Annotated in this window: 99 protein-coding genes, 2 pseudogenes and 1 riboswitch (1 of these 102 running past the window's edge); of the genes and pseudogenes, 46 read left to right on the top strand and 55 right to left on the bottom strand. The window is 71.3% G+C overall.

Going from position 1 to position 115,343, the window contains the following annotated elements:
- The 3 genes in view from J4709_RS52895 to J4709_RS04880 are tightly spaced (at most 41 nt apart) and all read left to right on the top strand, a layout consistent with a single transcriptional unit that may run on beyond the window.
- Positions 1-5,007: the 3' portion of a type I polyketide synthase gene (locus tag J4709_RS52895; protein WP_232383002.1), read on the top strand. It extends 4,578 nt beyond the left edge of the window; only the last 5,007 of its 9,585 coding nucleotides appear in the window; the start codon falls outside the window, past its left edge; its stop codon occupies positions 5,005-5,007.
- A 41-nt stretch (positions 5,008-5,048) separates the two neighbouring features.
- A complete protein-coding gene (locus tag J4709_RS04885) occupies positions 5,049-11,534 on the top strand; it encodes a type I polyketide synthase (RefSeq protein ID WP_208237395.1) in 6,486 nt (2,161 codons plus the stop codon).
- A 9-nt stretch (positions 11,535-11,543) separates the two neighbouring features.
- Positions 11,544-14,627 (top strand): non-ribosomal peptide synthetase, encoded by a 3,084-nt coding sequence (locus J4709_RS04880; protein ID WP_208237394.1) that lies wholly within the window; start codon positions 11,544-11,546, stop codon positions 14,625-14,627.
- Between the two features lie 3 nt (positions 14,628-14,630).
- Here the strand turns inward: J4709_RS04880 and J4709_RS04875 are convergent, their stop codons facing one another.
- From J4709_RS04875 to J4709_RS04860, 4 genes are read right to left on the bottom strand one after another with little or no spacing between them, the layout of a single operon-like run.
- Positions 14,631-15,275: a response regulator gene (locus J4709_RS04875; RefSeq protein WP_208237391.1), complete on the bottom strand. Its 645-nt coding sequence runs from the start codon at positions 15,273-15,275 to the stop codon at positions 14,631-14,633.
- A complete protein-coding gene (locus tag J4709_RS04870; RefSeq protein ID WP_208237389.1) occupies positions 15,272-16,546 on the bottom strand; it encodes a sensor histidine kinase in 1,275 nt (424 codons plus the stop codon). The genes J4709_RS04875 and J4709_RS04870 overlap by 4 nt, the downstream gene beginning before the upstream one ends.
- Before the next feature lie 23 nt (positions 16,547-16,569).
- Positions 16,570-17,349, bottom strand: a complete 780-nt coding sequence (locus tag J4709_RS04865; RefSeq protein WP_208237387.1) for an ABC transporter permease — start codon at positions 17,347-17,349, stop codon at positions 16,570-16,572.
- A 59-nt stretch (positions 17,350-17,408) separates the two neighbouring features.
- The gene (locus J4709_RS04860) at positions 17,409-18,323 is read right to left on the bottom strand and encodes an ABC transporter ATP-binding protein (protein WP_208237385.1); all 915 of its coding nucleotides are present in this window, start codon (positions 18,321-18,323) and stop codon (positions 17,409-17,411) included.
- A gap of 211 nt (positions 18,324-18,534) precedes the next feature.
- Here J4709_RS04860 and J4709_RS04855 point away from each other — a divergent pair, with 211 nt between their 5' ends.
- Positions 18,535-19,554: a methyltransferase gene (locus tag J4709_RS04855; protein ID WP_208237383.1), complete on the top strand. Its 1,020-nt coding sequence runs from the start codon at positions 18,535-18,537 to the stop codon at positions 19,552-19,554.
- Positions 19,555-19,617: 63 nt separating this feature from the next.
- Here J4709_RS04855 and J4709_RS04850 read toward each other — a convergent pair whose 3' ends face one another.
- Positions 19,618-20,367, bottom strand: coding sequence for a thioesterase II family protein (locus J4709_RS04850; RefSeq protein WP_208237381.1), 750 nt, complete (start codon positions 20,365-20,367; stop codon positions 19,618-19,620).
- A gap of 242 nt (positions 20,368-20,609) precedes the next feature.
- Between J4709_RS04850 and J4709_RS04845 the strand changes: the two genes are divergently transcribed.
- The 3 genes from J4709_RS04845 to J4709_RS04835 are packed head-to-tail and all read left to right on the top strand — an operon-like array spanning position 20,610 to position 24,680.
- Entirely contained in the window at positions 20,610-21,026 is a 417-nt protein-coding gene (locus J4709_RS04845; protein WP_208237379.1) for a hypothetical protein, read from the top strand.
- 1 nt (position 21,027) lies between these two features.
- Positions 21,028-22,788, top strand: coding sequence for an ABC transporter ATP-binding protein (locus J4709_RS04840; protein ID WP_208237377.1), 1,761 nt, complete (start codon positions 21,028-21,030; stop codon positions 22,786-22,788).
- On the top strand, positions 22,785-24,680 hold the full coding sequence (locus J4709_RS04835) for an ABC transporter ATP-binding protein (protein WP_208237375.1): 1,896 nt from the start codon (positions 22,785-22,787) through the stop codon (positions 24,678-24,680). Before J4709_RS04840 ends, J4709_RS04835 begins: the two co-directional genes overlap by 4 nt.
- Here J4709_RS04835 and J4709_RS04830 read toward each other — a convergent pair.
- The 4 genes from J4709_RS04830 to J4709_RS04815 all read right to left on the bottom strand — a co-directional run bounded on the left by J4709_RS04830 (position 24,670) and on the right by J4709_RS04815 (position 29,916).
- Positions 24,670-27,738, bottom strand: coding sequence for an amino acid adenylation domain-containing protein (locus tag J4709_RS04830; RefSeq protein WP_208237374.1), 3,069 nt, complete (start codon positions 27,736-27,738; stop codon positions 24,670-24,672). The two genes, J4709_RS04835 and J4709_RS04830, sit on opposite strands and share 11 nt — an antisense overlap.
- Before the next feature lie 128 nt (positions 27,739-27,866).
- Complete coding sequence (locus J4709_RS04825; RefSeq protein WP_208237372.1) at positions 27,867-28,106, bottom strand: DUF5988 family protein; 240 nt, start codon at positions 28,104-28,106, stop codon at positions 27,867-27,869.
- 165 nt (positions 28,107-28,271) lie between these two features.
- On the bottom strand, positions 28,272-28,901 hold the full coding sequence (locus J4709_RS04820; RefSeq protein WP_208237370.1) for a response regulator: 630 nt from the start codon (positions 28,899-28,901) through the stop codon (positions 28,272-28,274).
- Entirely contained in the window at positions 28,885-29,916 is a 1,032-nt protein-coding gene (locus J4709_RS04815; RefSeq protein ID WP_208237368.1) for a sensor histidine kinase, read from the bottom strand. Before J4709_RS04815 ends, J4709_RS04820 begins: the two co-directional genes overlap by 17 nt.
- 1,465 nt (positions 29,917-31,381) lie before the next feature.
- Between J4709_RS04815 and J4709_RS04810 the strand changes: the two genes are divergently transcribed.
- Entirely contained in the window at positions 31,382-32,488 is a 1,107-nt protein-coding gene (locus tag J4709_RS04810; RefSeq protein WP_208237366.1) for a ParB/RepB/Spo0J family partition protein, read from the top strand.
- A 37-nt stretch (positions 32,489-32,525) separates the two neighbouring features.
- Here the strand turns inward: J4709_RS04810 and J4709_RS04805 are convergent, their stop codons facing one another.
- The gene (locus J4709_RS04805; RefSeq protein WP_208237364.1) at positions 32,526-33,977 is read right to left on the bottom strand and encodes a DHA2 family efflux MFS transporter permease subunit; all 1,452 of its coding nucleotides are present in this window, start codon (positions 33,975-33,977) and stop codon (positions 32,526-32,528) included.
- Between the two features lie 94 nt (positions 33,978-34,071).
- Here J4709_RS04805 and J4709_RS04800 point away from each other — a divergent pair, with 94 nt between their 5' ends.
- The 3 genes from J4709_RS04800 to J4709_RS04790 all read left to right on the top strand — a co-directional run bounded on the left by J4709_RS04800 (position 34,072) and on the right by J4709_RS04790 (position 38,157).
- Complete coding sequence (locus tag J4709_RS04800) at positions 34,072-34,809, top strand: TetR/AcrR family transcriptional regulator (protein WP_208237362.1); 738 nt, start codon at positions 34,072-34,074, stop codon at positions 34,807-34,809.
- 157 nt (positions 34,810-34,966) lie between these two features.
- On the top strand, positions 34,967-35,713 hold the full coding sequence (locus J4709_RS04795) for an ABC transporter ATP-binding protein (protein WP_208237360.1): 747 nt from the start codon (positions 34,967-34,969) through the stop codon (positions 35,711-35,713).
- Positions 35,707-38,157, top strand: coding sequence for an FtsX-like permease family protein (locus J4709_RS04790; protein WP_208237358.1), 2,451 nt, complete (start codon positions 35,707-35,709; stop codon positions 38,155-38,157). The genes J4709_RS04795 and J4709_RS04790 overlap by 7 nt, the downstream gene beginning before the upstream one ends.
- A 45-nt stretch (positions 38,158-38,202) precedes the next feature.
- On the opposite strand, the gene J4709_RS04785 is transcribed toward J4709_RS04790, so the two are convergent.
- From J4709_RS04785 to J4709_RS04775, 3 genes are read right to left on the bottom strand one after another with little or no spacing between them, the layout of a single operon-like run.
- A complete protein-coding gene (locus J4709_RS04785; protein ID WP_208237356.1) occupies positions 38,203-38,961 on the bottom strand; it encodes an ABC transporter permease subunit in 759 nt (252 codons plus the stop codon).
- Positions 38,958-40,475, bottom strand: a complete 1,518-nt coding sequence (locus J4709_RS04780) for an ABC transporter permease subunit (RefSeq protein WP_307800971.1) — start codon at positions 40,473-40,475, stop codon at positions 38,958-38,960. Before J4709_RS04780 ends, J4709_RS04785 begins: the two co-directional genes overlap by 4 nt.
- Positions 40,476-40,483: 8 nt before the next feature.
- Complete coding sequence (locus J4709_RS04775; protein ID WP_208237354.1) at positions 40,484-41,437, bottom strand: ATP-binding cassette domain-containing protein; 954 nt, start codon at positions 41,435-41,437, stop codon at positions 40,484-40,486.
- 151 nt (positions 41,438-41,588) lie between these two features.
- On the opposite strand from J4709_RS04775, the gene J4709_RS04770 reads away from it, so the two are divergent.
- The 3 genes from J4709_RS04770 to J4709_RS04760 all read left to right on the top strand — a co-directional run bounded on the left by J4709_RS04770 (position 41,589) and on the right by J4709_RS04760 (position 44,859).
- A complete protein-coding gene (locus tag J4709_RS04770) occupies positions 41,589-42,251 on the top strand; it encodes a response regulator transcription factor (protein WP_208237353.1) in 663 nt (220 codons plus the stop codon).
- Positions 42,248-43,390 (top strand): sensor histidine kinase, encoded by a 1,143-nt coding sequence (locus J4709_RS04765; protein WP_208237351.1) that lies wholly within the window; start codon positions 42,248-42,250, stop codon positions 43,388-43,390. Before J4709_RS04770 ends, J4709_RS04765 begins: the two co-directional genes overlap by 4 nt.
- Before the next feature lie 869 nt (positions 43,391-44,259).
- Positions 44,260-44,859 carry a class I SAM-dependent methyltransferase gene (locus J4709_RS04760; protein WP_208237349.1) on the top strand — a complete coding sequence of 200 codons (600 nt, stop codon included), beginning with the start codon at positions 44,260-44,262 and terminating at the stop codon, positions 44,857-44,859.
- Positions 44,860-44,866: 7 nt separating this feature from the next.
- Here J4709_RS04760 and J4709_RS52890 read toward each other — a convergent pair.
- The 3 genes and pseudogenes from J4709_RS52890 to J4709_RS04750 form a co-directional block, all read right to left on the bottom strand.
- Positions 44,867-45,239 (bottom strand): annotated as a pseudogene (locus J4709_RS52890) (transposase); the annotation flags it as partial.
- A 51-nt stretch (positions 45,240-45,290) separates the two neighbouring features.
- Positions 45,291-46,052 carry an MFS transporter gene (locus J4709_RS04755; protein ID WP_208237347.1) on the bottom strand — a complete coding sequence of 254 codons (762 nt, stop codon included), beginning with the start codon at positions 46,050-46,052 and terminating at the stop codon, positions 45,291-45,293.
- 73 nt (positions 46,053-46,125) lie between these two features.
- A complete protein-coding gene (locus J4709_RS04750) occupies positions 46,126-47,028 on the bottom strand; it encodes a LysR family transcriptional regulator (protein WP_208237345.1) in 903 nt (300 codons plus the stop codon).
- Positions 47,029-47,216: 188 nt separating this feature from the next.
- On the opposite strand from J4709_RS04750, the gene J4709_RS04745 reads away from it, so the two are divergent.
- Positions 47,217-47,510 carry a DUF1330 domain-containing protein gene (locus tag J4709_RS04745; RefSeq protein ID WP_208237343.1) on the top strand — a complete coding sequence of 98 codons (294 nt, stop codon included), beginning with the start codon at positions 47,217-47,219 and terminating at the stop codon, positions 47,508-47,510.
- 140 nt (positions 47,511-47,650) lie between these two features.
- Here J4709_RS04745 and J4709_RS04740 read toward each other — a convergent pair whose 3' ends face one another.
- From J4709_RS04740 to J4709_RS04715, 6 genes are read right to left on the bottom strand one after another with little or no spacing between them, the layout of a single operon-like run.
- Entirely contained in the window at positions 47,651-48,547 is an 897-nt protein-coding gene (locus J4709_RS04740) for a YwqG family protein (protein ID WP_208237341.1), read from the bottom strand.
- Positions 48,548-48,607: 60 nt separating this feature from the next.
- The gene (locus J4709_RS04735; protein WP_208237339.1) at positions 48,608-49,426 is read right to left on the bottom strand and encodes a FadR/GntR family transcriptional regulator; all 819 of its coding nucleotides are present in this window, start codon (positions 49,424-49,426) and stop codon (positions 48,608-48,610) included.
- A 47-nt stretch (positions 49,427-49,473) separates the two neighbouring features.
- Positions 49,474-50,217, bottom strand: a complete 744-nt coding sequence (locus J4709_RS04730; protein WP_208237337.1) for an ABC transporter ATP-binding protein — start codon at positions 50,215-50,217, stop codon at positions 49,474-49,476.
- Positions 50,207-50,992, bottom strand: a complete 786-nt coding sequence (locus J4709_RS04725; RefSeq protein WP_208237328.1) for an ABC transporter ATP-binding protein — start codon at positions 50,990-50,992, stop codon at positions 50,207-50,209. The genes J4709_RS04730 and J4709_RS04725 overlap by 11 nt, the downstream gene beginning before the upstream one ends.
- The gene (locus J4709_RS04720) at positions 50,989-52,023 is read right to left on the bottom strand and encodes a branched-chain amino acid ABC transporter permease (RefSeq protein ID WP_208237320.1); all 1,035 of its coding nucleotides are present in this window, start codon (positions 52,021-52,023) and stop codon (positions 50,989-50,991) included. Before J4709_RS04720 ends, J4709_RS04725 begins: the two co-directional genes overlap by 4 nt.
- Complete coding sequence (locus J4709_RS04715; protein ID WP_208237318.1) at positions 52,020-52,892, bottom strand: branched-chain amino acid ABC transporter permease; 873 nt, start codon at positions 52,890-52,892, stop codon at positions 52,020-52,022. The genes J4709_RS04720 and J4709_RS04715 overlap by 4 nt, the downstream gene beginning before the upstream one ends.
- A 98-nt stretch (positions 52,893-52,990) precedes the next feature.
- Here J4709_RS04715 and J4709_RS04710 point away from each other — a divergent pair, with 98 nt between their 5' ends.
- Together J4709_RS04710 and J4709_RS04705 are read left to right on the top strand one after the other, a co-directional pair.
- Positions 52,991-54,601: a class I adenylate-forming enzyme family protein gene (locus J4709_RS04710; protein WP_208237316.1), complete on the top strand. Its 1,611-nt coding sequence runs from the start codon at positions 52,991-52,993 to the stop codon at positions 54,599-54,601.
- Between the two features lie 173 nt (positions 54,602-54,774).
- Positions 54,775-55,461 carry a FadR/GntR family transcriptional regulator gene (locus tag J4709_RS04705; RefSeq protein WP_269757073.1) on the top strand — a complete coding sequence of 229 codons (687 nt, stop codon included), beginning with the start codon at positions 54,775-54,777 and terminating at the stop codon, positions 55,459-55,461.
- Between the two features lie 30 nt (positions 55,462-55,491).
- Here J4709_RS04705 and J4709_RS04700 read toward each other — a convergent pair whose 3' ends face one another.
- From J4709_RS04700 to J4709_RS04670, 7 genes are read right to left on the bottom strand one after another with little or no spacing between them, the layout of a single operon-like run.
- Positions 55,492-56,718 (bottom strand): cytochrome P450, encoded by a 1,227-nt coding sequence (locus J4709_RS04700; RefSeq protein ID WP_208237312.1) that lies wholly within the window; start codon positions 56,716-56,718, stop codon positions 55,492-55,494.
- A complete protein-coding gene (locus J4709_RS04695; RefSeq protein ID WP_208237310.1) occupies positions 56,718-57,983 on the bottom strand; it encodes an amidohydrolase family protein in 1,266 nt (421 codons plus the stop codon). Before J4709_RS04695 ends, J4709_RS04700 begins: the two co-directional genes overlap by 1 nt.
- Positions 57,983-58,777: a class II aldolase/adducin family protein gene (locus J4709_RS04690; protein WP_208237308.1), complete on the bottom strand. Its 795-nt coding sequence runs from the start codon at positions 58,775-58,777 to the stop codon at positions 57,983-57,985. The genes J4709_RS04695 and J4709_RS04690 overlap by 1 nt, the downstream gene beginning before the upstream one ends.
- Before the next feature lie 17 nt (positions 58,778-58,794).
- Complete coding sequence (locus J4709_RS04685; protein WP_208237306.1) at positions 58,795-60,021, bottom strand: ABC transporter substrate-binding protein; 1,227 nt, start codon at positions 60,019-60,021, stop codon at positions 58,795-58,797.
- On the bottom strand, positions 59,984-61,177 hold the full coding sequence (locus J4709_RS04680) for a zinc-dependent alcohol dehydrogenase (RefSeq protein ID WP_208237303.1): 1,194 nt from the start codon (positions 61,175-61,177) through the stop codon (positions 59,984-59,986). The genes J4709_RS04685 and J4709_RS04680 overlap by 38 nt, the downstream gene beginning before the upstream one ends.
- A 7-nt stretch (positions 61,178-61,184) precedes the next feature.
- On the bottom strand, positions 61,185-61,730 hold the full coding sequence (locus J4709_RS04675; RefSeq protein ID WP_208237301.1) for an HD domain-containing protein: 546 nt from the start codon (positions 61,728-61,730) through the stop codon (positions 61,185-61,187).
- Positions 61,731-61,738: 8 nt separating this feature from the next.
- Positions 61,739-63,403: a thiamine pyrophosphate-binding protein gene (locus J4709_RS04670; RefSeq protein ID WP_208237300.1), complete on the bottom strand. Its 1,665-nt coding sequence runs from the start codon at positions 63,401-63,403 to the stop codon at positions 61,739-61,741.
- Between the two features lie 701 nt (positions 63,404-64,104).
- A riboswitch (cyclic di-AMP (ydaO/yuaA leader) is annotated at positions 64,105-64,269 on the top strand.
- 16 nt (positions 64,270-64,285) lie between these two features.
- On the opposite strand from J4709_RS04670, the gene J4709_RS52885 reads away from it, so the two are divergent.
- The 3 genes from J4709_RS52885 (at position 64,286) to J4709_RS04655 (ending at position 66,672) form a co-directional block, all read left to right on the top strand.
- Complete coding sequence (locus J4709_RS52885; RefSeq protein WP_232383000.1) at positions 64,286-64,888, top strand: RlpA-like double-psi beta-barrel domain-containing protein; 603 nt, start codon at positions 64,286-64,288, stop codon at positions 64,886-64,888.
- 347 nt (positions 64,889-65,235) lie between these two features.
- Entirely contained in the window at positions 65,236-66,258 is a 1,023-nt protein-coding gene (locus J4709_RS04660; RefSeq protein ID WP_208237298.1) for an MDR family NADP-dependent oxidoreductase, read from the top strand.
- Positions 66,259-66,279: 21 nt separating this feature from the next.
- Positions 66,280-66,672 carry a MerR family transcriptional regulator gene (locus tag J4709_RS04655; protein WP_208237296.1) on the top strand — a complete coding sequence of 131 codons (393 nt, stop codon included), beginning with the start codon at positions 66,280-66,282 and terminating at the stop codon, positions 66,670-66,672.
- Positions 66,673-66,818: 146 nt separating this feature from the next.
- Here J4709_RS04655 and J4709_RS04650 read toward each other — a convergent pair whose 3' ends face one another.
- Positions 66,819-67,463, bottom strand: coding sequence for a class I SAM-dependent methyltransferase (locus tag J4709_RS04650; RefSeq protein WP_208237294.1), 645 nt, complete (start codon positions 67,461-67,463; stop codon positions 66,819-66,821).
- A 38-nt stretch (positions 67,464-67,501) separates the two neighbouring features.
- Here J4709_RS04650 and J4709_RS04645 point away from each other — a divergent pair, with 38 nt between their 5' ends.
- From J4709_RS04645 to J4709_RS04635, 3 genes are all read left to right on the top strand, one after another.
- On the top strand, positions 67,502-67,939 hold the full coding sequence (locus tag J4709_RS04645; RefSeq protein WP_208237292.1) for a MerR family transcriptional regulator: 438 nt from the start codon (positions 67,502-67,504) through the stop codon (positions 67,937-67,939).
- Positions 67,940-68,019: 80 nt separating this feature from the next.
- Positions 68,020-68,634 (top strand): MBL fold metallo-hydrolase, encoded by a 615-nt coding sequence (locus J4709_RS04640; protein WP_208237290.1) that lies wholly within the window; start codon positions 68,020-68,022, stop codon positions 68,632-68,634.
- A 151-nt stretch (positions 68,635-68,785) separates the two neighbouring features.
- A complete protein-coding gene (locus J4709_RS04635; RefSeq protein WP_208237288.1) occupies positions 68,786-69,316 on the top strand; it encodes a DUF6199 family natural product biosynthesis protein in 531 nt (176 codons plus the stop codon).
- 28 nt (positions 69,317-69,344) lie between these two features.
- Here J4709_RS04635 and J4709_RS04630 read toward each other — a convergent pair whose 3' ends face one another.
- Entirely contained in the window at positions 69,345-69,704 is a 360-nt protein-coding gene (locus tag J4709_RS04630) for a hypothetical protein (protein ID WP_208237286.1), read from the bottom strand.
- 224 nt (positions 69,705-69,928) lie between these two features.
- Between J4709_RS04630 and J4709_RS55415 the strand changes: the two genes are divergently transcribed.
- On the top strand, positions 69,929-70,690 hold the full coding sequence (locus J4709_RS55415; protein WP_208237284.1) for a MerR family transcriptional regulator: 762 nt from the start codon (positions 69,929-69,931) through the stop codon (positions 70,688-70,690).
- Positions 70,691-70,884: 194 nt separating this feature from the next.
- Here the strand turns inward: J4709_RS55415 and J4709_RS04620 are convergent, their stop codons facing one another.
- Positions 70,885-71,334: a MarR family winged helix-turn-helix transcriptional regulator gene (locus J4709_RS04620; protein ID WP_208237282.1), complete on the bottom strand. Its 450-nt coding sequence runs from the start codon at positions 71,332-71,334 to the stop codon at positions 70,885-70,887.
- Between the two features lie 512 nt (positions 71,335-71,846).
- On the opposite strand from J4709_RS04620, the gene J4709_RS04615 reads away from it, so the two are divergent.
- Positions 71,847-72,494, top strand: a complete 648-nt coding sequence (locus J4709_RS04615) for a nitroreductase family protein (protein ID WP_208237280.1) — start codon at positions 71,847-71,849, stop codon at positions 72,492-72,494.
- 260 nt (positions 72,495-72,754) lie between these two features.
- Here J4709_RS04615 and J4709_RS04610 read toward each other — a convergent pair whose 3' ends face one another.
- Both J4709_RS04610 and J4709_RS04605 read right to left on the bottom strand, forming a co-directional pair.
- The gene (locus tag J4709_RS04610; RefSeq protein ID WP_208237278.1) at positions 72,755-73,174 is read right to left on the bottom strand and encodes an SRPBCC family protein; all 420 of its coding nucleotides are present in this window, start codon (positions 73,172-73,174) and stop codon (positions 72,755-72,757) included.
- A 52-nt stretch (positions 73,175-73,226) separates the two neighbouring features.
- Entirely contained in the window at positions 73,227-73,562 is a 336-nt protein-coding gene (locus J4709_RS04605) for a VOC family protein (RefSeq protein ID WP_208237277.1), read from the bottom strand.
- Positions 73,563-73,706: 144 nt separating this feature from the next.
- Between J4709_RS04605 and J4709_RS04600 the strand changes: the two genes are divergently transcribed.
- A complete protein-coding gene (locus J4709_RS04600) occupies positions 73,707-74,282 on the top strand; it encodes a CGNR zinc finger domain-containing protein (protein WP_208237275.1) in 576 nt (191 codons plus the stop codon).
- A 255-nt stretch (positions 74,283-74,537) separates the two neighbouring features.
- On the opposite strand, the gene J4709_RS04595 is transcribed toward J4709_RS04600, so the two are convergent.
- The gene (locus J4709_RS04595; protein WP_208237273.1) at positions 74,538-75,071 is read right to left on the bottom strand and encodes a VOC family protein; all 534 of its coding nucleotides are present in this window, start codon (positions 75,069-75,071) and stop codon (positions 74,538-74,540) included.
- 94 nt (positions 75,072-75,165) lie between these two features.
- Here J4709_RS04595 and J4709_RS04590 point away from each other — a divergent pair, with 94 nt between their 5' ends.
- Entirely contained in the window at positions 75,166-76,164 is a 999-nt protein-coding gene (locus tag J4709_RS04590; protein ID WP_208237272.1) for a helix-turn-helix transcriptional regulator, read from the top strand.
- Between the two features lie 415 nt (positions 76,165-76,579).
- Here J4709_RS04590 and J4709_RS04585 read toward each other — a convergent pair whose 3' ends face one another.
- Positions 76,580-76,843, bottom strand: coding sequence for a hypothetical protein (locus J4709_RS04585; protein WP_208237270.1), 264 nt, complete (start codon positions 76,841-76,843; stop codon positions 76,580-76,582).
- Between the two features lie 644 nt (positions 76,844-77,487).
- Positions 77,488-78,363: an AraC family transcriptional regulator gene (locus J4709_RS04580; RefSeq protein ID WP_208237268.1), complete on the bottom strand. Its 876-nt coding sequence runs from the start codon at positions 78,361-78,363 to the stop codon at positions 77,488-77,490.
- A gap of 104 nt (positions 78,364-78,467) precedes the next feature.
- Between J4709_RS04580 and J4709_RS04575 the strand changes: the two genes are divergently transcribed.
- The 4 genes from J4709_RS04575 to J4709_RS04560 all read left to right on the top strand — a co-directional run bounded on the left by J4709_RS04575 (position 78,468) and on the right by J4709_RS04560 (position 81,482).
- Positions 78,468-78,848 (top strand): YybH family protein, encoded by a 381-nt coding sequence (locus J4709_RS04575; protein WP_208237266.1) that lies wholly within the window; start codon positions 78,468-78,470, stop codon positions 78,846-78,848.
- A 141-nt stretch (positions 78,849-78,989) separates the two neighbouring features.
- The gene (locus J4709_RS04570; RefSeq protein WP_208237264.1) at positions 78,990-79,169 is read left to right on the top strand and encodes a hypothetical protein; all 180 of its coding nucleotides are present in this window, start codon (positions 78,990-78,992) and stop codon (positions 79,167-79,169) included.
- Positions 79,170-79,186: 17 nt separating this feature from the next.
- The gene (gene murJ / locus J4709_RS04565) at positions 79,187-80,755 is read left to right on the top strand and encodes a murein biosynthesis integral membrane protein MurJ (RefSeq protein ID WP_232382999.1); all 1,569 of its coding nucleotides are present in this window, start codon (positions 79,187-79,189) and stop codon (positions 80,753-80,755) included.
- Positions 80,756-81,107: 352 nt separating this feature from the next.
- On the top strand, positions 81,108-81,482 hold the full coding sequence (locus tag J4709_RS04560; RefSeq protein ID WP_208237260.1) for a hypothetical protein: 375 nt from the start codon (positions 81,108-81,110) through the stop codon (positions 81,480-81,482).
- Between the two features lie 91 nt (positions 81,483-81,573).
- Here J4709_RS04560 and J4709_RS04555 read toward each other — a convergent pair whose 3' ends face one another.
- The 5 genes from J4709_RS04555 to J4709_RS04535 all read right to left on the bottom strand — a co-directional run bounded on the left by J4709_RS04555 (position 81,574) and on the right by J4709_RS04535 (position 86,523).
- Positions 81,574-82,419: a recombinase family protein gene (locus J4709_RS04555; RefSeq protein WP_307801015.1), complete on the bottom strand. Its 846-nt coding sequence runs from the start codon at positions 82,417-82,419 to the stop codon at positions 81,574-81,576.
- 460 nt (positions 82,420-82,879) lie between these two features.
- Positions 82,880-83,830 carry an NADP-dependent oxidoreductase gene (locus tag J4709_RS04550; protein WP_208237258.1) on the bottom strand — a complete coding sequence of 317 codons (951 nt, stop codon included), beginning with the start codon at positions 83,828-83,830 and terminating at the stop codon, positions 82,880-82,882.
- Positions 83,827-84,735, bottom strand: a complete 909-nt coding sequence (locus J4709_RS04545) for an alpha/beta hydrolase (protein ID WP_208237257.1) — start codon at positions 84,733-84,735, stop codon at positions 83,827-83,829. Before J4709_RS04545 ends, J4709_RS04550 begins: the two co-directional genes overlap by 4 nt.
- 60 nt (positions 84,736-84,795) lie before the next feature.
- Positions 84,796-85,689: an SDR family NAD(P)-dependent oxidoreductase gene (locus tag J4709_RS04540; RefSeq protein WP_208237255.1), complete on the bottom strand. Its 894-nt coding sequence runs from the start codon at positions 85,687-85,689 to the stop codon at positions 84,796-84,798.
- Between the two features lie 72 nt (positions 85,690-85,761).
- Positions 85,762-86,523: an SDR family oxidoreductase gene (locus J4709_RS04535; protein ID WP_208237253.1), complete on the bottom strand. Its 762-nt coding sequence runs from the start codon at positions 86,521-86,523 to the stop codon at positions 85,762-85,764.
- 135 nt (positions 86,524-86,658) lie between these two features.
- On the opposite strand from J4709_RS04535, the gene J4709_RS04530 reads away from it, so the two are divergent.
- Positions 86,659-87,579, top strand: coding sequence for a LysR family transcriptional regulator (locus J4709_RS04530; RefSeq protein ID WP_208237251.1), 921 nt, complete (start codon positions 86,659-86,661; stop codon positions 87,577-87,579).
- Positions 87,580-87,668: 89 nt separating this feature from the next.
- On the opposite strand, the gene J4709_RS52880 is transcribed toward J4709_RS04530, so the two are convergent.
- From J4709_RS52880 to J4709_RS04520, 3 genes are all read right to left on the bottom strand, one after another.
- The gene (locus J4709_RS52880) at positions 87,669-88,862 is read right to left on the bottom strand and encodes a Tn3 family transposase (RefSeq protein ID WP_307800958.1); all 1,194 of its coding nucleotides are present in this window, start codon (positions 88,860-88,862) and stop codon (positions 87,669-87,671) included.
- 336 nt (positions 88,863-89,198) lie between these two features.
- On the bottom strand, positions 89,199-90,803 hold the full coding sequence (locus J4709_RS54480; protein WP_307800957.1) for a DUF4158 domain-containing protein: 1,605 nt from the start codon (positions 90,801-90,803) through the stop codon (positions 89,199-89,201).
- 488 nt (positions 90,804-91,291) lie between these two features.
- On the bottom strand, positions 91,292-92,494 hold the full coding sequence (locus J4709_RS04520) for a tyrosine-type recombinase/integrase (RefSeq protein ID WP_208237249.1): 1,203 nt from the start codon (positions 92,492-92,494) through the stop codon (positions 91,292-91,294).
- A 380-nt stretch (positions 92,495-92,874) separates the two neighbouring features.
- Between J4709_RS04520 and J4709_RS04515 the strand changes: the two genes are divergently transcribed.
- Both J4709_RS04515 and J4709_RS04510 read left to right on the top strand, forming a co-directional pair.
- The gene (locus tag J4709_RS04515; RefSeq protein ID WP_208237247.1) at positions 92,875-94,206 is read left to right on the top strand and encodes a coiled-coil domain-containing protein; all 1,332 of its coding nucleotides are present in this window, start codon (positions 92,875-92,877) and stop codon (positions 94,204-94,206) included.
- A 614-nt stretch (positions 94,207-94,820) separates the two neighbouring features.
- Positions 94,821-95,105: a hypothetical protein gene (locus J4709_RS04510; protein ID WP_208237245.1), complete on the top strand. Its 285-nt coding sequence runs from the start codon at positions 94,821-94,823 to the stop codon at positions 95,103-95,105.
- Between the two features lie 443 nt (positions 95,106-95,548).
- Here J4709_RS04510 and J4709_RS04505 read toward each other — a convergent pair whose 3' ends face one another.
- Both J4709_RS04505 and J4709_RS04500 read right to left on the bottom strand, forming a co-directional pair.
- Positions 95,549-96,397, bottom strand: a complete 849-nt coding sequence (locus J4709_RS04505) for an NmrA family NAD(P)-binding protein (RefSeq protein WP_208237243.1) — start codon at positions 96,395-96,397, stop codon at positions 95,549-95,551.
- A complete protein-coding gene (locus J4709_RS04500) occupies positions 96,394-96,819 on the bottom strand; it encodes a nuclear transport factor 2 family protein (protein WP_208237241.1) in 426 nt (141 codons plus the stop codon). The genes J4709_RS04505 and J4709_RS04500 overlap by 4 nt, the downstream gene beginning before the upstream one ends.
- 90 nt (positions 96,820-96,909) lie before the next feature.
- Here J4709_RS04500 and J4709_RS04495 point away from each other — a divergent pair, with 90 nt between their 5' ends.
- From J4709_RS04495 to J4709_RS04480, 5 genes and pseudogenes are all read left to right on the top strand, one after another.
- Positions 96,910-97,506 (top strand): TetR/AcrR family transcriptional regulator, encoded by a 597-nt coding sequence (locus J4709_RS04495; protein WP_208237239.1) that lies wholly within the window; start codon positions 96,910-96,912, stop codon positions 97,504-97,506.
- Positions 97,507-97,647: 141 nt separating this feature from the next.
- A pseudogene (locus J4709_RS56355) lies at positions 97,648-97,752 on the top strand (zinc finger domain-containing protein); the annotation flags it as partial.
- Between the two features lie 97 nt (positions 97,753-97,849).
- Positions 97,850-98,329, top strand: coding sequence for a recombinase family protein (locus J4709_RS56080; protein ID WP_208237800.1), 480 nt, complete (start codon positions 97,850-97,852; stop codon positions 98,327-98,329).
- Between the two features lie 338 nt (positions 98,330-98,667).
- Positions 98,668-99,105 carry an NUDIX domain-containing protein gene (locus tag J4709_RS04485; RefSeq protein WP_208237237.1) on the top strand — a complete coding sequence of 146 codons (438 nt, stop codon included), beginning with the start codon at positions 98,668-98,670 and terminating at the stop codon, positions 99,103-99,105.
- A gap of 641 nt (positions 99,106-99,746) precedes the next feature.
- On the top strand, positions 99,747-100,430 hold the full coding sequence (locus tag J4709_RS04480; protein ID WP_208237235.1) for an alpha/beta fold hydrolase: 684 nt from the start codon (positions 99,747-99,749) through the stop codon (positions 100,428-100,430).
- Between the two features lie 488 nt (positions 100,431-100,918).
- Here J4709_RS04480 and J4709_RS04475 read toward each other — a convergent pair whose 3' ends face one another.
- Positions 100,919-102,250, bottom strand: a complete 1,332-nt coding sequence (locus J4709_RS04475; protein ID WP_208237233.1) for a cytochrome P450 — start codon at positions 102,248-102,250, stop codon at positions 100,919-100,921.
- Between the two features lie 52 nt (positions 102,251-102,302).
- On the opposite strand from J4709_RS04475, the gene J4709_RS04470 reads away from it, so the two are divergent.
- Positions 102,303-103,034, top strand: a complete 732-nt coding sequence (locus tag J4709_RS04470; RefSeq protein ID WP_208237231.1) for a MerR family transcriptional regulator — start codon at positions 102,303-102,305, stop codon at positions 103,032-103,034.
- Positions 103,035-103,393: 359 nt separating this feature from the next.
- Here J4709_RS04470 and J4709_RS04465 read toward each other — a convergent pair whose 3' ends face one another.
- On the bottom strand, positions 103,394-103,984 hold the full coding sequence (locus tag J4709_RS04465) for a TetR/AcrR family transcriptional regulator (protein WP_208237229.1): 591 nt from the start codon (positions 103,982-103,984) through the stop codon (positions 103,394-103,396).
- A 375-nt stretch (positions 103,985-104,359) separates the two neighbouring features.
- Between J4709_RS04465 and J4709_RS04460 the strand changes: the two genes are divergently transcribed.
- Complete coding sequence (locus J4709_RS04460; protein WP_208237227.1) at positions 104,360-105,298, top strand: alpha/beta fold hydrolase; 939 nt, start codon at positions 104,360-104,362, stop codon at positions 105,296-105,298.
- 89 nt (positions 105,299-105,387) lie between these two features.
- Here J4709_RS04460 and J4709_RS04455 read toward each other — a convergent pair whose 3' ends face one another.
- Positions 105,388-105,633 (bottom strand): hypothetical protein, encoded by a 246-nt coding sequence (locus tag J4709_RS04455; RefSeq protein WP_208237226.1) that lies wholly within the window; start codon positions 105,631-105,633, stop codon positions 105,388-105,390.
- Between the two features lie 18 nt (positions 105,634-105,651).
- Here J4709_RS04455 and J4709_RS04450 point away from each other — a divergent pair, with 18 nt between their 5' ends.
- Positions 105,652-106,026, top strand: coding sequence for a GbsR/MarR family transcriptional regulator (locus J4709_RS04450; RefSeq protein WP_208237224.1), 375 nt, complete (start codon positions 105,652-105,654; stop codon positions 106,024-106,026).
- Positions 106,027-106,036: 10 nt separating this feature from the next.
- On the opposite strand, the gene J4709_RS04445 is transcribed toward J4709_RS04450, so the two are convergent.
- Both J4709_RS04445 and J4709_RS04440 read right to left on the bottom strand, forming a co-directional pair.
- Positions 106,037-107,146 (bottom strand): sensor histidine kinase, encoded by a 1,110-nt coding sequence (locus J4709_RS04445; RefSeq protein WP_208237222.1) that lies wholly within the window; start codon positions 107,144-107,146, stop codon positions 106,037-106,039.
- Positions 107,146-107,808, bottom strand: coding sequence for a response regulator transcription factor (locus tag J4709_RS04440; RefSeq protein WP_208237220.1), 663 nt, complete (start codon positions 107,806-107,808; stop codon positions 107,146-107,148). Before J4709_RS04440 ends, J4709_RS04445 begins: the two co-directional genes overlap by 1 nt.
- 160 nt (positions 107,809-107,968) lie before the next feature.
- Here J4709_RS04440 and J4709_RS04435 point away from each other — a divergent pair, with 160 nt between their 5' ends.
- Genes J4709_RS04435 through J4709_RS04425 form a run of 3 tightly spaced genes read left to right on the top strand, consistent with a single transcriptional unit; the run spans position 107,969 to position 111,239 of the window.
- Positions 107,969-108,907, top strand: coding sequence for an ABC transporter ATP-binding protein (locus J4709_RS04435; RefSeq protein WP_372442037.1), 939 nt, complete (start codon positions 107,969-107,971; stop codon positions 108,905-108,907).
- Positions 108,904-110,472, top strand: a complete 1,569-nt coding sequence (locus tag J4709_RS04430; RefSeq protein ID WP_208237218.1) for an ABC transporter permease subunit — start codon at positions 108,904-108,906, stop codon at positions 110,470-110,472. Before J4709_RS04435 ends, J4709_RS04430 begins: the two co-directional genes overlap by 4 nt.
- The gene (locus J4709_RS04425) at positions 110,469-111,239 is read left to right on the top strand and encodes an ABC transporter permease (RefSeq protein WP_208237215.1); all 771 of its coding nucleotides are present in this window, start codon (positions 110,469-110,471) and stop codon (positions 111,237-111,239) included. The genes J4709_RS04430 and J4709_RS04425 overlap by 4 nt, the downstream gene beginning before the upstream one ends.
- Before the next feature lie 29 nt (positions 111,240-111,268).
- Here J4709_RS04425 and J4709_RS04420 read toward each other — a convergent pair whose 3' ends face one another.
- The 3 genes from J4709_RS04420 to J4709_RS04410 all read right to left on the bottom strand — a co-directional run bounded on the left by J4709_RS04420 (position 111,269) and on the right by J4709_RS04410 (position 113,938).
- Positions 111,269-112,180 (bottom strand): SDR family oxidoreductase, encoded by a 912-nt coding sequence (locus J4709_RS04420; protein WP_208237213.1) that lies wholly within the window; start codon positions 112,178-112,180, stop codon positions 111,269-111,271.
- Positions 112,181-112,341: 161 nt separating this feature from the next.
- Positions 112,342-112,881, bottom strand: coding sequence for a DUF1062 domain-containing protein (locus tag J4709_RS04415; protein WP_307800952.1), 540 nt, complete (start codon positions 112,879-112,881; stop codon positions 112,342-112,344).
- Between the two features lie 295 nt (positions 112,882-113,176).
- On the bottom strand, positions 113,177-113,938 hold the full coding sequence (locus tag J4709_RS04410) for an SDR family oxidoreductase (protein ID WP_208237209.1): 762 nt from the start codon (positions 113,936-113,938) through the stop codon (positions 113,177-113,179).
- A gap of 190 nt (positions 113,939-114,128) precedes the next feature.
- On the opposite strand from J4709_RS04410, the gene J4709_RS04405 reads away from it, so the two are divergent.
- A complete protein-coding gene (locus J4709_RS04405; protein WP_208237207.1) occupies positions 114,129-115,001 on the top strand; it encodes a helix-turn-helix domain-containing protein in 873 nt (290 codons plus the stop codon).
- Positions 115,002-115,343 lie beyond the last annotated feature (342 nt).

Genomic DNA, 115,343 nt, shown 5'->3' with positions numbered 1-115,343 from the left:
GACGTCGGCTGGTCCCTCGCCACGACCCGATCGGCCCTGTCACGACGCGCCGTCGTGGTCGGCGCGGACCGGGACGAGTTGCTGGCGGGACTGGGCGCGATTGCCTCCGGCAAGGGCCGAGCGGGTGTGGTGTCGGGTTCGGTTGGCGCCGGTGGTGTGGGTTTTATGTTCACGGGTCAGGGTGCGCAGCGGGTGGGAATGGCTCGTGGTTTGTATGAGGCGTTCCCGGTGTTCGCGGATGCGTTCGATGAGGCGTGTGCGGGTTTGGACCGGCATTTGTCGGGACGCATTTTGGGTTTGAGTGAAGAAGCTGACGGCGTGAGTGTCGCTTCGGTGGTGTTGGGTAACGGCGGCGAGGGTTTGTTGGATGAGACGGTGTTTACGCAGGCGGGTTTGTTTGCGGTGGGGGTGGGGTTGTTTGGTTTGTTGGTGTCGTGGGGTGTGGGCGTGGATGTGGTGGGTGGTCATTCGATTGGTGAGGTCGTGGCGGCTTGTGTGGCTGGGGTGTGGTCGTTGGAGGATGCGTGTCGGGTGGTGGCTGCGCGTGGTCGTTTGATGCAGGCGTTGCCGCGTGGTGGGGCGATGGTCGCGGTGGAGGCTTCTGAGCAGCGGGTCGTGGAGGCGTTGGAGGGTTGTTCGGGTGTGGGTTTGGCGGCGGTGAACGGTCCGCGTGCGGTGGTGGTCTCTGGTGTGGAGGAGGAGGTGTTGGCGGTTGCGGGGCGGTTGAAGGAGTCCGGGGTGCGGACGCGGCGGTTGCGGGTGTCGCATGCGTTTCATTCGCCGTTGATGGAGCCGATGTTGGCGGAATTCGCAGACGTGGTGGGTTCGGTGCGGTTCAATGTGCCGCGGGTTGCGGTGGTGTCGGGGTTGTCGGGCCGGTTGGCGGGTGGCGAGTTGTTGGAGCCGGAGTATTGGGTGCGGCATGTGCGTGAGCCGGTGCGGTTCGCTGACGCGGTGAATGCGATGCGCGGTGCGGGTGTGGGTGTTTTTGCGGAGTTGGGGCCGGACGGAATCCTGTCGGCGCTTGGCCCGCAGATTCCCGAGAGCCAGGGGGATGAGGCGTGGTTGCCGGTGATGCGGCGGGGCCGGGACGAGGTCCGCACGCTGCTGACGGCCGTATCCGGCGTTCACGTGCGAGGCGGCACCGTCGACTGGGCCAGGTTCTACGACGGCCAAGGAGCTGAACGGGTCGACCTGCCGACCTACGCGTTCCAACACCAGCGCTACTGGCTGAGCGCGGACGGCGGCGCGGTGGACGCAGCGGGGCTCGGGCAGTCGGCCGCCGGCCATCCCTTGCTCGGCGCGGCGGTGGGCCTACCGGGCACCGGTGGCATGGCACTGACCGGCCGGCTGTCGCTGTCGGCGCAGCCCTGGCTGGGCGAGCACGTGGTGGCGGACGAGGTGGTGGTGCCGGGCGCCGCCTTGGTCGAGATGGCGGTGCGGGCAGGGGACGAGGCCGGCTGCGGACGGCTCGAAGAGCTGCTGATCGAGGCGCCCCTCGTCCTGCCCGGAGAGGGAGGCGTCCGGATCCAGGTCGCGGTCGAGGCCCCCGACGAGGAGGGCCGCCGTGGCGTCGCGGTGTACTCCCAGGCCGAGGACGGCGGCGACGACGAGCCGTGGACGCGGCACGCCACGGGGGTTCTCGGAGCACAGGACGAACGCGCGGACACCGGCACCGGCCTGGAGCAGTGGCCGCCCACAGGCGCGACGCCCGTGGAGCTGGACGGCTTCTACCAGGGGCTGGCCGAGGGCGGGCTCGCGTACGGGCCGGTTTTCGCCGGGCTGAGCAAGGCGTGGCGGCGCGGCGACGAGGTGTTCGCCGAGGTGGCGTTGCCTGAGGAGACGCAGGTCACCGGGTTCGGGGTGCATCCGGCGCTGCTCGACGCGGCCTTGCACGCGATCGGGCTCGGTCCCGGCCTGACCGGGGACGAGGGCGGCCCGATGCTGCCGTTCGCGTGGGGTGAGGTGGTCGTGCACGCGGCCGGCGCCGCCGCGGCGCGTGTCCGGGTCGCGCCGAACGCGGGCGGGGACGGCGTGTCGGTGACGCTGGCCGACGCGGCCGGGGGACCGGTGGCGTCGGTCGGCTCGCTGGTCTTGCGCGCGTTGCCCGGCGGCGGACTGGGCGAGGGCGCGAGGGCGGTCAAGGAGGCGCTGTTCCGGGTGGAGTGGGTACCCGCCCGCCCCGGCGACCCCGCCGCATCCGCCGCACGCTGGGCGGTCCTGGGGGAGTGCGGCCTCGACCTGCCGGGCGCCGTCCGATATGAGGACGTCGCCGAACTGGCCGATGCCGTCGCCGCCGGACAGGACGTGCCCGACGCCGTCTGCTGCCTGCCAACGTCCGCCGACCACGGCGGCACCGCCGCCACGGCCCGCGAGGTGACCGTACGGACTTTGGATGTGCTCCAGCGATGGTTGGCCGAGGACGCGTTGGCGGATGCGCGGCTGATGGTGGTGACCGAGCGAGCGGTCGCGGCCGGGCCGGGGACGCCGGTCGAGGTGGCGGGCGCACCGATTTGGGGTCTCGTGCGGTCGGCGAGTTCGGAGAATCCCGGCCGGTTCGTCCTGGCCGACGTAGACGACCTGGTCGCGGCCGGTGAGTTGCTGGTGGCCGGTGCCGCGCTGGGCGAACCGGAGTTCGCGGTCCGTGGCGGTGAGGTTCGGGTGCCCCGGCTGGCCCGGGCGAGCACCGCCGCCGTCCTGCCGGTCCCGGCGGGGGACGGCTGGCGGTTGGAGTTCACCGAGCGCGGCACGCTGGACAACCTGACGCTCGCCACGACCGACGACGGCACGCGCCCGCTGGAGCCGGGCCAGGTGCGGGTCGGCCTGCGGGCGGCCGGCGTGAACTTCCGGGACGTCCTCAACGTCCTGGGCATGTATCCCGGTGACGCGGGCCTGCTCGGGCTTGAGGGCGCCGGCGTGGTGCTGGAGGTCGGACCCGACGTGACCGGCCTCGCGCCCGGCGACAGGGTGATGGGCCTGTTCAGCGGGGCGTTCGCGCCGGTGGCGGTGACCGACGCCCGGCTGCTGGCGCCCGTCCCGCACGGGTGGTCGCCGGCCGAGGCCGCCGCCGCGCCCGTGGTGTATCTGACGGCGTACTTCGCGCTGGTCGAGCTGGCCGGGCTGAGCGAGGGCGAGAAGGTCCTGATTCACGCGGCGGCCGGCGGGGTCGGTATGGCCGCCGTCCAGCTGGCCCGGCATCTGGGCGCGGAAGTCTTCGGCACGGCCGGCCCCGCCAAGTGGAGCGCCCTCAACTCCCTCGGCCTTGACGACCACCATCTGGCCTCGTCGCGGACGCTGGAGTTCGAGAAGGCGTTCCAGACGGCGACCGGTGGCCGGGGCATGGACGTCGTCCTGGACTCGCTGGCCGGCGAGTTCGTGGACGCCTCGCTGCGGCTGACCGCCCAGGGCGGCCGGTTCGTCGAGATGGGCAAGACCGACGTCCGAGACCCCGCCCGGGTGGCGGCCGAGCACGACGGCGTCTCCTACCAGGCGTTCGATCTGCTGGACACCGGCCCGGACAAGATGGCGGAGATGTTCGCGGCGCTCGGCGAGCTGTTCGCGAGCGGAGTGCTGCGGCCCCTGCCCGTCGCGCAGTGGAGCGTGACGCGCGCGCCCGAGGCGTTCCGGTACCTGAGCCAGGCCCGCAACATCGGCAAGGTCGTGCTGACCGTCCCCGCGCCGCCCGACCCCGGCGGCACGGTCCTGATCACGGGCGCGTCCGGAGCACTCGGCGGCCTGGTCGCCCGGCACCTGGTCGCCGTCCGGGGCGTCCGGCACCTGACGCTCCTGTCCCGCCGCGGCCCGGACGCCCCCGGAATGGCCGAGCTGACCGCCGAACTGCGCGGGCTCGGCGCCGAGGTCCAGGTCGCCGCGTGCGACACCGCGGACCGGGACGCACTCGCCGCCGTGCTCGCGGAGATCCCCTCGGACGCGCCGCTGACCGGGGTGATCCACGCGGCCGGGCTGCTGGACGACGGCGTGCTCGGCTCGCTGACCCCGGAACGGGTCGAGGCGGTGCTGCGCCCGAAGGTCGACGGCGCCTGGCATCTGCACGAGCTGACCGCCGGCCTCGACCTGTCGATGTTCGTGCTGTTCTCCTCGGTCGCCGGGACCGTCGGATCGCCCGGGCAGGGCAACTACGCCGCGGCGAACGCGTTCCTCGACGCGCTCGCCGCGCACCGGAGCGGGCTCGGCCTGCCCGGTGTGTCGCTGGCGTGGGGGGGCTGGGAGCAGGCCGGCGGCATGGCGGGCAAGCTCGGCGCGGTCGACCGGCGGCGGATGAGCCGCTCCGGCTCCCGTGCCCTGACCGACGCCGAGGGCCTCGCCCTGCTGGACGCGTCCGCGGCCACGGGCGAAGCCGTGCTGGTCCCCGACCATCTCGACCTGGCCGTCCTGCGCGGCCTCGGCGACGCGCTGCCGCCCCTGCTGTCGGGCCTGGTCCGCCGGACGGCCCGGCGCAGCGTCGGCCGCAGCACCGGCGATGGCGGCGGCGCCCTCTCGGCTCAACTCGCTGCCATGGCGGACGTGGAGCGCGGCGCCGCCCTGCTGGACCTCGTCCACGCCCAAGTGGCGATGGTGCTCGGCATGTCCGGCACCGAGACGATCGACCCGGGCCGGACCTTCAAGGAACTGGGCTTCGACTCGCTGACGTCCCTGGAGCTGCGCAACCGGCTGAACTCCGTCACCGGCCTGCGGCTCCCCGCCACCGTCATCTTCGACCACCCGACCTCCGACGCCCTCGGCGCCTACCTCGGCCGGGAGCTCGGCGGCGCCCCCAACGGGGAGGCGTCGGTCGAGCAGGCCTTCTCCGGGCTCGACACGGTCGAGTCCTCGGTGCAGAAGATCGTCGAGGACGAGGCGGCCCGGGCGAGGTTCGCGACGCGGCTGAGAGGGATCCTCGCCCTGCTGGGCCCGTCCGCGGAGGGCGCCGACGCATCGGTCGCCGAGAAGATCCAGGCGGCCAGCGACGACGACGTCTTCGAGTTCATCGACAACCTCGGCATCTGAAGCGCGCGTCCTTATGCGTCCCTTCCTGGAAGGCGTCATCGATGGCGAATGAAGAGAAGCTCCGCGAGTACCTGAAGCGGGTCACCACCGACCTGGCGCAGACCCGGGAACGCCTGCGCCGGATGGAGGAGGGACGGCAGGAGCCGATCGCCATCGTCGGCATGGGATGCCGTTTCCCCGGCGGAGCGACGTCGCCGTCACGCTTCTGGGATTTCCTGCTCGACGGCGGTGACGGCGTCGTCGGTTTCCCGACGGACCGCGGCGGCCGGTGGAGCGGCGTGTACGACCCGGTGCGCGGACGCGTCGGCCGTTCCTATGTGCGCGAGGGCGGCTTCCTGGACGGCGCGGGATCGTTCGACGCGGCGTTCTTCGGGGTGGCCCCGCGCGAGGCGATCGCGATGGACCCGCAGCAACGGCTGCTGCTGGAAGTGTCCTGGGAAGCGCTCGAAGACGGCGGTTTCGATGCGACGAAACTGCGCGGCGCGCCCGTAGGGGTCTTCGCTGGAGTCATTTACCACGACTACGGATTCACGGGTTCGGCGCCGGGCGAAGTCGAGGGATACGTCGCAACAGGCGTCGCCGGCGGCGTTGCGTCCGGCCGGGTGGCGTACGCGCTCGGCCTGGAAGGGCCCGCCGTGACGGTGGACACCGCGTGCTCGTCGTCGCTGGTGGCGCTGCACCTCGCATGCCAGTCGCTGCGGCTGGGGGAGTGCTCGCTCGCGCTGGTGGGCGGAGCGACGGTGATGTCGTCGCCGCAGATCTTCGTGGAGTTCTCCCGCCAGGGCGGATTGGCGGGCGACGGCCGGTGCAAGGCGTTCGCGGAAGCCGCGGACGGGACCGGATGGGGCGAAGGCGTCGGCGTGCTGGTCGTTGAGCGGCTGTCGGAGGCCCGCCGACTGGGACACCGGGTGCTCGCGGTGGTCTCCGGATCCGCGGTGAACCAGGACGGCGCGTCGAACGGGCTCACGGCACCGAACGGGCTGGCGCAGGCCCGGGTGATCCAGGCGGCGCTGGCCGGCGCGGGACTGTCCGGCGCCGACGTGGACGTCGTGGAAGGACACGGCACCGGGACCCGGCTGGGCGACCCGATCGAGGCGGGCGCGCTGCTTGCGACGTACGGGCGGGCACGGGGAGCGGACGGTCCGCTGCTGCTGGGATCGGTGAAGTCGAACATCGGGCACACGCAGGCGGCAGCGGGCGTCGCGGGCGTGATCAAAACGGTGCTGGCGCTGCGCCACGGTGTCGTCCCCGGATCGCTGCACGTCGACGAGCCCTCCTCCCGCGTGGACTGGGCGGACGGCGGCGTTGGCGTGGTGACCGCGCCGGTGCCGTGGCCGGACGGCGACCACCCGCGGCGCGGCGGCGTGTCCTCGTTCGGGTTCGGCGGGACCAACGCCCACGTCATCCTCGAACAGGCACCGGCCGAGTACGAGGGCGACCTGCGTCCCGCGGCGCCGACCGGTCGGCGTGACCTGCCCATGGTGGCCTGGGCGGTGTCCGGCCGATCCGACGCCGGCCTGGCGGCACAGGCGGAACGGCTCCACGACCACGTCGAGGCCCGGCCCGGGCTGGACGTGGTGGACGTCGGCTGGTCTCTGGCGGCCACCCGCACGGCGCTGGAGCAGCGAGCCGTCGTCGTCGGCGCCGACCGGGACGAACTGCTCGCCGGCCTGAAACGCCTCGCCGCCGGAGAGACGTCCCGGGGCGTCGTGTCGGGTTCGGTGGGTGCGGGTGGCGTGGGTTTTATGTTCACGGGTCAGGGTGCGCAGCGGGTGGGGATGGCTCGTGGTTTGTATGAGGCGTTCCCGGTGTTCGCGGATGTTTTCGATGAGGCGTGTGCGGGTTTGGATCGGCATTTGTCGGGACGCATTTTGGGTTTGAGTGAAGAAGCTGACGGCGTGAGTGTCGCTTCGGTGGTGTTGGGTAACGGCGGCGAGGGTTTGTTGGATGAGACGGTGTTTACGCAGGCGGGTTTGTTTGCGGTGGGGGTGGGGTTGTTTCGATTGTTGGTGTCGTGGGGTGTTGGTGTGGATGTGGTGGGTGGTCATTCGATTGGTGAGGTGGTGGCGGCTTGTGTGGCTGGGGTGTGGTCGTTGGAGGATGCGTGTCGGGTGGTGGCTGCGCGTGGTCGGTTGATGCAGGCGTTGCCGCGTGGTGGGGCGATGGTCGCGGTGGAGGCTTCTGAGCAGCGGGTCGTGGAGGCGTTGGAGGGTTGTTCGGGTGTGGGTTTGGCGGCGGTGAACGGTCCGCGTGCGGTGGTGGTTTCCGGTGTGGAGGAGGAGGTGTTGGCGGTTGCGGGGCGGTTGAAGGAGTCCGGGGTGCGGACGCGGCGGTTGCGGGTGTCGCATGCGTTTCATTCGCCGTTGATGGAGCCGATGTTGGCGGAATTCGCAGACGTGGTGGGTTCGGTGCGGTTCGATGCGCCGCGGGTTGCGGTGGTGTCGGGGTTGTCGGGCCGGTTGGCGGGCGCGGAGTTGCTGGAGCCGGAGTATTGGGTGCGGCATGTGCGTGAGCCGGTGCGGTTCGCTGACGCGGTGAATGCGATGCGCGGTGCGGGTGTGGGTGTTTTTGCGGAGTTGGGGCCGGACGGAATCCTGTCGGCGCTCGGTCCGCAGATCCCTGAAAGCCAGCGGGATGAGGCGTGGTTGCCGGTGATGCGGCGGGGCCGGGACGAGGTCCGCACGCTGCTGACGGCCGTATCCGGCGTTCACGTGCGAGGCGGCACCGTCGACTGGGCCAGGTTCTACGACGGCCAAGGAGCTGAACGGGTCGACCTGCCGACCTACGCGTTCCAACACCAGCACTACTGGCTGAACACCGAAGCAGTCGGCCGGGCAGAGGATCTGGGGCTGGGCTCGCCGGACCATCCGCTGCTGAAGGCGGCGGTTGATCTGCCGGGTATGGGCGGGGTGGTGCTGACCGGCCGGCTGTCGCTGGCGGCGCAGCCGTGGCTAGGCGATCGTTCCGTGGCCGGCCGGGTGGTGGTGCCCGGTCCGGCGCTGGTCGAGATGGCGGTGCGGGCTGGGGACGAGGTCGGCAGCGGCCGGATCGTGGAGCTGCGGACCGACGTTCCGCTGGCACTGCCGGCTGCGGACGCGATACAGGTCCAGGTCACGGTGTCGGCCGACGACGAGTCGGGCCACCGCGAGCTGGAGATCTTCGCACGGGCCGAAGGCGACGACGGTCCGTGGACGAGACACGCCGCAGGTGTCCTGGCGACGATGGCGGAGACGGCCGCACTCAGGCCGGAGATGAACTCCGATCTGGCGGAGTGGCCGCCGGCGGGGGCGACCCCCGTGGACTTGGACGGCTTCTACGAGGAACTAGCCGAAGGCGGACTGACCTTCGGGCCGGTGTTCGCCGGGCTGAGCAAGGCGTGGCGGCGCGGCGACGAGGTGTTCGCCGAGGTCGCGCTGCCGGCGGGCACGTCCGTGGCCGGTTTCGCGGTGCATCCGGCGCTGCTGGACGCGGCGCTGCATGCGATCGACCTGGATGCCCAGGAGGGCCTGCTGCTGCCGTCCGTTTGGAACGACGTCGTGGTGCACGCGTCGGGTGCGGCGGCGGCCCGGGTCCGGATCATGGCGTCGGCGGACGGGGATGGCGTGTCGATGACGCTGGCGGACGCGGCCGGCGACCCGGTGTTGTCGGTCGGCTCGCTGTCGCTGACGCCCCTGCGCGCCGAGGATGCGCCCAACGGCGAGGAGCGAGTGGTCAAGGAGGCGCTGTACCGGGTCGAGTGGGTGCCCGTGCCTCCCCCCGCGCCCGCGACGGAGGCGGTCCGGTGGGCGGTGCTGGGCAACGGTGGCCTGGATCTGCCAGGGGCGGCCCCGTACGCGGACATCGCCGAACTGGCGACCGCGATGGCAGCGGGCCAGGACGTGCCGGGCGTGGTCGCGGTACACCTCCCTGCCACGGAATCTGCTGCGGACGGCGCCGTCGCCGCTCTCGAACTGGTGCAGGCGTGGTTGGCCGAGGACGCGTTGGCGGATTCGCGGCTGGTGGTGGTGACGGAACGGGCGGTCGCGGCCGGGCCGGGGACGCCGGTCGAGGTGGCGAGCGCGCCGATCTGGGGTCTGGTGCGGTCGGCGAGCTCGGAGAACCCCGGCCGGTTCGTGCTGGCCGACGTAGACGACCTGGCCTCGGCGGACGCCCCGCTCCGGGACGGAACCGCACTGGACGAGCCGGAGTTCGCAGTCCGAGGCGGTCAGGTGTGGGTGCCCCGGCTGGCCCGGGCGGCCACCGCCCAAGTCCTGCCGGTTCCGGCCGGAGACGGCTGGCGGCTGGAATGCACCGAGCGTGGGTCGGTCGACAATCTGGCGCTCGTCCCGGCCGAGGACGGAACCAGGCCGTTGGAGCGCGGCGAGGTGCGGGTCGGGATCCGCGCGGCGGGCGTGAACTTCCGGGATGTCCTGGATGTCCTGGACATGTATCCCGGTGACGCGGGCCCGCTCGGGCTTGAGGGCGCGGGTGTGGTGCTGGAGGTCGGGCCCGACGTGTCCGACCTCGTACCCGGCGACCAGGTCATGGGCCTGTTCGCCGGCGGCGCGTTCGGGCCGGTCGCGACGGTGGACGCCCGTTTGGTGGCGCCCGTTCCACACGGCTGGACGCAAGCCGAGGCCGCCGCCGCACCCGTCGCCTACTTGACCGCTTACCACGCGCTGGTGGACCAAGCCCGACTGAGCAAGGGCGAGAAGGTCCTGATTCACGCAGCGGCAGGTGGCGTAGGGATGGCCGCCGTCGAACTGGCCCGGCATCTGGGCGCAGAGGTCTTCGGCACGGCCAGCCCCGGCAAGTGGAGCGCCCTCCACACACTCGGCTTGGACGACGCCCATCTCGCCTCATCACGGACGCTGGAGTTCGAGAAGGCGTTCCAGACGGCGACCGGCGGCCAGGGCATGGACGTCCTGCTGAACTCGCTGGCCGGAGAGTTCGTGGACGCCTCGCTGCGCCTCACCGCCGAGAGCGGCCGCTTCATCGAACTCGGCAAGACCGACGTCCGGGACACCGCTCATCACGAGGGCCTGTCGTACCAGGCCATCGACCTGATGGAGACCGGCCCGGACCGGTTGGCGGAGATGTTCGCGGAGCTGTCGCGGCTGTTCGTCGATGGAGCCCTGCGGCCGTTGCCGGTGACGTGCTGGGACATCCGGGAGGCGGTGGAGGCGTTCCGGCACCTGAGCCAGGCCCGCCACATCGGCAAGGTCGTGCTCACGGCCCCGCCGGAAGCGGACGGGAGCGGGACGGTGTTGGTGTCCGGCGCGTCCGGGGCCCTGGGCCGGCAGGTGGCCCGCTGGCTCGCCCGCAGCGGCCGGGCGGACCGCCTGATCCTGCTCTCGCGGAGCGGGACGGCCGCCGACGGGATGGGCGCGCTGGCCGCCGAGCTGGCCGGACGGGGCGTCGAGACGGTGGTGGCGGCCTGCGACGTCGCCGACCGCGCGGCCGTGACCGCCGTGGTCGGCGGCGCCGGGCCGCTGTCCGGGGTGGTGCACACGGCGGGCGTCCTGGACGACGCGACCGTCGGGTCCCTCACGCCGGAGCGGATGCGGGCGGTGATGCGACCCAAGGTCGAGGGCGCCTGGAACCTCCATCAGGTGACCAAGGATCTGCGGATGTTCGTGCTGTTCTCCTCGGTGGCGGGACTCTGGGGCGGCCCGGGCCAGGGCAACTACGCGGCGGCCAACAGCTTCCTGGACGCCTTGGCCGCACGCCGCCGCGCACAGGGCCTGGCCGCGGTGTCGCTGGCCTGGGGGCCGTGGGAGTCGGCCGCCGGCATGGCCGGGCAGCTCACCCAGGCCGACTGGGAGCGCATCGGCCGCCAGGGACTGCGCCCGCTGACCGACCCCGAGGGACTGGCCCTGCTGGACGCCGCCACCTCCGCGCCGCAGCCGCTCCAGGTGCCGGTCCGCCTGGACCTCGCCGCCATGCGCGGGTACGGCGGGGGCGTGCCGCCGCTGCTGTCCGGCCTGACCCGGCACGGCGCCCGCCGTCGAGCGGCCCAGGCGGACGCGGCGTCCGGCGGCGGGTTCGTCGCTCAGCTGGCCGCGCTGCCGGCCTCCGATCGCGACCAGGCGGTGCGGACGCTGGTGAACACCCAGGCCGCCCTCGTCCTCGGCATGGAGGGACCCGAGGCGATCTCGGAGGCGCGGACCTTCCGCGAGCTGGGCTTCACCTCGTTGATGGCGCTGGAGCTGCGCAACCAGCTCGGCTACGCGATCGGCCTGCGGCTGCCCGCCGGCCTCGTCTTCGACTACCCGACCCCGGCGGCGCTCGCCGACTACGTCCGCTCCCGGACCATCGACCGCGTGCCGGACGAGCAGCCGGTCCTGGACGAGCTGGAACGGCTCGAGTCCGTCCTGTCCGCGATGCCGGGGGACGGCGACGGACGATCCAAGATCATTTCACGGCTGGAAGGCATCGTGCAGGACTTCCGTACCGGGACCGGCGACAACGCGGCGGCCTTCCGCGAGCTGGAGGTCGCGACCGATGACGAGATGTTCAGCCTCATCGACCGGGAGCTGGGGGTTTAGGGGCCCGTGATGAGGGATCCGCGGCAGGGCCCGGCGATGGCCGCACCCGCAGAGGGGCCCGCACCCGCCTCCCCGAAAGAAGAGGCGCTCTGGCTTCTGGAGACGTTCGTGCCGGGGACCGCGGCCAACAACCTCGCGGTCGCGTTCGCCGTCGCCGGCCGGCTGGACCCGGCCCAGCTGGAGCATGCGCTGTCCCGGATGGTCCGGCGGCATGAGGCGCTGCGCACCGTCTACTACGCGGCGAACGCGAGGCTGACCAAGCGAGTGCTCGACGCCGATCAGGTCCAGCCGGACGTTGTGGTGACATCGATGGCGGGGGAGCCGTCCGAGGACGATCTGACCCCTTTCCTTGCCGTCCCGTTCCCGCTTGACGGGCGGCCGCTGCTCCGGGCGTGCGTCCTGCGGTATCCGCGGGCCGACGTCGTCTGCGTGGCGGCGCACCAGCTCGTCCTCGACGGCCCGTCCCGAACCGTCCTGCTGGAGGAACTGGCCGCCGCCTACGAGGGGCGCGACGAGCCGGAGCCCGCCCCCGCCTACACCGAACCACCACCTGGCCGGGAGAGCCTGGGCTTCTGGCGGCGGGTACTGGACGGCGCGGACACCGGTGCACTCGACCTGGCCTGCGGGAAGGCGGAACCCGCCCGTCCGACCCTCGCCGGGGGCCGGGCCACCCGGCGGCTGTCGGACGGGGCCGCAGCCGGCGTCCGGGCGCTGGACGTTTCCGAGCCGGCCGCCCTGCTGGCCGCGTACTGCGTGCTGCTGGAGGCGCACGGCGCGGGGCCGGACCTGGTGGTGGGCGTGCCCGTCGACGTCAGGCCCGCCGAGGCGGCCCGCAGCATCGGGTACCACGTCACCGTCGTGCCGGTCCGGATCGCCATCGACCCCGGCGAGCGGGTGCGCGACCTGGTGCGCAGGATCGAGGAGCGGCGGCAGGCGGCCGTCGCCCACGCGGACGTCGCCGTGGACGCCGAATCCGCCACCCTGCTCCGGACGCCGTCCGGCCGGCGGGCCGCGCTCTTCCGGCACGTCTTCGAGTACGCCGACGCCGCTCAGGCCGGATTCGAGCTCGCGGGACTAGCCGCCGAACGGCTGACCGCGGTGAGCGGGAGCAGCAAGTCCGACGTGGAGTTCACCGTCGCCCCCACGGCGGACGGGTTCCAGGTGCAGGCGATCCACCGGACGGAGATCCTGCGCCGCGAGGACGCCGAGCTCCTGTTGGACCGCTACGACGCCGTGCTCCGCTCCTTCGGAGCCGACCCGGACGGTCGTGTCGGCGACGTGCGGTTCTGGAGCGCCCGCGACCACCAGGTCATCGACGCCGCGAACGACACCGCCGCGCCCGCACCCGCCCCGTCGGTGCTGCGAGCCGTCCAGCAGCGGGTGCGGGACGCGCCGGACGCCGTCGCGATCGTAGACGGGGACCGGGAGGTGAGCTACCGGTCGCTGTGGAGCGCCGCGCACGGCGTCGCGGAGAGGCTCCGGTCCGCCGGGCTCGGCCCCGGCGACGTGGTGGCGGTCGCCCTCCCGCGCGGCGCTGGGCTGGCCGCGTCGGTCCTGGGCGCGTGGCTGGCCGGGGCGGCGTACCTGCCGATCGACGCAGCGCACCCCGCGGAGCGGATCGCCCACCAGCTCACCGACTCGGGCGCGAAGGTCCTGCTCGCCGGCGCGGAGGTGGAGCGTCCCGCCGGCGCCGAGCTCAGGGTGCTGCCTCCGCCTCCCGTCCCGTCCGTGGCCCATGACGTTCCGGACGCGGAGCCAGTGACCGTTGACCCCGCCGCCTGCGCGTACCTGATGTACACCTCCGGCTCGACCGGCCGCCCGAAGGGCACGCTCATCCCGCACTCCGCGCTGGCCAACCTGGTCGCGCACTTCATCGGCGAACTCGGAGCGACGTCAGCCGACACCACGCTATGGACGACGACGTTCGCCTTCGACATCTCCGGCCTGGAACTCCTGGTGCCGCTGGCGTCGGGCGGCCGGGTGGTCGCCGCGCCCGACCTGGCGCGGGCCGACGGCCGGGTGCTGCGCGAGCTGCTGGAGGGGCACGAGGTGCGGTTCGTCCAGGCCACGCCGACGACGTGGCGGCTGGTGATCGACCGGGCCGAGGGCGCGCTGCGCGGCCGGAGCGTGCTGTGCGGCGGCGAGCCGGTCCCGGTCCCGCTGGCGCGGCGGCTCGTCGCGGCCGGCTGCGAGCTGCACCACGTGTACGGGCCGACGGAGACGACGATCTGGTCGACGTCGGCCGTGGTGGCGGGGGAGCCCACATCCCGGCTCGACGTCGGGCGGCCGATCCGCAACACCCGGGTTCTGGTCCTCGATGGACACGGACGCGCCCTGCCGATCGGCGTGCGCGGCGAGCTGTGCATCGCCGGCGACGGCGTGGCGATCGGCTATCACGACCGTCCCGACCTGAACGCCGAACGCTTCGGCGTCCACCCCGAGTACGGGCGCTACTACCGCACCGGCGACGTGGCGTCCTGGAGCGACCGCGGCGTCCTGGACCTGCTCGGCCGCAGCGACCGGCAGGTCAAGCTGCGCGGAAACCGCATCGAGCTGGGCGAGATCGAGGCGACCCTGCTCGCGCATCCGCAGGTGGGGGCCGCCGCGGTCGTCATGGTCGGCGATCCCGGCGCGGACGCGGTGCTGGTCGCCTGCCTGGAGCCGGCCGGCGGTGAGGTGGACGTCGAAGGCGTCATGGCGCTCGCGCGGGACCGGCTGGCGCGGTCGATGCTCCCCGCCGACGTCCTCGTCGTCGCGCCGCTGCCGGTCAACGGCAGCGGCAAGGTCGACTACCCGGCCCTGGAGCGGATGGCGGTCCAGCGCCGCGAACCGCGACCGGCAGTGCACGGCGGGGACGGCGGGCTCCTGGAGGACCTGATCGGCCTGTGGCGGTCCCTGCTGAAGCGCGACGACGTCGGCGCCGACACCGACTTCTTCGAGCACGGCGGCCACTCGATGCTCGCCGCCTTGGCCATGCAGGAGCTGGAGCGGCTGAGCGGCGTCTCGCTCGGCCTGTCGGAGATGTTCGAGGAACCGACCCCGTGGGGTCTGGCCGCTCGGGTCCGCGAGGCCCAGGCCGCTCAAAGTGGATGACGGTCAGGGGGAGCCCGAGGCGAGCAGCCCCCGCCGGAACGCCTCGGCGACGGCGGCCGCCCGGTCGCTCACGCCGAGCTTGGCGTAGATGTTCAGCAGATGGGTCTTGACCGTGGCCTCGGTGATGAACAGCCGGGCCGCCGCCTCCCGGTTGGTGTTCCCGGCCGCCACCAGCTCCAGCACCGTCAGCTCCCGCTGGCTGAGCAGCTGCGGGGCCGGCTCCCGCACCCGGTTCATCAGCGACGCCGCCACCGACGGCGACAGCACCGCCTCGCCGTGCGCCGCGGCCCTGGCCGCCCGCAGCAGCTCGTCGCGCGGCGCGTCCTTCAGCAGGTAGCCGGTCGCGCCCGCCTCGATCGCGGGCAGCACGTGGCTGTCGGTGTCGTAGGTGGTCAGCACCAGGACGCGGGCCCGGCTGCCGCGCCGGCCCAGCTCGGCGATCGCGGTCAGCCCGTCCATGCCGGGCATCCGCAGGTCCATCAGGACCACGTCGGGCTCCAGGTCCAGGGCGAGCCGCAGGGCCTCGGCGCCGTCCGCGGCCTCGCCCAGCACCTCGAACCCCGGCGCCGAGGCGAACATGCTGCTCAGCCCGTCGCGCACCACCGGATGGTCGTCGGCGATCAGCAGCCTGATCGGCGCGTCGGTCACCGGCGGTCACCCGCCGAGCTGGCCGGGACGCACGCCGAGATGCCCGTGCCCGCGCCGGGCTCCGACTCGATCTGCAGAGTGCCGGACAGGTCCTCGATCCGCTGCCGCATCACGGCCAGGCCGAACCCGCCGTGCGCGGCGGTGCCCTCGCCCAGGCCGTCCGGCTCGAACCCGCCGCCGTCGTCGCGGACGTCGAGGACCACCTCATGCTCCATGTACGACAGTGTCACACCCACCCGGTTCGCCCGCGCGTGCTTGGCGACGTTCGCGAGGGCCTCCTGGGCCGTGCGCAGCAGCGCGAACTCGGCCTCGGGCGACATCGGCCGGGTCGTCCCGGTGGTGGTGACCTCCACCGGGACCCCGTGCAGCGCCGACCAGCGCCCGGCGACGTCGGCCAGCGCCTCGCTCAGCCGGGCCGTCCGCAGCACCTCGGGACGCAGCGCGTGCACCGACCGGCGCGCCTCGGTGAGGCTCTCCCTGGCCAGCGCGATCGACGCGGACACGTGCCGGCGCCAGCGGGCGGGGTCGTCGGCCGACTGCTCCGCCGCCTGCAGCTGCGCGATGATCCCCGTGAAGCCTTGCGCGAGGATGTCGTGGATCTCCCGGGCCATCCGGTGCCGCTCGTCCAGGACCCCCGCCTCCCGGGCCTGGCTGACGAGCTGCTCATGCAGGCCCGCGTTCTCGGCGAGCGTCGACTCCAGCCGCCGGTTGGCCTCCTCCAGGTCCGCGAGCGCCTGGATGCGCTGGTCGTTCTGCTTGTCGCCGACCCAGCCGACCCAGGTCGCCGCCGACATGATCAGCACGTTGACCGCGAGGATGGCGGTGACGATGGCCCAGCCGAGCGGCGTGGACTTGTCGACCCCGGACGCCTGCGCGGTGCCGGCCACGACCGCCACCGCCGCGACGCCCAGCAGCCGCCACGGCCAGCGCAGCAGGCTGAACGCGTAGATGTAGGCGGCGGGGGTGAAGAAACCGAACCAGGAGTCCCGGGCCACCAGCACCGCGGTGATCATGAGCAGCCCGACGAAGAACACCGCCATCTCCGTCGAGCGCTCCCGCCAGGCGGGGTGCAGCGTGAACATCCACAGCATCCACGCGCCGGCGAGAGCGCACAGGCCGAGGTCGACGAGCAGGGACCCGGCGTCGGAGGACTTGAGGATCGCGGTGAAGACGGTCAGGACGGCCAGCAGCACGTACGGCACGACGGTGACGATCGGCATCCGCCGCTGCTCACGGGTGTCCAGGCGGGTGAGCGGTGTCGGACCGGCCATTGCGCCCCCTTCCACCACGGAGCTCATTCCCAGCGGAACCACCTGGCCGCGGCCACCCCGAAGACGACCGCGTACCCCACCATGATCAACAAAGAGGCGGTCGGTGGGAAGTGTCCCCCGCTCGCGTCCTTCAGCGCGCGCACCGCCGCGCCGAGCGGCGTGTCGTGGCTGATCGTGCGCAGGATCGACGGCATCTGCTCGATCGGCAGCCAGAGCCCGGCGAAGAACATCATCGGGAAGAACAGCACGGTGCCGATCGCCTGGGCGGCGCTGCGGGTCGGGGTGACGGCGGCGATGAACAGGCCGATCGCCATCAGCTGCGCGGCGGCCAGCACCCAGGCCAGCACGAACCCGCCGAACTGCTTGGGCAGCACGACGTCGAAGGCGAGCTTGGCGACCGCCAGGAACACCACGAGCGTGACCAGGGCGGTGACGAGGTTGACGGCGAGCTGCGCGCCGAGCACCCGGGCCGGGCCGATCGGCGTGGTCTCCAGCCGGCGGAGCACGCCCTTCTCCCGGTAGCCCGCCAGCGTCGAGGGCAGCGCGGTGAGCGACAGGATGGCCAGCGAGAACGCGACCAGCACGGGCACGTAGATGTCGAGTTCGGTGAGGCCGCCGTAGACGTGCTTGGCGTGGTTGAAGGACGGGATGTTGCCGAAGATGATCAGCAGCAGCAGCGGGAACCCGACGCCCCAGATGGGGCCGACGCGGTCGCGCAGGTAGAGGCGGAACTCGGCGCGGCTGAGCCGCCACAGGGCGGACCCCGGGCTCGCGGCCGGCGGTGTTGCGATGTTGGCTGACACTCCTGGCTCCTTGGTGTGGTGGTGTCCCTGCCGGTCGGGGCCGGGCCGAACGGCCGGGTTCACCGGCCGCTGATGCGCCGGCCGGTCAGCTCCACGAACGCGTCCTCGAGGTTGGCCTGCTCGACCCGCAGGTGCTCGGCCACGATGTGGTTGCGCGCCAGCACGGACGTGACCGCGTTGAGGGCGTTGTTGTTGCCGGTGACGAACACCAGGCCGTCCCGGCGGGTGACGCCGGTGACGTCGGGGAGGTCGGCCAGCAGGTCGAGGTCCATCTCCACCGACGGGCGGAACTGGATGCGCTGCTCCACGTGGGCCTTCTCGGCGAGCCCTGCGGGGGTGTCCACCGCCACGACCCGTCCGGCGTCGATTAAGGCGACCCGGTCGCAGAGGCGCTCGGCCTCCTCCATGAAGTGGGTGACCAGCACCATCGTGACGCCGCGGGACCGGACGTCCTCCATGAGCTGCCAGGTGTCGCGGCGGGCCTGCGGGTCCAGGCCGGTGGTCAGCTCGTCCAGCATCGCGACCTTCGGGCGGCCGACGAGGGCGAGCGCGATCGACAGCCGCTGCTTCTGGCCGCCCGACAGCTTCCCATACCTGGTCTTGGCCTTGTCGGCGAGCCCGAGCACCTCCATCAGCGTGCGCCAGTCGGCGGGGCTGCGGTAGAAGGAGCTGTACAGCTCCAGCGCCTCGGCCACCTGAAGCTTCTCCGGCACCTCGCTGTGCTGCAGCTGGACGCCGAGCGTCTGGGTCAGCTCGGCCCGGTCGCGGCGCGGGTCGAGCCCGAGCACGCTGATCGTCCCGCCGTCGGGGGCCCGCAGCCCCTCGATGCACTCGACGGTGGTGGTCTTGCCCGCGCCGTTGGGGCCGAGGATCCCGAAGATCTCGCCGTCCTGCACGGTGAAGGAGACGTCGTCGACGGCGACGGTCTCCCCGTAGGTCTTGCGCAGGTTCCGCACCTCGATCACTGCTGGCATGTCCGTCCTCTCCGAACGGGATGGGCGATGAGCAGAGCGTCGCACCGGGGTGACCCTGCGCGCATCGCCCGGACGGCGCCGGTCCGGTGGGTTCGGGGATCAACCGGATGGTGGAGCCGCCCCACCGATCGGCCGTTCATTTGTCGGGCGGCGGGCGCTCGGCCAGACTCCGGGGAAAACGCGCCGAGCGGCCCGGGAAAGGGACGACACGATGGAAGTTTCGCTGGTAGGCCTTTCCGTCGGGACCTGGATCGCGTCGTCGCTCGGCGTCGCGGCCCGGCTCGGCATCGCCGACGCGCTCGCCGAAGGTCCGGCGACCGGCGCGGAACTCGCCAAGGCCGTGGGCGCGCATCCGGACGCCATTCCGCCGCTGTTGCGGACGCTGGCGATGGTGGGCGTCTTCGGGCAGGACGAGGAGGGCCGATATGTCAACTCGGCGCTCTCCGAACAGCTCAGGACCGATCATCCGCAATCGCTCCGGTATTTGTGCGCGCTGACCGGCGGGCTCTATTTCCAGGCGTCCGGCGGACTGTTCGACGCGGTCCGGACGGGGAGGCCCGCGCTGCCGTCCGTGTTCGGCGTGCCCCTGTACGAGCAGCTGGAGCGCGACCCGGAGACCGCCGCGATCTTCGACCGGGCCATGGAGGACCTGGCGCGCCCCGTAGCGGCGGCGCTCGCCGAGCACTACCCGTTCGAGGGCGTGCGTACCGTGGTCGACGTCGGCGGCGGCAACGGCGCCCTGCTCAAGGGGATCCTGGCCGCCCACCCGCATCTGCACGGCATCTGCGCGGACCGCCCCGAGGTCTGCGGCCGGGCCGAGGGCGAGCTGCGCCGGTCGGGGGACCAGGACCTCATCGACCGGCTGACGTTCCAGCCCATCGACGTCTTCCGCGAGTGCCCGCCCGGCGCCGACCTCTACGTGCTGAAGAACGTGCTGCACGACTGGAGCTCCGGCAGCGCCGTGCGGATCCTGAGCAGCGTCCGGGACGCGATGCGGGCCGGCGCCGAGCAGAGCGCGCGGCCGGTGCTGCTGGTGATCGACCCGCTCGTCGAGCACGACGCGGGCGCGGCGATCCGGCCGCTGATCAAGCTGGTCATCGGGGAGGACCGGACCCGCGAGCGCAGCGAGGCCGATCTGCGCAAGGAGGCGGCCGAGGCGGGCCTCGAGGTGCTGTCGGTGACGCCGCTGCCGCCCGAGCTGACCGTCGCCGCCTGCGCGCTCGCGGACTGACCCGCAGCACGCCGCGCCCCGTCCCGCCTGGGACGGGGCGCGGCGGCACCGCAGGTCAGCGCATCAGCCGGCCGCGTCCTGGAAGTGCGCCCGCAGGACCTTCATGACGGCGTCGGCCTCGGTGGACACGAAGAAGTGGCCGCCGGTGAACACCCGCAGGTCGAACTCCCCGGTGGTGTGCTTCACCCACGCGTTGGCCTCGTCCAGCGTCGTCTTGGGGTCCTCGTCACCGGTCAGCACGGTGATCGGGCAGCTCACGACGGTGTCGGGCGGGCACCGGTACGTCTCGGCGGCGCGGTAGTCGGCGCGGAGCGCGGGCAGCGCGGCCCGCATCATCTCCGCGTCGCCCAGCAGCGCCGAGGCGGTGCCGTCCAGCCGGCGGACCTCCGCCATGATCGAGTCGTCGCTGAGGTGCGCCCGCTCGTCCCGGTGGGACGACGGTGCCCGGCGCCCGGAGGCGAACAGCCGCACCGGCGGCCGCCCGTCCGCCTCCATCCGGCGCGCCACCTCGAACGCCAGCACGGCGCCCAGGCTGTGGCCGAAGAGGGTCACCGGCAGCTCGGGCTGCCGCCGCAGCACGCCGTGGACGCGGTCGGCGAGCTCCTTCATGTCGTCGATCGGCTTCTCGCCCCTGCGGTCCTGCCGGCCCGGGTACTGGACGGCCACCACGTCCACGTCGGGGCTCAGCGCCGCCGCCACCGGAAGGAAGAAGGGCGCGGACCCGCCGGCGTGGGGGAGGCAGACCAGCCGGGCCGTCGCGGCGGGGCCGGGCCGATAACGCCGGCACCACAGATCATCACCGGAAGAAGGCATACCGCTCCAGAATTCTCGTCGCACCGGGCGGCCCGAAAATAGCCGAGCATTCGGAAAGCGGGCAACAGCGGTGCCCGCCGGGCGCCGCTCAACCGGCGAAATGCAGCGGTTGAACGGTCCGTTGCCCGGCCCCGATGATGCGGTTACGCTGCCATCGGCTGAGCCCGCTCGGGTGCGATTACCGTGCGCCGTGCCCCCCGCGGTCTCCGGAATGCGTGCCGACAATGAAGGGGTGACCTACGTTGGGCCACAAATTCTCACTCGTTCTCAGCCGGGAGATAACCGACGAGGAATCGGCGATCCTGCGCGATGCGGGCTGCGCCTGCGCGACGTTCGGGCCCGACTCGCTGCCGACCGACGCCTCCGTCCCCGTCACGAAGATGGAGTTCGACGACACCGAGTCCCCGTCGCTGGCCGAGGCCATCGAGTCGGCGCTGGAGGCGGTGAAGAAGGTGCCCGACCTGAGCGTCCCCGGGCTGACGGTCCCCGCGGTGCCGGCCGCGGACTCCGCCGAGGGCCCGGACGGCGGCTCCGCCGCGCGGGAGCCCGGCGAGCCCGGCGTGCTCGTCGGCGAGGTGGTCGAGGAGGAGCCGGCGCCCGGGAACGGCGCGGCGAAGGCGACCGCGACGAAGGCGGGTGCGGCTGCCGAGTCCGACTGACATGCCGCCGGGAGGCGCCCGGGGCCGGCCGGTCCTGGCAGGGCTGCTCCGCGCGTTCCTGCGGCCGTACTCCCGGCAGTCGGGCCTCGTCGTCGTCCTGCTGGCCGTGCAGGCCGCCGGCAACCTCTACCTGCCCGACCTGAACGCCGACATCATCGACCACGGCGTCGTCGACGGCGACGTCGGCCACATCCTGCGGGCCGGCGGCCTGATGCTCGGCATCGTGCTGGCCCTCGGCGGCGTCTCCATCGCGACCGTGTACGTGGCCGCGCGGGTGTCGATGGGCGCGGGCGCCGATCTGCGGGCCGCCGTCTACACGCGGGTGCGGTCGTTCTCCGCCGGCGAGATGGACCGCTTCGGCGTCCCGTCGCTGATCACCCGCAACGTCAACGACGTCCAGCAGGTGCAGCTGTTCCTGATGTCGCTGCCCGTGCTGGTCGTCGCGGTCATCATGAGCGCGGGCGCGGTGGTCATGGCGGTCCGGGAGAGCGCCCGGCTGTCGCTGCTGCTCGCGGTCACCGTTCCGGTCCTGGCTCTGGTCGTCGGCGTGCTGCTGGCGGTGCTGGTACCGCTGGCCCGCTCCGTGCAGGACCGGTACGACGGCATGACCCTGATGCTGCGCGAGCAGATCACCGGCGTCCGGGTGATCCGCGCGTTCGTCCGGACGGACGCGGAGCGGGACCGGTTCGAGGAGGCCAACGCCGGCATGACGGCCACCATGCTGCGGGCCAACCGGATCTTCGCGATGACCATGCCCGCCGTGCTGATCATCGCCAATCTGTCGAGCGTGGCCGTCATCTGGTTCGGCGGGCGGCTGGTGGACGGCGGCGCGATGCCGGTCGGCAACCTGACCGCGTTCCTGGTCTACATCCTGCAGATCCTGGTGTACGCGCTGACCGCCGTGACGGTCGTCGTGCTGCTGCCGCGCGCGGTGGCCGGGGCGGAGCGGATACAGGAGGTGCTCTCCACCGTGCCGGCCATCCGGGACCCGGCGCGCCCGGTCGTCCCCGACCGCGTCACCGGCGCCGTGGAGTTCCGCGGCGTCGCCTTCGGCTATCCGGGCGGCGAGCGCCCGGTGCTCACCGACCTGACCTTCGAGCTGCGGCCCGGCCGGGTCAGCGCGATCATCGGCGGCACCGGAAGCGGCAAGACCACCCTGATCAACCTCATCCCGCGGTTCTTCGACGCCACCGCCGGCACCGTCCTGGTGGACGGGACGGACGTGCGCGAGCAGGAGGCCGAGGCGCTGTGGGCCGGCATCGGGCTGGTCCCGCAGACGTCCTTCCTGTTCGGCGGGACCGTCGCCGGGAATCTGCGGTTCGGCATGCCGGACGCCACCGACGAGCGGCTGTGGCGGGCCCTGGACGTCGCGCAGGCGCGGGACTTCGTCGCCGCCCTGCCCGGAGGGCTCGACGCCCCGGTCGACCAGGGCGGCACCAACCTGTCCGGCGGCCAGCGCCAGCGGCTGTCGATCGCCCGCGCGCTGGTCCGCCGGCCCCGGCTGTACCTGTTCGACGACTGCTTCTCCGCCCTCGACACCGGCACCGACGCCCGGCTGCGGGCCGCGCTGCGCGCCGAGACGCGGGACGCCGCCGTGGTCATCGCCGCGCAGCGGGTCAGCACGATCATGCACGCCGATCAGATCATCGTCCTGGACGGCGGCGCCGTCGCCGGGATCGGGACGCACCGCCGGCTGCTCGCCGGCTGCGAGCCGTACCGGGAGATCGTCGCGTCGCAGCTCGGCGCCGAGGCCGTCCGATGAGCGACGGGACGAACGGCCGCACAGGGCGCGGGTTGGCCGCGCTGCTGCGCCCGGAGCGGCTGCGGCTGAGCGTCGTGGCGGTGTTCGGCGTACTGGCGGTCGCGACCCTGCTGACCGGCCCGCAGATCCTCGGCCGCGCCACCGACATCCTGTTCGACGGGCTGATCGGCAAGAGCCTCCCGGCAGGCACGACGAAGGCGCAGGCGATCGCGTCGCTGCGGGCCCATGGCCACGGGCACATCGCCGACATGCTCGCCGGCATGGACATCGTCCCCGGGGCCGGCGTCGACTTCGCCCGCCTCGGCCGGGTGCTGGGCCTGGCGGCGCTGGTGTACGTGCTGGGCGCCGCGTTCTACTGGGCGCAGGGCTACCTGCTCGCCGGCGTCTCCCAGCGGATCGTCCACCGGCTGCGCCGGGACGTCGAGGAGAAGCTGGCCCGCCTTCCGCTGTCGTACTTCGACAGCCGCCCGCACGGCGACCTGCTCAGCCGGGTCACCAACGACGTCGACAACATCGGCACCACCCTCAACGAGGGCCTCAGCCCGCTGCTCATCTCGGTGCCGATGCTGGCCGGGGTGCTCGGCATGATGTTCTGGATCTCGCCGCTGCCGGCCGCCGTCTCGCTCGCCGGGATCCCGCTGATGATGGGGCTGACGGTCGCCGCCGTCCGGCGGTCCAAGCCCTGGTTCACCGCCCAGTGGGAGCGGACCGGCCGGCTGAACGGCCTGGTCGAGGAGACCCACAGCGGCCATGCCCTGGTGCTGGCGTTCGGCCGCCGGCGACCGGCGATCGAGGAGTTCCGCGAGCAGAACGAGCGGCTGTACGAGGCGGGCTTCCGGGCCCAGTTCCTGTCCGGGGTGATCCTGCCGGCCATCCAGTTCGTCGGGAACCTGAACTTCGTGGTCGTCGCGGTGCTCGGTGGCTACCAGGTGGCCACCGGCGTGATCTCCCTCGGCGCGATGCAGGCGTTCATCCAGTACTCGCAGCGCTTCACCACGCCGGTCGCGCAGATCGCCGGGCAGCTCAACGCGGTCCAGTCGGGGCTGGCATCGGTGGAGCGGGTCTTCGAGCTGCTCGCCGCGCCGGAGGAGGAGGCGCTGCCCGCGCTGGACGACGGCCGGGAGGGGGACGAGAAGGTCGGCGCGGCCGGCCGGATCGAGCTGCGGTCGGTGTGCTTTCGCTACCACCCGGACACGCCGCTCATCGAGGACTTCTCCCTGGAGGCGGCGCCGGGCCAGACCGTCGCGATCGTCGGGCCGACCGGCGCGGGCAAGACGACCGTCGTCAACCTGCTGATGCGGTTCTACGAGATCGACGCCGGGCAGATCCTGCTGGACGGCGTGGATTACCGCGACCTCGGCCGCGACCAGGTGCGCCGCTGCTTCGGCATGGTGCTGCAGGACACCTGGCTGTTCGCCGGGACGATCCGCGACAACATCGCCTACGGCCGCGACGACGCCACCGACGAGGAGGTCATGGCGGCCGCCAAGGCGGCGTACGTGGACGACTTCGTCCGCACCCTGCCCGACGGGTACTCCACCGTCATCGACGGCGACGCGTCCGGCATCTCCTCCGGGCAGCGGCAGCTGCTCACCATCGCCCGCGCCTTCCTGGCCGACCGCGGCATCCTGATCCTGGACGAGGCGACCAGCCACGTCGACACGCGAACCGAGGTGCTGATTCAGGACGCGATGGCCCGGCTGCGGGCGGGCCGCACCAGCTTCGTGATCGCGCACCGGCTGTCGACCATCAGCAACGCCGACGTGATCGTGGTGATGGACGGGGGCCGGATCGTCGAGCAGGGCGCCCACGAGGATCTGCTGCTGCGCCGCGGCCTCTACCACGAGCTGTGCGCAGGCCAGTTCTCCGCCGGGGACTCGCTCACTCCGTGAGCCCGGCCGGGCGCCGGCCCCGCACTTCGCGGGCGACGTCGCTGACCCGGCCGAGGGTGGGCTCGCGGACGATCCGGACCAGTTCGTCCATGAATTCCTGCTCTCCGCGCCCGACCACGGTCCGGGACACCTCCCGGATCATCGAAAGCAGCAGCAGGGAGTCGCCGCCGAGCTGGTGGAAGTCGGCCCCCTCGTCCAACTGAACGGCATCGAGCCGCAGGGTGCGCGACCAGATTCCGGCGACCGCTGAGGCGACCTCGTCCAGGTCCGCGGCGGCGGTCGCGGCGGGGAGGCCGGCGAACGGGTCGGGCAGCCGGGCGGCGTCGAGCTTGCCGTTGGGCGTGCGCGGGATCTCCGGCACCGGGGCGATCGCGGCCGGCACCATGTACCGCGGCAGCCGCTCGGCGACGAATCGGCGCAGCTCGTCCGGGGTGACCTCGGGGCCGCCGACCACGTAGGCGCAGAGTGCGGGCGCCGCGCCCGGCCGCGTCCGCGGCAGCACGGCGGCCTGCCGGACCAGCGGGTGCTCCTCCAGCGTCTGCGCGATCTCGGCGGGCTCGATCCGGTGGCCCGCCACCTTCACCTGGTCGTCGACCCGGCCGACGAAGGTCAGCTCGCCGCCCGGAAGCCGCCGGACGAGGTCGCCGGTCCGGTAGACGCGGGTCCCGTCGGCGAGCCGGACGAACCGCTCCCGGGTCAGGTCGGCGCGGCCGCGGTAACCGCGGGCCAACTGAACACCGCCCACGTACGCCTCGCCGACCTCGCCGGGCGCCACGAAACGGCCGCGCGCGTCCAGCACGTACAGGGCGTTGCCGTCCATCGGCCGCCCGAACGGGACCCCCGCGTCGGTGTCGGCCGCGGGGTCGAACTCGTGCGAGGTGTTCACGATGGCCGCCTCGGACGGGCCCCACTGGTTGAGGATCCGGCATTGCGATCCGAGCGCGTCCCTGGCCCGCAGGGCGGTGGAGCGGCGCAGCAGCTCGCCCGCCGCCATCACCACCTGCATGGTCGAGCGTCGGACGCCCGACTGGGCGATCAGCTCCAGGTGCGACGGCGTCACCGCCATCGCGGTCGCACCACGGTCCTCCACCGCCGCCCGCAGCGTGGCCGCGTTCACCTCGCGCACCGGGAGCACGCACCCGCCGGCCAGCAGCGGCAGGAAGAACGCGTAGCCCGCCACGTCGAAGGAGATCGATGGGATCAGCAGCATCCGGGTCGACGCGTCGATGCCGCACTCACGGGTCGCCCACCGGACGAAGTTGACGACGCTGCCGTGCTCGATCTCGACGCCCTTGGGCGCGCCGGTCGAACCCGAGGTGTAGACGACGTAGGCCAGGTCCGCGGGCTCACCGGGCACGTCCTGCCAGGTGTGCGGCTCGTCGTACGGCACATCGGCCAGGCTCAGGCCCGCGCAGCCGGGCGGCAGGCAGGCGCGCCGCTCCGCGGCCGGTTCCAGCAGGCAGATCCGCGCGCGGGCATCGGTGAGCAACCGGACGATCCGCGCGTCCGGATGGCTCTCGTCGATCGGCAGGTAGGCCGCGCCCGCCTTCAGCACGCCCCAGAGCGCGGTGATCGCGGCGGCCGAGCGCCCGGCGACCAGGCCGACCAGGTCACCGCGGCCGATCCCGCGCGCATGCAGAGCCGCGGCCACGGCACCGGCCCGCCGGTCCAGTTCGGCGTAGGTGAGTGCGCCGTCCGGGTCCTCGACCGCCACGGCGTCCGGCGTGCGGGCGACCTGCTCGGCGAGCAGGACCGGCAGCGTGCAGGGCGGCAGCGTGCAGGGCGGCAGCGTGCAGGGCGGCAGCGTGCAGGGCGGTACGGGCGGCCCCGCGACCTCACCCGCCGGGACGCGGTACGCGCGCGGCGACAGCTCCTCCTCGATCTCGTCCAGCAGCGCCTCGACCCGCTCGGCCGCGCCGCGGCCGTCCCGCCAGGCGACGGTCACCTCCGTCCGGCCCCGGCACTCCACAATGGCCAGCTCGGGCGAGAATCCGACCCCGCCCAGCGCGTAGCACGAGGTGGCCTCGAACATGTCGGTGCTGAGGGCGGCGAGGTCGACCGTGCCCAGATGCGAGATGCAGGCCGCGGTGTCGGCGTACCCGCGGTCCCGCAGGAAGTCGGGGTTCTGCACGGCCATGCCGTCGATCCACCGGTACAGCGACCGCAGCAGCGGCAACGGCATGGACATCGGGTACGGGTCGTTCCGGTTGGCCAGATACCGGTGCTCGCCGAGCGCCCTGAGCAGCTCGGCGTGCACATCGGTCCAGTCGTCGTCCGGGCTCACGCCGAGCTTGACGGCACCGCTCACCATCCCGGTGGTACGCAGCCCGGGCAGGTACCGGCGCAGGTCGACCGGGACCAGGACGGGGCCCTGCGCCGGCCCGTGCGTCGCGACCCGCCGGACGATCCGCGCCGTCGCGGCCGGATGGGCGCCGTCGACCGTGCGCCGCCGCCACAGCGACCGGCGCGGCCCCTTCGGCGCGTTCCCCAGCGGCGACCGCCAGGTCAGCGGCGACGGTGCGGCCCTCGGCGGGAGCTCGACGCCCAGCCGCTCCGCGATCCGCTCCATCACCTCCTCCAGCGTCAGCGGCGAGGCGGCGCCCTCGACGGGCTCACCGCGCAGCGCCCGGAAGACCTGGGTCTGCCAGAGCATCGCGCCGCCGCCGTCCATCACGCCGTGGTTGGCCCGGAAGACCACCGTGGTGGGGGAGCCCTGGACCAGCACCACCTCGCAGCTCGCGCTCTTCTCACCGGTCAGCGGCATGCGCAGGAGCGGGGAGTCCAGCCGGGCGCGGTCGAAGTCCGCCGCGTCCGCCACCCGCACCGCCGGAGCGACGCCGCCGTCCACCCAGCGCTGCCCGCGCCGGACCAGCCGCGCGCCCGGGCACGCCTGCGACGCGGTCGCGACGGCCGCCCGCAGCGCCTCGGGATCGATGCCGCCCTCGCCCTCGACGCAGAGCTGGACGTCCATGACCAGGCCGCGCGGATGTGCGAGCGCGAGCCATTCATGCGGCGATATGGGTTTACCGTACCGGCCCGCTTCCGACCGCGCAGGCATGGAAGTCCCCTCGTGCGGTGAATACCGGAGAATCATCCCGCATTTCGTGCGGCGGCGTTCAACCGCGGCGGTGCCGCAGTTGAACGCCGGCCCGCCGGCGACGGCCTGTCGGCCATTCAGCCGTGCGGCTATTCGGCTATCTCGGTGCGCATCGTCCAGGTGAAGACGACCTGCCGGTCCGGCGCGCCGTCCACGGCATCGCCGGCCCGCTCGAAGTGCTCGTATCCGCCGTGGTGAGGGAGCTTGATCTTCTGGTCGTGCGGGCCGACCATCCGGTCGCGCGACGTCTGCGGGATGCTGGCCGGGCCTCCCACCAGCACCGCCGAGACGGAGCCGGTGGCCGGCACGGTCCGCGTGATGTGGTCCATCGGAGCTCCTTTGTTTTAGGGCTCGTCCACTCCTCGACCACTATGAAAGCGCCTTTTCCACCCGGACGGAAATCCGTTACTGTCGGAGTTAAGTGAGCACGGACTCGCGCCCGACCGGAGGTGATGCCCGACGCCAGGGGGCCCAGTAGTGCGGCCCCGCGGCCGTCACCACACGTTCGCCTTGATGACGGCGTCCATCCGGGACACGGCCCCGAGCTTGGCGAAGATGTTGCGCAGGTGCCGTTTCACGGTGGCCTCGGTCAGATCGAGCCGGGCCGCGATCTGACCGTTGCTGAACGCCTGGGCCACCAGGTCCAGCACCTCGCGCTCCCGGGGTGACAGGGCGTCCGCCGCCGAGCCCTGCTCGACGTAGCGCAGGCTCCCGCCGGACACCCCGAGCACGACCCGGTCGCCGTCCGCGCGGACCGCGCGTATCGCCGCCACCAGCTCCTGCCAGTGGACGCTCTTGAGCAGGTATCCGCGGATGCCGGCGGCGAGCAGCGTCTGAACGAGCTGCGGCCCCTCGTACATGCTCAGCACGATCACCCGCGAGCGGATCGAGCGCTTGCGGATCTGGCTCACCGTGTTCTTGGCCTTGCCGCCGGGGATCTCCACGTCGAGCAGCACGATGTCGGGCTGGGTCTGCTCGGCCAGGGCGACCGTGGTGGCGCTGTCCTCGGCCTCGCCGACGACGTGCAGGTCCTCCTGGGTCTCGAGGATCTCGCGCAGCCCCTCGCGGACGAGGGCGTGGTCGTCGACGAGGAGAATGGTCGTGCGGTCATCCCCGGGTGGCATCGCGATGCCCCGGTAGTGGTACGAAAAGCTCGACGTGGGTGCCCTGGCCGGGAATGCTGGCGATCGTCAAACGTCCTCCTATCAGGGCCGCCCGTTCCCGCATGGAGACGAGGCCGGTTCCGGCCGTGCCGGGGCCGCCCGCGGCCGGGCCGGCCGGGCAGGCGGGGGAGCCCGCGGGATGGTCGGGGCCGCCGGCGGGCAGCGTCCCGGAGCCGTCGTCCTGGACCCAGGCGTGCAGCCCGTGCGGGGCGAACGCGACCTCGATCAGCACCGAGTCGGCACCGCTGTGCTTCAGCGCGTTCCTGGTCGCCTCCCGGACGATCAGGAAGACCTCGTCGATGACGGCGGGCGGGGCCCAGCTCTCGTCACCCCGGAACCGCAGCCGCAGCTCGGCGTCGGCGGCGACCGACTCCACGTAGTGGGACAGGGCCTTGCGCAGGTTGCCGATCGGGGGCTGGCGCAGGTCGGAGGTGACGGCGCGCAGGTTCCCCATGGCCGCCGTCAGCGACTCCTTCGCGGTCGCGATCCGGGCGCTGGGCCGCAGCAGGTCGCCGGCGGTGTCGATCTCGTGCAGCTCGAGCTGGCGGAGCGCCACGCTGAGCCCCTCGCCGAGCCGGTCGTGCAGATCGCGGGTGATCCGGCGCAGCTTCTCCTCGTGCGCCTGGTCGGCGTGCTCCAGCAGCAGGCCGGTGTACTCCAGGGCGAGGTCGCGGACCTGGCCGGTGAGGCTCTCGTTCAGCGCCAGCACGGCGGTGACGAAGTGCGGCAGCAGGCCGGGGTCGTCCTCGACCGCCCCGGCGAGGCAGGTCACGGCGACGTCGAAGAACGCGCCGATCATGCGGAGCGGGTAGGCCGGGCTCAGCCATAAGTCCGGCGGGGTCTCCCGGGTCGCCCAGGTGAACATCGGGTGCCGGTCGCCGGGCGGAGCGCCGCCCCGCACGCTCGCCGTGACATGGTCGATGATCTGCGACGCTTCCTTCAGTGCCCGTTCACCCGCGTACGGGTTTTCGGTCACGGTCGCGTCGCGTAATGTCCGCATAAAGTTCGCGTACGAGGCTAATATCTCGCCGTGCTTGGCTTTGATGATCGCGGCGAATTGCTCCCGTCGCCCGTCGACCTCGTCAGGCGGGCGGCCTGAGTCGTGTGCCAGGTATTCGGCCACGTGTCCCCCTGGGTGACGCATTCTGCTGATCTTGCCCCCGGCGGCCGGGACGCGGCGCCCTGGTCGCCGGGGCAACGCTCCATCAGCGGCGCCGGTCGATCGCCCGGGCCCGTCCGTGCCGGCGGCCTGGGCGGGGAACGGCGGTTCGCGGCGCCGCCCCGCTGACATTCCGACATGGTCGTGTGAGCACAGCCCTGGCCTTCCGTCGCCGATCTCCCACGCGCACCGGGACCGGCGCCGCCCGGTGCATGACGCGCGGGCCCCTGGTTTGTCGTGCGAGTGAGCAGCAGTATTGTAGATCATTTCTTGGAAAAATGGTCAATGCCCGAGCCTGTAACTTCTCTGTGAAATCTGCTACGCAGGCTCCCTGCGCGCAAGTCGGTCACAGCAGGTGAGCGCGAATACTCATTCCGCTAATCACCGGTGGTCGGCGTGCGGCCGGAAGTCCGGGGCGCAATCGGCTGCGGGCCGCTCTCCGGCGCACTTGCCCAACGTCCGAATCACGGGCGCCCGCACACCCGCTCTGACCTGCGAATATGAATGCCGGCCAGCGGAGCCGCCGCATCGGTGGGCCGGCGAGTGCCGGCGCCCGGTCCGCTCGGACCGTCCGCCTGATGAGGGGTTCAACGAATTCCGGTATAAACCGCTAGAGAGCGACCAGGTGGTCACTGAACTGGTTCACCCCCGGCGCCATCTGCGCGGGCGCGGAGCTCTCCGGCGCGGCCAGGGCCTCCTGCCCGCCAGGGCCGCCGGACCTCCGAATCGGATTAGTTCACTTTCTGATCACAGGATTGCGAAAGTACTTGCGTCCATCGTTCCGCGTCCTCTGGCGCGCCGGCCGCACCGCCGGCACGGCACCGCGGGGCGGCCATGGCGTTCATTCGTGATCTTCAAGATGAACGCGATCATGATCCGTAAAGAAGAGTTCAACCCGTGCTATCCGCTGTTCACCGACGCTGACGACGTCATGGCGCCTTCGTTCGAAAGGTTTCGTGCGTCATTATGTCAGGAGAACGGCCTTGGCAAGACCCAATGCCGGTCTCGGTGCCTTGTTCGGGGGCGCTGAGGAGGTTGCTCGTTGCATCGGTCCACGTTATCGCGATGATCGTTCGAGCGCGGGTATCGAAAGTAGTACGCCGACTGCTCTGTTGTGAGTATCGGCGGAGGTGTCAAGGGGAGTCCCTGATATCCCTTAGGTGAAGCCGAGTTGTGTGCCCGTTGGGCCGCGGCTAGCATCCCAGCGGAGGTCGTGAGTTTTTGACGCGAGTTCTGGGCATTCATTGGGAAACGGCTCGGAGATACCACGATGGCATCGAAAGTGAATCTCGAATTAGCCGCCGAAACGGGCGAGGCCGCGATGGCCCGCCCGAAGAGCGCCGATCCGCTGAGCCTGCTCGACCACGCTCCCGAGGTCGAGCTGCCGGTCGGATCCCTGGTCCCCGGATTCCACCTGCGGCACGCCGGCACCGATCCCGCCCATGTCCGCCTGCTGGCCGACGCCGCCGGATCGGTGCGGTTCCCCTCCATCCTCGTGCAGCGCCGCGGTTCGCGGATCATCGACGGGATGCACCGGGTCGAGGTCGCGAAGCTGCGCGGCGAGCAGCACATCAGCGCCCGGCTCGTCGACTGCACCGACGTGGAGGCCCTGGTCCTCGCCGTCAAGTCGAACACCCGGCACGGCCTCCCGCTCTCCAGGGCGGACCGCATCTCCAGCGCCAAGCGCATCCTCACCGCCCATCCCGACTGGTCGGACCGCGCGGTGGCGAGCATCACCGGCCTGAGCGCGAAGGCGATCGCCTCGCTGCGCAACGGCACGACCGGCGAGGTCCCGGCCGACGGCAAGCGCCTCGGCCGGGACGGGAAGCGGCGTCCGATCCTGGCCGCCGAGGGGCGGCGGCGCGCCGAGGAGTACATCAAGGCCCACCCCGAGGCGTCGCTCCGCAAGGTCGCCAGGGAGACCGACGTGTCGCTGGGCACCGCGCACGACGTCCGGGAACGGCTCCGCCGCGCCGGCGAGCAGGGGGATTGCGCGGAACGCGCGGAACGCACAGGGCGTCTGGAGCCCGTCGGACGCGCCGAGCCCGAGCAGGCGGCGACGGAAACGACGGAGAGCACGCAGAGCGGGCCGGTGCCGCCGCCGCTGCCCATGCCCGCCCGGGGCGGCGGCCGCGGCGTCCAGCAGCTCACCTGGCCGATGATCGCGGCCAAGCTCGCCAACGACCCCGTGCTGCGCTACACCCAGGGCGGCCGGGCGTTCCTGCGCTGGATGGACCGGCGCTCGATGCAGACCGACGAGTGGCGGGAGTTCATCGACGCGATCCCGCAGCACTGGCTGGAGGACGTCGTCTGGATCGCGGTCACGATGAGCGAGGACTGGCGGCAGTTCGCCGAACTGCTGCGCAACCGCCGCGAAGCGACCGGCTGACCGGACCTCGGGCCGCCGCCGGCCGCCCGGCACGGGCTCAGCCGTGGGCCTGCTGGGCGTGCTTGGGAAGCAGGCCCACCAGCAGAAGCGTCAGGACGTTCAGCCCCGCGGCGATGCCGAACACCAGTTCCGCGGCGGCGAGCGAGGAGTGGACGGACAGGTGCCCGGCGCGGGCGAAGAACACCGTGCCGAGCGCGGCGACGCCGATGGCGCCGGCGAACTGCTGGACGGCGTTGAGCGTGCCCGCACCGGTGCCGACCTCTTCGGCGGTCGCGTCGCCGAGGATGAAGTCGACGAGCGGGACGAACACCAGCCCGGAGCCGAACCCGGTGAGCAGCAGCGCGGGCGCCAGCTTCCAGACGGTGATGTCCGCGCCCCAGTGGGCGACGGACCACCACAGGCCCAGGAGGCCGGCGACGGCGATGGCCAGCCCCAGGTGCAGGGCGGCTCGTCCGAGCTTCGCGGCGAGCACGGCGCCTGCGAGCAGGACGGCGACGGCGGTGCCGGCGGCCCAGGGGAGCAGTGCGAGACCGGTGTGCAGCGGCGTCCAGTGCAGGCCCTGCTGCAGGAGCAGGTTGATGATGAGGACGAACGCGCTGAGCGACCCGTAGAACCCGCCGACGATCATCAGGCCGACGACGAAGCTGCGCTTGCGGAACAGCGACGGCGCGATGACCGGGTGCGCGCTGCGCCGTTCGGAGACGACGAACAGCGCGAGCAGGACGACCGCGGACGCCATCATGGCGTAGGTCCAGGCGGGCCAGCCGAGGTCGCGTCCCTGGATGAGCGGGACGATGAGCAGCGCCGACGCCGCGGTGAGCAGGCCGACGCCGGTGAGGTCGAGGCGGGCGGCCGGGTCCTCCCCGCCGCGCCGGGGCATGACCCGCCAGGCGAGCGCGGCGGCGATGACGCCGAACGGGACGTTGATCAGGAAGATGGAGCGCCACTCGCTGCCGAACAGGTCGAGGTGGAGCAGCCAGCCGGCCAGCAGGGGCCCGGCCACGGTGGCCAGCCCCATCATCGGACCCATCGGGATCAGCGCCTTGCGCAGGTGCTGGGGCGGGAAGACGACCTTCACCATGGCCAGCCCCTGCGGGATCATGACCGACCCGCACAGGCCCTGCAGGGTGCGGGCGACGATCAGGAAGACGACGCCCGGGGCGAGGCCGCAGGCCAGCGAGGTCAGGGTGAAGCCGGTCATGCCGAGCAGGAACAGCCGCCGGCGTCCGAGCAGGTCGCCGAGCCGTCCCGAGGTGACCAGGCCGAGGGCGAAGGCGGCGGTGTAGGCGCTCAGCACCCACTGGACCGTGACCTGGGCGCCGCCGAGGTCGGCGCGGATGGACGGGCCGGCGAGGTTGGCGACGCTGGAGTCGATCAGATCCATGAGGTCGGCCAGGAACACGACGGCCAGGACGAGGGACGCGGTCCGCAGGGGCAGCGTCGTGGTGGGGGTGGTCGGTGCTTGGGATGTGCGCTGGTTGGTGGACACGAACACCGTTCTACGTCAGAGCAGTGTTCTGGTCAATACGAACACTGTTCTTAGTGATGCAGAACACCGTTCGTACCTTCGCTAGACTGACCGCATGTCACCGACTCCGCAGCAACGGCGCGCAGCGCGGCACCAGCTCGGCACCGGGTCGAGCGCCCCGGCGGCCCGGCGTGGACCGTCCGGCGGGCGCAAGAAGCCGATCACGGTCGACGTCATCATCGACACCGCCCTGGACATGGTGGAAGTGGAGGGCTACGAAGCCCTCACGATGCGGCGCCTGGCCACCGCGCTGGAGACCGGACCGTCGTCCCTCTACGCCCACGTGGTCAACAAGGAGGACCTGGACGAGCTGCTCATCGGCCGCCTGTGCGCCGAGATCGACCTGCCCGAACCGGATCCCGCGACCTGGCGGCAGCAGCTCATCGACGTCTGCGCCCAGCTGCGCGACCAGTATCTGCGTTACCCGGGCATCTCCCAGGCCGCCTTCGCCACCGCTCCGTCCAACCTGGAGACGATGCGCTACGCCGAGGGAATGCTCGCCATCCTGCTCGCGGGCGGCATCGAACCGCAGGCCGCCGCCTGGGCGATCGACTCGCTGTCGCTCTACGTCAACGCCTACAGCCTTGAGGTCTCCCTGGTGAACAGGCGGGTCGACCGCGGCGACGACGGCTGGGTCGTCAGCCGCGACGAACTGCTGCGCCGGTTCGCCGCCCTGCCCGACACCTTTCCCGAGTCCAAGCGCTACGCCGCCGAGCTCACCGCCGGAACCGGCCACGACCGCTTCGACTTCACCCTCGGCCTGATGATCGACGGCCTGCCGCACTCGCGCTGAGTTCCGCGCCGGCCGGCGACCTCGGCGGGGCCGGCCGGCTCAGGGTGATCCTCGGGGTTCGGGTCGGGGCGGATGTCAGGGTCGTCCCGGAGGCGTCGGCGCCTGGCGGGCTCTTAGCGTGAGCGCGGCGCAGAGAGCCCTAGGAAAAGGCGAGCGAGTGTTCCTGAACGAGAGTGCGGTCGTCAGTCTGTCCGCGGTCCACAAGAGGTACGGGAGCGGCGGAAACCGGGTCACCGCGCTCGACGGAGTCGACCTGTCCTTCCTCACCGGCACGTTCACGGCCGTCATGGGACCGTCCGGATCCGGCAAGTCGACGCTGCTGCAGTGCGCCGCCGGGCTGGACCGGGTGGACGGCGGCCAGGTGCTCCTGGCCGGAGCCGATCCGGCCCGGATGTCCGAGACGGCCCTGACGGTGCTGCGCCGGGAGAAGGTCGGTTTCGTCTTCCAGCAGTTCAACCTGCTGCCGTCACTGACCGCCCGGCAGAACATCGAGCTGCCCCTGCGGTTGGCGGGACGTCCGCCGCGTGGCGGGGACGTGGACCAGGTTCTCGCGGACGTGGGCCTCGGCGACCGCGCGAGGCATCTCCCGAGCGAGCTCTCCGGCGGCCAGCAGCAGCGCGTGGCCATCGCCCGCGCGCTGGTCACCGGCCCCGACGTGCTCTTCGCCGACGAGCCGACCGGCGCGCTCGACTCGCGGACCTCCCGCGACGTGCTGTCGCTGATGCGGCGGATCGTCGCCGAACGCGGCCAGACCATCATCATGGTCACCCACGACCCGGTCGCCGCCTCCTACGCCGGGCGGGCGGTCTTCCTGGCCGACGGCCGGATCGTGGACGAGGTCGAGGGCCCGACGGCCGAAGGCGTCGCCGCCCGCATGGCGCACCTGGAGACGAAGCCGTGCTGAGCATCGCCATCGCCACCGTCCGTACCCGGTGGGTCAGTTTCGTGGGCGCTTTCATCGCGCTGGCCCTGGGCACCGCCATGACCGCGATGATGGCCCTCACCCTCTTCGCCACCCAGGGCAGACCGCACTCCGGGCCGCAGCGCTTCACCAAGGCCGGCATCGTGGTGGTTCCCGCCGATCCGCGCGGCGATCCCGCGCACCTGCCCGCGTCCATCCCGGCCCGCACGGTCGCGCGCATCGCCGGCGAGGCAACGACCACCGCCGACCGCACCTTCGAGGTGGTGGCGGACGGCGGCCCGGTGGGCGTGGGCCATGGCTGGTCCGTCGCCCGGTTCACGCCCTACCGCCTGGTCGCCGGGCATGCTCCGGAGGCACACGACCAGGTCGTCATCGGCGGTGGCTCCCGCTCGCAGGTCGGCCGCACCGTCGAGATCCGCACCCCGGCCGGTGTCCGCGCCTACACCGTCGCCGGCGTCACTGAGCAGGTCTGGTTCGAGGACGCGGTGTTCTTCACCGACACCGAGGCGGCCCGGATCTCCCCGCCCGTCAACGCCCTGGTGGTCGGCGGGAGCGCCGAGGTCACGAGCATCAAGGACGCCGCCGGCCCCGGCATGCTCGTCCTCAGCGGGAACGACCGGGTCAACGCCGACCCCGACCCGTCGGGCGGCGCCAACGCGCTGATGAGCGCCAGCTCCATGGCGGGTACCACGATGGCCATCGCCACATCGGTCGCGATCTTCATCGTCATCGCCACCTTCGCCTTCGTCGTGGACCAGCGCTTGCGGGAACTGGCCCTGCTCCGCCTGGTGGGCGCCACCCCGCGGCAGGTGCGCCGCATGGTGCTGGCCGAGTCCGCCCTGGTGGGCGCCGGGGCGGCCACCGCGGGCTGCGTCCTGGGCACCATCGCCTCCGGCGCCCTCAACACCTGGATGATCGACCACGGCGTCGCCCCGCGCTGGTTCGAGATCGGCGTCGATCCGTTCGCCCTCGCCATCGCGTTCGTCCTCGGTGTCGTCTCCGCCCTGGCCGGCGCGGCGACCGCCGCCCGGCGCGCCTCCCGGGTGCGTCCCGTCGAGGCACTGCGCGACGCCGCCGCGAACCGCCGCGCCCTCTCCCCGCTGCGCTGGCTGCTCGGACTCGGCATGCTGGCCGGTGCGCTCATCACCGGCTACGTGCTCCGCGGCACCCCGGAGATCGCGGTCAACCCGCGCAAGTACGGCATGGTCCCCCTGCTGTACACGGGCGCGTTCGCCCTCCTGTCGCCGATCGTCATCCGGCCGGTCGTCCACCTGCTGACATGGCCGCTCACCCGCCTCGGAGCCACTGCCCTCCTCGTACGCCAGAACATGCTCAACGCCCGGCGCCGCACCGTTTCCACGGTCGTTCCCGTCGTCGTCGCCGTGGGCTTGGTGGCCACCATGCTGTGCGTCCAGCTCGCAGGCGACCGGGCCAGGGTCGACCAGGCGCGCCAGCAGACCCGCGCCGACTTCGTCGTCACGCCCCAAGAGGGCGCGGCCCTCAACGACCAGGCCGTCCAGGCCCTGCGTTCCGTGCCCGGCACCACGGTGACGACGGTGACGCCCCTCCGCATCTACGTGGGCACCTTGAAGGGCGAGGTCGTCGACACCCTCACCGGCCAGGCCGTCCCGTCCGACGCTCTGGGCAGGGTCCTCACCCCCCAGGTGGTCGAGGGCTCACTGAAGAACCTGGACGACGACTTCCTCGTCATCGACCAGAGGACCGCCAAGGGCGACGACCTCGCCCTCGGCCAGCGGGTCTGGACCTGGTTGCCGGACGGCACCCGCCGCGAAACGACGATCCGCGCCATCATCCAGACCGGCCTCGACGGAGACGCCACCTTCCTGTCCGCCGCCCAAACCCCCGCCCGTACGGGCGCCGCCCGCGCCTGGGTGACACTGCAGCCCGGCACCGACCGCGCCGACGTCCGGCGTCAGCTGGCCGCCGCACTCGCGCACCAACCGGTCAAGGCCGTCACGGCGGACGCGTACTTCGCCCGCTTGAAGGACGCGTCCGCAGCCAAGACGACCACGGCCGCCACCGTCATCCTGGGCATCTCGGTCGGCTACTCGCTGATCGCGGTCGCCAACACGCTGATCATGGCGGCGGCCGGCCGCCGCCGCGAGCTCGCCGCCCTCAACCTCGCCGGAGGCACCCGCGCCCAGACCCTGCGCATGGTGGGCGCGGAAGCATTACTGGCGGCCGTCGCCGGCGTGTTGCCGGCCCTCGGCGCCGGAGCCGCCGTCATCGCCACGCAGAGGCTGTCCCTCGAACGCATCGTCACCGCCCCTCGCTTGACCGTCCCCTGGGCGGACATCTGGCAGACCGCAGCAGTGTGCACGGTCGTCGCGACAGCGGCAGCGATCCTCGCGACCTGGCGCACCATGCAGGGACGAGCCATCGACGCCATGGGCACGCGAGAGTAGCGCGGCCCGACGACGGCTTGCTGCGGGGACGTCCCTCAAGGGCCGCTACGCATCGCGCGTGCGGAGCAGCAGGCCGCCGACCAGCAGCGTCGCGATGGCCCACCCGGCGGTCACACCGAGCCCGGCCCAAGGGCCGATGGGGAGGCTTCCGAGATCGGTGGTGGCCTGGACGGCGAGCCCCGAGGTCATCGGCGCCATCTTCTCCAGCAGGCGCCGCCAGCCCGGGTCGCTGATGGTCTGGGAGACGATCGGGACAACGTAGAGCAGGCCGAGGACGACACCGATGCCGGTCGCGGAGTCCCGCACCGCGGCCGCGACACCGAGGCTGAGAAGGCCGATGAGGATCAGGTACAGGACCGTCCCGAAGACCGCGCGCAGCGTCGGCCCGTCGGACAGGGACAGGGCCCGGTCGCCGGCGTCGGGCAGGACGAGCCGCCCTGCGAGCACCGCACCGAGGACGGCGACGGTCCCGCCGACGGCCACGGAACCGGTGAGCGCGACGGCCTTGGCCGTGAGGACCGTCGTCCGCCGCGGCATCGCCGCCAGCGTGGTGCGGATCATGCCCGAGCCGTACTCCCCGCCGATGACCAGCACCCCCAGGATGGCGACCGGCGCCTGGCCGAGGTACACGCCCACGAGGGCCAGCTTGGCCGTGTCGCCGCCGCAGCCGGTGGCCGTGCAGTTCGCCAGCGACGCCGCGACGGCGCTCAGAGACACCGTCGCCGCAACGGTGCCGAGCAGCAGCCACAGCGGGCCGGCGACGGTCCGCATCTTCGTCCATTCCGCGTGCAAGGCGCGTTTCATGCGTCCCTCCTGTCGAGCAGGACGGCAGCCGCGGCCAGGCACACCACCGCGTAGGCGGCCAGGACGGCGAACCCGGCCCACGGCGCCAGCGGGTAATAGCCGTTGTAAGGCGTGTAGTGGCTTGCGACCTGGTCGTAGTCCACGAGCGTCTGCTGGACGGCGAATGCCGCCCCCGGCGTCACCCGGGCCAGCCAGTTCGCCGCGCTCGCGGGCATGAACGGGAGGGCGGTCAGGATGTAGGGCAGCACGATGGCCACGAGGACGGTGGTGACCGCGCCGGCGCTGTGCCGGACGATGGCGCCGACGGAGAGGGCCAGGACCGCGGCGGTCGCGAGCAGCGCCGCGGTCCCGCACACCACCCGCAACTCGGTCAAGGACGACACCGGGAAGAGGTGGACGCCGTTGCTCCGGGCGAGCCGCTCACCGAGCGGAGCCGCGAGGACCGCCCCCACCAGCCCGGCGGCGAACGTGACGGCCCACAGCACGGTCGCCTTGGCGACCAGCACCCGGCTCCGCCTCGGGTTCGCGGCCAGGGTGAGGCGGATCATCTTGGTCCGGTACTCGGCGGTGATGAACAGCGCCCCCACGACGATCACTGCGATCAGCGCGGCGAACGTGCCGGTGAGGATCTCCCGGAGCGTGCCGCCGGTCGGCAGGGTCTCGCGAACGGCGGGGGCGATGTCGCCGGCGCCGGTCACCGTGAGCCTGCCGTCGGATCCCGTGACCGAACCCGACGTGCCGTCCGGGTAGCCGGCGAAGGTGGGGGAGCGGGGCCCCACCTGGTCACCGGTCCACCTGCCATCGGCTCGGCCTCCCTGGACGCGAAGGTCCGCAAAGACGGCCGTCGACACGCTGCCGGCCGTCCCCATGCCGTCCAGCGCGGGCGGAGACGCGACGAACACCCCGATCTGGGGGGTCGGTCCGAGCCCGCTCACCCGCGCGGTGCCCACCTTGGTCCAGTGCGCGCCGTCGGCGGAGGCGTAGCCAGTGATCATGTCGCCCGAGCGGTCCAGCCGCAGCCGGCGAGGGGACTCGCCGGAGACCAGGCCGGGCGGACCGGCCGTGTCGTTGACGTAGGCGTCCTGCATCCGCACGCCGTGGGCGCCGGTGACCATGATCGCCGCGTAGGGCGAACCCTGGCGAGTGCTCTGCTTGATGATGAGCCCGGCCTTCGCCCACGGCACGAGGCCGGGCCGCAGGTCCCCGGGGCCCTTGGGGATGCTGCTCTTGAGCGCGGAGACCGAGACGGTGATGCTGCCGTTGTCGGAGACCGGCTGGTGCACGAAGTAGAAGCTGTCGGTGACCGGCTCACTGCCCGGCCCGATCGGAACGGGCGGCGCCCCCTTCTGATGGCTGCTGACCCCGGTGAGCACCGCGAACAGCAGCAACAGCATCGCTGCGACCACCATGCCGATCAGCCGGCCGCGGACGGTTCGGAACTTGGTCCATTCCGCGTGCAGCACTTCGAGAAAGCCGTCCCGTCCGACGCGTTGGCCGGCTCGGCGAGAGGTCACGACAGAAATCACCGAGACACCTCCGTGTGCGTCGCAGCGCGGAACTCGACCGCCTCGCGGGTGAGCTCCAGATAGACGTCCTCAAGGCTGGCGCGGTGCGCCGACACCTCGGAGAACGGCACAGCGTTCTGGCTGAGCAGCGTCGCGATCCGATCCGCGGGCCAGCCCGAAACGGTGATGGTGTCGCGTCCGGTGGCCGCCACGGTCGCGCCGGCGCGCACAAGCACCCTCATCGCGTGCGCGCCGGCCGCGGTCCGCACGGTCACCCGGTCCCCGGAGACGGCCGCGATCAGGTCGGCGACGCCGGCGTCGGCGATGGCCTTGCCGCGCCCGACCACGACGAGATGGTCGGCCGTGTCCTGCACCTCGCTCATCAGGTGGCTGGAGACCAGCACGGCGCGTCCCTGAGCGGCCAGCGACCGCAGGAAGCCGCGCATCCAGACGATGCCGTCGGGGTCCATGCCGTTGAACGGCTCGTCGAGCATGATGATCGGCGGATCGCCCAGCAGGGCCGCGGCGATTCCGAGCCGCTGCCGCATCCCCAGCGAATAGCCGCCGGCCTTGCGCCGGGCCGCCGGCGTCAGCCCGACCTGCTCGATCACCTGCTCCACCCGCCGCGCGTCCAGCCCCTGCGAATGCGCCAGCCACAGCAGGTGGTCGCGCCCGCTGCGGCCGGCGTGCAGCGCCGCCGCGTCCAGCAGCGAACCGACATGCTTCAGCGGATGCCGGAGACCGCGGTACGGCTTCCCGCCGATGAGCGCGGTGCCCTCATCGACCGCGTCCAGGCCGAGGATCACCCGCATCGTGGTGGACTTCCCGGCGCCGTTCGGCCCCACCAGTCCGGTCACCACACCCGGCCGGACGGTGAAGGACATGCCGTCGAGGGCCAGGGCCGTCCCATACCTCTTGCGCAGTCCGGCGACGACGATCCCCGGGGCGCCTGCTGTTCGCAACGAACTCATGCCGACGGTTCTACGCAGCACCGGGTTCCAGCCCGGTCGCAGCGGCTGCGACCCGGCTGAGACCGACGATCTGAGATCGTCGGAACATGGCACCTCGACCCGGCGGCCGGCGCGGCCGCGCAGCGCGCACGACGACCGGCGGTGCGCGGCGGTGAGGGTCCTCGTCGTCGAGGACTTCGAGGTCCTCGCCCGCTCCATCGGAACCGGGCTGCGGCACGAGGGCATGGCCGTCGACGTCGTCCTGGACGGGACCGCCGCCCTCGACCGTCTGGCCGTCACCCGCTACGACGTGGTGATCCTCGACCGCGACCTGCCCGGCGTCCACGGCGACGACATCTGCCGGCACCTCGCCCAGGGCCGCTGCGAGACCCGCGTCCTGATGCTCACCGCCTCCGACACGATCGAGGACCGCGTCGACGGGCTCAGCCTCGGCGCCGACGACTACCTGCCCAAACCGTTCGCGTTCGCCGAACTCGTCGCCCGCGTCCGCGCACTGGCCCGCCGCGCCACCCCTCCCTTGCCGCCCACCCTGGAAAGCGGGGACCTCACCCTCGATCCGGCCCGCCGCACCGCGTTCCGGGCCGGCCGGCGCCTTGAACTGAGCCCCAAGGAGTTCGGCCTGCTCGAATGCCTGCTCGCCGACCCCGGCCTGGTCATGTCCGCCGAGGAACTGCTCGAACGCGTCTGGGACGAGGCCGCCGACCCGTTCACCAGCGCCGTCAAGCACACCATGCACCGGCTGCGTGCCAAGCTCGGCGACCCGCCCGTGATCGAGACCGTCCGCGAAGGCGGCTACCGCATCGGATCGCCATGACCTCCCAGCAGCTCGCCAGAAAGTCCCTGCAGGCGCGGCTCGCGCTCGCCTACGCGGCGGGCGTTTACGCTGCGGGGATCGTCGTGCTCGTCCTCGTGCTCGTCCCGCTCGTCAGCATCGATGCGGCCACGCCCGAAGGCCGGCCCTCATCGGGCGTGACCACGGGAGCCGGGGGCGGGATCAGCCTGGCCCAAGCCCTGACGGGATCCGCCGTCGCCGTGGTCGTCCTGGCTCCCGTCGCCTTGGCGCTCGGCTGGTTCGTCGCCGGCCGGTTCCTGAACCCGCTGCGCACCATCACCGCCACCGCCAGGAACATCTCCGCCGGCGACCTGCACCGGCGCCTCGACCTCGGCGAGCCCGCGGACGAGCTGACCGAACTCGGCCACACCCTCGACGGCCTGTTCGCCCGCCTTCAAGCCTCCTTCGACGCCCAGCGCCACTTCGTCGCCAACGCCTCCCACGAACTGCGCACCCCCCTCGCCGGACTGCGGACCCTCCTCGAAGTCGCCCTCGCCGACCCCAACGCCGACACCGACACCCTGCGTGCGGCCTGCCAGGAGGCCCTCGCTCTCGGCGAACACCAGGAACGGCTCGTCCGGGCATTGCTCGCTCTGGCCACCAGCGAACGCGGCGCCACTCGCTGGGACCCCGTCGACCTCGCAGAAGTCGCCGAGGGAGTGCTCGCCTCGCGCCGCGACCGGGCAACGGAAAGAGGCATCGACCTCGCCGAACATCTGACGCCCGCAGTGACGGCCGGGGACCCGAAACTGATCGAAAGCCTGGTCACCAACCTCATCGACAACGCCATCCGCCACAACAACGCGGGCGGGCAGATGGAGATCACTACTCAGACCTCCGGCTCAGAGGCGCTCTTCAGAGTCGTCAACAGCGGCCCGGTCATCCCCGGCGACCAGATCCAGCGTCTCTTTCAGCCCTTCCAGAAGCTCGCGCCCGATCGTCACGGCCGGGGCGACGGCTACGGTCTCGGCCTCGCCATCGTCAACGCCGTCACCGAAGCCCACAACGCCACCCTCACCACCAACGCACGCGCCGAAGGCGGCCTGTCCATCGCCGTGCAGTTCGCGCCTGCCTCCGCAACAGCAAGAGAAAAGGCTCCGCGACGCATCCCCAAGCACTGATTCCACTGCTCGCCAAGTTGCCGCACACGGAACTGTAGGCAGTGGCACAGGCAGCCGAGCATGCGGTTGAAGATGTTGCATAGAGCGCTGGAATGGCGGTCGCCGACGGCTTCCTGCCCGGTAGCGCTCGCGGCACGTCGGCCAGTTCGGCGCCGTCCAGGCAGTGGGACGACGTCGTCCTCCTGGCCGTGCTCGCGATGATGCGCGGGGTCGTGGTGCGGGTCGCCATGACGACGCCGCCGGAAGAGGAACGGCGTTCTGTGGATAACCGGTCGGCGCGTGCATCGCGGGTGGGTTGCCGAATTTGGCTGTCAGAGCGAAAAGGAGACCAGGGGAGAGCATCGTCCCCCCTGGCCTCGGCGCCGCCTCAATCGGCGGTCATGTCGGGCCTAGCAGCCCGCCGAGCAGACCCATCGGTTGCCGCTGGGGTCACTCGGGTCCACCACGAGTGGTGCCCCGCAGTTGCCGCAGGCTCCGAGAGCACTCGGTGCGGTGATGCGCGACCTGGTGCACGTTCCACGAGCGGGGAACCGGCGGGTGGAGTGATGACATACTCCCCGCGGCCTCCGCGCCTTGGTGGTGATCATTGGCCAGCCTTCTTTCCTCTGGGGTGAGCTCGAAGGACTTTCCTTCAATGTCGACCGTGTGGGCGGACCTCCCAAGCGCAACCCCCACCCGCCGGCGGGACCGCGGGTCCGCCCGGTTTCGGCGCCGGACAGGCTCAGACATCCGATCTGCCTAAGACTCCTAACAGAATGACCGCTATGGTGACCGGATGCCCGATCTGGCGGTCTTCGGCCATGGCGGGTGTTGGCGGCTGGTGAGCTGGTCGCGGTGGACCTCTTGTCTGGTCCGGTGAGGGGAGTGGCGTGAGAATTCCTGGGACGGCTGGTTACGACGAGGCCGCCGCCGACCTTGTTGTTCAGTATGAGGCCGTCACGTTCGCGGAGGTCCATGGCGACGCATTGCACCTCGTGCCGGCCGTCCCCTCCCGGGTACTGGACATCGGGGCGGGGACAGGGCGTGACGCCGCCGCACTCGCCAAAGCCGGCCATCAGGTCACGGCCGTGGAGCCCGCTGCAGGGCTCCGGGCGCAAGGGCAGGCGTTGCACGCCGACCAGGACATCACCTGGATCGACGATCACCTGCCCGATCTGGTGTCTCTGGGAGACCGCCGCTTCGAGCTGATCCTGCTCACCGCCGTCTGGATGCACCTCACCCCTGCCGGACGCGCGCCGGCGATGCGGCGCCTGGCAGCGTTGTTGGCATCGAACGGTACGGCGGTCATGGTCCTGCGCCACGGACCGATCCCCGCCGGACGGCACATGTTCGACATCCCCGACCAGCAGACGGCCGACCTGGCCCAGGCATGCGGCCTGAGCATCGTCCACCGCAGCGGTCGCCCCGACCTGCACGGCCGCGCCGACGTTCGGATGACCACGCTCGGCCTGCGTGCCCTCGCGACCTGACCGAAGATCAGCGGACGAGTCGGCGCCGGCAGATGATCGCTGCCGCGAGGGCCATGAACGCTTCGTGGATGTCGTTGCGGATCTCCCAGCGGATGCGCAGGCGGCGGAACCAGTGCAGCAGGCCGATCGTGCGTTCCACGACGTAGCGGTGGACGCCCAGTCCGGAGCCATGCGGGGCGCCCCGCCGTGCGATCTTGGGTTTGACGCCCTTGGCCCAGACCAGGCGCCGGTACTTGTCGTGGTCGTCGCCGCGGTCGGCGTACAGGCAGCCGGGCCGCCGCCGGCAGCGGCATCAGCTGGGTGACGTCGTTGCGGTTGCCACCGATCAGGCTGAGGGCGAGCGGGGTGCCGTGACCGTCGGTGAGGACGTGGTGTTCAGAAGATGCTCAAACCGGCGCACCGGCCCCCACGTGGCCATAGTGATCATTCTGTTAGCGCACGCCACGAGAGTGGTCTGCATGGCGTGGACGAAGCCGGTGGCGAACGTGTCGGCTGTAAGGCGCTCGTACAGGCTGGTCGTGGCTGGGCTCAGGCCGCCGGGCACCGCGGACGGACTGTAGTGCCGCGCTGCGGAAAGGCGGGCCGACAGCAGCGCGCCCAGCATGGCGGTACCGAGGACGCCGCCGACCTGCCGGATGGTGCTGGAGACGCCGGAGGCCGCACCGGCCAGCGGTGGCCTGTTGCAATGGCGCGAACGTGGCGCCGCCGGCGATCCCGATGATGGACAAACCGGGCAGCAGGTTCCACACGCTGCTGGTGGGGCCGGCCATGGCGACCAGCACCAGCAGGCCAGCGGCCAGCAGCGTCATCCCGGCCATCAGGATGTACTTGCCGCCGAACTTGTCCGACAGCCGGCCGGCGTACGCTGAGTCGGCCGCGGTGAGAACGCCGTTCGGCAGCACCACCAGGCCGGTCTCCAGCGCCGAGTACCCGCGGGCCATCTGCAGGCACAGCACCAGCACGAACATGATGCCGATCATGCCGAGCTGGAAGACGAACCCGACCCCGTTACCGACCGCGAAGTTTCGCGCGCCGGACAGGGCCGGGGGCATCAGCGGCTCGTCGCGCCGCCGGCGCTGCCACAGGACGAACACCACCAGCAGCACGACGCCCAGGGCGATGACCGAGGGGATGGTGACGGGCCCGGTGATGGTGTCCCAGTCGTAGCGTTCTCCTTCGATCAGGCCGAACACGATGCCGCTGAGACCGCCGTGGCCAGCTCGGCCTCGCCACCGCAGACGTCCGTCTCGCTTGACCTGCTGTGCGTCAGTCCGGCAGCCAGTGCAGCTCGTGCGCCAGGGTTTTGGCGACGGCACGGATGCGGCGGTGTAGTGGCGACTGCTCGCGTGGGAGGACCAGGTGGATCGTCAGGCTGGGCGCGCCCCGCAGCGGTCGCCAGGTGAGACCGGCCGGTGATACCGCGACCGCGGCTTCTCCGGCCGGGGCGAGAGTGACCCCGTCGCGCAGGTCGCGCTGAGACATGTCGAAAGAGACCGCGGGCGTGTGGAATCGGGGGTCTGGTCGGACGTCTCGGAACAGTGCGGACAGCTGATCGTGGATCACGGGGTTGGCCGCACGGCCGGGGAGCCGCAGCGGATACGCGGCCGCGTCGGCGATCTCGATCTCCGGGTGTTCGGCCAGCGGATGGTGCTGCGCCAGTTGGACGCCGACGCGCTCACGCCGCAGCAGGAACCGGCGCACGCCACGGCCCGGCTGTTCACCGCGGGTGATCCCGGCATCGATGCGGCCGTCGGCGACCGCGGGGGAGATCTCCGGTGTCGCCATCGGGACCGCGCCGACGTCGAACCCGCTGTTGCCGCGAATCAGCCTGTCCACCAGGGCCGGCGCCGTCTCGGCCCCCGTGCTGAGGCTGTATCCGATGCGCAGCGTGCCCAGTTCACCGGCCGCCGCGCTCCGGGCGGTGTCCCATGCCCGGTCCAGCGCCGCCAGCGCGGGCGGTGCGGACTCCGCCAGAGCCGCACCGGCCGTGGTCAGTACGACGCTACGCGTGTTGCGGACCAGCAGGGGCGTACCGAGTTCCGCCTCCAATCGGCGCATCCGGGCGCTGAGTGCAGGCTGTGCGATACCGATCCGTGCGGCCGCCCGGGTGAAGTTCAACTCCTGCGCCAGCACCAGGAAGTACCGCAGGCTCACCGTGTCCGGCGCCACGTGCCCTCCCTGCCGATTGATAACGATCCGTTCTGAGTCTATCCCGTACCGGTCTTTCCCTCGACCGCACATCAAGCCCTAACCTGCGCATATGACGATTCAATCGGCCGCGGTAGCCGTCGGCGGGATCGATCGATCTGAGTGTCAATTCGAAGTCGGACGTGTCCGGCCGAACACAGGAGGTTTCCATGGCTAAGGGCTATTGGGTGAGTGTCTACCCCACCATTTCCGACCCTGAGATGCTGACCGCCTACAACAAGCTGGCCGGTCCGGCTGTCCAGGCTGGGGGCGGCCGCACCCTGTCCCGTGGCGGTCGAGTCGTCGCCCACGAGGCCGGAATCACGCAACGCGTCGTTCTGATCGAGTTCGATAACTTTGAACAGGCCGTCGCGGCATACGAGAGCGAGGCATACCAGAAGGCACTGGTCGCCCTCCCCGACGGGTTCGAGCGCGACTTCCGCATCGTCGAAGGCGTCGACTGATCGAGGTCCAGTCGGATCTTCACTGAAGATCCACCATCTTGGTTTTCGCTGGTGCGGCCGCTGGTGTGACGGGTCCCGGGGGCAGCCACACCAGCGGCACCGGCCCACTCCCGGCGCCTCGACCACACATCGCCGTGGCCTTATTGGGTGAAGTACAAAGCCCGGTGCTGAGGATCGGCGGAGCAGATGTAGATCCCGGCGTCCGCGACGTCGTCCACGCGGAAACCGGTCGCCTCCCGGACGAGCGTGAACTCCTCCGTTCCCCACACCAGGTGCCGTCCCGTTACGGTGCACAGATAGGTATGCGGGTTCTCCGATACCAGCGGCAGGTCCTCGTAGAAGTCGACCTGGAGCAGGAGGACGAGAGGCGCGGCGCAATCGGGGCAGTCCATGCTTTCGGGCATGTCGCTGGACGCCCAGGATTTGCTGCCGCCGACCTTCCAGCCGCCCGTGAGGCTCTCCTGCCAGTAGAGGTCGCGGAGCTCTTTCGAGTTCTCCAACCGTTCCTGGAGTTCGGCGGGCAGTTCCTCCCGCCAGGGGTACTCGACGACCCGCTCGGGATGGACGGTGCAGGGCCGGGGGACTTCGTCCCACGCTGCGTCCCAGTGCGCCCACGGGTCGGGCTGCGCCTCCGGCCCGTGCACGACCTCGCCCGAGCGCCGCCAGAACACCCGGCAATGCTTGCCCGTGAACTGCGGTTCCGGCAGGCCGTGCGTTTCCGGGCACCACACGATCTGGACGAGGTCGGTGCCTGCGGGAAAGGCGATCTCGGGGACGTCGCCGGCGTACAGTTGGGCCACGGACACCATCGGCGCCGACCGCCCGGGCCCGTGGTCCGCGTCGTCGCAGTGCGGCCAGGGCTCGTCCGCCGGCCAGAGCATCGGCCCGCCGACATGGCTGTCGCGGATACCGGGCTCGCCGCAGCGCGGACGGAGCCCGACTACCGTACGGGCGAGCGAGGCCAGGCCGGGCATGGCGGCGAGGAGACGGGTCAGGTCGTCCTCACCCTCGTCGGGGAGCTGCGCGGTGCCGGACACGCGGGCATTCTCGCAGGCGCCTCCGCGCCGCGACGAAGCGAACACCGGGCGGGCCGGCGGTCAGGCGCCTTCCGTGGGCTGGACCGGGCGCAGCAGGGTCGCCTGGACGCGCTGGTCCGGGCTGACGCCGGTCATCGGGTACTGCTGCGCGGTCTGCAGATGGCTGCGCAGCAGGCGGGCGACACCGTCGGCGTCGCCCGCCTCGATGAGCGCGAGGGCGTCCGCGTGCTCCTGAAGGGCCTGCCGGCGCAGGGCGGGTTCGGGGAAGAAGCCGGCGCTGGTGGCGTGCTCGGACCAGTTGCTCTCCTGCGCCGTCCACAGCGTCTCGAGGGCGCCGGCGACGACGAAAAGCGTCTCGTTGCCGCAGAGCCGGACGATCGCCTCGTGGAACTCGCGCGACGCGGGTACCGCGCGCTTCTCGTCGCCCGTCTCGATCGCCTCGACCAGGCTCTCGTGGGCGCGGCGCAGCTCGGGCACGACGGCCGTGTGGCGGTCGGGACGCTGCGCGCACAGCGAGGCGCAGAACGGCTCGATCTGCTGGAGCGCGAACCCGACGTCCGGGAGGGCGGCCTGCCGGGACTCCAGGACGAGCGCGAGCATGTAGGCGACGCTGTCGCGCTTGGGCGCGTGCACGACCGACCCGCCGGCCTTGCCGCGCCGGATCGTGATGAGCCCTTCGGTCTCCAGGATCCGCAGGGCCTCGCGCGCGGCCAGCTTGCTGACGCCGAACTCCTCCAGCAGCGCGGACTGCTTGGGCAGCAGGGTCCCGTCGGGGAGCTCACCACTGAGAATCCGCGACCGCAGGGTGTCGGCCAGCAGGTCCGCCACCCGCGGGTGGCGCATCTGCGCGGGCGGTTCCACGGCGCCGTTGTCGTCCAACTGGTCGGTGTCCTTTCGGCTGTCGTTGAAGGCCCATCACATGTATCTCATCTCGCGCCGCCCTGGGGAACGGTGTCGTGCCGCGGGCCGGGCGCGGTGACGCCCATCGCACGCTGATACTCGGCGTCCAGGTCGCGGCCGCCGTCGATCGCCTCGGACGCCTTGCCGCGCAGCAGCACGTAGCCGCGGTCGAGGCGGTCGCGGATCGCGCTGATCGACGGTTCGACGACCACGACGACGGTGCCCTGGTCGGCGAGGCGGCGCGCGGTGTCCATCAGCTCGGCGACGATGAGCGGTGCGAGGCCGGTCGACATCTCGTCCAGGAGCAGCGCCCGCGGCGAGCCCATCAGGGCGCGCGACACCGCGAGCATCTGCTGCTCGCCGCCGCTCAGGACCCCCGCGAGCGCCCGCCGGCGTTCGCGCAGGATCGGGAAGCGGTCGAGCGCCGTCTCGACCTCCTCGCCGGGCAGCCCCAGCGTGTCGGCCATGACCTGCAGGTTCTCCCGGACGGTCAGGCGCGCGAAGATCTGCCGGCCCTGCGGGACGAGCGCCAGCCCGCGGCGCGCCCGGCCGGCGGCGCCGAGCCCGCTGACGTCCTCGCCGTCGAGGGTGACGCGGCCGGTCGCCGGGACGGACCCGTAGGCGGCGAGGAGCAGGCTGGACTTGCCCGCGCCGTTCGGCCCGACGACCGCGCTGATCTTTCCGCCGGGGAAGGTCAGGCCGGCGTCGGCGACGGCGACCGAGCCGCCGTACCGGACCGACAGCCCGCTCACCGCCAGTTCATGCGACAACGTTCTCACCACCGGTTCCGAAGTAGACGTCCTGCATCTCCGCGCTGGCCATGCACTCGGCCGGGTCGCCGTCGAAGACGACGGTGCCGGTGCGCAGGAGCAGGATGCGGTCGACGAGCGAGGCGACGACGTCGACGTTGTGGTCGACGAGGATGATCCCGCACCCTTCGGCGCGGACCGCGCGCACCGCGTCGGCGATGGCCGTGATGCCGGCCGCGTCGGCGCCGGCGAACGGCTCGTCGAGCAGCAGCACCGACGGCCGCTGCGCGAGTGCGCGGGCGACCTCGACGAGGCGCTGCTCGCCGAGGGTGAGGTCGCCGCAGCGGCGGCCGAGGTCGCCGAGTTCCAGGGCCTGCGCCACCTGCCGCACCACGGCGTCGAAGCGTTTGCCGGCGGGCCGGACCGCGCCGGCGGCGAGGCCGCGGAGCAGTCCGCCGACGCCGGCGAGCGCCGGGGCGGCGGCGCCGAGCAGGATGTTCTCGCGGACGGTGAGGTCCAGCGCGAGGTGGGGGTGCTGGAAGGTGCGGGCGAGGCCGGAGCGGGCGCGCCGCGACGGCGGCCCGGTGAGCTTGCGCCCCCGGATGGACAGGGTGCCCTGGTCGGCGGGCTGTGCGCCGTCGAGCAGGTCGACGAGCGTGGTCTTGCCCGCGCCGTTCGGGCCGATGAGCCCGAGCACCTCCCCGGCGGACAGGCGCAGTGACACGCCGTCGACCGCTCGGACGCCGCCGTAGCTCTTCCCGAGCCCGGTGCCCTCCAGTAGTACGGTCCCGGTCATCGCCCGGCCCCTTCCGTCGGGGTTCGAGATGTGCGCGTGAGCCGCTCCCGCAGGAACCGGGCGGCCTGGCCGGTGTAGCCGAGGATGCCGCGCGGGGCGATCAGGAGGACGGCCAGCACCGCCACTCCGAAGATCAGCGAGCCGGAGCGTTCGAAGATCTGCAGGTTGAAGGTGAGCTCGACGACGAGGACGGCGCCGAGCACCGCGCCCCACGCCGATCCCTGGCCGCCGAGCAGCGGCATGAAGATGGCGAGCATGACGAGGCTGAGGGTGAAGGTGTCGGGGCCGATCGTCTGGTTGGCGGTGGTGAACAGGCCGCCGCCGAGGGAGGCGATGGCGGCGCCGACGCCGAGCGCGACGAGCCGCAGCGCGGGCACGCCGACGCCCGCGGCCTCGACCGCGGCGGGGACGTCGCGGGAGCTCTGCAGGGTCACCCCGAACGGTGACCGGCGGATCCGGTCGATGGCCACCGCGACGAGCCACACGATCAGCAGGGTCAGGACGATGAAGCCATGCCGGTCCAGCTCGCCGCCGAAGAACGTCAGCGGGCGGATCGAGCCGATCCCGACCGCGCCGCCGGTGATGTCCTTGGCGTCCAGCAGGAAGCTCTGGAACGCGACGCCGAACAGCATCGTCACCGCGGCCAGGTAGAAGCCGGACAGCCTGCGGGTGGCGAAGCCGAGCACGACCGCGAGCGCGGCGGACGCCAGGGCGCCGAGCAGGTAGGCGACGGGCAGCGGCCAGCCGGTCTTCGTCCCGACGAGCCCGACCGCGTACCCGCCGATCGCCACGTAGGCGCTGTAGGCGAGCGAGAGCGTGCCCGCCAGGTTGAACGGCAGGTACATGCCGAGCGCGAGCAGGGCGTAGGTGGCGCCGAGGAACGCCAGGTCCTGGCGGAACAGGTCGCCGCCGGCCCAGGCGATCACGCCGAGGGTGAGGGCGAGGGTGCCGAGCACCCGGCCGGTCTCCGCGGACCGGGCCCAGCCGGGCAGGCCGGGGGGCGCCTTCCGTGTCGTCGATACGGCGTTCATACCCGGACCTTCCGAACGAACAGGCCGTTGGGGCGCAGCGCGAAGAACAGGATCGCGATGGCCAGGACGGCGTAGTCGAGGGACGCGCTCCCCAGGTAGTAGGGGACGAGGGTCTGCGCGAGGGCGAGGAGCAGGCCGCCGACGAGCGGCGCCCAGACCGAACCGGTGCCGCCGATGACGAGGGCGAGGAAGCCCGACAGCGCCCACCCGAAGCCGGACTGGAAGCTGACGCCGGCCTTGGCCGAGAACAGCTGCCCGGCGAGCCCGACGATCAGGCCGGCGAGCGCGAACGCGACCAGCCGGACGCGTCCGACGGGCATGCCGAGGGTGCGCGCGGCCTCCCGGTTGCCGCCGACCGCCCGCAGGATCCGGCCGTACTTGGACCGGCGCATCCACAGCCACACGCCGGTGAACGAGACGAGGGTGCATCCGATGAGGATGAGGGTCTGCCCGTCGACCGTCGCCGGACCGAGGTCGAGCGAGGTGTCGGGCAGCCATGAGCGGCCGGGCCGCAGCTGACGCCCGAACAGGGTGCCGGCCAGCTGCTCGACCGCGAACAGGACGGCGACGACCGCGATGAGCGAGGGCAGCTCGCCGCCGTCGGTGCGCGCGTCGATCGGCCGCACCAGCGCGACCTCGGTGAGGACCGCGAGCGCCGCGGCGATCACGATGCCGAGCACGGCGGCGAGCCCGAGCGGCCAGCCCTGCTCGGCCATCAGCCAGGACGCCGACAGGCCCGAGAACATCGCGAACGGGCCGAGGGCGAAGTTGAACAAGTCCGCTCCTTCGAGGACGAGGTAGTACCCGAGGGCCACCATCCCGAAGAAGCACCCGATCTGAACGACCGAGACCCACAGTTGCGCAGACATCCGGCTCCTTCTGATCTGCTCTTGTGGGATCTTATGTTTAAAAGTTAGCTATTACAATGCTGACTGCGGAGCAGCTCGTGGACGCCAAGGAGGCACCTGTGACCAGTCCTTTCGACCGGGAGACCGTCTCGGCGTACCGGGCCGCCGGCTGGTGGGGAACCGAGACCGTCGCGGATCACGTCCGCCGGCACGCCGCGCTGCGGCCCGGCGACGCCGCCTACGTCACCCCGGACGCGACGCTCTCGTGGGCGGACTACGACGAGCACTCCACGAGGCTGGCCGGGCACCTCGCCGCGCTCGGCGCGGCGCCGGGGGAGCGGGTGGCGGCGCTGCTGCCGGACGGTCCCGCCTGGCACGTGACCGCCGTCGCCGCGGAGAAGGCCGGGCTCGTCCTGGTCGGCGTGGGCGCGCGGGCGGGCCGCCGCGAGCTGCGGTTCCTGCTGGAGCGGACCGGCTCACGGACGTTGGTGACGCTCGCCGACCACCGCGGCGAGCCGTCGGCGGACCTCGTCGAGGAACTGCGCGCCGACGGCGTCGACCTCGTCCACCACGTCGTCGTGGACCGCGTCGTCGTGGACCGCCTCGGGCTGCCGGTCGACCCCCGCGAGGCCGGCATCGCCGGCCGGGCGCTCGGCGCGGACGAGCTGTCCATCATCAACTCGACCTCGGGCACGACCGGGCTGCCCAAATGCGTGGCCCACACCCAGAACCGCTGGTTCTACTTCCACGACCTCGCGCGCCGCGCGGGCGCGCTGACGTCCTCGGACGTGTTCATGGGCGCCGTCCCCTCGCCGTTCGGCTTCGGGCTCTGGACGGCGCACTTCTCGCCCGCCGCCCTCGGCGTCCCGACCGTGCTGATGGAGCGGTTCGACGCGCACGCCGCGCTCGACCTGATCGAGCGGCACCGGGTCACCGTCCTGCACTGCGTCAGCACGCAGTTCATCATGCTGCTGAACGCCCAGGAGGAGAAGGAACGCGATCTCAGTTCGCTGCGCTGCATGTTCACCGGCGGCGAGGCCGTCCCGTACGAGCGCGCGGCACGCTTCGAGGAGACCACCGGCGCGAAGGTCCTGCAGTTCTACGGGTCGAACGAGACGGGCGCGCTCAGCTACACGTCCCTGGACGACTCGCGCGACGTCCGGCTCCGCACCGCGGGGAGGCTCATCCCGGAGATGAAGGTCCGGCTGTTCGACCCGGCCGACGGGTCCGACATCACCGGCAGCGGACGCCCCGGGCAGCCGGGCTGCAAGGGACCCGCGACCTGCCCCGGCTACTACGCGGACCCGGAGGCCGACCGGTCGCTGTTCACCCCGGACGGCTGGATGCTGATGGCCGACATCGTCGAGATCGACGACGACGGCTGCCTGCGCGTGGTCGGCCGGCTGAGCGACCTGATCATCCGGGGCGGCAAGAACATCAGCGCCGCCGCCGTCGAGGAGGAGGTCGGGACCCACCCGGCGGTCGCGCTCGCCGCGGCCGTCGCGATGCCGGACGAGGTGTTCGGCGAGCGCGTCTGCGTCTACGTGGAGCAGCGTCCGGGCCGCGACCTAACCCTGGACGACCTCACCGCCCACCTGACCGAGCGCGGCGTGTCGCGCGAGTGGCATCCCGAGCGGCTCATCGTGCTGGACCGGCTGCCGCGCTCGTCCGGCGGGAAGGTCGCCAAGGGCGAGTTGCGCGACGACATCCGCCGCCGCCTCGGCCACTGAAACAGGTGCACGGGCGCCGGCACCGCGCAGGCGGTGCCGGCGGGCCCGGGTCCCGCCTTGCGGGTGCTAAAATTTAGAGGTTAGGGGCCTCTGTGGGGCCCACAGTGCTCAGGACCGGGGGCTCGGTGGAGGGAACGCGCGACACGCGCATCCGGCAGCCCCGTCTGGCCACCATGGTCGCCTCATTGCTCCGCGAACGGATCGTGACCGGCAAGCTGGCCGACGGCGAGGTCATCGGGCCGCAGGACGACCTGCTCACCGAGTTCAGGGTCAGCAAGCCGACCCTGCGCGAGGCGCTGCGCATCCTGGAGTCCGAGGGGCTCATCACCGTGCTGCGCGGCAACAAGGGCGGCGCGGTGGTCCACACCCCCCGCACCGAGACGGCCGCGCAGGCCATCGACCTGGTGCTGCGGTCCCGGCGGTCCGCGCCCGAGGACGTCGCGGCCGCCCTCGCCCGGCTGGAACCGGTCTGCGCCGGGCTGTGCGCCGAACGCCCCGACCGGGCGACGGGCGTGCTCCCCGCGCTGGAGACGGCGCAGCGCGCCGTCGAGGACCACCTGGAGGACCCGCTCGGCTTCGTCCGCGCGGCCCGCGACTTCCACGCCCAGCTCGTGTTCACCTGCGGCAACGCCGCGATGGCGGTGGCCGTCGGCGCCCTCGAACGGCTCTGGAGCGCCGCGGAGCAGGACTGGGCCGGCGGCGCCGCCGGACGCGGCGAGTTCCCCGGCATCGACCGGCGCGCCGAGGGCGTGAAGGCGCACCGGCGGCTGATCAAGCTGATCGCGGCGGGCGACGCGGCGGGCGCCGAACGCGCCGCGCACCGCCACCTCGCCGCCGCCCAGTGCCACGTCCTCGACTGACCGGCACGCCGGGGAACCCGTCCGCGCACTCTAGGCAGGGGCGTCCCACACGATCGGTAGCGTCGCCGGCCCCCACATCATGAACGAGTCGACGCGCGTCGGCTCGCCCGCCAGGCGCAGGCCCGGCAGCCGCTCGCCGAGCAGTCTCAGCGCGATCCGCGCCTCCAAGCGGGCCAGCGCCGCGCCCGGGCACAGGTACTGCCCGACGCCGAACGACAGGTGGCGGCGCCGCAGGTCGTCGACGTCCCGGTCCAGCCGGAAGGTGTCCGGGTCGTCCCATGCCTCCGGGTCCCGGTTGGCCGACGCGTACAGGCCGTGCACCTTCGAGCCTTCCGGGATCTCGACGCCGTGCAGGACGACCGGCCGGGTGTTCGTGCGGAACAGGCCGAGGACGGGCGGGTCGTAGCGGAGGCTCTCCTCCACCGCCGCGTCCACCAGTTCGGGACGCGACCGGACCTCCTCCCATAGGCCCAGGTCAAGGAGCCGCCACACCGCGTTCGCGATCAGCGAGGTGGTCGTCTCGTTGCCTCCGACCAGCAGGAGGAGGATCAGCGGCAGCAGTTCCTCGTCCGTGAACGGGCGGCCGTCGTGCTCGGCGGTCAGGAGGGAGGTGAGCAGGTCGTCCGGCAGCGCCTCCGGCCCGCCGGCGGCGAGCGTCTCCCGCCGTTGCCGCAGGATCCCGGAGAAGTAGCCGTCGATCTCGGCTCGCGCCGCGCCCTGGACGGCCGGGTCGTCGGCGTTCTGCCCCGCCATGAACCGGTCCGACCAGTTCTTGAAATCGGCCTGGTCGGACGCGGGCACCCCGAGGATCTCGGCGATCACCAGGACGGGCAGCGGGACCGCGAACGACGCGCACAGGTCACCGCGGCCGTCCGCGGCGAAGCCGTCGATCAGCTCCCCGGCCGTCGCGGTGATCCAGCCCTCCAGGGCGGCGGTGCGGCGGGCCGTGAACGCCGACGTCACCGGCTTGCGGTAGACGGTGTGCTCCGGCGGATCGGACTTCAGCCCACCCTCCCGCACGTAGATCGGGCCCTGGCCCCACTCCGACGACCAGAGGCGCCAGTCACCGAAGAACCCGGCGACGTCGGCGTGCCGCGACAGCGTGTAGAAGCCCTTCTCGCCGAACCCCGCGTGGTGGTGCACCGGGCACTCGCCCCGCAGCGTGCGATGGGCGGAGGCCGGGTCCTCCAGCACCTCCGGGGAGAACGGGTCGTACTCCCCGGAGGCGCCGGAGCCCGACGGGCGCATCGTCGCCATCAGTACGCGTCCGGGTCGGCCTGCACCTCGGCCGGAACCGGATGCCGGTACAGCTCGGACGCGTTCTGCCAGGTGAAGCGGCGGACGTCCGCGGCGGGCAGCCCGCCGATCTCCGACTCGATGACCGCCTGCGTGTTCGGCCAGGTGGAGTCGCAGTGCGGGTAGTCGCTCTCCAGCAGGATGTTCTCCACGCCGATGCGGTCGCGCAGCACGAACGACGACTGGTCCTCCACCGCGCAGAACCAGAAGTTGCGCTTGAGGACCTCCGCCGGGGTGAGCCCGATGTCCTTGGTCCACGTCCCGTACATGTCGTGGTAGCTGAGCATGTGGTCGAGGCGGTCCATCAGCCCGGCCACCCAGCCGATCCCGCCCTCGCTCAGGCAGATCTTCAGGTCCGGGAAGCGGACGGGCAGCAGCGAGTACAGCCAGTCGACCGCGGCGAACATCGCGTACCCGAAGAACAGCACGCCGACGGTGTCGGGCGGCGCGTCGTCGGCGGTCGCCGGGGACGTCCCCGACGAGCCGATGTGCAGGTTGACGACCGTCCCGGTCTCCGCGCACGCCCGCATGATCGAGTCCCAGTACCCGGTGTGCAGCGACGGCAGCCCGAGCTTCTGCGGGGCCTCGGAGAACGTCACCGCCTTGAAGCCGCGCTCGGCGTTGCGGCGGATCTCCTGCGCGCCCAGTTCCGGATCGAGCAGCCAGGGGATCTGGCACGGGATGATCCGGCCCGGGTAGGAGCCGGCCCACTCCTCCAGATGCCAGTCGTTCCAGGCCCGCACCGACGCCAGCGCGAGGTCGCGGTCGGACGTGGTGAGCTGGAGCCGCTGCCCCGCGAACCCCGGCAGGAACGAGGGGAAGTTCAGCGACGCGTAGATCCCGGCGACGTCCATGTCCTTGATGCGCTCGTGGATGTCCCACGCGCCGCGCCGCATCTCGTCGAACCGGGACGGCTCGAAGCTGTACTCGCTCACCGGCCGTCCGACGACCGCGTTGAAGCCGACGTTCGGGAAGTCCTTGCCGTCGTACACCCACACCTCGGCGCCGCCGTCCTTCTCCACCACCTTCGGGGCGCGGCCGGCGAACTTCGCCGGCAGGCGGCCCTCGAAGGTGTGCGGCGGTTCCACGATGTGGTCGTCCACCGAGATGACGGTGTACTTGCGCTCGCGGCGCTCGGGCTCGGGCAGCCAGGTGGGCCCGTCGGCGCCCTTGCCGCCGGTGGTGAAGCCGGTGTCGGACGCCAGGTCGTCCAGGTTGATGCTCATCAGTCCAGCACCTCCGGGTGGTCGCGGAGCAGCGCGCGGACGGCGCCGTTCCAGAAGAAGTCGGTTCCGCGCTCGAGGAGGGACGCCTTCATGCTGCGGCGCAGGCCGGGCGTCACGAGCGTGTGGTCGCGCCCGGAGACCAGCACGTCGTACATCAGCCGGCACTGCCGGTCGATGGTCGCGGCCCGGTAGGTCGCCTCCTCCACCGACGGGCCCGTCACGATGACGCCGTGGTTGGCGAGCAGCACCACCGACTTGTCGCCGATGCGGCCGGCGAGGTCGGCGCCGAGGTCGGCGGTGGCGACCTCACCGGTGTACTCGTCGATGAAGGCCAGGTCGCCGTCGAACATCGACCCGGTCTGGTGCAGGAACTCCGGCAGCACGCCGAGCGCCGCCAGCACCGTCGCGTAGTACGGGTGGTTGTGCACGACGACGCGGACGTCCGGCCTGCGGCGATGCAGCTCGGTGTGGATGTGGATCGCGGGCGTCACGTCCCATTTGCCGGCCAGGACCCGGGCGTCGGGCGAGACCCGGCAGATGTCGGACGCGGTGATCTCCTCCCACCACAGCCCCCACGGGTTGACCCACAGCTCGTCGGTGTCGCCCGCCCGGACGGTGATGTGGCCCGCGATGTTCTCGGTGAACCCCGAACGGCCCAGGATCCGGAACGCGCAGGCCAGCTTCTGCCGGGCGTCGAGGTCCCTGCCGATGGGCGGCATCACCCGCGGCGTCCATTCGGCGGCGCCGCCCGCCACCGGCTCCGGCGCCCGCCGTTGCTCGACCTCCAGTGTCACGGTCGTCTCCCCTTCCCTCAGCCGCAGGCCGGCTGGTAGGTGGGCCATTGCAGACCCGGCTTGCTGTTGGTGAACTGCATGAGGATCAGGCCGCACAGCCCGTCGGTGCCGCTGTGCTTCCCCTGCCGGAACGACAGCGTGTAGCCCTTCTGCCCGAACGAGGACGGGTAGCCCGAGACCTGTTCGAGGGCCTTGTTGATGGACTCGCCGTCGACCTTGGACCCGGCCTTGCCGATCGCCTGCGCGAGCATCCCGATGGCGTCGTATGCCTGCGCATCGTACGCCGTGACCTGCGCCTTTCCACCGCGCCTGCTCGCCAGGAACTTCTCCAGCGCGACGGTCTTGTCGTTGGCGTCGGTGACCGACCCGACGAACACCAGCTTGTCGAGGGCCCCGGGCTTGGCCTGCCCCCACAGGTCGGGCTGGTTGCCGATCGAGGCGAGCGAGAACCGGGCGACGTCCGGGACGAGCTGGTGCGCGGTGTTGTGGACGAGCACCTCCATCTGCCCGCCGAGCGCCGCCACGAGCATCGCGTCCGGCTTGGCCTGCTTGATCCGGGTGACCTGCGCGGTGACGTCGCTGGCGTCCACCGGGGCCGTCTCGGTCGCCACGACCTGGATCCCGGCGTCGCGGATCGGGCTCATCAGCGCCTTCTCCATCCCGGCGATGGAGGCGCTGTCGTCCTTGAACAGGGCGAGCCGCTTGTACCCGGCCTTCTTGAACGCCTCGGCGTACACCTTGCCGAAGTCGGAGGTCGGGTTCGCCAGCGAGTAGGTGTAGGCGGAGTTCGGGCCGTCGCCGATGCCCGGCGAGATGTTCACCGGCGCGATCGCGGGCACCTTCTGCTGCTTGAGCAGCGCCTGCACCTGCAGGACCGACTGACCGCCCGAGTTCATGATGACGGTCTGCGCGCCCTGGCTGAGCAGCTGCCGCACCACCGTCGGCGCCTTCGTCGCGTCGTTGTCGTCGCTCTTGACGATCAGCTTGAGCTTCTTGCCGCCGACGCCGCCGTTGTCGTTGACCTGGGCGACGGCGTCCTTGATGGTCGCCCCCACGATCGAGGCGTAGGCGGCCGCGCCGCCGGAGGTGTCCTGGTCCATGCCGATGACGATGGTGTCGCCGCCGGCCTTGACGGAGCCCGAGCCGGACGCGCAGGCGGCGGCGGCCAGCGCGGGCAGCGCCGCGGCGGCCAGCGCGACGGTCCTTCTAGGCGCGCCGCCGCGCTTTCGCCTCGTTGAAGCCATGGGGTGTCTCCTTGGGGTGGGGTGGAGGCGGGGGGACGGGGTCGGGGGTGATGACGACGCTGACGGGCGGGGTGCCCGGATGCTTCCCGGCGAGCGTCTCGATGGCCCGCGCGGCGTCGGGCAGGGAGAAGGTGTGGGTCACCAGGCGGTGCGCCGGGCCGCCGTCGGCCTCGAGCAGCGCGACCGCCCGCCGGAACGAGGTGTGCCCGACCGCGCGGACGCCCTGGACGCGCAGGCCCTTGAGGACCACCTGGTCGCTGATCCAGCCCGGCACGGGGCGGCCGCCCTTGAGTCCCGCGAGGACGACGGTCCCGCCGCGCCGCGCGATCGCCATCGCGTCCGTCACGGTCGTCGGGTCATGTGAGGCGACGTCGACGACCACGTCCGCGCCGGATCCGCCGGTCAGCGCCAGGACCCGCTCGGGCACGTCGCCGCCGCCCGCCTCGACGGCGGCCGTCGCGCCGAGCTCCAGCGCGAGGTCGAGCTTGTGCCGGTCGGACGGCAGCCCGGTGACGATCACCGTTCCAGCGCCCGCCGCCCGCGCGGCCAGCACGCAGGCCAGCCCGCGCTGCCCGGCGCCGAGCACCACCACGCAGTCGCCCGCCCGTGTCCCGGGCACCTCGACGGCCCACTCGACGCCCGCGGCGAGCGCGTTGAACGTCGCCGCCGCCAACGGGTCGACGGCGTCGGAGACCCGGTGCACGACCGAGTTGCGATGCAGGTACATGTGGTCGGCGAACCCGCCCCACAGCGCGGGCGGGATCTTCGCGGGGACGAACCCGTAGCTCATCGGATAGTGGTCCCAGCCGGCGCACAGCACGTACCGGCCCATCCGGCACTCCCGGCACGCCCCGCACGGCAGGGCCGGCTCGACCACGACGCGGTCGCCCTCGGCGAGGCCCCAGCGCCGCGCCGCCTGCGCGCCGATCGCCGCGATCCGCCCCACCGGCTCGTGCCCCGGGACGAACGGCGAGGCCGGGCCGATGGAGTCGCGCAGCGCGCCGGTGTACTGCTCGACGTCGGTGCCGCAGATCCCGCACGCCTCGACCCGCAGCAGCGCGTCGTCCGGGCCGACCGGCGGCAGCGGAAGCTCCACCAGGTCAAGGCACCCAGGCGACCGCTGCAGCACGGCGCTCGCCGTCCCCGCCATGGTCATCGGTCCGTCATTTCGTGATCGTCCTGGTGCCGCCGAACACCCGGCGGACGCGCGGAGCGAAGTGCTCCAGCGGGGGAGTGTCGAAGGCCGGGTCGAAGGCGACCTGGTCCCACTCGTCGGCGAACCGGACGGCGTCGGCGTACCAGGGGCGGTCCGCGAAGCGCTCCCGCTCTTGCGGGTCCCACCCGAAGTGGTGGCCGTAGTGCTTCGCCTCGAACGTCTGGTGCGCATGGATGACCTGGTAGACCTCGTCGCACACGTACGGCCGGAGGATCTCCGCGGCGACCGCCGCGTGGTTCGCGGTCGAGATCACCTTGCCCATGTCGTGGCAGAGCGCCGCCACGACCATCTCGTCGCCGGCGCCCGCCGCCTCGGCGTGCGCCGCGGTCTGCAGGGAGTGCTGGAGCTGGTCGACCGCGTACCCGTCGGTGAAGGCCGACAGCGCCGCCAGCATCGGCAGCACCCGGTCCGGCGCCTCGTCCTGCGTCTTGAGGGTCTCGCGGCGGATGAGCTGCCACTCCTCGCGGGTGCCCTGGTCCATTCGGGTGAACATGTGCCTCCTCAGCGGTAGCGCGGCCGGTAGTCCGGCTCGGCGGGGTCGAGGCCGTTCTCGTGCTCGGCGAACCAGCGGGTCCGCACCGCCCGGGTCAGCCGGACGTCGACGAGCACCGGGCCGGCCGGATCGGCGACCAGCCCCTTCAGCTCGTCCAGCTCATCGGGCGTCCGGACGGTCACGGCGGTCGCGCCGAACGCGCGCGCCACCGCCGCGAAGTCGGGCCGCGGGATCAGCGACAGCCCGGTGTCCATGCCCCGGTGCAGCATGTTGTGGTACTCGTAGCCGAACGCCCCGTCGTTCATGACGACCACCACCAGGCGCGCGCCGACCCGCACGGCGGTGTCCAGCTCGGCGAGGTTCATCATCAGCGCCCCGTCGCCCGTGACGGCGAGCGCGACCCGCTCGGGCCGCGCGGTCGCCGCACCGATCGCCGTCGCCAGCCCCAGCCCGATCGACCCGAAGTTGACGGGGAACACGAAGCCGGACGGGTCGGGCACCGACAGTCCGCGGGACGGCTCGGACAGCGCCGCGTGACCGCCCTCGACGATCACCGTCCGCTCGCGGGGGACAAGCCTCTCCAGCGCCGCCACGACCGTGTGCGGATCGAGACCCGTTTCGTCGCTCCCGTCCGGATAGTCGTCGCCGTACTCGTACTCGGACAGGCGGCGCGCGACCTCGCCGGTGCGCCAGCCCGTCTTCGGCGCGGCGGCCTCGGCGAGCATCGCCGCGAACGCCCCCGCGTCCCCGAGGACGCGGAGGTCGACCGGCGTCCAGCGGCCGAACGCCTCCGGCCGCACGTCGTTGTGCACGATCACCGGATCGCCCGCGAGCATCCGGCCGCCGTCGGTGGTGAACGTGTTGAGGCCCGCCCCGACCGCGAGCAGCAGGTCCGATCGGCGGATGAGCTCCCGTCCCGGGGTGCTCGCGAAGCCGCCGCAGACACCCACGTCGTACGGCTCGCCGGCGAACAGGCCCTTGGCCTTCAACGTCGTGGCCAGCAGAGCGCCCGCCCGCTCGGCCAGCGCCACCAGCGCATCCCGAGCGCCGACGGCGCCGCGGCCAGCGACGATGACCGGCCGCTCCGCGGCCGCCAGCATCTCCGCGGCCGACGCGACCTGGTCGTCCCTCGGGCCCGGCATCGGGGTCCGGTCCTCACGGAACGTTCCAGCCGGCTCCCCGGCCTCAAGACCCAGCAGGGAAGTGGGCACGTTCAGGACGATCGGCCGCCGCTCGGTGAACGCCCGGCCGATCGCGGTCACCACGTCCCGGGCCGCCGACTCCGCCGAATGCAGCCACTGCACCCCGGCCCCGGTCGGCCGGACGACGTCCTCCTGATCGATCGCCTGCGGGTTCCGCAGGTCGCCCGGCGCCGTGTCGGCCGCGACCAGCAGCATCGGGGTCCGCGCCCGCGCGGCCTCGGTCAGCGCCGTCACCGCGTTCGTCAGCGCCGGCCCGTGGGTCACGGTCGCGATACCGAGCCGTCCTCCCGCACGGGCGTAGCCGTCCGCCATCAGGACGGCGCCGTCCTCCCGCGCCGCCGCGACGTACCTCGCCCCGTACTCGTGGACCAGCGGGTCCACGATCGGCAGGTTCCCGTCGCCCAGCACCCCGAACACGCACGACACCCCGTGTCCGGCGAGAACGCTCGCCACCGCTCGGGCCACCAGCATCAGCGCCTCCCAGCAACCGCACTGCTAGGGACTATCTTATAAAAGAAAGCCATCGGTCAAGAGACCGAGCGCATTTTCAAGCCACCACCCCCGCCCTCCGGGGCCCGGCGACAGCACCCCCTTGACCAGAGAAGACACGAACACGACCCCCTAGGCGCCCCGCTCAGAGCTCTGCGGAGCGTGCGAGGAACCTGCCCCGAGCACAGGCGATCCCGCCCCCGCCAAGCCCGACAGCCACCCAGACGGACGCAGACCGCCGCCACCGAAATGCTGGCGCCCGATGGGGGAGTAGCTCACTCCCGCCGCGGACGTCCAGTGACGGCCCTATAGCTGCGCTGAACAAGCCGGTGTTGTGCGAGGGCGCCACAGACCCCCTGACGGAGCGCCGCCGCTAGGGGACTGAGCACGTACTCATCACGCCTGAGGGGGCCTTGCGACCGGGCCTTCTACGCGTCTGGTCGGCCTCCTGGAGATCGTTTCGAACTTTTTTGGGTTGGGGTGGACTGGGCTTGAGGCCTTGCGTGGGGGCGGTTTTGGGTGGTCTTTGCAGGTCGGGGCGGGTGTTGGGGCGTGCTTGACGAAATATGGGGTGGCTTGACCGTGTTGTGGATGTGTGACCGACGGGAAAGCCCGTCCACAGCGCCCGGCCAGATCATGAAGGGCGCGTCGAGTCCCTGATCATCAGGACGGCCGATCTCTAGGCCGATCCTCCGCCGAGTCCGCATAGTGCCGATCACGGCCTGCGGAGCCGGGGACCCACCGAAACACCGGGGTGAATCCGCACCCCCCGCATGCGCGGGGTCGCGGTAGGGCCACTTCCACGCCCGAACCCGACAGCTAACCCGGTAGGCGGACTGGAAGAACCTCAGGAGAACCCTTCTCATGACCGCTCGTACCTTCACCCTGCCCAAGCGCATCGGCACCCGCGTCGCCGCCGGCGCGATCCTGTCGATGGCCGGCGCGTTCGGCTTCGCCTCCCTGGCCCCCTCCGCCCACGCCGACACCAAGCCCGCGCAGGTCGCGGCCGCCAAGGCCGACACCGCGTCCGGCGCCAAGGCCAAGGCCGCTGCTGGGAAGGCCGCGCCGAAGACCCGCGCGATCCTGTCGGGCAGCACCACCGCGTCCTACTTCTGGGACGACGGGTCGGGTGTGAACGGTGACACCGGCGCGCCCGCGAGTGGCAAGCCGATGCAGAAGGGCCTGTTCGCCAGCCCCAGCTGGCCCATGAACACCAAGGTGAAGGTCACCTACCAGGGCCGCAGCGTCACCGGCTTCGTCGGCGACCGCGGACCCGGCGAACCCTCCCACCGCGGCGTCATGCTCGACCTGGACACCTACACCTTCCGCCACCTGGTCGACGGCAAGAAGCCCGCCAGCAACTACGACACCGGCACCTCCGTCGGCCACCTCAAGGGCGTCAAGTACCAGGTCATCTCCTGGGGCCACGGCGCCGGCACCAAGGGCACTCCCAAGCCCCTCGGGTAACCACATCAACCCCCAAGCACGGACCCCGCTCCCGTCCTCGGACGAGAGCGGGGTCCTTTGTGTCGGGCCGGAACCCCGCGACCGGAAGGCCGTCAAGCTGCCACCGATGACACGCGGACTCCACCGCCGCCCAATGCCGGTCTGCTCGCCGCCGTGACCTGCAACGATCAGCACCGGCAGCCGGCCAGCAGGGAGATCGAGGTCCCCCTCAGCATGAGAATTGCGCCTTCCGAACGGCGCGGCGGTGGGGGAGCGCTTGCCTTTGACGTGCGGGTCAGGGGTTAGCGTCACCGCGCCGCGCCTGGCGCCGTGCTGGGCGCGGGCTGTCCCGTTCTGAGGAGCAATTCATGCCGACCTTGCCGGAGTCCGTCCGCGAGATCCGTCTCGCCGCCCTGCCCGACGGCCTGCCGAAGCCGGAGCACTTCACGATCGCGCGCACGCCGCCGCCGGTGCCCGGCGACGGCGACGTCCTTGTCCGGAACCGGTTCTTCCATGTCTTTCCCGCGCTGCGGACGCTCCTCGGCGGAGGCATCCCCGGTGCTCCCTTCCCACCGCTGCGTCCGGGAGACGTCCTGTTCGGGGCGGCGATCGGCGAGGTCGTCTCAGCACCGCCGGGCACCGGCCTGCAGCCTGGCGACCTTGTCCGCCACTTTCTCGGATGGCGCGAGTACGCGGCCGTCCCCGCCGGGCAGTGCACGCCGGTGGACGATGCGCTGCCCGATCCCGTCGCGCACCTCGGGGCCGCCGCGATCGCTTACACGGCGCTGACCAGGGACGCGCCCATCGGCCGCGGGGACACCGTGTTCGTCACCGGTGGCGCGGGAGGCGTCGGCTCGATGGCGGGCCAGATCGCCCGGCTGCTCGGTGCTGGACGGGTGGTCGGCAGCACGGGCTCGCCGGCGAAGGCCGAGCGCCTCGTCGCCGAGCTGGGATATGACGCGGCCGTGATCCGCGGCGCCGGGCCCATCGCCGAGCAACTCGCGAAGGCCGCCCCCGACGGCATCGACGTCCTGGTCGACAACGTCGGAGGTGAGCAGCTCCAGGCCGCCATCGGGGCCGCGCGCACCGGCGCGCGCTTCGCGATCGTCGGCACCCTCGCGGGGCAGATGGCGCCCGGCCTCTCCGGCACCACCGCGCCCGTCGAGATCGACACCTTCCAGCTGATCATCAAACGGATCGGCATGCGCGGCTTCGCCGGCCTCGACGACGGGCAGGGCCGCCCGAGCTGGGTCGAGCGCGTCGGCGGATGGCTGCGGTCCGGCGAGCTGACGTTCCCGCACGTCCGGGTCGCGGGCATCGAACGCGCGCCGCAGGCGTTGCACGAGTTGATCGACGGGCGCCACCTCGGCACCGTCGTCGTGGAGCTGTAGCAGGACGAGGCGGGAGGGCGGATGCGGATCGGTGACGCCGCGGCGGCGGCCGGGACGACCCCGCGGGCACTGAGGTTCTACGAGCAGCGGGGCCTGCTCTCGCCACCGCCGCGCACGGCCTCGGGGCAGCGTGAGTACGGGGTGGGAGAGGTCAACCGGGTGCGCATCATCCGGCAGTTGCTGGCCCTCGGACTGACCGTCGAGGACGTCCGGATGTGCGCGGACCGCCTCCATCTCATGGACGGAGACACCCTCCCCGCCTACGGCGGGGAGGTCTGCCCGCAGACGGGCGGGGTGGCCCAGCGCCGCCTGGAGGCTCTGGACGCCGAGATCGAGCGCCTGGTCAGGCTGCGCGACGAACTCGCCGCGAAGCTGGGAGTCCCGACGCGGACAGAGCCCGCCCCACCCGCCTGAGCAACCCGGCGGCCGCGGCCCCGTGGTGCGGCGCCCCGTTCAGGTGTCGCGGCGGCGAGCCCGTCGCCGCCATTGCGGACCCGCCGGAACGGAGCGCCACCTCGTATGGCGAGTTCCTCTCTCCTGGCTTGAACGGCGCCCCCAGGTCATGTCGGTCGGCTGGTGGCGAGGACGCAGGCGACGGGCGGGTCGAGGTCGAGGGTTTTGACGCGGATGTGGATGAAGCCGGCTTGCGTGAGCATGTCCTGGAGCTCTTGGGCGGCTCGGGCCGTGGTGTCCCGGGTGGCGCCGGGGCAACGGGGCTGACTGACAAGCGCGATGCGTCCTGCGGGGCGGAGCAGGCCGTGCAGCTCACGAAGCCGCTCCACCGGGTCGGGCCAGAACCCCACGGAGTTGACGGCCAGGATGGCATCGAGCGGATCACCGAAGCCCGGCAACTGCTCCACGGAGGCTTGTGTGAGGTGCACGCGGTGGGCGCGGATGGCGGCGGCATTGCGACGGGCGGCATGCCGGACCATTGCCTGGGAGTGGTCGATGCCGAAGACCTGGCCCCGGGCGGCGCGGCGGGCGAATTCGGAGATGGCGACGCCGGGACCGAAGCCGATTTCGAGCACCCGGTCGGTGGGCTGCACGTCCAGCAACGACACTGCCCAGATGTTGCGCTGCCGGTTGGAAGGGCGAAGAGCGAACATCCAGCCGTTCGCCCACCCGACGACGCCCCGCGGTTGACGGGCCTGGCGCACCAGATAACTGATCGCGCGTTGTTTGAGAGATGTACCTGCCGTCTGCATGATCGCCAGTCAACGACTTCAAGTACGCTTGAAGTCAAATGAGCGAGCAGTTGACGATCGGTGAACTGGCGAGCCGCACCGGTGTCGCCACCTCCGCACTGCGCTACTGGGAGGAATTCGGCCTGCTACCGGCGCCGGCCCGGGTCTCGGGCCAGCGGCGGTATCCGCCATCGGCGGTCGGACTGGTCGGTGTGGTCTTGGCGCTGCAAAATGCAGGTTTCACGTTGCGGGAGGTCAAAGCGTTCCTCGCCTCTCGTTCGCCTGCCGGTGACGGCTGGCGGGAGTTGTACCAGCGCAAGCTCACTGAGCTGGATCAACGCATTGCCCAGGCTCAGGTGGCACGCACCGTCATCGCCCATGGTTTGGCCTGCCCGCACGAGGACATCTTCGAGTGCTCCAACTTCGCCGACGGGGTCGCCGCGCTCCTGGCGGGAGCTTCTCTCGAAGAGGCCCATTCGCAGATTCATACGCACTGACCTGCCTTCGCGATCAGCGTCCTCCTTGCTACTCCCACTGGAACCCGGCGTGCAACACGAACAAGACTTAAGGTGATCAGGTGAGACTGACGCATTTCGGGCATGCCTGTGTACGTGTCCAGGACGGCGATCGGGTGCTCGTGATCGATCCGGGCACCTTCTCCGACGCGCAGGCGGCGCTGTCCGGAGCCACGGCCGTGCTCGTCTCTCATGAGCACCCCGACCACATCGACGTCGAGGCGCTCAAGGCCGCCCGGGCGGACAATCCCGCGCTGACCGTCCACACCCATGCGGCGCTGGCCGAAGAACTCGGCGAGGGAGCGACCGCGGCTGCCGCGGGCGAGACCTTCACCGCCGCCGGCTTCACCGTGAAGGCCGTGGGCGGCGTGCACGCCGAGGTCATCGACGGGCTACCCGGCTGCCCGAACCTCGGTTTCATCGTGGACGGCCTTTACCATCCGGGAGACTCCCTCTTCGTCCCCACCGACGAGGTCGACACCCTGTTGGTCCCGGCGGCCGGCCCCTGGGTGAAGATCGGCGAGGCCATCACCTTCGTCCGGGGCGTCCGACCGGCCCGAGCGTTCCCCATCCACGACATCCAGCTCAGCAAGGTCGGTCTGGAGTACTTCGACGAGTGGCTTGAGGAGGAGACCGAGTACGCCCGCATCCCGGTGGGCGAATCAGTCGATCTCTAGTGCCGCCGGCTCCGCTCCGGTGATGGCGGTGCGTATGAGCGTCGCGGCCGAGTACGAGCGCGCCGTCCGCCTCAACCCACGCCGCGGAACCGGGCGCCTACCGACGCCGTCCGATCTGCGGGAATCGCACCGCCGGCGAGAGGGCCATCCCATGACGGCGCTGATCGTCTTCGTCGTGATCGCGGCGGTCGTGATGTTCGTCCTCGGCTGCATGGACCAGCGGAAGGTCTACCTGCGGACCCGCGGCTGGCAGTACCGCAACCCCGAGGCCCTCGAACCGTCCGACGCCGCGCTGACGATGAGCCGCGTCGGGTACTTCTTCGGCACCGTCGTCCTGCTCGTCCTCGCCCTCGTCCTGAAGTCCGCCGACAGGTCGATGGACTACTCGACCTCGCAGGTCCACTCGGTCGCGTACGCGGCGGCCCGCAGCGTGGAGAGCGGCAGGTCCAGCGGGCTCGGCTCCGCCATCGACGCGTCGTCGAGCGTCTACTCCGCCGTGAACGACGAGGGCAACGGCAAGGTGAAGATCCGCGACGCCGGCGGCGACAAGTACGAGCTGACGAACCGCAAGGGCAGGAACCCCGTCTGCCTGACCGTCACCGTCGACAACGCCCTCGGCCTCGGCAACGGCGAGCCTTGGAGCCACACCGTCACCACGTCCGTGACCGACGGCCCCTGCTGACACCTCCCACGTCCGAGCCCAAGACGTCCTACGCCGGCGCGACCGTGAACACCTGGCCGCCAGGCAGCATGAAGTAGTACGGGTGGCCGGGATGCTCGACCTCGCGGAGGCCGGCGTCCATCGCGGCGCGCATCAGCGCCGCCGGGTCGTCGGCCCGGAGTTCGAGCCACGCGCCGAGCCGAGGCCGGTCGTCGTCGGGCGCCTCGTCGAGAAACTCGACGCTGAGCGCACCGCCGCCGGGGAACCGCGCCACGAGCATCGGCTCGGCGATGCCGGGGAAGTCGACGGTCCGGACCGCGCAGCCGAGCACGCTCTCCAGGCACCGGGCCAGTTCCTCGCGGCGGTGGGGCCGGGCGAAGATGTGCACGTTGCCGCCGAGAGCCGTCATGACCGCTCCGCACTCGAGAGTTTCACCTACAGCAGGACGATAACGCGCAGCGTCCACTGCGGGACGGAGCCCGAGACTCGATGTCCGAGTCGCGGGCACATATCCGGATCGGTTATTGGTCGTAACGGATGGGGCTGTCCAGTTCGGCTTGCGCTTTCCGTTGCGCCAACTTCTACGGTCTCTCGTGAGGCCGGAGGGACCGGCCCGGCGAGGAAGGTGCGGCCGTGGCCTGGTCGATTGCGGACGTGGCTCGGATGTCGAGGGTGACGTCCCGGACCCTGCGTCACTACGACGAGATCGGCTTGCTTGCTCCCGCATACATCGGCAGCAACGGCCATCGCTATTACGAGCAGGCCGATCTGCTGCGGCTGCAGCAGATCCTGCTGATGCGGGAACTGGGCGTGGGGCTGCGGGAGATCGCGCAGGTCCTGCAGCGCCAGGTCGACCAGGTGGCCGCGCTGCGCGAGCACCAGCGCAGGCTGCTGGCCGAGCGGGACCGCCTCGACGTGCTCGCCCGCACGGTCGCCCGCACCATCGCCGAACTGGGGGAGGACGAGGAGACACCCGATATGGGAAAGATCAGCAGGCCGGAGAACCTGTTCACGGGGTTCGACACCGCCCGCTACGAGTCGCCGGCCCGCACGCAGTGGTCCGACCAGGCGCAGCAGTCGGCGCAGTTCGCCGCCACGCTCACCGAGGCCGAGATGGAGCGGCTGCAGCATGAGGCGACCGCGGCGATGGTCCGTATGGCCGAGTTCATGCAGGCCGCCACGCCGGTGACCGACCCGGCGGTGCAGGCCGAGGTCGACGCCCATTACCAGGGCATCAGCCAGATGTGGACCCCGGACGCGGCCGCGTTCAAGGCCCTGGGGCAGTCCTACGGCGACGATGCGCAGTGGCGCGCAGCCTACGACCAGATCGCTGCCGGCCTGGCCGAATACCAGCGGGACGCCATGGCCGCCTACACCGACGCCCGGCTGAGCTGACCGAACACCGGTTGCCGGGGGCTGCAGACCCCAGCATCCACCTCCTTGCCAAGAAGAACGGCAAGCTCAAGGGCAAACTGCCCAAGCCCGCGCGCCGCTCAATCCGCCGCCGCTACGCCACCGGCGAGGTGTCCTTGGCCGACCTGACCCGGGAGTATGGCCGTCGGCCGTTCCATTCACTGTCCTGGTGACGATCAGAGCTGCATGAGCTTGCTGACCAGCGCCGTGAGCTGGGTGCGTTCACTGGTAGTGAGAGGGGCGAACGTCTCTTCCAGGTAGGAGGAGACGGTGCTCTCGGCCCCGGCGAGGCGCTCGTGGCCCTCGTCGGTGATGGTGACGGCGTAGGAGCGGCGGTCGTCGGGGTTGCGTTCGCGGCGGACGAAACCGGACTGTTCCAGGTCGTCGCACACATTCACCATGACGCTGCGGTCGATCCGCAGTTCCTCGCTGAGCACCTGCTGGGAGCAAGGGCCGACGGCGTCGAGCATCTTCAGTACGAGGTGCTGGCCGACGCCGAGGCCGTGCCGGGCGGCGTGGGCGTCGGCGGCGCGGGCCAGGTACCCCGAGGCGCGGCACATCGCGATGTCCGGTCGTTCGGCAGCCAGCGTCGGGAAGTAGGCGGGCCGGGCGGGCTTGGAAGGCATGGGTCTCCTGCGCTGTCGACCCGCGCGAGACTATCAGAACCATCTGCCAGGCGATTGTTTGACAGCAGATGATTTGTGATCATACGGTTTCGTCTCGTTGTAGATCGTCTACTCGAAGACGGAGTGTTCTGGTGGATGCGTTCCGACCGCCGGGCAACGGCGGCCCCGATTCTGCTGGTGCACGATGGTGTTCCTGGACTCGACGGCACTGTCGCTGATCACCACGACGTTCGCCGACGGCCCGCGCACAGGGTTCGACGCGGCGGACGCCGGCGCTATCACCAGCGGCGTCCTGCTGTTGGCCTACGCACTCACCGAGACCAGTTGGCCCGCCGGTGTGGCAGCGCCGGCCTGGGCGTACGCGACGATCGGCTGGCAGTTCGCGGCCGTCCTGTGCCTCCAGGGCGTGCTGGGGTACTCGGCGCTGGACACCGGGCCGGGAATCGTCCAGATGGAAGCCAGCATCGGCGTGGCGCTGCTCGCGGCGATGGTCAGCCCGACGGAGCACCGCGATGACCTTCGACCTGACCCCCGACGAACTGCTGTCCACCACCCGGGCCGTCCGCAAGCGGCTCGACCTCGACCGGCCCGTCCCGCGCCGGCTCATCGAGGAGTGCATCGACCTGGCCACCCAGGCGCCCACCGGACGCAACCGGCAACGCTGGCACTTCATCGTGGTCACGGAGCCGCGCCTGCGCGGCAAAGTAGGCGACATCTTTCGCCGCGCGCTCGCCGCCGCGGAGGGGCAGCCACTGAACGAGCACGACATCCGCCGCATGAACCACGCTCCGCGCTCCACCCAGGGCGTGTTCGACGGGCTACGGCACCTGACCGACAACATCCACCGCGTCCCGGCGTTCGTCATCCCCGCCATCGAAGGGCGCACCGATCACGCCTCGGCGGCCATCCAATCCGGCACATGGGGATCCATCCTGCCCGCGACCTGGAGCTTCATGCTCGCCGCCCGCGCCCGCGGCCTCGGCACCACATGGACCACCGCCCAGGGACCCCTCGAACCCGAACTCGCCGCCACACTGGGCGTCCCCTACAACGACGTCATGCTCGCCGCGTTCATTCCACTCGCTTACACAATCGGCACCGACTTCTCACCCGCGCCCCGCATCCCACGCGACCAGGTCCTGCACTGGGAACGATGGTGAACACCCGACCGCCAGTCCGAGCATCTGCGGGGGCAATGCCGTCGCCGCCGCTCGCCAACCGAACCCATGCCAGGTGGGCGAGGTGATGCTGGACGCGGGCGGGCCCCGACCGAGCTCGGATCGGTCGGGGCCCGCCTGGCCTGGTGCGCGGCCTGGGTTACAGGTCGTGCCGGCCGGTCTTGACCTGGTGGAGCAGGCTGCTCATCTGGTGGATGGTGAGCACCAGGGCGAGTCGGGGTTCTTGGAGTCGCGCGAGCGACCTAGCCGAGGTCCTCGCTGGAGGACTCCACCGTCTGCTTGAAGATGTTCAGTCCGTGGTCCATTCCTGCGCCCATCGCGGCGGTGAGGTCGTCCGGTCGCACGTCGTGGATCCACAGGAACCGGCTGCGGCCCTCACCGTGTGGGACGACCTGCATCGAGGCGTTGTCGTGTTCGGGCTGCGTGGTGCCGCCGATGACCGAGTAGACGAGCCGGCGCGGCTCGTCGTCGAGTGTGATGAGCCGCTCCCGCAGCACTGTTCCGTCGGCGAATGTGACGACCCTGACGTCCGGCTCGTCGAGCCTGCTGTCGGTGACGAAGCCCGGCGCCATCCGGGCGGGCCCGTCGGTGAAGTCACTGATGATCGCCCACACCGCCGCGGGGTCCGCGTCGATGATGATCTCTTTGTGCACGGAGGCCATATCCGTCTCTTCCGTAGTGGTGGGAACCGGTGTCGCGCGGTGGCGAGCGCGTCTACGCGGCGACGACGCAGAACTGGTTGCCTTCGGGGTCGGCCAGCACGACCCAGCCGTCGAAGCGCCGCACTTCGCTCGCGCCAGCGGCCCGGATGCGGTCGACCTCGCCTGCCAGGTCGTCGGTGACCAGGTCCAGGTGGAGCCGGTTCTTGCCGTCCCGGCGTTCGGGGACGGCCTGCAGGGACAGGCCGACCCCGCTCTTGTTCGCGTCCTCCAGGTAGGTGGTGCCTTCGTCCGAGGACGCGACCTGGTAGCCGGTGACCGCCTGCCAGAAGGCGGTGCTACCGGCCAGGTCGTTGGCGTCGATGCAGATGTTGCCGATGCTGATGCTCACCAGCGAGCCTCCCTATCTAACCGACGTATCGGTTACGCCGGTTAGGTAACCTACCATCGCAGATAGTCGGGTAGGGTGCGAGACGTGATGGATGATCCTGCTGCCGAGCCTGTGCCGGACAACCTCACAACCGGGACCGCGCCGATGCCGCTGCGTGTGATCGAGGAGTTCGTCAACACCCGCCGCCGGGACGGCGACGACATCGCGACCCCGCGACAACTGGCGACGTGGTTGCACGCCTGCGGTCTCATGCCGGCCGGGACGGTGGTCAGCGCCGAGCAGCGCGGCCGCGCCGAACGCATCCGCGAGGGACTGCGCGCGCTGATCGCCGAGAACAACGCCGAGCCGGTCACCAGCCCACGCCCGGATGGCCTCAACCCCGCCGCCCGCGCCGAACTCGCCGACCTCACACGCGACTTCCCGCTGATGCTCGACGTGACCGTCTCCCCGCCCCGGCTGGTCGCCCGCACCCGGGCTCCGGTGGAGGCGGCGCTGGCCCGGCTGCTCGCCGTCGTTGCCGAGGCCGTGGCGGACGGCACGTGGACGCGGCTCAAGGCCTGCCGGGAACCGAGTTGCCGATGGGCCTACTACGACCACTCCCGCAACCGGCGCCGGACCTGGTGCTCCATGGACATCTGCGGCAACCGCGCCAAAGCCCGTGCCTCCCACCACCGCAAGTCCGCTGCGCCCTCGACCGGGGGCCGGCCGGCGAACCGATGACGCCGCGCCGTCATGCCGGGCGAAGCATCGGCTCGCGGGACACCCTGACCCGCGGTTTCGTCCGGGTCGGCCGGTGTTCCGATGCGGGGTCCCCCAACGGAACACACCAAGATCACTCAGCGTCAACGGCTGTCCGCTCGAAAGCAGGGCTGAAGCTGCTTCCGAACAGCCGGTCGCGTTGAGAGCTCGAAGCGTGCGAGCGCAGGGGTTGCGTGGCCGGCCCGCGAGGGCGTCGAGCGGCCTCGGCGATCCCCGTCAGCCCGGTAGCCGGACCGGTGCGCTGCTCCGGCCGCGGACGCCGCCGCTGAGTTCGGCGTCCAATGTCTCCTGGGCGACGCGCATGCCCGCCGCGTAGACGGGCTCTTGCAGGCGCTTCCACATCTCTTGTTCGGGGACGTCCTCGATGTGGGAGACCACCCACCAGATGTTGCCGAAGGGGTCCTTGATCCGGCCGCCCCGCTGGCCGAAGGCGTCGGAGGCGACAGGGGTGACGACGGTGCCGCCCGCCTCGACGGCGCGGGCGAACGCCGCGTCGGCGTCGTGCACGAACACGCGCAGGAGGCTCGGCATGACGGGCCAGTCCGGGCGCCGGTCGAAGGCGAGAACGACGGTGTCGCCCACGCGGATCTCGCCGTGGCCGATCAGCCCGTCCTCGGTGGACACCCGGCCGAGTTCGGTGCCGTCGAATGCCTGGGAGACGTAGTCGAGGAAGGCTCCGGTGTCGTCGGTGACGACCCACGGCGCGACGCTGGTGTAGCCCTCGGGGGCGGCGCTGATCTGCTCGGACATCACGATCCCGTTCCCTGGTTGTTCGGCTGTCGAAGACGAACCTAGGCGGGATCTAGGCTTGTTTCGGTCCTAGATGGCGTGCATCCTCTGCCTTATGTCCGGGCCCACTTCGCGGTTGCTCTCGCTGCTCTCACTTCTGCAGACGCCGCGCACCTGGCCAGGGAGCGAACTGGCCGAGCGGCTCGGCGTCACCCATCGCACGGTGCGGCGGGACGTCGAGCGGCTCCGCGAGATGGGCTATCCGGTCGAGGCCGACCTCGGCGCGCACGGCGGCTACCGGCTCATCGCGGGCTCGGCACTGCCGCCACTGCTGCTGGAGGACGACGAAGCGGTCGCCGTCGCGCTGGGCCTGCGCACCGTCGCCGTGCAAGGGCTGCCCGAACTGGAAGAGGCCGGGATCCGGGCCCTGGCAAAGCTGAGCAATGCGCTGCCCACCCGCCTGCGCCACCGCGTCCGCGCCCTGGGCGGCTCGATTTCGGGCTGGATGCCTCCCGGCCGCACCGCCGACCCCGACGTCCTCACCGCTCTCGCCACCGCCGTCGCGGGCGGGGAACGGCTGCGGATGCGCTACCGGGACCGAGAAGGCGAGATGACCACCCGGCACGTCGAACCGCAGCGGCTGGTCAGCGCGCGCCACCACTGGTACCTGTTCGCCTTCGACATCGACCGCCACGCCTGGCGCACCTTCCGAGCCGATCGCATCCAGACTCCGCGCGGCACGGGCGCCCGCACCTCCCGGCAGCTGTCCGAGGAAGACCTGCAAACCCACCTCGCGCGGGCCACCCTGGCCATGGCGCCGGTCCACCGCGCCGACGTGACCCTCCACCTCACCCTCGCCAGAACGATAATCCGGCTCCAGGACCACCTCGGCGACGGCACACTCACCCCCGAAGGCGACCGGACACGATGGCGCAGCGCCTACGACACCGTCGAATGGCTCGCGCTCCGCCTCCTGTCCCTCGACTGCCCCTTCGAGGTCCACAGCCCGCCGGCCCTGCTCGACCACCTCGCCCGCATCCATGAGCACACCCGTAACACCGCGCCAAGAGATGAACCCCTCTCGGACCAAGAGCCCAACAAGGAGGCACCGTGAGCACACTGTTCCCCACCGAGTCTCTGGGCCGTGTCGGCCGCGGCAGAGCGCCGGTGTCCTGCACCGGACGGGTCCAGCCGGGACGACATCGCGCCCCTTGAGATCGGCCGGTACGTCACCGCGCAGATTCCCGGCAGCACCCAGGTCAGCCTGCCGGCCACTGCCCCGGGGAATGTGCACGGATCGTCGCGGCGGAGTACACGGGTTGATGGAGCAGGTGGCGCGGCTCTGCGCAGCAGTTGTGGAGGGCCGGCGGGACGACGCTGCGCGCATCGCCTACGGCCATCTCGGCTCAGCCGCGGAGCAAATGGCAGATGCCGCGCAGGCGGCTGTCGGGGTCAGCGCTCGTCCATGGCGAGCGTGGTCGCTGTCCCCGGCTCGACACGGATCTCATCCGGGCTGAAGGCTGGTGGTGTCATGGACATTCAGGACTCCTTGGTGGTGGGGTCTCCAGCGCGAGGCGTCCGCTGGTGAGCGTGGGGCGCAGCCGTCCGGCCGCGGTCATCGCCGCGATCGCGGTGATGGTCACGGCGCAGGACGCCGCACCGCCCAGCGTCGCCGACCGGCGCGGACCGACCTGCTGCCCGGCCCAGCCCAGCAGTGCGGCGCCGGCGGCGAGGCTGCCGTTTTGGGCGGGCATGAACACGGCCACCGACCGGCCGCGCAGGGCGGCTTCCACGCGCAGCTGGGCGGCCGCGATGGCCTCGACGGGCCCCGAGCGCGAGCGCGGCCCCGGCGATCCGGACGAGCGAGGTGGACGGACGGCCCGCCAGCACCACCGCCGCGAGTACCGCGCCGAGTGCGATGGCGGCGGCCAGCAGGCCGTAGGTCTCGGCCCCGCGATGGAACACCCGCGAGGTGAACAGCGCGAGGATCACTTCGAAGTTGGACCCGAACAGGCCGACCCCGGTCACGATCAACAGCGGCAGGGCGAGCTCGGGTCGCGCCCAGATCCGCCGGAGGGTCTCCGGCAATGGTGGCCCGCGAGGAGGCTGGGTGCAGGAATTAGCGGTAGGCGTTGAGGCGAGGTTCTTGGACTGATCGGCGGGTCGAGGGGCCGGCCGCTGCGTGCCAACCCGGCCCCGGCCGACCGGTGAGGCTGGGTGAGCCAGCCGGCACGGTGAGGCTGGCGGGGCTGCCGGGCCAATGCCGGGTGACGGCATCAGCGCCGGCGCGGCGGGCAACCGAACGCAGCACGACGGCGATGATGATGATGACCATGGCGTCGTCGGCCGTTGCATTCCGTCGACCGGCGGCAGCGGTCCGACTGGGCCCCGGACTCGTGCCTGTTTCCCCGGGAGGGGTCGTGCATCCACGCGGTCGTCACGGTGAGGAAGGCGTGATTGTTTGCCGCTCCCGCTCCCGCCAGTGGCGAGGTGCGAGGCCGGTGTGCGCTGTGAAGAACGTGGTGAAGTTGGCGGCCTGGCTGAACCCGAGGATGGCGGAGCACTCGCCGACGGTGACGTCGGTATGCGCGAGGATCCTCTTCGCCTCGATGATGACGCGCTGGTCGAGGAAGCGCTTGGCGTTGACCCCCGCGGCCGCCATTGTGGCTCGGGAAATCGTCTTGGGGCTGTAGCCGATCGCGGTGGCGTAGTCGGTCACGTGACGCCAATGCTGGAAGTGCTCCTCGACGGCGCCCCTGTAGGCGCGGAACACCTGGTGCTTCTCACCGGCGGTAGCGGGAACATCACCGACGTCGGCTCGGAGGACGAACGCGCTGAGGGCGTGCCTGAGGATGGCGCGTCCCTTTCTTGATGTCGAAGGCGTGCAGGCGCTGGCGTACTCGGCCTGCAGATGCGCCGCCGCAGCGCTCAGCAGGGCCCATTCGTCCTCCCTGAGCCGGCGCGTGCTGTACCAGTCTCCGGCGTGAGGCTCGGCGTCAATGGCGGCCGGGGTGAACAGGACGAGCAGTCCGTCGACGCTGTCGACGTCGCTCCACTGGTGGACCACTCCAGGGCGCAGGTGCACGACGGTTCGCGGCTCGAGCCGATGGTCGACGAAGTCGGCCCGGTGACTCCCGTGTCCCTGGTCCACGACGGCGACGACATGGAAGGAGGGCCGCTGTGGCCGCCGGCGCCGCCCCGAAGGGTCCATCGCGCGGAGCTCGGCGAAGGACAGCAGCTCCACCGGCAGCTGCGCGTTGGTCGCCGGGGCGTACGGCACCTGCCAGACGCCAAAACCCAGTCTCTTTTCCATATGTCGGCGTCTACTTCCCATCTTCTCCCTCTGCAGCCCTCAACCTAGCGTGGACGTGCGGCGATACGCGCCGCCCTGCCCCACAACGAGAGGTTCCGCAGCACATGAGCACCGTGATCGACACCGCAATCGACATGTCAAGCGCGTTCGACAGGCGGCTGAACGACGGCGACCTCGAGGGCCTGCTCTCACTGCTCGCCACGGACGCGGTGAGCCGGACGCCGCAGGGTGAGGTCCTGACCGACCCGCAGGCCATCCGGGACAATCTCGCCGGGATGATCAACGCCGGCGCCCGTCTGCACAACACCCCCCGCCTCGTCCTCACCAGCGACGACGTAGCGCTGCTGCTCATCGACTGGACGCTCGAGTTGACGAACGTTCCGGGAGCGCCCGCGATGACCGGCACCACGACTAACGTCGTCACCCGAGCCGACGCAGCCGAGGGCTGGAAGCTCGCCATCCTCAACCCGCTCGGGACTGCCTGAGCAGCCGCGGCGGCAACGTTCCGTAAGGGGATCCCCACCGGAACACAGCCCAGCCCCGGCGGTGCCCCAGGCCGGGGTGTTCCGTATAGCTGTTCCGCGAACTGTCCCGGTGATGGGGCCTTATCCGGAACACTGAAGGGCGTGAACACCGCGAACGCCCCGGCTCCTGGCGCTGTCCGGGTCGGCCACGCCCGCTGCTCCACCGACGAGCAGGACGTCGTCGTCCTGACCGAGCAACTCCCCGCTCTCGGTGCCCCACAGGATCTGATCTACATCGACCGGGGCTTCTCCGGCACCATCCCGTCGGGAGCGTCCTTGTGACGGCAGAGGCACCCTTGATGCAGACCGGGCGGGCGATGGCGATCGCCACCATGGTGTCGAGAGTCACCGGGTTCGTCCGCACGATGGTCCTAGTCGCCGCGCTCGGGCTGGGCACGCGGCTGCTGGATGCCTACACCGCGGCCAACGTCACCCCGAACACGATCTACGAGCTGGTGATGGGCGGGGCGGTGGCCAGCGTGGTCGTGCCGCTGCTGGTGCGCACCGCCGCAGACGACAGCGTCGATGGCGACCTGTTCGCGCAGCGGCTGCTGTCCCTGGTGGTCTACGGCCTGGGCGTGGTGGTCATCGTGACCGTCATCGCCGCCCCGCTCATCGTGCAGGTGTACGTTCCCGGGTTCACCCCGCCCGAGCGGCAGCTGGCGATCGTGTTCACCCGGTTCTTCATGCCCCAGATCCTCTTCTACGGGGTGAGTGCCACCCTGGCCGCCGTGTTGAACGCGCGCTCGCGTTTCGTCGCACCGATGTGGGCCCCGGTCGCCAACAACCTCATCGTCACCGCGACCGCCCTGGTCTTCCTGTTGATCGGCGGCACAGGGCATCTGGAGGCGCTCACCACGGGTCAGATGCTGCTGCTGTCGATCGGCACCAGCGGCGGTGTCGCCGCGCAGATGGCGGTGCTGGCCGTGGCCGGCCGGCGGGCCGGGTTCCGGCTGCGCTTGCACGCTGACCCGCGCGGTATCGGTGTCCGGGCGATCGCCGTCATGGCGGGTTGGACGATCGCCTCGGTGGCGGCCTCGCAGGCGGTGTTCATCGTCAGCACCCGTCTGGCCTCCCAGGCCGGGCAAGGCGCCGTCGCCATCTACTCCAACGCCTACACCCTGTTCCAGCTGCCGTACGCCGTCATCGCGGTCACCGTCATCACCGGCGTGCTGCCGCGGATGAGCCGGGCGGCCGCCGACCGCGACCTCGCCCGGATCACCGCCGATCTGTCCCGGAGCCTTCGCCTGACCAGCGTGGCCATGGCCCCCGTCGCCGCGGCCCTGATCGTGCTCGGCCCGCTGCTGACCGGCGTGCTGTTCGACCACGGCAACGCCGCACCGGCCGCGGCCCACCTCACCGGATCGGTCCTGGCCGCCTACGGCCTGGCCCTGGTCCCGTTCGCCGGGTACCAGATCATGCTGCGCGTCTTCTACGCCCTGGGAGACACGCGCACTCCCGCCCTGGTCAGCACTGCCGTGTCCGCCACCACCATCGCGGCCAGCCTCATCGTTGCCCACCTCGTGGACGGTCCGGACCTGGTGATCGCCCTGGCCGGCTGCACCGCCCTCGCCTACGCCCTCGGCCTGGCCGTCACCGCGCAGCTGCTGCGCGGCCGGCTCGGCCGCGTCGACGGGCACCGGCTCCTGAACACCCACACCCGGACACTGGCCGCCGCCGCCATCGCCGCCACCGGCGCAGCCCTCATCACCCAGGCACTCAGCCCCGCCTTCGGCACAGGACCGACCGGCGCACTCACCATCATCAGCGCGGCTACAGCAATCGGAGCCGGCCTCTACGCTCTCACCGCGCACCTGCTGGGACTCGGCGAGCTCAAAGAGCTCACATCGATGATCCGGCCCACTTGACCTCCGTCTGGGTGGGCTACGCCCGTGCTCGACCGACGAGCGGGACGTCGTCGTCCAGACAAAGCGAACGTTCCAACCGGATACTGATCCAAGATCATTCTCAGCGCCAACGGCTGTCCGTAGGTACCTCGGCCTCGGGGAACATCGGTACAGCGGTTATCGGTGAGAACGATCTTGGTCAGGGCATGAGGGTGCTGACGCGGTTCTCGTACTCGGGACGGGCCTTGCGCTGGGCCGGGACTGCGGGGGAGGACCTGGCTGCCGCCGAGCGCACACCCCGGTCGCCTCCCACGGCGGCGAAGAACACCCGGTTCCGCCCCGCGAGGCGGGGGAGCGTCCGTACAGTGACGCTATGGACATGAGCTGGGTCAAAGACGGTGTGCGCTACACCCTGAAAGTGGTCGAGCACCCGGACTGGACGGCGCTGTCCGAATCGAGCACTCCCGGCGTGCTCCGAGCCCTGCTGCGCGGGACCGGCAACAAAATCGTCGGTCACGCGGGCCTGCGCTCCGCGACCGGTGTTGTCGCGGGCGTCGCCGCGGTGTCGGCGACGGTGGGCGGTGGGCTGGTGTACGCGGGCATGAAGCTCAAGAGCCATCTGGACGACCGCAAGGCCGAACGCGAAGAGGTGCCCGCGGGCGCCGCCGGGCAGACGGCCGCGAGCGCCGATGTGGTCGAGGTCGAGGAGACGGCCGTAACCGAGACTCGGCGACTGCGCGCTGTGTGAGCGTCAGGCGAAGCGCTGACGCGGGTGCAGATCCGCATGACGGCCCTCGGGGAGTATCCGAACGGAAATTAGCGGTAGCCGCTGACCCGGATCATGGTCCGGTCGGGATGAGGGCACTGACCCGGTTCTCGTACTCGCGGCGGGCCTTGCGCTGGGCCGGAACGGCGGGGGCGCCCTGGACGCCGTCGAGCGGCTGGCAGCGGGCGAGGAGCCCTCGGTGCACGGCGGGGACGGCGCCGACGCGCAGGGTGTAGCCCTGGCCGCGCCGTACGGTCACGCCCTGGTCGAGCGCCGCCCGCTCGGCGGGCTCCAGCTCGGTGGTGCGGAGGTAGTCGGCGACCTTGCCGGGCATGTCGAGGACGACCGGCAGCTCCGGGGCCGGGACGCCCGGGTCGCCAGCCGTGTGCTCGGGCAGGAGATCGGCGACGGCGGTGCGGATCGCGCCGCGGCTGACGCCGTGGTCGCGCGCGAGGGCGGCGATGGACCGGCCCTCCAGGTACGCGGTGCGTACGTCGGCGGTCTGCGCGGCTGCGACGGCGGGTCGGCGTCCGCCCTTGCTGCCCTTGGCCTCGGCGGCGCGCAGTCCGTCGTAGGTCAGCTCGCGTTGGAGGTCGCGCTGGAGTTCGCCGGCGGCGGCGAGGGTCTGCACCATGAACTTCACGGTGGACAGCAGCTCGCCGGTGCGCGGGTGGCGGGCGGTGAGGTCCATCGCGGAGAACGCGCCGTCGTGGATGCGCAGCGCGAGGCGGTCGCGGTGCAGGACGTCGAGCACGTCGAGGATGTGCTGGTTGCCGCGCACGAGGCGGAACATCTCGGAGATGTGCACGGTGTCACCCGGCCGCGCGTACGTCAGCAGCTCGCCGAACTTCGGGCGCTGGAGCGGGTGGAGACGGCTGGAGGTACCCGGCTCCTCCTCGAAGACGACCGGGTCCTCGATCCCGGCCTCGGCCAGGACGAGGTCCTACCGGGCGGTCGACTGCTGGTCCGTCGAGACCCGCTTGTAGACCAGGTTCGCCACCGAAGGGGCCCCTTCCGTACGGAGGATCGGACCCTACCTGTCGTCAAACCCCGTCAGCAATCACCATCGGATCTGATTGGATTCGCGCCGCCTCGAACCCCCAGATTTCCCGGGTTCATTGGACGCGCCGCCTCCCTGTCGTCAAACGATCGTTTGACGACAGACGGGAAGCCGGGGAGGACGACCTGACGGCTCGGATCACGGCCTGTCAAAACTTCTGACGGCAATACCGGTTTCCTGGTCCGCTCCTACTCGGCCCCCGATACCGCCGCGGGGCTGCCTGATGCTGGGGGTTGCTCGCCGGAGCCGCTGCGGAGAAGGTACTGGTCGTTCATTGAGGGCTCCGCCCCCGCCTGAGTCAGCGTCACTCGGTCTCACTTCAAGCGTCGTTGCTCTCGATGCTGTTGGGGACGGCGTTGGGGAGGAGGACGACCTTGCCCAGAGGGTGGTCGTGTTCCAGGTGGGTGAAGGCCGCCCGGACCTCTCCCAGCGGGTGGGTCCGACTGATCGGCACCTCGATCCGGCCGGCCGCCGTCAGTTCGGCCAACTCGGTCAGCACCGCCCGGCTGGTGCCCTCGGCACTGCCCTGTGCCCGGGCGCCGAGCGCGGCGGCGACGCCGTAGTCGAGCGTGTTGACCCTGCGCGGCGGCACCCCCAGGGAGAGCGCGATCCGCGGGTAGCCGCCGCCGTGGAAGTCGAGGAAGGCGTGCGCCGTGCCGGCCCCGTCGTCCTCGATCGCCCGGCGGAGGCGTTCGGTGACTTCACTCCCGTAGTGGACGAGGGTGGCGCCCTGGGACTCCAGCCAGTCCCGGTGCCGCGGGGAGGCGATCGCGACCACGTGCGCCCTGCGCAGGCGCAGGAGTTGGACGGCGATGGTGCCGACCCCGCCGGTGGCCCCGCTGACCATGACCGTCTCGCCGGCCCTCGCATCGACAGCGGTGACCGCTGCCCAGGCGGTACTGCCCGCGACGTAGAGGGCGCCTGCGGCGGTCCAGGGGAGCCCGTCGGGCTTGCGGACGAGCTGGTCGTGCGGGACGACGACGTACTCGGCGTGGCTGGACCGCTCCCAGGACCAGCCGAGAACCGGGTCCCCGGGCGCCCAGCCGGTCACTGCGGCCCCGGTCGCGGCGACGGTTCCGGCGAGGTCGCTGCCCTGTCCGGAGGGGAACCGCTCGTGCAGGGCCCCGGTACGGATCTTGGCCTCGCCCGGGTTGATCCCGGTGGCCCGCACCTGTACCAGCACGTCGCGTGGGCCCAGCGGACGCGGTTCGACGTCCTCGACGCCGAGCACGTCGATGTCTCCGTAGCGGTGGAAACGTACGGCTTTCACGGGCGTCCCTCCGGCTGGATATGGCTGTTGATGAAGGCGGCGACCTGGTCGAGGGCCTGCGCCGCCTCGTCGACGAGCGGGGCGAAGCCCTGGAAGACGTGCGGCGCTCCGGGGAAGGTCCGCAGGGTGACCGGGACGTCGGCGTGGGCGGCCCGGGCGGCCAGCCGCAGGGCGTCGTCGAGCAGGATCTCCCGGCCGCCGGCCTGGATCAGCAGCGGCGGCAGTCCGCGCAGATCGGCGTGCAGCGGGCTGGCCAGCGGGGTGCGTGGATCCGCCCCGGCGAGGTAGTCGGCGGCCCTGGTCTGAAGGGCCCGGCGGGTGAGCGCCGGATCCGCGTCGGCCCGGGTGATCATGGTGCCGCCGGACTGGGTGAGGTCCGTCCATGGGGACAGGACGGTCGCGGACGACGGCTGCGGCAGCCCCGCGTCCCGGATCGCCAGCAGCAGAGCGAGGGCGAGGCCGCCGCCGGCCGATTCGCCGGTCACCGCGATCGAGCTGGCCGGGACGCCTCGGTCGAGCAGCGCCCGGTAGGCGGCCAGCGCGTCGTCCACCGCGGCCGGGAAGGGATGTTCGGGGGCGAGCCGGTAGTCGACGGACAGCGCGGTGGCCGCGGTGCGCCGGGCGATCTCAGAGACCAGGCCGACGCTGGCGGCGGCGGAGCCGATCGCATAGGCGCCGCCGTGGAAGTACAGCACGGTGGAGGCAGTCGGCACTGCGTCGCCGGCACGCACCTCGACGGCGGGTACCCCGCCCAGGTCGGTGGTCCGGGTGCGGACGTCGCCGGGCACCGGCGCGGCGCCAAGTATCTCGTCGAAGACGCGGCGCATCTTCGCCACGTCGCCGCCCAGGTCCAGCGGCGAATTCAACAAGAGGTCGGAGACCGAGTCCAGCTGACTGCGGGTCATGTCGTCGTTTCCTTGCGAGGTGAGGTGATGTGGTCGGTTACGGAACGGGTGCGGGGCGGCCTACACCTGGGCGACGTGCAGGACCTCCTCGAAGCCCATGCGCCGCACGAAGTCCGCGCGCGCCTCCAGCACGGCGGAGTTGGCCTGTTCGACCAGGGAGTTGGTCAGGTCCACCACGCTGCGGAAGGGGCGCGCGCCGAAGGGCAGGGACAGGATCCTGGTGATCTCCTCGGCGACGGCCGAGGGGTCTGCCTGCGTGCCCGGGGTGAACAGACTTTCCGTGGCCTGCTCATTGCGAGCGACCAGCGGGTCCAGTGCCCGGTAGCCGGCGGTGACACCGGTGGCGTCCATGGGCCGTCCCGCTTTGGGGAAGTGGTCGGTGCCCTGGGTGAAGGCTCCCGGCATGACGATCACCGTCTCGATGCCGAGCGGGGCCACCTCGTAGGAGGTCACCAGGGCCAGCGAGTCCATCGCCGCCTTCGAGACCACGTACGGACCGAGGAACGGCGGTGTGGTCACCGGGATGGTGCTGCCCACGTAGAGGAGGGTGCCGCTGCCCTGCCCGCGCAGGTGTGGCAGCGCGGCGCGGTTGAGCCGTTGGGCGCCGAGGGTGTTGACGTCGACCAGGTGGGCGATCTCCTCGGCGGTGAACGCCTCGACGTAGCCGGTGACCAGGTGCCCGGCATTGTGGATGACGACGTCGAGCGCCCCCGCATCGTCGAGCACGGCCGCCACCGCGCGGTCGGCGGACTCCTGCGAGGCGACGTCGAGTTCGATCACGTTCAGGTCGAGCCGCTCGGCCTCGGCCAGGCGGTGCAGTTCCTCGGCGGGGGCGGCGTTGCGGGTTGCGGGGGCGCGCATCGAGGCATGGACGCGGTGACCGGCCCGGGCCAGGGCTCGCGCGGTCAGGTTGCCGATACCGGTGGCGGCACCCGTGATGAGCACAGTCGACATGGTGGGTCTCCTATCGGAGGAGTGAAGGGGAGGAACGGAGAGGGAGAAGAGAGGCGGACGTGGTGGAGAGGATCAGGCGATGCCGCCGTTGCTGAACAGCACCTGGCCGTTGATCCAGCGGCCGGCGGGGCCGGCCAGGAAGGAGACGCCCTCGGCGATGTCCTCGGGGGTGCCGAGCCGCTCCAGGGGTGCGGCGGCGGCGATCCGGGCGATCAGCTCCTCGCTCTTGCCCTCGACGAACAGCGGTGTCGCGGTCGGCCCGGGGGCCACCGCGTTGACGGTGACATCCTGGCCGCGTAGCTCGCGTGCCAGGATCAGGGTCATGGCCTCGACCGCGCCCTTGGTTGCCGCGTAGCCGCCGTAGTCGGGCTGCTGGAGCCGGGTCACCGAGGTGGAGAAGTTGATCAGCGCGCCGCCGGGGCGCAGCCTGCGGGCCGCGAGCTGGGAGACCACGAAGGTCCCGCGGACATTGACCCGGTGCATACGGTCGAAGGCTTCCAGCTCCATCTCGGCGAGCGGGGCCAGCAGCATGATCCCTGCGGTGTTGACGACCACGTCGACGCCCCCGAAACGTTCCTCCACCGCGTCGAAGAGCCTGGTCATCTCCGTCGGCTCGGCGACGTCGCCGGGCAGGGCCACCGCCGTGCCGCCGGCTGCGGTGACCGACTCGACGATCGCCTCGGCCTTCGCCACGCGGCCTGCGTAGTGGACGACGACGGCCATGCCGTCCGCGGCCAGCCGGCGCGCAACCGCGCCGCCGATACCGCCCGAGCCGCCGGTCACCACGGCCACCCTGGGCCGGCTGGATCCGTTCTGCGATACCGCGTTGTTCATCACTGCTCCTGATCCGGCGTCCGGGCGGACGCCTGGCACTGTGCGAGTTCGCAGGCGATTCGCCCGGCGACGGGATCAACCCTCCACCGCCTGCGAATATTTGTCCAATGCATCCTTTGGATGTAAATTATTCGTATGGTGCATATTGAACGGGTCGACCTCAATCTGCTGGCTCCGCTGGCCGCGCTGCTGGAGGAGCGGCATGTCTCGCGCGCCGCCGAAGTCGCCGGAATGAGCCAGCCGGCGATGAGCCGGGCCCTGCAGCGGCTGCGGGACACCCTCGGCGACGAGCTGCTGGTGCGCACGCCGGGCGGGTACCGGCTCACCCCGCGGGCCGAGCGCGTCCAGCGTCAGCTGCGGGCAGTCCTGCCGCGGCTGGAGAGCCTGTTCGCCCCGGAGGAGTTCGACCCCGCCGAGGCCGCCGAGACCTTCCGGGTCGCGGGCACCGACTTCACCCAGGTGTTCGCGCCCGCGATCTTCCAGCGTGTGTTCCGGGAGTCACCGCGCTCAACCCTGCACTTCCGCACCTGGCACGACGCCATCTACGAGGACCTCGACCGGGGGGTCGTCGACCTGGTGTTCTTCGCCAGATCAACGCCACTCCCCACCCTGCACACCGAACATCTCCTCGACGACCGGTTCGTCTGCGTGCTCTCCGCCGACCACCCGCTCGCCGAACGTCCGGCGATCACCCTGGAGGAGTACCTGGACGCCACCCATGTCATCGTCGGCACCATCGGCGAGCGCCAGACCGCGATCGAGCAACGCCTGGAAGACCTCGGAGAGCACCGCCGGGCCGGACTGACCGTCCCTTACCATTCCCTGGCCCTGCGCTCGGTCCCGGGCACCCGGCTGATCCTCACACTGCCCGCGCGGCTGCTCGCAGAGCAACACCCGGACCCCGGCATCCGCATCCTGCCCGCTCCCGAGGAAATCCGGCCACTGGGCTACCAGATGGCCTGGCACCCCCGGCTCGACGGCGACCCGGCGCAGCGCTGGCTGCGGAATGCCATCCGCGCCATCGCCTCCGAACTGCCGGAGCCGACCCAGCACTAGCGACTGGTTCCTGCTCCCCTGTGTGGTGCTGCCTTGGGCCGTCGAGCAGTACGACGCCGCGCTGGTGCCCACCTGCTGACGCCTCGGCTTCAGTCGGCCGCCGACTCGTCCTGGTCCTCGTCCAGCTCCGGCGCGTCTGGGTCGCGCAGCGGGCGCAGGGCGCCGGCGGCCGGGGTCGAGGCGGTGAAGCTGTAGCGGCCGAGCAGGTTCAGGTTGCGGTGCTTGAGCGGGGAGAGCCGGGCGATGTCCTCGTCCCGGATCTCGTGGCCCTCGGCTTTCAGCTGGGCGACGGCGGCGTCGATGTAGCGGGTTGTCCAGAGCACGATGGCGTTGAGGACCAGGCCGAGCGCGCCGAGCTGGTCCTCCATGCCGTCGCGGTACGCCTGGTGAATCGTGCCGCGCTTGCCGTGGCACACGTCCCTCGCCAGCTTGTGGCGGGACTCCTGCACGGTGAGCTGCCGGTTCATCTGCCGCCGGTAGGTGTCGTCGACCGGGTCGACCACGCGCAACAGGTGCTCGGTCTTGGCGATCCGCCCGTACTCGGCGAATGCCGCCCCGAGCGGGGTAGGCCGGCCGTCACGGCCGAACATCCGCAGCAGGTCGTAGGCGCGGACCTGATTGGTGACCAGGGAACCCGCGACCTTCAGCATGTCCGGCCAGTGCGTGATCACCTTGTTCAGGTTCACGCGGTTGCGGGCCAGGTTCTCCACTGCGCCGTAGGTGCCCGTCTCGACGCCGGGCATGGCGGCCCGCCAGAACCGCTGGTCGTCCAGGTCGCGGAACCGCGGGCTGAAGTTGTAGCCGAGGATCTTGAACAGGCCGAACACCATGTCGGAGTACGAGGCGTTGTCGGTTGCCACCATCTCCGGCTTGACCCCGCCGTCGAGGTTCAGCAGGGCGTCCAGGATGTGCAGGGAGTCGCGCGGGGTGCCGGGCACGACCATCTGCCCGATGCCCGCGACCTGGTCGTTGACGGCGTTGAGCCAGGTGATGCCCCGCTTGAAGCGAAGTACTTCGGCGACGGGGCGGCGTTGATGGTGCGCACCGGCACCTGGAAGCGCAGCCCCGTCTACGGAGGCCAGCAGCCCGTCGCCCCAGTAGCGCACGATCGGGATGTCGGCCTGGGCGGCGATGAGAGCTGCGTTCGCGACGGCGATGGTGTCGGCGCGCAGGTAGTACTGGTCGACGTGCACGAGCCGGGCCCGGGTCAGCGCCTCGTAGCCGGGGTTGACCACCGGGGCCAGGCCGATGTTGCACGCTTCCGACACCAGCAGCGCGACCACCGAGATGGGGCAGGTCCTTCATCCGGGTCGTGCCGTCGCCGAGGTGAACGAAGGCGTCGAGGAACCCGGTCCAGGCGTTCACCTCGAACAAGAGGTCCGGCAGGTCGATCTTCGGGAGCATCTTCTCGACCCGCTTGCGCAGCCAGGTCAGGGACTTCGGCTCGCCGAGCGCACCGAGCTTGTCGACGTTCAGCTTCACCCACCCGTCGTCCTGCACCTCAATGGAAACCTTCGCCGCCGGCCCCGCCTCCTCCAGCCGTTCGGCGAGCTGCTTCCACCTGGCGTCCAAGCCCCGCACCAGCTCCGCCAGGTGCTCCTGGACGGGCATGTCCAGGCTCAGGGCCGCCAGGACGTCCTCCTCGACCGCGTCCCAGTCGGGCCCGTCCAGCAGGCGGGCCCGCGGTTGGACCAGCGGTGCGACGGGGCGGCGAACACGTCGCGGTTGTTGAGGGCACGGTGCAGCTGCTCCAGTACGCACACCACGTACGCGTCCCGGTCCACCGCGCCCTGCGGCAGACCCGGGTTGGCGTACACCGCCTTGCGCCACGCCGGCGGCACGAGCTTGTCGTCCACCTCGCGCGGCAGCAGCGGCTTGACCCCCACCTTCCGCCGGGCCAGCGCCGGAAGGCCCCGGACCCCGGCCAGGACGCGTTTCCCGGCGCTCGCCGCGTCCAGCGCCTTCGACTCGCCCAGCAACGCGAGGAACGGGCGCACCGTGGCGTACCGGTTCGCGAGCGCGGCCCGCATGGCGACCTCGGCCGAGTTCTCGTCCTCGGGCACCAGGGTCACCACGGTGGCCGCCGCGGTCATCACGGCGGCGCGCGGGGCGACTTCCTCCACGGCTGCCCAGAGCGCGGCCACGTCAAGGTCCGTCTTCTGCTCCTCGACCAGTTCCAGCTCCTCGAACAGCACCTTCGCCGCTCGCGCGAGCACCCGCGACGCCTTCTCCAGCTGCGGCAGCGTCGATAGCCGCTCCTTCTCCGTCTTGCGCTTCGCCGTGTTCAGCAGCCGGGTGGCCATCAGGACCTGGAACAGGTCCAGGGCCTCATCGATCGCCTTCGCCTCCAAGTGCCGCATCACCGCGGTGAGCATCGCCGTGCGCTTGGGCTCCGCCGCCCGCTCCAGCAGCGGCGCCTTCGACCCCAGCGCGTACCGGGCCAGCGCCGCCATCCGGTTCGGCGGGATCTGTGACAGCCTCAGCCGTCCAAGCCGGTACGCGCCGATCTCGTCCACCCTCTCCAGCGCTCGGGCGAACGCCGTGCCCGTCGTCCGCGTCGGCGGCCGGCGCAGCCGCTCCAGCTCCGAGAACCGCGAGCCCTCCGGCGTCTTCAGCGTCGCCACCAGATCCCCGGGCAGCGCCGGGTCCGCGCGGCGGGCGGCGCCCGCGACCGTGGCGTGCAGCCGCTTCTCCGCGACCGTCCGCGCCTCCGCCACCTGCCGGGCCAGCACCGACACCCCGGGCAGCAGGACCCGGTGACTGCGCAGCCAGCCCACCGCGTGGTCGAACAGCGCCTTCGGGCCCTCGGCGTGCGTCCACGCCCGCCCGTGCAGGAACGTACGGAACCGCCGGCCCCACTCGGCGTCCTCGTAGGGGTGGTAGCCGTAGGCGTCCCGAATCTCCCACGCGTGGTCGTACAGCGTCTGACGCCGCTCCGTGTACCGCTTGACCACCGACGGGTCCTCGATGCCGATCTGCACGGCCAGGTGCTCGACCACCGGCCACGGCACAGCGAGCGGGTCCTCCAGGAACAGACCGACGTACCGAACCGTGCACATCTGGAGCGCGAAACCGAGCCGGTGATGCTCCGTCCGCCGCAGGGCGATCAGGTCCCGATCCACGTCATCCAGGAAGAAGAATCGCTCCAGCTCGGGCCGCGTCGGCTCCTCGGCGAACGTCCCGTACGCCTCGGCCTGCTCATCGCTCAGAAATTCCACCGGCACGAGCCGGACCGTAGCCAGCCCCGGGCTGGGCCCGGAGGCGTTTCACCGAACCCCAGCGGCAAAGTGGATCACTGTGCTAGACGATCATGATCGTTCTCACCGATAACCGCTGTACCGATGTTCCCCGAGGCCGTACCTCAACCCCGGGAACGCCGAGCTCAGTGGTGAGGAGCACTGTGCATCCGCCGACGTGGACAACCTCGACGGGCGCACGGTGCTCCCGGCGCGCCCCGGAGACGACTACTGCATCCGCACGCCAAGGTCGGCGAAGGGCACGTCCGGCGCAGTGGACCTGACCGCGGCGCCCACCAGGTCGCCGGGCGGAGTCTGTAGGCCGCCGGCGATGCTGACAATGGTCAGCAGGGACGGGTTTCGGCGCCTGTGTTCGCCTCGCCGGAATCCCCGCCTGCTCGCGCGCTGCGCGGACTGCCAAGCCGGAGACGGTGGCATCTACATCGCTCGCCCAAGACGCACCCTGACGGCAGCAGTCATTGGTCCGCCGCCTGGCCATCTTGCTTGGCTCTGGCTGGGGTGGCGGTGCGGTGGCCGGCGAGGATTCGGGTGAGGTCGGTGACGGGGGAGGAAGCGAGTTTGTGGTTGGTGTCGTCGTAGCCGCGGGTGGTGCGGGGGTCGGCGTGCCCGGCCAGATCCTGCACTTTGGCGAGCGGGACGTCATTGCCGAGCAGGGTGGTGATGACGGTGCGGCGGCCGCTGTGCGGGCTGAGCCGAGACGCGGCGGGGAGCCCGGCGAGTTCGGCCTGCCGGCGAAGGATGTTGGTGACGTCGCGCTGGGTGAGGCGTTTGTCGCCGGGTTTGGTCCGGTCGTAGGGGTGCGGGGTGGTCACCAGAAGTGGTCCGGGCGGCGTGACGCGGTCCGGGTGGCGACGGGCGCGGACTGAGAGGTAGGCGTCCAGGACGCGGCAGAGCTCGCCGTCGAGACGGACATAGTCGCGGCCATCAGGTCCCTTGCCCTTAACGCTGTGCCACAGCACCCGGTAACCGGCCTCGGTGTCCAGGTCGGTCAGGTCCGCGCCGGTGAACGCCGAGACGCGCAGCGCGGTGTAGAACAGCAGGGTGATTACGGCCGCGTCACGCCAGGCCGCTTCGGTGTCCAACTCGATGGCGCGGCCCTCTGCGGTGTCGAGCAACCGCGCGGTCTCGGTGACGCTGAGGGTGGGCGCCTTGCGCGCGGACGCGGTGATCTGCGCGCTGGTCGGCCGCTTCACCAGCAGCGTCGGGTTGCGGTCGGTGACATCGTTGGACTGCAGGTAGGTGTACCAGGAGGAGACGGCGGCGAGGCGCCGCGCCCGGGTCGCGGCGCTGGGCGGGCGCGAGTTGCCGCCGACGTTGACGGTCATGGACGCCGACCAGTCGTCGATATCGGCGCGGCGCGCCGAGCACGGTTCCAGCGCGGTGCGTGCGCAGTAGTCGAGCCAGCCGGCCAGGTCGCGGTAGTAGCCGCGGCGGGTGGCTTCGCTGTCCTGGCCGCGCAGCCAGGCGGCGGTCAGCAACCGCAGGCCGTACCGGTCGCCCGTGTCGTCAGGCGGCAGCGCGGGCAGCAGCGCGACGGCCTGCCCGATCGGATCGGCCGCCGCACCCGTCCCCGTCGTCGCCGCTTCCGCTGCAGTCTCCGAAGCCGGCGACCGGGCCGCCGCAACCGCCTCTGCGGGCAGCAGCGCCGTGGCTTCCAACGGGGCATCCGGAGCCGACGAGGGCCGCGGTTGGATGGTCATGCGCCCGCGCCCTTCGCAAGCGGCGTTACGGCACTCGGTGCAACAGCGCCGCTACCTGCAGTTCTGGCGCATTGAGTCACCGTCGGAATCTGCACCGAGCGCCGCGCTGAAGCACGCACAGCACCCCGCCCGGACGCCACCTGTCCGCACCCCGCATCGCCGCATGCTCGGCTCACGTCGCGCGCGACGCCGATCGCGCGTCGGCCGCCCCTGATGATCATGCACACCAGGATAACCGTCATTATCCCGGAGCCTCAAGGCTCTTGAGATTACGCGTTGCGCGTGTCGCGTTAACAATTAAGCGCGCCGTGCAGTGAAAATGGAGCTATGGTGAGCCGGTGAGCAGCGCGAACGAGGCCACCGACGAGCCTGCGACCACCACGGCGGCCACCGAACCTCCCGGCGAGCTCCCCGGGGTGCCGGGTGCCACACCGTCCGTGCCCGCTCCGGCGGGCTCCTCCGCCGTGAGGGGATCACCGGCGCAGCGCGGCGACCTGGCGGAGGGTGCGGCCGACCCCGCCTCGGAGGACGCTGAGCGCAGCGCGGAAGCCAAGGGCGAATCAGCCACCCAGGCGCCTACAACGGCGGGGGAGTGCGCCCTGGCCGGCTGCTCCGAACCGCTACCCGCGCGCGGCCGCGGCCGGCCCCCCAAGTACTGCAGCAAGGCCCACGCCGACCAGGCCAGCCGAGACCGGCGTGCCGCCGACGCCGCCTCGGTCGACGAACCGCTCCACCAGGCCGAGGCGCTCGCCCAGCGGGTGCCTGCGGCCATCAGCGCCTTGCAGGACCAGTTGACCGAGCTGAAGGACTTCCTCAACAAGGCCCAGGAGGGAGCCCTGGCCCGGGTGCAACGGGCCGAAGCCGAGGCGACCGCAGCCACACAGGCCGAAGCCGACGCCGACGCCCGCGCACTGGCTGCCGACAAGGCCCGCAAAGATGCGGTCGCCGACGCCGAGGCCGCCCGCACCGCTCAGCGGGCCGCCGAGCAGGCAGCGGCCCGCGACCGCGCGGACCTGGCACAGGTCCGCGCCGACACCACCGAGGCCATCGCCGCGCATCAGAGCGCCCGCGACTCCGCCCGTCAGGCTCAGGCCGCCGCCGAGGCCGCCCGCGACGCCAAGGCCGCCGAACTCCGCGACACGCGCAACGCCCACGAGCAGGAACGCGTCCGGTTCGAGGCCGCCGTCCGCGCGCAGGCCGACCGACTGCAGACACTCCAGAACGAGCTGGCCGACAGCACGGCAGCGCTAGCGACCGCACGGGAGGCACTGGCCACCGCTCATGGCGAAGCCCGCGCCCAGCAGACCAGGGCCGAGGCCGCCGAGCTGGCACGCGATGAGGCGATACGACAGGGACGCGAGGCCACCGCCCGCGCCGAAGCCGTGGAGCGTCGACAGCAAGCCCTCCAGGCCAGCGCCGACCAAGCGGCCAGGCAGGCCGCGCAGGAACTGGCGGCTGCGCAGAGTGCGATCGCCTCCCGTCAGGCGCTCTGCGACCGGCTCGAAACCGACCTGGCGGCCGCCCGCGCCGAAGCCGCCACGCAACGCGAACGCGCCGCGCGCGCCGAAGCCTCCCCGCCGCCCGACCGCCCGGCCGATGCCGACGCCCAGAGCAGCCACCACGACCGTGTGCCGAACGACTTCTACGCGCCTCCTCCCAGCACAAGCTGAGGAGACCCTGGCGGCTGCCCAGCACTTGGCCCGTACCGTCGGCGTTCCTCCTCTCGGCCGGGGGCAAGGAACTCTTCTCGCAGGCGGACGGTCAGAGAGAACCGCGGAAGCTGCAGGGTGCTCGGAAGGTTCGTAGAGAGGGCCTCGTCAAGGCCTGGATCGGGGCGGGTGATGTGGGCCAAGAGCCGACCGGAGGAAATGTACCTCTGTGCGATGGTGGTGACGGTGCGTGCTCGCAAAACCGGTCATTTGTGAGAACACGAAATTCACCATCGTCACACAGAGCTACCTTGGGGTCGGTGACACGGACCCGAGTGTCGGGTCTGTTGCAAGGGTTTCACTGTGATGGAAAAGGCCTTCTGCTCGTGCTGGCGGCTGTCCATGCTGACCGCGAGATGCGCCCCCATGGGGGCGCCAGTCGACATGGAAAGTTGGGCAGATCATGCGCGCAGGTACCCGGATCGCTGTAGCGGCGGCAAGCACGGTGGTCGCAGGAGCGACACTGATGATCCCGCTAGCGCCTTCGCAGGCGGCGGTCAATAGTCAGGCGCACAGCGTGACGGCCGCTGCCAGCAACGGAGTGCGCGAAGTACAGCTACGCGACCGCGTGCTTCGTGAAGCACGGAGACAAGATCTCGCTGTACGACGGGGGCTACACGACCGGCAACCCGACGTCGATGAAGTGGAGCAACTACCTGCGAACCCGCTCCGGAGCGTGGAAGTACTACCGAAAAGGTTCTCACTCCAGCTTCCGGCCTCTTAGCTGGGCGACCTGGAACTACAACTTCTACGAAGACCAGTCTGTGAACGCCTACGGGGGCAAGGGAAGCGGGATCCGCTTGTACGCGTGCACCAAGGAAGGCTGCTCGAAGTACATCTGGGTCCGCAACAACCAGTAGGCGGCGGAACACGAGCGACAAAGCCCCTCCAGGCCTAGGAGCTTGAGCAGCAACCGAACTGTCAGTGGCGTTAGCGAGCCGTGGAGGCGCGGGATATCGCCACTAGCGGTTCGGATGCGGGTGGTCGCCGGGTGCTCTGTTGGGAGCGTGCGGATGGACCCGCTGCGGGCGCGTCGGGGTCGCTGTGCAGAAAGAACTCAGCTGCCCGGTAGTAGGTGGAAGCGCGGAGGAGTCCGTCGCGTGCGCTGATGAGGTGGCTTGCGCGGGCCTCGGTCTCCAGGCGTTCGGCAGTGGAAAGCCAGGCATCGTGCCAGCTGTCGTAGTCGCCGGAGGTGACGCGGGCGGCGGTGGAGATGACTTCACCGACGTCCGAGCCGCCGTAAGACGGCCAAGCCGAGATTGCGCAGAGTCTCGACACCAGAACCGCTGATCGCCTGGGAATATCAACTACTCCATGGCATCTCTTTTTCAAGGAGGGCGCGGAAGGTTCGCGGGGGGCGACCTGTGATGCGCAGGACGGTGTCGGTGGTGCGGTCTTCGGAGCCCTCGGCGATGGCGCGGTCCATGCCGGCCAGCATCGCGGCGAACGTCGGCGGCATAAGCGCCGCGAGGCGGTCGCGCATTTGCTCGTAGGACAGATGGCGGTGGACCACGGGCCGGCCGGTGACCTCGGTGATGATCACGGCGACGTCGTCGTAGCTCAGCGCTTCCGGCCCGGTGAGGACGAGATCGGTGTTGGGAGCGTGCTCGTCGGTCAGTGCGTGGACGGCGACGGCCGCGATGTCCTCGGCGTCGACGAAACCGACCCGGCCGCTCCCGGCCGCGGTCCAGAGAGTGCCGTCTTCACGAAGGCTGAGGGCATGCCCGTGCGTGCCGGTGAAATTCTGCATGAACCAGGAGGGCCGCAGCACCGCCCACTGCTCGAACAGGCCGGGCAGGGCCCGGTGCACCGCCCCCACCGCCGGGCCGTCCTCGGGGATGGCCGAAGAGCTGAGGAGTACCGCGCGGTGCACGCCGGCGGTGCGGGCCCGATGGAGGAACGGCAGCATGACCGCCGCCGGGTCGGACTCGCCCAGGGGCGGTATGAGATAGACGCGGTCGACTCCGTCGAGGGCAGCGCTGTGGGTGGCGGGGTCGTACCAGTCGAAGCGGACCGGCTCCGCGCCGGGGAGCGGCGTGGCCTGACGGCTGGCCGCCTTGACGCGGTGGCCGGCGGCTGTCAGTTGCGCGGCGGTGCGCCTGCCGGTAGTGCCGGTGGCGCCGATGACCAATGTGGTGCCTGTGGCGGTCATCGGGCGCTCCCAGTGAAGTCGGTGCCGGATTCTAGGACGACGAGGGGGTTCCAGTAGTCGCGGTAGGTGGTGATGAGCCCGTCCTGAACGGTTACGACGGCGATGTAGGTCATGTCGAAGGGGCTGCCGGTCTCCACCAGGCGGCCGACACCGCGCATCTCGACCACGACGGTCTCCGGGTCGGTGGTCTGGTGGATCCGCAGGTCAGGAAAGTCGTGCAGGTCGATGTGGTCGGGGTAGTCGCGCATGTAGGCGGCGATGGCCTCCTTGCCCTCCAACCGCTCGGGCCAGCCCTGGGGGGCGAAGGGGAACTCCATGATGCCGTCCTCGGCCCACAGGCCGACCCAGGCGGGGATGTTCTTGTCCAGCAGCAGTCGGAGGCTGTTGCGGTACAGATCCGCTGGAGAGGTGTGTGCGGACACGGGTATCCTCCATCTCGTAAAATCCGGACTCTGGGTCCGGAACTTTCACGATACGGACCCGGGGTCCGCATCGCAAATGGAGGAGTCCGCGTGCCCGAGCGCAAGCCTCGCAAGGACGCCGTCCGTAACCGGAGGGCCGTCCTCGCGGCCGCCGACGCCCTCTTCGCTCGCTGTGAGAGCACCGAGGACGTCACCATGGCCGACGTCGCGGCAGCGGCCGGCGTCGGAAAAGGAACGCTCTTCCGCGCCTTCGGCGACCGCACCGGGCTGATCCGCGCGCTGTACGAGGCACGGCTCGAACCGATCATGGACGCCGTCGAAACAGGTCCGCCGCCGCTAGGACCCCCCACCCCACCGCTTCAGCGCATACCCGCCCTGCTCGACGCCCTGCTGTGCTTTAAACTCGACAACCGCCGCCTCGCACTGGCCCTGGAGGAAACTGGGAGCGCCAGCCCTTACCAGGCAGAGCATTACGAGCGATGGCACAGCCTGCTCCAAGCCATGCTGAAGCAGATTCCCGGCCTGGCCGAGAGCGACTTCACCGCCCATGCACTGCTCGCTGCCACCCGAGCCGACCTCGTCGAACACCTGGCCGGTCAAAAGTGCGTGCCGCGCGAAAGAATGCAGGCGCAACTGGCGAGCTTCATCACCAGAGTCCTGGGCCCCAGCCCGCTACAGAACGGTTGACCGCCAAGGACTGATCAAAGGGTCGGGCAGGCGCCTCGGTGGGCACGGGCTTCTTGCAAACGGTCCATTCTGAGAAGCGCCCGCCCCGGAGACCGCCGCCCTGCCCGATGCCGATGAGGCCGAGCGCCCCCGTGCCCGCGGTGCGCCGTCAAGCCAGGCTCGCCGTGCCGGACCCGCTCTGGCGCGGTCGCCGGCACCTACCACACCGCCCGATTCACCAAGGTGCCCCGGCTGGCCAATGAGTTGCGGGAGCCGACGCCGTTAGACCGGAGACCAGGCCAGCCGCGGCGGCCGGGCACCCCGCCGCCGGCGCCGATCCCCGGCGGACACGCCGAGCGCGGACATCCGCACCGGCCCGGCCCGTTGCTCCCACCTGACCCAAGAACTTCAGTCCCAGCGCGATGCCCTGGCCGCGGCCGGCATCCCGCGCGACAAGATCTTCGCCGAGAAAGTCTCCACCCGCGTACGGGTCCGCCCCGAGTTCGAGAACGCCCTGGAGGCATGCCGGCAGATCAAGACGCACGCCCCACACCGCCGCGTCATCCTCACCGTCTACGAGATGAAGCGACTCCACCGAACTGACCGCGCTCGCCGATCCCCTCACCACGCACGGCATCGCCCTGGAAATGCTTGCCTGACCGCTGACCGGGATCTACGCCGAGCGCGGGCGGCCCGGTACGGCGTGAACTGCGCCGAAGATCTTGCGCGCCCGGGACCATATATCTCGAAGAAGCTCGCGCTCACTGCGCCATCGAAGGCCCGACCGTCCTCGGTCGGCAGGAAGCCGAAGTCGGGTACCGCTGCGACCGTGGAGTCACTGTGAGAATGGATGTTGGCCGGTATGAGGTCGCCGTTCCCGACCGAGAGCGGACTGTCGTCCAGGGCACCGAGTAGATCCAGCGACCTCTTCGACTTTGAGCAGACCACGAGGAATGAGCCGAGCACGACATGCCACCCTGTTCGGAGCGGGGCGCGAGGTCGCTCAGCGCCGTGCCACGGCAGAGATCCCAATAGCTCATGTGCCCGGTCCCAGAAACGGGGAGAGCTCTCGATCGGCCCCTCAGCAGGAGTGCGTTGAGTGCCCCAACCCGCCCGCCGCCACCACGACCTGTGTCGGCTGATCGCCGGTCATCGGGCTGTGCTCCCGGGTAGTTTCGGCGGGTGAAGGTTCGCGTCACCGGGGTCGTGATCGAGGACGACGAGATTCTGCTGCTCAACCAGGACACCGACACCGGGCGGTCCTGGTCGCTGCCGGGCGGGAAGGTCGAGGAGGGCGAACCCCTCGCCGACGCCCTGGTCCGGGAGATACGCGAGGAGACCGGTATCGACGTCACCGTTGGCCGGCTGCTGTACGTCTGTGACCATCTGCCCAGCGGCGGCACGCACATCGTGCACATCACCTTCGAGGCCCGCCGCGTCGGCGGCACACTCGGGGACATCAGGGACGGCGCCGACACCCAGCCGATCCGCGGCGTGAAGTTCGTGAAGCTCTCGGACCTGGTGGGGCTGGGGTTCGCCGAGCAGTTCGTGGAACTGGCCCAGTCCGGTTTCCCCGGTGCCGGGTCCTACATGGGCGCCAAGGCCAACCTCGGTCTTTGACCGGACGGCGCCGGTCAACGCCTCGATGGGCGGCTTTCCAGAATGCTCAGCGGCGCTTCGCGGTCGGTGAGCCGCCTGGTCGGCACGGCCGCGGCCCCCCATCGCCCCCAGGTCGCGGACTAGGCGGATGCCGACGCCCGGGAGGTGCCCAGACCCTATGGGCGGCTTGGTTGCTGATGAACCGGCGAGCCCAACCGCGGCAATGCTGACCGCACCGTCCCACGGCTACGCCCGAAGTGCCTCACCAGGTGGCGTCTCCTTTCCTGTGCAAGGGGGACCCTCGCGTCTGAGCTGCTTGGCGCGCAGCCTCTTCGGCCGCTCGCCGTTCCCCTGTCGATCACCGCGACCGAGTCCGCCGCCACGTCCAGCCCTGCCGAACCGCCCTGTTCCAAGTCCAGCCCAGCCTCCGCGGTCAGTTCCGTGCCGGCGGGCGGGCCCGCACCCGGCGAGTCGTGCGCGTCCAGTCGCTGCGGAGGGCAGGGATGCCATACCGCCTCACACCTCGCAGGCGCGCACGATGCGCTGTGACCTCGCAGGTTCGCCGGGTTCGGCTGGGCGAGCCGTTTCCAAGATCGCACTCTGACGGATCCTCCCGGTAGCGTGCCGGCAGCCTTATCCGACTCCTCTGCGGGAGAACCACCTTGGACATCCTGCTCATCGCCGGCTTGTGGCTCGACGAATCCGCCTGGGACGACGTCGTGCCCGAACTCACCGCGCTCGGCCACCACCCCGTGCCGCTCGCCCTCCCGGGGCAGGGCGACGGCGACGCCTCCGCGACGCTTGATGACCAGCTCGAGGCAGTACTTGCGGCGGTTGACGCGGCGCCCGGAAAGCCGCTGGTGGTAGGGCACTCCGCGGCATCGACCCTGGCCTGGCTGGCCGCCGACGCGCGACCGGAGAAGGTGGCCAAGGTCGCCCTGGTCGGCGGCTTCCCCGCCCCCGATGGGCGGGCCTACGCCGATCACTTCGCGATCGAGGGCGGCGTCATGCCCTTCCCGGGCTGGGATCCCTTCGAGGGCGCGGACGCCGCCGACCTGGACCAGCAGAGCCGGGACCGTTTCGCATCCACCGCGGTTCCCGTCCCCGAGGCGGTCGCCAGGGGAGTCGTACACCTGACCGACGAGCGCCGCTTCGACGTCCCCGTCGTGGTCGTCTGCCCCGAGTTCACCCCCGCCCAGGCCGAGGAGTGGATCGCCGACGGTGACAGTCCGGAGCTCGCCCGCGCTGCCCGCCTCGAGTACCTGGATCTCGACTCGGGCCACTGGCCGATGGTCACCCGTCCCCGCGAGTTCGCCCGCGTCCTGGCAAAGGCCGCCAACTCCTAGCGGCGCTGGGTTGGGCTGTCAGGCCACCGTCTACGGCGGGCGAACGGCCCAGCGGGCGCCCTTCTCGCTCTGGATGCGGGCACGTGCGTGGCACTGGGCTCCAGGAACTTCGCACTGGTGGGCGTTCGCGTTCCGCCAGCGCAGATAGGACTCGTCGACGGGCCGTTCGCCGCGATGCGGGGTGTCCGCGAACACGACGTGTTCGGCATGGGCGTGCCGCGCCGCAGATCGGCATCGACCGCGGCCCCGGACCGCTTGTGCTCCTCACCCCTACGTGATCAGCGCCTCGGCCGAAACAGACGAACATTACGAAGGCTGCCTGAGCTTCTTCGACGTGCGCGGCCTGCCGCCGGGGTACTGGGCGGCTTCCCGCGGCAGGGCGGCGGTACCGTCTCAGTCGTCGTGCAAAGTGCGCGTGCCGGAGTCGGTGACCAGTGCGGCCGGCCTCGGGTTCCTGGCCAGGATGTCGGCTGTGGGCGGGGGAGGGGTCAGTGGAGCGTCACCGGGAGGTGGTGCAGGCCTCGCAGGGCGCTGTTGGTGTTCCAGACCGGCCGGCTGGTGACCTCGATGCGCTTGGTGGTCTCCAGGAGGTGGCGGAGTACGGCCTGTCCTTCGGCTCGGGCCAGGTGGGCGCCCAGGCAGAGGTGGATCCCGGAGCCGAACGCCAGGTGCTGGGACGCCGGGCGCGTCACGTCGAAGGCGTCGGGGTCGGTGAATTGCCGCGGGTCGCGGTTGGCGGCGCCGAACAGCAGTAGCACCCGGGATCTGGCCGGGATCAGCGCGTCGCCGATCTGGTAGTCGGTGGTCGCGGTCCGGTAGAACCCCTGGATCGGTGAGCTGAACCGCAGTTGCTCCTCGACCGCCGCGGTCACGAGTTCGGGCCGCTCGTGCAGTAGGTCGTACTGCTCGGGCTGCTCGGCGAGCGTAAGGAACATCGTGGAGAGCAGGTTGGTGGTCGTCTCGTTACCCGCGACCAGCAGCAGCGAGGTGAACCAGAACAGTTCCTCGGCCGAGATCGTGCCGTCGGCGGTGTCGCGCTGGAGCCGGCCGAGTACCCCGTCGCCTTCCAGTAGCCGGCCTGAGTCGAGTTGGCGCTGCAGGTAGGCGCTCAGCCGCAGCAGCCCGCGGACCGACCGGCTGAATCGCTTGGGGAGGTCGGGCCGCAGTTCGAGCTGGAAGCCCTCGACGATCCAGTCCGACCAAGTGCGGAAGACGTCCTGGTCTTCGGGCGGGATGCCGAGGACGTGCGCGATGATCCGTACGGGCAGCGGCACCGCGAGCCGGCTCACCATGTCGGCGCTCGGGGCAGCGCGCAACTCGCCGACGAGGTCGGCGGCGAGCGTATCGATGGTGGGGTTCCAGCGCTGCAGGGCGGGCTTGGTGAAGCCCGGCAGCACCGCGCGGCGCAGCCGGGTGTGCTGAGGCCGGTCCATCGTGATCATCATCGGCAGCCGGACCCGGGCGCGGGTGATGCCCTCGGCCGACGACAAGGCACCGTCGGCCCGGGCCGCCTCCCGGACCGCCTCGTAGTGGCTGATCACGTACAGGTCGCGGCGTTTGTTGTAGGCGACCGGGCCGCCCGCCAGCAGCCGCCGGTACGCCGGGTAGGGATCGGCGATCACCGCGCGGTCGAGCGGGTCATAGGAGGTCGGCTCGACCCCGGGCGGCAGGCCGCGGGAACGCTGATGCCGGCGGGCGTTGATCGCCGCGCGGCCGTTGGTGACCGCGATCTCGGCCGTGGTCGCCACGAGGATGCGCGCCTTGTCCGTCCCGGTCGTCGGCGTTCCGAGCTGTGGAGTGGGTCGGCTCAGCAGCTTCATGGCCAGACCGTAACAGAATTTTCTGTAACGGAGGAGACTGTATTTTGGTGCGATGGCGGAGGAGTTCACGGTCGAACAGCTGGCCCAGCGCACCGGGATGTCGGTGCGCAACATCCGCGAGTGGCAGGCGCTCGGACTGCTGCCGCCGCCGGCGCGGCGCGGCCGGGTCGGGATGTACGGGGTGGACCACATCGCCCGGGTCCGCCGCATCCAGAAGCTGAAGACCGACGGGTTCCGGCTCGACCTCATCCGCCGCATCCTCGACTCCGACCCGGACGCCCAGGACGCCGACCTGGAGCGGATGGCCGTGACGGTGCTCGAACCCTTCACCGTGGAGGAACCCCTCGCCCTGACCGAGGCCGAGTTGGCGGCCCGGCTCGGTCAGCGCGCCGGGCTTCCGGCCGAGCTCGCCGAGATCGGCCTGGTCCGGCGGCTGCCGGACGGCCGGGTCGAGGTACGCAGCCCGCGGCTGCTGACCGCGCTGGAGCAACTCGCCGCGCAGGGCCTCGATCTCGCGGGCCTGCTCCTGCCGCTGGCCGACATCGCCCAGCACAACCAGGCGATCGCCCACACGCTCGTCGAGGTCTACCGCGAGCAGGTCTGGGAACCGTTCCTGAAGTCGGGCATGCCGGCCGCCGGCTGGTCGGAGCTGAGCGACTCGGTCGTCCGGCTTCGCCCGCTGATGTACGACGTCGTGCTCACCACGCTGCGGCTCGCCCTGGACACCGTCACCGACCAGGCCCTCATGGACAACGCTGCACGGCTCCCGCCTGAGATGCGCTGACCATTCACACAGGCGCCAGCCGAACTCCACGGCCGGAACCGCGCCGGGGGAGGCTTGTGGTGGTCCATCGGCCACGTCTGGGCGGCCGAACGCATCGTCCTCGTGGGAAGCGTCCGGCCCCCACAACGCCCGGAGTCGAGTTCAGGGCCAGCGACATCGTCACCGAACGCGGCCGAGGGGCATCGCCACGGGCAAGGAGTTGCTCAGCGGCGGCGCGTTCGCACGCCCAGCGCATCGCGGCGTTCGTAACGCCTGCCAAACGGTCTGCGGCACGGCGCCAGATCCGCCCGGGGACAGGACGGCAGGAGGCGTCGACTCGCCGGCCTCGGTCGGGTCTCGGCTGACGTTGCCCTGGGGTGCTAGTTGCGCGTGCGCAACGCCTGCGAGAGTGCGTCGACGGTTACGCCCACTACGGCCAGGAGTTGCGCCGGGCTCGCCCCAGCCCTGCTCATGACGGCGAGAGACGCGTTCACGGCCGTCACGTGTTCAGCGAAGGCCTCGGCGTCCTGGTCGGCCAATCGGCCGGCTTTCAGTGCGGCGCGTAGACGCAAGCGCTGGAAGCCCAGCGCCTCCTTCGCGTGCGCTGCGACGTTCGGGCTCAGCGCCGGGATCATCATGGCCGATTGGGCAAGCAGGCATCCATCCGGCACTTCGGGATCGGCGATGCGCTCAAGGGTCACGTCGAAGAACGCACGAACGGCAGTAAGAGGCTCCGAGGCTGCACTCGACAGGGCGGCGTCGTACTTGTCGCCATAGCGCGCGGCGTAGCGATCCAGGCAGCGCAGGAAGAGCGTGTCCTTGTCGCCGAGCGAGGAGTAGATCGAGCTGCGGTTCAGGCCGGTCGCCCGGGACAGATCGTCCACCGAGGTGTCGGCGTAGCCGGCACGCCAGAACTGGATCATCGCGGCGTCGAGCGCCGTGTCCATGTCGAACTGCTTCTTGCCTGCCACGGGGTACTTCCTTGCCGGTGTGTCGATGTCTCAAGCTGCGCTACACACCATCTTATCTTGAACCAAACAGTTCAAGATGTGCTAGCGTCCGAGCATGGTCATGGCCGGGCGTCCCGCACACTTGACCATCCCGCTCTATGTCCTGCGGACGTCGAACACCCTGTCGGCCATGGCCTCGGCGTTCTAGACGCGCTGTGCGATCCCGGCCACCGGGCTGAGTTCTGCACGACGTATTCCGGGCTCGTCGTCCTCGTACTGCCACTGGGCCTCATCGATCAGGCCGTTGGGGCCCGGATTTCGAGCACCACGCTGGCCGCTCTCGTGACCCTTGGGCGAAGCACCGAGCCGGCAACCTGACACTGATGGAGGATCGCCGTGACCGACCCTGCGACCAGCGCTTGGCGCGTCTGCGAAAGCAACCCCGTCCGCGACCTGCCCCTGCACGACCTGGCGGGATTCACTCACCGCTGGGTCGACGCGGACGGCTTCCGCCTTCATGCCATCGAAGGCGGCCAGCCGACCGGCCCCGCCGTTGTCCTCCTCGCCGGATTCCCGCAAACCTGGTGGGCTTGGCGAAAGGTGATGCCCAGCCTCGCCGGCCGGTTCCACGTCATCGCGATCGACCTGCCGGGTCAGGGCCACTCCGAGCGTCCGGAGCGCAGCTACGACACGCACACGGTCGCCGCGCACGTCCACGCCGCTGTGAAGGCTCTCGGAGTGTCGACTTACTGGCTTGTCGCCCACGACATCGGCGCCTGGGTCGCTTTCTCTCTCGCACTTCGATTCGAGAGCCAACTGCACGGGGTGGCACTGCTCGACGCCGGGATTCCCGGCATCACCCTCCCGGAAGCGATTCCCACCGACCCGGATCGGGCGTGGAAGACCTGGCATTTCGCGTTCCACCTTGTGCCCGACCTGCCCGAGACGCTGCTTGCCGGCCGCGAACGAGACTACGTCGGCTGGTTCCTGAAAATGAAGGCCCTCTCTCCCGACACGTTCGACGACGCCGAGCTCGACCACTACGCAGCGGCAGTCGCCGTCGACGGTGGCCTCCGCGCTTCCCTCGCCTACTACCGAGACGCCGCCGAGTCGGCGCGCAAGAACCACGAGGCGCTCAAGCAGCGGCACCTCACCGTGCCCATCCTCGGCATCTCCAGCAGCCACGGCTCCATCCCGGACATGGCGGCCTCCATCAGCCCATGGGCCGAGGACGCCACCGGAGTCGTCGTGCCTGACGCTGGACACTTCATTCCTGATGAGCAGCCCGAAGCCGTTGCTGCAGCTATAGCCGATTTCATCCTCGACAGCGACTGACGCCGGTCGAACCTGACCGACTGCGCACCGCCCCGGTTCGTGCCGACCACGTCCGGCGGTGGAGCGGCCGTCTCGATGGGCGGTGCTGCTCAGCAGCCCAGGTCGCGGCGGTTGAGCCGCCAGGCGCCGGCGGCGATCAGGATGATCGCGGCGGCGGCCAGGACGGCGACGTCGACGAGGTCCAGCCCGTTCCTGAGCGGTTCGCCGCCGATGTAGTAGTGGTACGGGGTCAGGTAGCGGAGCCAGTCGGCGCCGACCTGGGGGGCGAACCCGTTCAGGGCGTAAGCGGCGACGCCGAGGCCGGCGGCCAGTGCGCCGAACAGGATCGCGAGCAAGGCCAGGTTGATCCGGACTTGGTCGAACGGCTGGGCATCGGTTCCGGCAGCGTGTCGGGGGCGATCAAGATGCTGTCGACCGTCGGGCTGATCGAGCGCGCTCCCGCGCCGGGCAGCCGCCGCGAGCACTACCGGGTCCGCGAGGGCGCGTGGGCGACATTGATGTCGGCCCAGAACGGGATGGTGCAGGCGATGTTCGAGGCCGCTGACCAGGGCATCGAGGCGGCCGGGCCTGACAGCCCGGCCGCCCGGTGGCTGGCGGAGATGCGCGACTTCTACGGCTTCATGTTCCGCGAGATGCCGGCCTTGATCGAGCGCTGGCGGACCGGACGCGAAGCCGATCACGGGGCCCGCACCGGCGGCTCGGCCCCGGGACGGCTTCAGCAGGGGTGATCGCAGCGCGTCAGCCTGGGTATGGCTTTCGCTTCTGCCAGAAGCTCACTTCGACGGCGAGCCCGCCTTCTGCGCGGGGACGCGGGGAGAGGACGGCGCCGTGTGCTTTGGCGATGGCCAGCACGATGGCGAGGCCGAGGCCGTGTCCGTCGCGGTGCACCCTGTCCGTGCCGGCTTGGTGGAAGGGCTGGAAGAGGCGTTCGAGGTCCTGGTGGGGGACCGGCGGGCCGGTGTTGCTGATCGCGATGTTCGCGTGTTCCGCCGATGAGGTGGTCGAGACCGTGACCTGGCCCCCGGCGACGTTGTGGCGGAGGGCGTTGTCGAGGAGGTTCGCGATCAGGCTGGTGACCAGGTGGGGGTCTCCGACGGCCGGCGCGGGGTCGAGGGCGGCGTCGATGCGGACGCCGCGGCGGTCCGCTTCGCTCTGGTGACCGGAGATGACGCCCTGAGTGATCTCGGCGAGGTCGATCGGGTCCCAGCGTTCGACGCCGCGCTCGCCGGTCGCGAGGGTGAGCAGCGCCTCGATGAGTCGTTCTTGCTGGTCTCCGAGCTGGAGGGCCTCTTCGCAGGCGGCCCGCAGGCTCGCGGTGCCGGCGGCGGGGTCGGCGAGGGCGACCTGGAGGAGCGTGCGCTGGCCGGCGAGGGGGGTGCGCAGTTCGTGGGAGGCGTTGGCCACGAAGTGGCGCTGCGCTTCGAAGGCGGCCTGGAGCCGTCCGAAGAGATCGTTGAGGGTCTTGCTGAGGTCGGTGAGCTCGTCGGCCGGGCCGGTGAGGTCGAGGCGCCGGTCCAGGTTGGTGGCGGAGATCTCCTGGGCCGTGGTGGTGATGGCGCGCAGCGGACGGAGGAATCTGCCGGCGAGCCACCACGCCCCGGCCAAGGCGATGACCGCGGCGACCAGGCCGATGACGGCGGGACCGACGTCGAAGGCGCGGCCGCCGGTCGCGGGGGCGGCGGGGGTACCGGCCGGGGCCCGTTGCGCACTGTGACCGTGGAGCAGGTCGGTGGCCAGCAGGACGGCCGCGAGCAGGCCGAGGACCAGGCCGGAGTAGAGCAGCGTGAGCTGCACTCGCAGGATGGGACGGCGGCGCAGCCGCGACACGACGGTCTTCACTGGCTGCATCACGGCTCTCCGATCCGGTAGCCGGCCTCGCGGACGGTGTGGATGAGGGGCGGGTCGCCGAGCTTGGCCCGCAGCCGGCGGACGGTCGTCTTGACCGCGGTGGTGAAGGGGTCGGCCGCCTCGTCCCAGACCCGTTCGAGGAGCTCTTCGGCGGAGACCACCCGGTCTCCCGCGGCGAGGAGGCACTCCAGGACCGCGAACTCCTTCGGGCTCAGCTCCAGGCGCCGCCCGGAGCGGAGAGCGACCCGGCGGCCGGGGTCGAGCGTGACGTCACCGGCGTGGAGGGTCGGTGGTGTCGCGGGTGCGGCCCGCCGCCCGAGGGCGCGGACGCGGGCCACCAGCTCGGAGAAGTCGAACGGCTTGGGGAGGTAGTCGTCGGCGCCCAGCCCGAGGCCGTCGACGCGGTCCCTGACGGTGCCGGCGGCGGTGAGCATCAGCACGCGGCTGTTCGACCGTTCCGCGACGATCCGCCGGCACACCTCGTCCCCGTGGACCCCGGGCAGGTCCCGGTCGAGGACCACGACGTCGTAGCGAGTGACGGCCAGGTGCTCGAGCGCGTCGCGGCCGTCGAGGACGACATCGACCGCCATGCCCTCGCGGCGCAGGCCGGTCCCGATCGAGCGTGCCAGGACCTCGAAGTCCTCGACGACGAGCACTCTCACGACCGTTCTCCATTCGGCTTCCCGCAGCGGCCATGTCGCTCTTCACGATGACAGGCCCACGGTGTCAGCCCGGTGTCGGCCGCCGACACCGGGCTGACACCTGCCGTCCCGTAGAGCTTGTGGCGGAGACCATCCCCATGAGCCAAGGACGGACGAGCACGTGAGCGACGCAATGATCGACGTCAGCGGCCTACGCAAGCGCTTCGGGCCGACCGTCGCCCTCGACGGCATGACCTTCACGGTCGCGCCCGGCACGGTGACCGGCTTCGTCGGCCCGAACGGTGCGGGCAAATCGACCACCATCCGGGTGATCCTCGGCCTGGACGCCCCCGACGAGGGCCATGCCCTGATCGGCGGGAAGCCTTACGCGCGGCTGCCGCACCCGCTGCACCACGTCGGCGCGCTGGTCGACGCCGCCGCCCTGCAGCCAGGACGCACCGGGCGCAACCATCTGCTGTGGCTGGCCCACTCGCAGGGCATGTCCGCCGGGCACGTCGACACCGCGATCGAGCTCGTCGGCCTGGGCCGCGCGGCACGCCGCAAGGCCGGCGGCTACTCGCTGGGGATGCGTCAGCGCCTCGGCATCGCCGCCGCCATGCTCGGCGACCCGCCGGTGATCATCATGGACGAGCCGTTCAACGGGATGGACCCCGAGGGGATCATCTGGATGCGCGGGCTGCTGCGCTCCCTCGCGGCGGAGGGACGGGCCGTCCTCGTCTCCAGCCACCTGATGGGCGAGCTGCAAGGCATCGCCGACCACGTCGTGGTGGTCGGCCGCGGCCGGGTGCTCGCCAACGCACGCGTCGAGGACCTGGTCGCCCGCGCCTCGGACGACCAGGTCCGGCTGCGCACGTCGGCGCCGGACGACGCCGCCGCGGTGCTGCATCGGGCCGGGACCGCGGCGACCGTCGCCGACGCCTACACCGTCACCGTGTCCGGGACGCCGGCGCAGCGCGTCGTGGAGGTCCTCGGCCGGGCGGGCGTGCCCTTCTCCGAGGTCACCGCGCACCGGGCCACGCTCGAAGAGGTCTACCTCCGGCTCACCGGCGGCGAGGCCGAGTACCAGGCCGGCACGCCGCACCAGGAGGCGCGTCGATGACCACCACCGAAGCGCCACGTCCCGCCATCCGACCCGAGCGGGAGAGCTTTCGTCCGGTCCTGCGGGCGGAGTGGACCAAGTTCCGCACGATCCGCGGCCGGCTGATCGGCCTGGGCATCGCCGTCGTGCTCTGCACCACGTTCACGTTCCTCGTCGCCAACGGCACCCATGAAGGCACCTGCACCGGCACCGGCTCGACGTGTCAGTCCGGTCATCCCTACGTCGCGACCGGACCGGACGGCGAAGCGGTCGCCGACAGCTACCAGTTCGTCGGGCAACCCCTCACCGGGAACGCCACGATCACCGTGCGGGTCCGCTCGCTGACCGGGGTGACCTCGGCCAACTCGACCGACACCGCCCCGTCGCTCGCCCACACCCGCCCGAGCCTGGCGGCCTGGGCGAAGGCCGGGATCCTCCTGCGGCCGAGCACCGCGCAAGGGTCGCCCTACGCCGCGGTCATGGCGACCGGCGCCCACGGAGTCCGCTTCCAGTACGACTACACCCACGACCAGGCCGGCCGGCCCGGGACCGTCTCCGTGGCCTCGCCGCGCTGGCTGCGGCTGACCCGCACCGGTGACACGCTCACCGGCTACGACTCCGCCGATGGCACGGCGTGGACGAAGATCGGCACCGCGCACTTGGCGGGGCTTCCCTCCACCGTGCAGGTCGGGCTGTTCGTCACCTCGCCCGTGTCGTTCGAGGGTTCCGGCAGCGGATTCGCCACCCAGGCCACCGCCGCGTTCGACCACGTCAGCCAAGGTGCCCGGGGCGCGCAGGGCACCTGGCGCGAGCAGAGCATCGGCGTTCAGGACTTCTATCCGAAACTGCCGGGCGGCGGCTACCACCGCACCGGCGGCTCCTTCGTCCTGCGCGGCTCCGGTGACATCGCCCCCGCGGTGGTCGAAGGGCTCCTCGGCACCGCCACCCCCTCCAGCAGCGTCCTGACCGGCCTCATCGTCGGCCTGATCGCGATCATCGTGGTCGCCGCGATGTTCATCACCGTCGAGTACCGCCGGGGCATGATCCGCACCACCTTCGCCGCCACCCCGCGCCGGCATCGCGTCCTCGCCGCCAAGGCGGTCGTCGTCGGCGGCGTCGCCTTCGTCGTCGGGACACTCGCCGCCGCGGTCGCGGTCCCCATCGGCGAGCACGTCCTCAAAGCGAACGGCGCCTACGTCTTCCCGGCCGGCGCCTCCACCATGGTGCGCATCATCGCGGGCACCGGCGCGCTGGTCGCCGTCACCGCCATCGCCGTACTCGCTGTCGGCACCATCGTCCGGAAGAGCGCCGGCGCCGTCACCGCGGGCATCGTCGTGTTCGTCCTGCCGTACATCGTCGGCTCCTCGATGTCCGGTGGCGCCGAGCAGTGGCTGTTCCGCCTCACGCCGGCCGCCGGCTTCTCCGTCCTGGGCGCTCTGCCCAGATCCGCGCAGGTCGACTACCCCTACACCCTGGCGAACGGCTACTACCCGCTCTCCTGGTGGGCCGGCCTGGCCGTGCTGTGCGCCTACGCCGCCCTCGCCCTCGGCGTCGCCGCCGTCACGCTCCGCCGGAGGGACGCATGATCGACGCGCTGCGCGCCGAATGGACCAAACTGCGCACCCTCACCAGCACCGCCTGGCTCCTCGCCGGCGCCGTCCTCCTGACCGTCGCGGTCAGCGCCGGCATCGCCGCCACCACCCACGTGACCTCCGACCGCGGACAGGACCCCACCAAGCTCGCCCTGACCGGCATCACCCTCGGCCAGGCGGTCGTCGCCGTGCTCGCCGTCCTCGCCGTCTCGGACGAGTACGGCACCGGCATGATCCGCCTCACCCTCACCGCCATGCCCCGGCGCGTGGTCGTCCTGGCAGCCAAAGCCGCCACCGTGGCCGGCCTGACCCTGCTCGCCGGCCTGCTCGCCGTCGCCGGCTGCCTGCTCGTCGGACGGCTGATGCTCCCCGGCGCCGGACTCGACCCGGCGCACGGCTACGCGCTCATCTCGATCGGCCATGGGCCAACGCTGCGGGCCGCGGCCTGCGGGGGCCTCTATCTCATGCTCATCGCGCTGCTCGCGCTCGGTGTCGCCACCGCCGTCCGCGACACCGCCGTCTCGATCGGAGCCGTCCTCGCCCTGCTCTACCTGCCCCCGATCCTCGCCCAAGCCGTCACCGACCCGCTGCGACGGCACCTCGAACAGATTGCCCCCATGACCGCCGGGCTGGCCGGCCAAGCCACGACCGACCTCGGTTCCCTGCCCATCGCCCCGTGGCCCGGCCTCGGTGTCCTCGGCGCGTGGGCGGCGGCCGCGCTCCTCATCGCCGGACTCCTGCTCCGGCATCGCGATGCCTGAACCGAGGCCCTCACCGTCGTCCGGCGCGGTCAGGAGGCCGGCGCGGTCAGGTAGTCGCCGTGCTCCAGGTCATCGAGCAGTGTCGGATGGGTGGGCGTCCAGCCGAGCAGTTCGCGGGTGTGAGAGCTGGAGACGGGCCCGTCGAAGGCGTAGACGGTCGCCATGAAGGGGCTGACGTAATGCGTGGCGGCCTGGTCGGCGGTCAGCGAGGCCGTGGGCAGGCCCAGGCCCCGGCCGATCGTCTCTGCGATGCTCTTCATTGGGACGCCGCTCTCGGCCACTCCGTGCAGCATGCTGCCCGCAGGTGCCTGCTCCAGAGCCAGGCGGAACAGGACGGCGGCGTCGAACCGGTGCACCGCAGGCCAGCGGTTGGTGCCGTCGCCGACGTAGGCCGAGACGCCGGTCTTTCGCGCTGTGGCGATGAGCATCGGGATGAAACCGTGGTCTTCGGGACCGTGGACGGTAGGGGCCAGGCGGACCACGCTTGCCCGCACACCCCGTGCGGCGAAACCGAGGCAGGCCCGCTCACCCGCGACGCGGAAGGCGGCGATCCCGGCCATGTCCGGCTCGTCCTTCTCGGTGGCCTCGCGGCCGGCAGGCATGACCAGCGTGCCGGAGGTGACGACGAGCGGTCTGCCCGAGTGCTCCAAGGGCTTGCCGAGCGCCTCGATCGCGGTCCGGTCGCGCCGCATCATGTCGTCGAGGTCGGAGAAGTCACCGCCGTAGGCCATGTGCAGGACGCCGTCGGCGGCTTCGGCGCCACTGCGCAGGCTGTCGAGGTCGTCCAGGGAACCGGGGTGCGGTGTGGCCCCCAGTGTCTCCAGCCGTTCGGCGGCGGTGTCCGAGCGCGCCAGTCCGGTGACGGTGTGGCCGGCCTTGATCAGCTCGGCGACGACCGCGGGGCCCGTCTGGCCGGAACCGCCGGTGACGAAGACATGCATGCAACCACCCTTAAGGTCAGCGACTGACGCTACTTAGCGCCAGTCGCTGACTTTAAGTAGAGCCAGTCGCTGGCGTCAAGTAGCGTCAGTCACTGACGCATGGATGGATGAGACGAACCCTCGGGCAGCGGGGGCGCGCCGGCTTCGCGGCTACGCTCCCGCTAGTCCTCGGGCATCACGGTGAAGGTGAATCCGGTACTCGTGGGACGGCGCAGCGGACCATCGGACTTGATCCGGCGCAGTGCCGCGTTCCTGCTGAGGCCGAGCCCTTGGGCGATGAGCCGGTCCGGCCGCACCGGTACCGGATCGTCGAAGGCGACCTCCACCCGGACCGGCCAGGCCTCGTCGAGCCGTGCCGGCGGGGCGTGGAGCCGCCAAGCCCCCGTCCAGTCCAGGGTGAGGCGGTTCCGCCGGGCGAAGAGCGGATCCAGCAGGGTGGACGCCACCAGTTCGGGATCGTTGACGCTGTAGCCGTGGAGTTCGGCCGGGTCGAGGGATCCGACCGGTACTCGCCCGTGCACGGTGAGCTTGCCCGTCCGGTCGCAGGACACGCAGCGGACGAGCAGCCACACGTGCAGCAGTTTGCCGTTGGAGTTGACGCGGAACCTGCCCTCGCCGGTGGTGGCCGACTCCGACCCGCAGTCCACGCACCGCAGCGAAAGCAGAGGCAGCCGGGTCCGGCGGACGAACCAGGGCAGCACGATATGAGGTTGTGAAGACATGATCTCTCTGGACCTGACACGAGGCCGATTGCGCGCGGCCTCAAACGCTGTATGACCGGGCGCGCAAGGGCAGCCCGGCAGAACCGACGGGAGCGTCGGCTACAGGTGAGCTGAAGAAGGTGTCAGGTCTAAAGAGCAGGCGGGGTCACGCGGGTCCGTCCTTTTGTCTCCACTGCGTCGAGTCGCAGGCAACCTACGGGAACGAACAAGGCAGGCTCAATCGATTTTCCGGCCGAGTTAGGCCGTGCCCGATGGCGGCCGTGGGGGAGGGGCGTCAGGTTCGGCGGCTGGGGAGCATGGCCAGGGCCCCGGAGCGCTGGGCGACGAGGTCGTCGTAGGTGCCGTCGCGCTCGGCCCAGCGATGCATGAGGACCCGCTCGACCAGGATCTCGTCAGGAGTCGGGCTCTGCGAAAGCAACTGCATGACCTCAGCGGCGAAGTCGTCGAGCGGCAGTGCGTGCGGGTTCACCTTCTCCTGTCCCGCCGTGGCCACAGCCGGAGGGACCAGCTCGACGACGTCGACGCCGGTGCCGCCGAGCTGGGCGCGCAATGCCTCGGAGTAGGCGTGCACGGCAGCCTTCGAGGCGGCGTAGGTGGGCATGGGCGGGAACGGCAGGAAGGCGATGCCGGAGGTGACGGTGACGAAAGTGCCGGCGCCGCGTCCGACCAGGTGCGGGGTGAAGGCGTCGATCACCCGGATGGTCCCGACCAGGTTGGTGTCGATGGTCGTCTGCGCCGCCTCGAAATGCTCCGGGGTGCGCAGGTCCTCCAAGAGCATGACACCAGACATGGTCACCACGGTGTCCAGCTCCGGATACCGGGCGAGGACCGCGTCACGGGCACGCGCGACGGATGCGCCGTCGGTGACGTCGATCTCGAACGTGCCGATGCCTTCGCCGGAGAGTTCGGCGAGCGCCTCCGCGCTGCGGCCTCCGACGGCCACGGTGCTGCCCGCCGCGGCGAACCGGCGGGCCAGTTCCCTGCCGATACCGGACGTCCCGCCGACGATGAGAACGGTGCACTTGGAGAGATCCATGAGGTCGTCCCTTCGGTTCAGAGCACCGGCGGCGTCCTTGACCGCGGCGCCGCCCAGCGGTGATCTCTGTCCTTCTCGAACTGTGATGCCACAAGCCTCGGCGGTGTCCGCCGGGCCTGGCAGAGCCCCCGTCTTCCCAGGTCCTGGCAGGACCCCCTCTGGGACGCGCGCACCGCATTACCGTGGAGACATGAGGGACGAGGAGTCCGGCAACCGGCTCGGCAGCTACCTCCGCGCCCGGCGTGACCTGGTATCTCCGGCGCAGGCGGGGATCCCGCCCGGCGGGCACCGCCGTGTCCCCGGCCTGCGCCGCGAGGAGGTCGCCCTGCTCGCCGGCATCAGCCCCGACTACTACCTGCGCTTGGAGCGGGGCCGCGACAAGAACCCCTCACCCCAGGTCCTCGAATCGCTCGCGCGCGTCCTGCGTCTCGACGACGTCGAGCGGACGTATCTGCTCGGCCTCGCGGCGGCACGCCCCAAGGCCCCGCGCCGCAAGCGCCCCGAACGCGTACCGGCGCGGGCGCACCAGCTTCTCGCCCACCTTCCGATTCCCGCGTTCGTCGAAGGGCGCGCGTTCGACGTCCTGGCCTCCAACGCCATGGCCGTCGCGCTCTCCCCGCGCCTGCGGCCCGGCCAGAACCGGCTTCGTTCCTTCTTCCTCGATCCCGAGGAACAAGCCTTCCACCAGGACTGGACGAAAGCCGCCGCCGGCTTCGTCGCCGCACTTCGCACCAGCATCGGGGACGACACCGACGACCCCCGGTTCGTCGAACTCGTCGGAGAACTCGCGCTGTCCAGCCAGCGGTTCCGCACCCTGTGGGCCCGGCACGACGTCCGCGCCCTCGACGGAGGCACCACCACCGTCCACCACCCCGTCGTCGGCGAACTGCGGCTGCACCGCGACAAGCTCCCCATCGACGACGTCATCCTCGTCGTCTACTACCCCGACAAGGACAGCGACAGCGACGAGAAGCTGCGGCTCCTCGCCGCTCTCGCGCAGCCCGAGCCCACCGACGCTGCAGGCGGCAGGGCGGCGGACGCCTCGCACCCGAAAAGGCCCTGACGAGCACGGGACGCCCGGCGGTACAGCCGGACCACTGAACGATCACTCTCCGCCATCTCGCAAGTACTAAGGCTGCTCTGTCAGCGGCACTTCTCACGGGCTTCGACACCCCGAAAGTAGCGTTCACTTTCAGGTGACTGCAACGAGTGCAATGCGGATTGTTGCGTTACCCGCGAGCCAGTTGCAATGATTTTGTGGAGATGACCTGTGGGAATGCTCGTAAGTCGCAACAGGTGTGTTGCCTGAACCTTGAAGGCAACGTAGCGTTTGCGATGTCAGAAAGAGCGAGCCGCAAGGCGAACCGCAAGGAGCACAACGATGAACACCACGATGAACACCTTC

The sequence above is a fragment of the Actinomadura violacea genome (assembly GCF_017573465.1).
GTDB lineage: Bacteria > Actinomycetota > Actinomycetes > Streptosporangiales > Streptosporangiaceae > Spirillospora > Spirillospora violacea.
Note: the sequence above shows the minus strand (reverse complement) of the source record. Positions and strands in the feature narration are given on the sequence as shown.

Bases quoted from the DNA above. Each gene is read 5' to 3' on its own strand.
- J4709_RS04885 (WP_208237395.1), top strand. From the start codon at position 5,049: ATGGCGAATGAAGAGAAGCTCCGCGAGTACCTGAAGCGGGTCACCACC.
- J4709_RS04880 (WP_208237394.1), top strand. From the start codon at position 11,544: ATGAGGGATCCGCGGCAGGGCCCGGCGATGGCCGCACCCGCAGAGGGG.
- J4709_RS04870 (WP_208237389.1), bottom strand. From the start codon at position 16,546: ATGGCCGGTCCGACACCGCTCACCCGCCTGGACACCCGTGAGCAGCGG.
- J4709_RS04860 (WP_208237385.1), bottom strand. From the start codon at position 18,323: ATGCCAGCAGTGATCGAGGTGCGGAACCTGCGCAAGACCTACGGGGAG.
- J4709_RS04855 (WP_208237383.1), top strand. From the start codon at position 18,535: ATGGAAGTTTCGCTGGTAGGCCTTTCCGTCGGGACCTGGATCGCGTCG.
- J4709_RS04850 (WP_208237381.1), bottom strand. From the start codon at position 20,367: ATGCCTTCTTCCGGTGATGATCTGTGGTGCCGGCGTTATCGGCCCGGC.
- J4709_RS04840 (WP_208237377.1), top strand. From the start codon at position 21,028: ATGCCGCCGGGAGGCGCCCGGGGCCGGCCGGTCCTGGCAGGGCTGCTC.
- J4709_RS04835 (WP_208237375.1), top strand. From the start codon at position 22,785: ATGAGCGACGGGACGAACGGCCGCACAGGGCGCGGGTTGGCCGCGCTG.
- J4709_RS04830 (WP_208237374.1), bottom strand. From the start codon at position 27,738: ATGCCTGCGCGGTCGGAAGCGGGCCGGTACGGTAAACCCATATCGCCG.
- J4709_RS04825 (WP_208237372.1), bottom strand. From the start codon at position 28,106: ATGGACCACATCACGCGGACCGTGCCGGCCACCGGCTCCGTCTCGGCG.
- J4709_RS04820 (WP_208237370.1), bottom strand. From the start codon at position 28,901: ATGCCACCCGGGGATGACCGCACGACCATTCTCCTCGTCGACGACCAC.
- J4709_RS04800 (WP_208237362.1), top strand. From the start codon at position 34,072: ATGTCACCGACTCCGCAGCAACGGCGCGCAGCGCGGCACCAGCTCGGC.
- J4709_RS04785 (WP_208237356.1), bottom strand. From the start codon at position 38,961: ATGAAACGCGCCTTGCACGCGGAATGGACGAAGATGCGGACCGTCGCC.
- J4709_RS04775 (WP_208237354.1), bottom strand. From the start codon at position 41,437: ATGAGTTCGTTGCGAACAGCAGGCGCCCCGGGGATCGTCGTCGCCGGA.
- J4709_RS04765 (WP_208237351.1), top strand. From the start codon at position 42,248: ATGACCTCCCAGCAGCTCGCCAGAAAGTCCCTGCAGGCGCGGCTCGCG.
- J4709_RS04745 (WP_208237343.1), top strand. From the start codon at position 47,217: ATGGCTAAGGGCTATTGGGTGAGTGTCTACCCCACCATTTCCGACCCT.
- J4709_RS04725 (WP_208237328.1), bottom strand. From the start codon at position 50,992: ATGACCGGGACCGTACTACTGGAGGGCACCGGGCTCGGGAAGAGCTAC.
- J4709_RS04720 (WP_208237320.1), bottom strand. From the start codon at position 52,023: ATGAACGCCGTATCGACGACACGGAAGGCGCCCCCCGGCCTGCCCGGC.
- J4709_RS04715 (WP_208237318.1), bottom strand. From the start codon at position 52,892: ATGTCTGCGCAACTGTGGGTCTCGGTCGTTCAGATCGGGTGCTTCTTC.
- J4709_RS04705 (WP_269757073.1), top strand. From the start codon at position 54,775: ATGGTCGCCTCATTGCTCCGCGAACGGATCGTGACCGGCAAGCTGGCC.
- J4709_RS04700 (WP_208237312.1), bottom strand. From the start codon at position 56,718: ATGGCGACGATGCGCCCGTCGGGCTCCGGCGCCTCCGGGGAGTACGAC.
- J4709_RS04695 (WP_208237310.1), bottom strand. From the start codon at position 57,983: ATGAGCATCAACCTGGACGACCTGGCGTCCGACACCGGCTTCACCACC.
- J4709_RS04685 (WP_208237306.1), bottom strand. From the start codon at position 60,021: ATGGCTTCAACGAGGCGAAAGCGCGGCGGCGCGCCTAGAAGGACCGTC.
- J4709_RS04680 (WP_208237303.1), bottom strand. From the start codon at position 61,177: ATGACCATGGCGGGGACGGCGAGCGCCGTGCTGCAGCGGTCGCCTGGG.
- J4709_RS04675 (WP_208237301.1), bottom strand. From the start codon at position 61,730: ATGTTCACCCGAATGGACCAGGGCACCCGCGAGGAGTGGCAGCTCATC.
- J4709_RS04670 (WP_208237300.1), bottom strand. From the start codon at position 63,403: ATGCTGGTGGCCCGAGCGGTGGCGAGCGTTCTCGCCGGACACGGGGTG.
- J4709_RS52885 (WP_232383000.1), top strand. From the start codon at position 64,286: ATGACCGCTCGTACCTTCACCCTGCCCAAGCGCATCGGCACCCGCGTC.
- J4709_RS04660 (WP_208237298.1), top strand. From the start codon at position 65,236: ATGCCGACCTTGCCGGAGTCCGTCCGCGAGATCCGTCTCGCCGCCCTG.
- J4709_RS04655 (WP_208237296.1), top strand. From the start codon at position 66,280: ATGCGGATCGGTGACGCCGCGGCGGCGGCCGGGACGACCCCGCGGGCA.
- J4709_RS04650 (WP_208237294.1), bottom strand. From the start codon at position 67,463: ATGCAGACGGCAGGTACATCTCTCAAACAACGCGCGATCAGTTATCTG.
- J4709_RS04645 (WP_208237292.1), top strand. From the start codon at position 67,502: ATGAGCGAGCAGTTGACGATCGGTGAACTGGCGAGCCGCACCGGTGTC.
- J4709_RS04635 (WP_208237288.1), top strand. From the start codon at position 68,786: ATGACGGCGCTGATCGTCTTCGTCGTGATCGCGGCGGTCGTGATGTTC.
- J4709_RS04630 (WP_208237286.1), bottom strand. From the start codon at position 69,704: ATGACGGCTCTCGGCGGCAACGTGCACATCTTCGCCCGGCCCCACCGC.
- J4709_RS04620 (WP_208237282.1), bottom strand. From the start codon at position 71,334: ATGCCTTCCAAGCCCGCCCGGCCCGCCTACTTCCCGACGCTGGCTGCC.
- J4709_RS04615 (WP_208237280.1), top strand. From the start codon at position 71,847: ATGACCTTCGACCTGACCCCCGACGAACTGCTGTCCACCACCCGGGCC.
- J4709_RS04610 (WP_208237278.1), bottom strand. From the start codon at position 73,174: ATGGCCTCCGTGCACAAAGAGATCATCATCGACGCGGACCCCGCGGCG.
- J4709_RS04600 (WP_208237275.1), top strand. From the start codon at position 73,707: ATGCCGCTGCGTGTGATCGAGGAGTTCGTCAACACCCGCCGCCGGGAC.
- J4709_RS04595 (WP_208237273.1), bottom strand. From the start codon at position 75,071: ATGTCCGAGCAGATCAGCGCCGCCCCCGAGGGCTACACCAGCGTCGCG.
- J4709_RS04590 (WP_208237272.1), top strand. From the start codon at position 75,166: ATGTCCGGGCCCACTTCGCGGTTGCTCTCGCTGCTCTCACTTCTGCAG.
- J4709_RS04580 (WP_208237268.1), bottom strand. From the start codon at position 78,363: ATGGAAAAGAGACTGGGTTTTGGCGTCTGGCAGGTGCCGTACGCCCCG.
- J4709_RS04575 (WP_208237266.1), top strand. From the start codon at position 78,468: ATGAGCACCGTGATCGACACCGCAATCGACATGTCAAGCGCGTTCGAC.
- murJ (WP_232382999.1), top strand. From the start codon at position 79,187: ATGCAGACCGGGCGGGCGATGGCGATCGCCACCATGGTGTCGAGAGTC.
- J4709_RS04560 (WP_208237260.1), top strand. From the start codon at position 81,108: ATGGACATGAGCTGGGTCAAAGACGGTGTGCGCTACACCCTGAAAGTG.
- J4709_RS04545 (WP_208237257.1), bottom strand. From the start codon at position 84,735: ATGACCCGCAGTCAGCTGGACTCGGTCTCCGACCTCTTGTTGAATTCG.
- J4709_RS04540 (WP_208237255.1), bottom strand. From the start codon at position 85,689: ATGTCGACTGTGCTCATCACGGGTGCCGCCACCGGTATCGGCAACCTG.
- J4709_RS04535 (WP_208237253.1), bottom strand. From the start codon at position 86,523: ATGAACAACGCGGTATCGCAGAACGGATCCAGCCGGCCCAGGGTGGCC.
- J4709_RS04530 (WP_208237251.1), top strand. From the start codon at position 86,659: ATGGTGCATATTGAACGGGTCGACCTCAATCTGCTGGCTCCGCTGGCC.
- J4709_RS04505 (WP_208237243.1), bottom strand. From the start codon at position 96,397: ATGACCGCCACAGGCACCACATTGGTCATCGGCGCCACCGGCACTACC.
- J4709_RS04475 (WP_208237233.1), bottom strand. From the start codon at position 102,250: ATGAAGCTGCTGAGCCGACCCACTCCACAGCTCGGAACGCCGACGACC.
- J4709_RS04470 (WP_208237231.1), top strand. From the start codon at position 102,303: ATGGCGGAGGAGTTCACGGTCGAACAGCTGGCCCAGCGCACCGGGATG.
- J4709_RS04445 (WP_208237222.1), bottom strand. From the start codon at position 107,146: ATGCAGCCAGTGAAGACCGTCGTGTCGCGGCTGCGCCGCCGTCCCATC.
- J4709_RS04430 (WP_208237218.1), top strand. From the start codon at position 108,904: ATGACCACCACCGAAGCGCCACGTCCCGCCATCCGACCCGAGCGGGAG.
- J4709_RS04425 (WP_208237215.1), top strand. From the start codon at position 110,469: ATGATCGACGCGCTGCGCGCCGAATGGACCAAACTGCGCACCCTCACC.
- J4709_RS04420 (WP_208237213.1), bottom strand. From the start codon at position 112,180: ATGCATGTCTTCGTCACCGGCGGTTCCGGCCAGACGGGCCCCGCGGTC.
- J4709_RS04410 (WP_208237209.1), bottom strand. From the start codon at position 113,938: ATGGATCTCTCCAAGTGCACCGTTCTCATCGTCGGCGGGACGTCCGGT.
- J4709_RS04405 (WP_208237207.1), top strand. From the start codon at position 114,129: ATGAGGGACGAGGAGTCCGGCAACCGGCTCGGCAGCTACCTCCGCGCC.